This is a genomic window from Pseudomonas sp. 2848 (assembly GCF_003253945.1).
In the GTDB taxonomy this organism is placed as follows: Bacteria; Pseudomonadota; Gammaproteobacteria; order Pseudomonadales; family Pseudomonadaceae; genus Aquipseudomonas.
In genome coordinates this window covers 676,898-792,240 of sequence record NZ_QKZD01000001.1, presented here as the reverse complement: position 1 = coordinate 792,240, position 115,343 = coordinate 676,898, and the positions used below count along the sequence as shown (strand labels likewise).

Genomic DNA, 115,343 nt, shown 5'->3' with positions numbered 1-115,343 from the left:
TCGCCTTTTTCGAACAAGGCGATCATCAGGATCTTTTCGCCCTGGTAAGGCTTGGCAAAGACCACTTTATCTTTCTTGCCAATGCTCTTCAGCCGGTTCAGGTCCGATTGCATGGAGACATAGGCGTACGCCGCCGGATAGAGCAGGCGGTTTTTCACATTCTGCAGGATACCCAACCTAAATTTCCTTACTCAGCTCAGTGTCAGGATGGTGATCAGATGAACTTGACGTTCTTCTTGATAGTGCACTGCACGGTCCGCTTGCCTTCCGACATCTTGACCATGATGCTGTAAACCCCCTGCGGCAGAGCCGAGGCGTCCGCGTACAGCAGGAAACCGGCATTCTTGATGGTTTCACGGCTGTAGGCCTTGGCTACATCGAGGCGCTCGCCGCGCTTGCCGCCCGCGAAGTTGAAGGCGTTACCCTGGGCATCCTTCAACACGATTTCGATATTCGCAGGCGTGGTCATGGTGCTTTTGTCGAATGCCCAACCACGGATATCCATCCGGCCCGGAGCCACTTGCACCAGGTGCTCCTGGCTGCCATTGATGAAGTCTAGATGGCAACTGTCAGTCGACGTAGTCACGGCCACTGCGTCAGATTCATCGGAGCCGCAGCCCGCCAACGCAAAGGCCAGCGAAAACGTCATCCCATACACAAACGGCTTCATACACTCCCCCAACAAACAATTATTTTGCACGAACAATTTCGTCATAAATCGCCAGTACCTCACCGACCGACCCGCCGGCAATGGCCTGGCCGTCCTGCAAGATCACGCAACGATCACACAAGTTTTCTATTTGGCTTCTTGAATGCGAGACCAGCACGACAGTCTGCCCCGATGCGATTTTCTGCATCATGGTGCGCTCGGCCTTTTTCCTGAAACTGGCATCCCCGACACTCAGCACTTCGTCGACTAGCAGGACATCGGGGCTGACCGTGGTGCTGATGGCGAACCCCAGGCGGGAGGCCATGCCAGTGGAAAAATTGCGTACCGGTTCATTGAAGTAGTCACCGAGCTCGGAATATTCCTGGATTTCATCCAGACGCTGGAGGATCTGCTTTTTGGAGTAACCCAGCAGCATACCGCCGAAGATGGCGTTATCCCGTCCACTGAGGTTACTGTCAAAACCGGCCTGCAGCGCCAACAGGGCCACCGAGGCACCGTGATTGGTCAGGCTGCCACTGTCTGGTCTCAAGGCGCCGGACATGATCTTCAACAGCGTGGACTTTCCAGCGCCATTCATGCCGAGAACGCCCAACGTTTCGCCGGCATACACTTCGAGATTGACGCCTCGTAATGGCTCAAAATAGCTTGCCCGGTGCCCTTGCCCAGCCAACTTGAAACGTACGCCGACGTCGCGCAGTGACAGAAAGGCCCTGCTCATGACATCCCCCTGCGCACGAAGTGGCGGCGTTGATGCCTGTAGATCAGTGCCACCATCACGCCGCCGGCAAGCGCCACGGCCAGTACGTAGGCCATGCTGGCGACATCGGGCGCACGGCCCTGCAAGATCACCTCGCGGTATGCCGCGATGACCAGCGTCATGGGGTTGAATTCAACCCACTGGCCGATGATGCCGGACAGGGTTTGGTATTGATAGATGACACCAGACAGGAACATCAACAGCATCAGACCGGTACCGACTAGGTTGGCCAAGTCACGTAGTACGCTCACGGCGGCGGCAAGCAACATGCCCACGACCACCGTCAGCGCCAGTTGCACCAAGATGATCACAGGCAAATATAACAAGGCCCAACTGAGGGTCTTGGGATCAGTTGCCATGCCTAGCAACAGGAGCAGCAACAACGCCGGCAATTGCTTGAGGGTGGATTGCACAATACTGACCAGCGGGAAGAAAGCAGGCGGCACATTGCTATTCAACATCAATGACTGCCCGCCCAGAATGCTCGTCGCGCTGATCGAAATAGCCTTGCTGAACCACATCCAGGGAACCAAGCCGCAGAGCAGGAACAGCCCGTAGTTCTCAACACCCGCATTGAGCAGCTTGCCGAACAGGAAGTAATAGATCACCAAGTGCAACAGCGGCTCGATGACCACCCAGGCATGAGTCAGGTAAGTCCTTGCCGCTTCGGACTTGAGGTTCAATATTGCCTTGGTGAACACCAGCCCCGCGAAATTGAGCCAGCCCCTTCTCGACCTGACGTCGTGAGATAGCGACGCGGGTTGTGCCGACGGCTCCACGGTGCTCAGAATCTCGGGACCATATTGGGACGCCAAGCGATAACGACGAGCGGATGCCAGGTCACCTTGCATCTTGCAGGCATTAGCCATCTGCAAATAACCACGGCTCTCTTCGGGCTTGAGTTCGATAACCCGCCGCCAATAGCGTACGGCCTGCTCCCAGTCCCCACGCTTTTCTGCCAGCTCTGCAGCCTGGAGCACCGGTTCGCAGCGCTCTCCAGCGCACTCACGAGCCATCATGTTGAAAGCCTGAGCCTGGGCAAAATTGCCTCGACGCATTTCCAGATCGGCCGCCTGGCATAGCAGTTGCCACTGCTCACCCACCTGCTGACGCCCTTGGCTCAGGAAGGCTGACTCCTGTGCCAGATCGCCCTGCAGACGAGCCCACTCTGCACAGGTCAACCAAGTAGCGACATGCTGGGCAAAGCGCAGCCGTGCGTGCGCCAGCAGTTCATCAGCAGCGTGGTAATGCCCTTGACGCATCAAACTGACCGCCCCTTGCAGCCAAGGCGTCGGATGACCGCTGTATTGCTGGCGGAATGCCTGCCAGAGCGTCGCGGCCTCTACCCAACGCTTCTGACGCATTGATCCCATTGCCAACTCAAATGCTTGTGCTGGAGGGAGACTTTCGATCTGTGACATATCCGTCAGTTCGGGCCAAAAGTGAAATGCAAGGCATCACACATCGCAACCGGCCAGGCCGCAGCGAATATTGTGCTCACCCATTTGCCTGCTCGAACACATCGGCCTCGGCCAGCATCCTACCCTGCTGGTCCTTCTCCGACAGCTGAGGCTCACCCACAAACGGCCAGTCAATACCAATCTCGGGGTCGTTCCAGGCAATGCAACGCTCATGCGTCGGGGCGTAGTAGTCGGTGGTCTTGTAAAGGAACTCGGCGGTCTCGGAGAGCACCACGAACCCATGGGCAAAACCTTCCGGCACCCATAACTGGTGTTTGTTCTCTGCCGACAGATGAGCGCCGACCCACTGGCCAAAGGTCGGTGAGCCACGGCGGATGTCCACTGCCACGTCGAATACCTCGCCCTGCGCCACCCGTACCAGCTTGCCCTGAGCCTGCTGCACCTGGTAGTGAAGGCCACGCAGCACCCCCTTGACCGAACGTGAGTGATTGTCTTGAACGAACGTCACAGAGTGGCCGACCGCATCCTCAAAGACCCTCTGGTTAAAGCTCTCGAAGAAGAATCCGCGTTCATCACCAAATACACGGGGCTCGAACAGCACCACGCCTTTAATCTTCGTAGGAATCGCTTTCATCCGTAGATCCTCTCCAGCAGCAGGCGCTTGAGATAACGGCCATAGCCGTTCTTCAACATCGGGGTGGCGAGTTCTTCCAACTGCTGCGGTGTGATCCACCCCTGACGGAAAGCAACCTCCTCAGGGCAAGCGACCTTCAGGCCCTGGCGATGCTCGATGGTTGCGATGTAGTGGCTAGCCTCTAGCAAGGAGTCATGAGTACCGGTGTCCAACCAGGCATAACCACGCCCCATGATCTCTACCGACAGCCTGCTCTGCTCCAAGTAGATCCGATTGACATCGGTAATTTCCAGCTCGCCACGCGGAGAGGGTTTGATGCTCTTGGCAATCTCCACAACCTGCTGGTCATAGAAATAAAGGCCGGTAACGGCATAGTTGGACTTAGGCTGCAGTGGTTTCTCGACCAAGCTGATTGCCTTGCCTTGTTCATCGAACTCGACCACGCCATATCGCTCTGGATCGTTGACGTGATAAGCGAAAACGGTGGCGCCCTGTTCACGCGTGGTTGCGCTGTCGAGTAGTTCACTGAAGTGGTGGCCATAGAAGATGTTATCGCCCAGCACCAGTGCCGAAAGGTCGTTGCCGATAAACTGCTCACCAATCAGGAATGCCTGAGCCAGGCCGTCCGGCGATGCCTGCACCGCATAGGAAATGTTCACACCCCAGCGATGACCATCACCAAGCAGATGCTCGAAACGCGGCGTGTCCTGAGGCGTGGAGATAATCAGGATATCGCGGATTCCGGCAAGCATCAGCGTAGTCAGCGGATAGTAGATCATCGGCTTGTCGTACACAGGCAACAACTGCTTGGAGATCGACAGCGTGGCAGGGTGCAGCCGGGTTCCCGAGCCGCCGGCCAGGATGATTCCTTTACGTTTGCTCATCATTACTTCTCGATAATTTCCGTCAGCATCCGCGCCACCCCGTGTTGCCAGTGGGGGAGATTGAGCAAGAAGGCTTTCTGCAGTTTTTCAGTGTTCATGCGGGAATTCGCCGGTCGTTTGGCAACCGTTGGGTAGGCATCCGTGGTCAGCGCAGTGATCGCGTAAGCCTTCACCGCCAACTCGACACCCGCAGCTTCGGCCCGTTCAAGGACGAATCGGGCGTAACCACACCAGGTGGTCTCACCGCCAGCGGCCAGGTGATACAACCCGCCGAGCTCAGGGTTACGCAGCGTCGCAACGATGGCATGAGCGGTGACATCGGCAATCAGATCGGCGCCAGTGGGCGCACCGAATTGGTCGTCGATAACCCCTAGGGTGTCGCGCTCACGCGCTAGGCGCAGCATAGTCTTGGCGAAGTTGTTGCCCCGCGCAGCATAGACCCAGCAGGTGCGCAAGATCAGATATCGGCAACCGGAAGCCTGAATGGCCTGCTCGCCCGCCAGCTTACTCTCGCCATAGACGTTCAACGGCGCGACAGGATCACCTTCATGCCAGGGCGCCTGGCCGTTGCCGGCAAACACATAGTCGGTCGAGTAGTGCACCAACAAAGCACCACTGCGTGCGGCCGTCTCGGCCATCACCTGAACAGCCTCGGCGTTGACTCGCTGAGCCTGCTGTGGCTCGGACTCGGCCTTGTCCACTGCGGTGTAGGCCGCAGCATTGACGATAACGTCCGGTGCAAAGCGCGCCATCGTCATGGCCAACCCCTCGAGATTGGCCAGGTCGCCGCAATAGCCGGTACTGCGCGCGTCCAGCGCCAGCAGCTCGCCCAATGGCGCCAAGCTGCGCTGCAACTCCCAACCCACCTGGCCATTTTTGCCCAGAAGAAGAATCTTCATGCGCTGCGCTCAGCGTAATTCTTCTCTACCCATTCACGGTAGTTTCCGGATTGCACGCTTTCGACCCAGGCCTGGTTGGCCAGATACCACTGGACTGTCTTGCGGATACCGGTCTCGAAAGTCTCAGCAGGAGTCCAGCCCAACTCGCGCTCAAGTTTACGTGCGTCAATAGCATAACGGCGGTCATGACCGGGACGGTCAGCGACGTAGGTTATTTGCTCATCGTAACCCTTGCCGTCAGCACGCGGACGCAACTCGTCGAGCAGCGAGCAGACGTGCTTGACAATCTCCAGGTTGGGCTTCTCGTTCCAACCACCGACGTTGTACACCTCTCCGACCACACCCGCTTCAAGCACTCGGCGAATGGCGCTGCAATGGTCCTTCACATACAGCCAATCACGAATCTGCTGACCGTCACCATAAACGGGCAACGCCATGCCCGCCAAGGCGTTGACGATCATGAGCGGTATGAGCTTTTCCGGGAAGTGATAGGGGCCGTAATTGTTCGAGCAATTGGTAGTCAGCACTGGCACGCCGTAGGTGTGGTGATAAGCGCGCACCAAATGGTCACTCGCGGCCTTGCTAGCGGAGTATGGGCTATTCGGCTCGTATTGATGACTTTCAGTAAATGCTGGCGCATCAGCGTCGAGCGAACCATACACTTCGTCAGTCGAGACATGCAGGAAGCGGAACTTTTGCTTTTCATCGCCCTCCAATCCATTCCAGTAGACGCGTACCGCCTCCAGCAAGCGGAACGTCCCGACAATATTGGTCTGAATGAAATCCTCCGGACCATGGATGGAGCGATCGACATGCGATTCAGCTGCAAAATTCACGATAGCCCGTGGACGATGCTCGACCAGCAATCGCCGTACCAACTGGGCATCGGCAATATCGCCACAAACAAAGACGTGCTGCGCATTGCCATCCAGGATGGCGAGGTTGCCCAAGTTCCCGGCGTAGGTCAGCTTGTCCAGGTTGACGACGGTTTCACCCGACTGGGCGACCCAGTCAAGCACGAAGTTGGCGCCGATAAAACCAGCCCCACCAGTTACTAGAATAGTCATGAGATCAGATCTTTTTCAGTAATGTCGCGAGTAGCAGTCCAAGATTTCCAAGTACTGTCTGCCGATAGAGGCCTGCCTTGAACAGACACGCCATACGTGCGGGCAAGCTTTGTTTGCGGGCCGCCTTGAACAATTCAAGGGTCCTGCGATGATCCTTCCCCAACCGATGATTCATCGATTCAAGGGCACGGATATTTTGGGTGTTCCAATCGTAGAATCGCCCCTGAAAGACCATGGCAAGGCGCCGAAAACGAGCCTTCCAGTCAGCGTTGCTACCAATTACGTTGGCTTCATGCTGGCGGTAGAACACCCTGGGCTGAGGATCGTAATGAACCACACCACCGACCCCCGTGATCAGCTGGTAGCACCACCAGTCATGGGAAGGCACGTCAAGTTCAGCTCCCGCTTCCACGATCAGGTTCCGGGCCGCCTTGTTGAACACCATGGTATTGCCGCCACCTATACTCTGCACCAAGGCATTCTTGAAATGCGGGGGCAGTAGAAAGCTCGGCGACAAACCACGGTGAATACCACCCTCACAGATGATCTGAGTTCGCCCACAATAAACTGCTGGCACATCCGACGGAATACTGCTCAGCCATTCAACCGCGACCTGCAGTTTTTCGCAGCTCCAGACATCATCTTGATCGGACCAGGCAAAATAATCCGCCTCAATTTCAGGCCGGCATGTCAGGCTGAGAAAGTTACGAACGAATCCCGCGCGCGGCCCACCTAAGACCTTGAGCCGATGCTCCCCCCATAGCTCGCCGTACCTCTGAAGCAACGCCTGGGTACGATCTTTCGAACCATCATCAGAAACGTACAGCGACCAATTGCGATACGTCTGCCGTTCGAAAGAGTCGAGCTGCTCGGAAAGGTACAGGGCACCGTTGTAGGTGCACATTAGAATGGCGACACGGGGAACACCAGGAAGGCTGAGCTCCCTGAAAAAGGCCAGACTGTTCAGCGCATCGACGCCGGGAGGCTGAGTTAGCACCGCCACGTATCTTCATCCCTGAGTGAAACTCGCTTCGCGAGCAAACTGTGGAAGCAAAAGTGCTATCAAAAAGCCATTGCAAAAATTCGGCAGAAAGGGTAGCACGCTCAGAGAAAATTCTAAAGGTCACGTGAAGAAAATCTGTAACAGCGTGAAATCAATGTTATGTCCCAAACATGGACGCCGAATCAAGAAACAAAAAATGCCTTTAAAATCGTCGAAAATTATAAAAAATAATGAATTTTCCACGAAAATTTTTGACCCTGTCCACTGAGGTATTTGTAGCTGCCTGACAAAACAGCCGATTCATTCTCGCGAGCTCGCAGCCTTTATCTCCCTAAGATATCCTCGAGCCCCGCACCAAACGAGCACCACCATGCCGCTCCTCAATCAACAAAATCCCTTCGAGTCCTACTCGCCCAACCTGCCAGGAAGAGATTTTGTCGTGGGTGACATCCATGGTCACTTCGAGCTCCTGGAGAGGTTGCTGGCCGAAGTCGATTTCGATACGAGCACTGACCGACTGTTTTCCACTGGCGACCTTGTTGATCGGGGGCCATTTTCCGAGGATGCGCAAATATGGATGGCATATCCCTGGTTCCATGCGGTACGTGGCAATCATGAACAGATGGCCATCGACTGCGCCGCCGGTGTTGGAGACCCTGGACGACATGCGCGCAATGGCGGGAGGTGGTTCCATCAGCTTCCGCTTCAGGCACAGCAAAGCCTCGCGAAGGCTTTCAGCACACTACCTCTGGCAATCGAAGTAAAACTCAGGGACGGCCAGGCCATCGGCATCATCCATGCCGAGCTGCCGGAAGCCGGATCGACTGCCGACTGGAAAACTTCCCTGGCACTCTTGAACAGCAGCGACCTGCAGGCACGTCGAAGCGCCCAGACCCAGGCGCTCTATGCCAGGAATCGCATCACAACGCTGGACACCCGCTGCGTACACGGGCTGGACCGCCTGTATGTCGGCCATTCGACGGTGCCGCAGGTAACGAGGCTGGGAAATGTGGTCTACATCGACACGGGCTGCTCATTTTCCGATGGCGCGCTGACACTCATCGAGTTGGGGCAGGAGCGGATTACCACCTGCCGCCTCAGCGACCTTTAAAGCTCAAGGCTCCCGACGGCGCTGCAGGTAGATCCAGTCGACGATCTCGCCATCAGGATTGTAGCCGCTGACCATCTCCCGTAACTGCTGCCTGACCATCGCGTAGTCATCGGACGAAATCGCATCGAGCAGGACTGCCATTCGCGACTTGAGTGACTCCCAGTCCAGATAGTCTTCCTGGGCGCTCATGATCATCGGGTGACGAGTCGAAACCACATCGTCACCGATCAGCAACTCTTCATAGAGTTTTTCGCCTGGCCGCAAACCAGTGAACTCTATTGGAATGTCGCCGTGTGGGTTGGCTTCGGAGCGCACGCTCAGACCAGACAGATGAATCATCTTCTCCGCGAGTTCGACGATCTTCACCGGCTCGCCCATGTCGAGCACGAACACATCGCCGCCCTGCCCCATGGACCCAGCCTGAATCACCAGCTGCGCAGCCTCGGGTATGGTCATGAAGTAACGCGTTATTTTCGGGTGGGTCACCGTCAGTGGACCGCCCGCCTTGATCTGCTGATGGAACAAGGGAATGACCGAGCCCGACGAGCCAAGCACATTGCCGAAGCGCACCATGGTGAACCGGGTCTTGTTGACCCTGGAAACGTTGCCTGGGTCATTGAACAGCACCGGCGCCAGCTCACGACTCAACGCCTGCAGTACCATCTCGGCCAGGCGCTTGGTACTGCCCATGACATTGGTCGGCCGAACCGCCTTGTCGGTGGAAATCAGCACAAAGTTGGCCACACCGGATTGCAAGGCCGCCTGCGCGGTATTCAGCGTGCCGATCACATTGTTCAGGACACCCTCGGCAATATTGTGCTCGACCATCGGCACATGCTTGTAGGCTGCCGCATGGTAGACGGTCTCGACGCGCCAGGTGGACATCACGTCCAGCAGTTGCGCGGCATTGCGCACGGAGCCCAGGATCGGCAGGACCCGAGTCGGCAACGAGCCGCGGCGGATGCTTTTCTCAAGCTCGCTGAGAATGCTGTAGAGATTGAACTCACTGTGCTCGAGCAACAACAAGGTGCTGGGCTGAAGCCTCAGGATCTGCCGGCACAGTTCCGAGCCGATCGAACCACCAGCCCCCGTGACCAGAACCACCTTGCCTTTCACGCAGTGCTCGAGCAGGTCGGCCTGCGCCGGCACAGCGTCTCGGCCCAACAGGTCGGCGATATCCACTTCCTGCAGGTCGTCGACCTTGACCCGGCCGCTGGCCAGGTCCATGAAGCCCGGCACGCTGCGCACGTGCAGCGGATAGCCTTCGAGCAGCCCAAGAATCTCGCGCCGGCGCATACGGTTGACTGAAGGTATGGCCAGCAACAGTTCCTGGGCCCCAGTGACATCGATCATGCGCTGGATCTGCTCGGGACGATAGACGTGCAAGCCCGCGATTACCCGATCGGCGATGCTGCTGTCATCATCGATGAACGCCACAGGCCGCATCACCTTGCCCATGCGTAGCGCCGCAACCAGCTGATTACCCGCGCTGCCGGCGCCATAGATGGCCACTTTGGGCAAACCATCGTCACGATTGCTGAAGGGCATGTGCTGCGAGGCGAAAAACCAGTCCCCCATGAAGTACTGACGCATGGCCAGGCGCAACCCGCCCACTAGCACCAGGCTCAACCACCAGTAGTTGAAGATGATGGAACGCGGCACCAGGTACTGATGGTTGGCGGACCAGTACACGATGACGCCCAGGATCAGCGACGAGAGCGTCACCGCCTTGATGATGACGATCAACGCGTCATTGCCGAAATAGCGCATCACCGCGCGATACATGCCGAAGCGGATGAACAATGGAATCGATACCAGTGGCACGCAGACGAACAGCCACACGTGGTCACGAAATGGCGCAGCGTACTCGTCGATCCCCAGGCGAACGACAAACGCCAGCCACAGGGCTACCCACACGAGCACAACATCGGCCAACACCTGCACCAGCCGCTTCTTCGCCCGCGGCAGCCCCAGCAGCGACGTCCGCATTCTTTCCCATCCCCTTCCTACCACGGTACCGCTCCTCATCAGCAAAGCTAATTCTTCTTCTGAAATCCAGGCCCATCAACTTTCTGCCGAGCCGGTCAACGCTCGGCAGCACCTGCATGATAGGCGACGGCCAACCCCACCAGGGGCAGGTAGGCGACCAGGAGCGCCAGGAATCCGTCTAGATCGAACAGCAGGACGCCAAGCGCGACCGGCAGCAGCCAGCACAGGTTGAGCAGCGCCACCGCCAGCGTCACCGGCAAGTGGCCACCCACCCGGCGCGAAGCGAACTGGTAGGCATGGCTGCGATGGGCCTCGTAGACCTTCTCACCACGCACCAACCTGCGGATCAGAGTGAAGGTAGCATCAACCACGAACACTCCAAGCAGAATCAGCCAGCACCAGAACAGCTGCGCGGATACCCAGGCTGCCTGAAGCGACAGCAGACCCAGAACGATACCGAGGAAGCCGCTACCTGCATCGCCCATGAAAATCTTCGCCGGTGGAAAATTCCAGTACAGGAAGCCACTCACCGACATGATCAGGATCAACGGCAGCGCGATCAGTTGCTCGAAACCACCCAACCAGTAAAGCAGGCAAGCCCCCGCGCAGACACAGATGGCCTCGACACTGGCAATGCCATCGATACCGTCCATGAAGTTGTAGAGGTTGAGCAGCCACACCAGGTAGAACGCAGCGAACACCGCCCCAAACCAGCCCAGGTCGACGACCACCCCGAACAACTGCAAGGGTGGCATGCCGCCGAGCCAGTAGAGGCCCCACGCCGCCGCAATGAAATGCCCCAGCAACCGCCAGCGTGCGGCGATATGCCCATGGTCATCCAGAAAGCCGATTACCGCGATCAACCCACCCGCCCCCGCCAGCCCGATCAACTGGCTGGAGGCCAGTTGATCGGCGACTCCGAGCGCCACCACAACCAACAGGAACGAGACGACGATCGCCACGCCCCCGCCTCGCGGCGTTGGCACCACGTGCGAACTGCGGGCATTGGGAATATCGATGATGCTTCTGGCCAATGCGTAACGACGCAAACCCGCAGTCATCAGTAGGGAAATCAGCGCCACCAAAGGCGCCAGCCACCATTGAGTCATTTGTTCATGTTTTCCTGATAATGCCGTGCGGCCTGCGCCAATGCCCGATCCACGCCGAGGGGCGGAACCCAGCCCAGCAGCGTGCGAGTCTTTTCGATATCCACCTGCAGCGAACCACACAGTCGCTGCGACAGCGCGCGCTTGCCCAGCAGGGTCGCTCCCAGCTTCAGCAGTATCGCCGGCACCGGCAACAGCCGCGCTGGCGCGCCAAGCGCCCTGGCCATGCGCCTGAGCAGATCGGTGGTGGAAAGATCCTCGCCATCGCTGACCAGGAAAGTCTGGTTGGCCGCGGCGGGATGCACCATGCAGGTCAGCACCAGGTCGACCAGGTTATCCAGCGCCACCAGGCTGCGACGGTTATCGATTGCGCCGAAGGGCAGAGGCACGCCTTTTTGCAGCCAGCGCATCATGGCCAGGAAGTTCGCTTTGACGCCCGGGCCGTACACCAGCACCGGGCGAATGATCACCACCTCCAAACCCGTCTGCGCGGCCAGAGCGCGCAACCCCTGCTCGGCTTCCATCTTCGATACGCCGTAGGGATCCGCAGGCGCCGGAACATCGTCGGCGTGATAGGGGCGGCCAGTATCGGTGCCCTCGCCATTGACCTTGATCGAACTGATGAAGATGAACCGCCGCACCCCCGCCGCGACTGCCTGGCGCGCCAGGTTGAGGGTCCCTTCGACGTTGACTCTGCGAAATGCCGAGAGCGGGTCGGCCTCGGTATCATTCATCACATGCACGCGAGCGGCCGAGTGGATGATTACGTCCACACCCTGCAGTCCCTGCTGCCATTGGGTATCGGCATCCAGCGCGTCGATCTGGAATGTTTCGACCTGGGCATCGAGAGCCGAACTGGAACGCACGGCGGCCCGCAATCGGTGACCGCGAGCGGCGAGGCTAGACAGCACGGCCCTACCGACAAAACCGGTAGCCCCGGTTACCAGTACTGTTGATGTCATCAGCTGTTCGTCCTGCGCAGCGTGGCGACCCGGAATAGCTCTTCCAGGCGCGCCATCAGTTTGTCCTTGGCGTAATGCTGTTCGTAATACAAGCGCCCTGCCCGGCCCATGCCCAAGCGCGCAGACTCATCAACCTCGGCCAGCGCACGCGTGATGTCAGCCAGGCCCCGGGCATCACCCGAAGGGCAGGCCAGGCCCGCGCCAGACTCGACGATCACACGCGCCGCCTCACCGTTGATCATTCCCAGCAGCGGACGGCCGGAGGCAAGATACGCCTGGACCTTGCCCGGGATGGTCTTCTCGAATACATCGTTGGTCTTGAGTGATACCAGCAGCGCATCGGCCTGGGCGAACAAGCCCGGCATGGCCTCCAGCGGATGACGTCCCAACAACTGCACGTTATCCAGCTTGCGGATGGCAACCTGCCCAGCCAGCCATTCGCTCATGCGTCCATCCCCAACGATCACCCACCGCACGGCAACCTCGTCGCGCAACGTCTCTGCGGCATCGAGCACCGCCGGAAAATCCTGCGCCTCACCCAGGTTGCCAGCAAAGACCACTGTGAACATGCCCGGCTCCCGGGAAATCAACCCAGGACCCACAGCCTCAGGAGAAGAAAAATCGTCCTCTGCCCAGCTCGGGAAATACACCAGGCGCTCCGCCGCGATCGGTCGCTTGCAATACTGGCGCACGTTGTCGAGAAAACCGTGTGATTGCAGCAGCAAGTAGTCGGTACGGTCATAGATCCACGAGACCATCTTGCCGACCAGTGCCAACAGGCGCGGATGCTTGACCACGCCCACCGCACGCAAGGTTTCCGGCCACAGGTCCAGCACCCATACGAACACTGGCGCACGCTTCAGCCGCCCGATAACCACCGCAGGAATGGCTGCCATGATCGGCGAGACCGCATAGACGAAAACTGCATCGAAACGCCGCTTGCGCAGTTTGAACGCCCCCAATACGGAGGCGCAGACGAAGAACGACAGGTAGTTCAACATCAGCGTGACACTGCGCTTTCCCCGCGCAATCAGTGGCACACGAACCACCTCGGCCCCCTCATAGCAGCGAAATGCCTCGGGGGCTTCCCGGTAGCGCTCGAATACTCGACCTTCCGGGTAGTTCGGCCGGCCCGTCAGCACGGTAACCTCATGCCCCTTGGCCGTCAGGTCACGGACAAGGTCATTGATGCGCATGTTCTCTGGCCAGAAGTACTGGGTAACAACGAGAACCTTCAGCGGGGCTTCAGCCATGTTTGGTATCCGGCCCAATCTCAGTACTGTTTCCAGACGACACGATTCACGTAGTCGGTATAGCTGTGCAGAATCCGCACGACCTTGTCCGCGACATTCGGCATGCTGTAGTCCTCGACCAGACGCAGGCTGCGCGAATCGCCCCGCGCCTGGCTCTCGAGGATGCTCAAGCCCTGCAGGACGCGCTCGACCTCCAGGCCGACCATCATCGCCGCAGTCTCCTCCATCCCCTCTGGACGTTCGTGGGCCTCACGGATGTTCAACGCCGGGAAGTTCAGGATCGACGCCTCTTCGCTGATGGTTCCGCTGTCGGACAGGACCGCCTTGGCCTCGAGCTGAAGCTTGTTGTAATCCTTGAAGCCCAGCGGTTTGAGCAGGCGCACATTTTCATGAAATGTCACGCCCATGGCGGTGACGCGTTTCTGTGTCCGTGGGTGCGTGGAGACGATTACCGGCAGCCCGAACTGCTCCGCCACGGTGTTGAGCACGTCCACCAGCTTGAGGAAATGTGCGTCCGAGTCGATGTTCTCTTCACGGTGGGCACTGACCACGAAAAACTTGCCAGCCTCCAGGCCAAGGCGCGACAACACGTCCGAACCGTCGATACCGCTACGGTAGTAGTTCAACACTTCGAACATCGGGCTGCCGGTCTTGATCACACGGTCCGCAGGCAGACCTTCACGCAGCAGGTAATCCCGCGCGATGGTGCTGTAGGTGAGGTTGATGTCAGCCGTGTGATCGACGATGCGCCGATTGATCTCTTCGGGCACGCGCATGTCGAAGCAGCGGTTTCCTGCCTCCATGTGGAACGTCGGGATCTTGCGACGCTTGGCCGGCAGAACAGCCATGCAACTGTTGGTATCGCCAAGCACCAGCAAGGCCTCTGGCTTGATCTCGGCCAGGATGCGGTCGACCGCGATGATCACGTTGCCAATGGTCTCGGCACCTGTGGCGCCTGCCGCATTGAGGAAATGGTCCGGCTTGCGAATCCCCAGATCCTGGAAAAAGATCTCGTTCAGTTCATAGTCGTAGTTCTGGCCGGTATGCACCAACACGTGATCGCAGTGCTGGTCGAGAGCGGCCATGACCCGCGACAGACGAATGATTTCAGGGCGGGTCCCCACCACGGTCACAACTTTGAGCTTTTTCATGTCAATGGTCCTGTGTACAACGGCTCAGGCTTGGGTACCGACGGGGCGGGCATAGGTGTCTGGGTGTTCGCGGTCAAAGATTTCATTGGCCCAGAGCATGACGATCATCTCGTCCTCGCCGACATTGGTGATGTCGTGGGTCCATCCTGGAACAGTTTCGACAATACGCGCCTGCTCACCGTCAGTGAAAAGTTCATGAAACTCCCCGCTGACAATATGGCGGAAGCGGAAGCAGGCCTTGCCCTTTATGACCAGGAATTTTTCGGTCTTCGAGTGATGGTAATGCCCACCACGGGTGATTCCCGGGTGCGCGGTGAAGTAGGAGAACTGACCGCTGTCACGGGTCTTGAGCATCTCCACGAATACCCCGCGCGGGTCGCCATGACGGGGTACGTCATAGGTGAAACGTTCCGGTGGCACATAGCTCAGGTAGGTCGAGTAAAGCGCTCGCACCAGCCCCGTGCCGACGGCTTCGGTAACCATCGACTGGCGGCTGTCACGAAATGCCCGCAACTGCTCCGCCAGCTCACCGACGGTGATCCGATACTGAGGCTCGACACTGACGAAAGGCGAACCGGTCACAGCCCCTCGCATGACCGCAATGAACTGCGCAATGACATCGTCGACATACACCAGGTTGATCTGGGCATCGGGGTCATTGATGGTGATCGCCAGGTCACGGGCGATATTGTGGCAGAACGTCGCCACCGCCGAGTTGTAGTTCGGCCTGGCCCACTTGCCGAACACATTGGGCAGGCGGAACAGATGCACCGGCACGCCATGGCTGGCAGCGAGCTGGATCAACTCGTCCTCGGCGGCACGCTTGCTCAGGCCGTAAGGGTTGTCCAGACCCGCCTGAATGGACGAGGTGTACAGCACGGGTACCGGACGACCAGCGGCCACGATGGCATCACACAGGGCACGGGTCAGGTCGGCATTGCCGCTCTGGAACTCCAGTGGGTCCTGCGGGCGATTGACGCCTGCCAGGTGAAACACGAAGTCCGCCTGGCTGACCAGCGACGACAGGCTATCGAGCCCATCGTCGCGAGTGAAGCGCAATACCTGCACATCAGGCAGCTCACTCAGGTGAACAATGAGGTTCTGGCCGACAAAACCATTGGCACCGGTAATCAGGACTTTCATGCCTTACTCCTCGGGCGTAGCGTTTTCGCCACGCTGGATCGCGCGCATGAAGTCCAGCTTCAGCAACAGGCGCTGCATGCCCTCGACATCCAGGCGCTCGGTGTTGTGTGAGTTGTAGTCTTCGGTACGAGAGATTCTGGTTTCACCCTGCTCGACGTACTTGGCGTAATTGAGGTCGCGCAGATCGGGCGGAATACGGAAGTACTCCCCCATGTCTTCGGCACAGGCCATTTCTTCACGGCTGAGCAGCGCTTCGTAGAGTTTTTCACCATGGCGCGTGCCGATCACCTGGATCGGATGCTCGGGCTTGCCCACCAGCGCAGTCAGGGCCTTGGCCAAGGTTTCCACTGTAGCGGCTGGCGCCTTCTGCACGAACAAATCGCCATTGTTGCCATGCTTGAACGCGTAGAGCACGAGGTCAACGGCATCGGCCAGGGTCATCATGAATCGGGTCATGTTCGGGTCGGTCAGCGTCAGTGCCTTGCCTGCGCGAATCTGATCGACGAACAACGGAATTACCGACCCCCGCGACGCCATGACATTGCCGTAGCGCGTACCACAGATGACGGTCTTCTTGTCATCGACATTACGCGACTTGGCAACCATGACCTTTTCCATCATCGCCTTGGAAATACCCATCGCATTGATCGGATAGACCGCTTTGTCGGTGCTCAGGCAGACGACGCGACGCACTTCGTTCTGGATCGCCGCCTCAAGCAGATTCTCCGTGCCCAGGACATTGGTCTTGACCGCTTCCATCGGATGAAACTCACAGGACGGCACCTGCTTGAGCGCGGCGGCATGGAAAATATAATCGACGCCACGGGTCGCATTGAGCACGCTCTGGTAGTCCCGGACATCACCGATGTAGAACTTGAGCTTGCTGCTGCCATAACGCTTGCGCATGTCGTCCTGCTTCTTCTCATCACGACTGAAGATGCGGATCTCCGCGATATTCGTGTCGAGGAAGCGCTTGAGTACAGCGTTTCCGAAGGAACCCGTACCGCCTGAAATGAGAAGTTTCTTTCCACTGAACATAATGATTCCTGAATAGGCGACTAGCGGGCCTGCAACGCAGAAAAGACTTTTTCGTCCTTTTGCTGCGCGCTCGGATAACTGATCAAGACGGCGCGGTAGGTACCTTTGAAGACGAATAAGCTGCCAGCGGCAACCCCCACCACCCCACAGGCCGCGACCACTTGATGCATATCCTCCAGGGAACCGCCTCCCCCCAGGATGGTGACCGGAATATTGACGGCCTCACGCACCTTGCTCGCCAGCGCTATATCGTAGCCTTTCATCCGACCGTCGTTGGCGATCGAGTTGATGACAATTTCACCTGCACCCGCCGCTTCCATTTCCTTCGCCACATCGATGACGTTGCGCTTGGTGTTACGGGTGCCGTTGTGAGTCCAGACATCCTGTTGCTTGCTGAGGCTGAGCGTACGCGGTTTGTGATCAAGCACCACCACAACGCTCTGGCGGCCGATTTCCTCGGCAATACGGGTGACCAGTGTCGGATCTTCCAGTGCCGCGGCACTGATTGCGACCTTCTCCACGCCGAGCGCAATGATTGCCCTAGCCTGCTCAGGCGTGCGCACGCCGCCGCCATAGCACAGGGGCATGCGGCACTCTGCGGCCAGGTTGGCGATACGCTTGTAGTCGGGTTCGCGACCATTGACCGTAGCGTCGATGTCGACAACGATCAGCTCGTCCGCTTCCTTCTCGTTGAAGATCTTCACCGCGTTGATCGGGTCACCGACATACTTGGCATCCTTGAAACCAACGGTCTTGACCAGGCCACCGTCGTGAATCAACAGGCAGGGAATGATTCGAGGTCTAAGCATTTCAAAGTTCCGCGAAGTTTTTCAGAAGTCCGACACCAAAGTGATGGCTCTTCTCTGGGTGGAACTGAACGCCATAGACGTTATCGGACGCCACGGCGCAACTGAAATTCAGGCCATAGCTGGAGCGCGCGCTGGCATGTTCGGCATGCGTGCATTCGAAGTAGAAGGAATGCAGGAAGTAGAACCGCGCTTCGTCCTCGAACCCCTTGAGCAATGGATTGCCATTGACCGCCTGGACATCGTTCCAGCCCATGTGCGGAAGGGCGATAGCTTCCAGACCAGGGTTCGAGCGGAACGAAACCACCCGCCCCGGGACCCAACCCAGGCCAGGCAAGCGCCCTTCGTCGCTGGAGTCGGCGAGCATCTGCATACCCACACAGATACCCAGCACCGGCACCTTGTCCTGACGCACAAGCCGGTCGAGCGTGGCACGCATGCCCGAAGCCTCGAGACGCTCCATGGCATGATCGAACGCGCCGACACCTGGCAGGATCAACTTCTGCGCGCCCGCCAGCTCCTCGGCGCAACGCGCTACCTGGACGGGAATATGCAGGCGCTTGTAGACATTCACGAACGCCTGAATATTACCCAGGCCATAATCGATAATCGTAATCATCTGAACAGCCTTCTCTCCAGACCCAACGCGCTCATCACGCGTGCGCCGATACCGATAAGGAAGCGCTTGTTCTTGTAGTCGGCACAGGTCTTGTTCTGCCCGTCGAAAATGGCACGCAACTCATCAACCGTGAGGTCCAGCTTGTTGGCGACGAACTCGAACTCGGAGATCAGGAACTTCTCTTCCAGCTCAGGTTGAGCGATACGCTCCAGCGCTGCCTCGCGGGTCATCTGCCCGGTCATGATCAGGCTCGAGAAGTGCGCCCGACGCTTTTCGTAGCCAAACTTTCGCGGCATCCAGTAATCTTCATAAAAACGGGTGAAGCGCGATTCATGATGCTTGTGCTGGAATGCCTTCCAGCCAAACAGCCGCTGCAACGTCTCTTCTGCGTCCTTTTTTACATAAGGAATCAGGTTCAACGGCTTGACGACTTCCATTCCAAGAATGTAACGGTAGTAGAGTTTATACATCAGGATATCGACCACCGGGAATGACTTCAGCGGTCGTTTGCCAAACTGTTTGTGAATATCCATCATCAAGCGTTTGTCGATCCCAGGGTATCCCCCCCACGCCTCGGGCTCACGGCAACACTCGGTCGAGAAGTTTCCGCCCGTCAGGACATACTTGATCTTGTTGGCGCGGGCAAATTTGTACAAGCCGGAAAAGAACGCAATATCCTGCGGCAAGTCCTGGTCAGAAATCTGCGCCTTGAGAAAGGCCACCTGCAGATCTTTCATCTCTTCCCAGTTGATGACGTCCGTGTACAAGTCCAGGCCAAGACCGTCGACAAGTTTCTCGATATTGCCCACCGCCTGGTCGGTGTTCCAACCCGCATCGACATGGAACAGCAACGGACGCAGGCCCATCTTCTCCTTGGCGATGTAGCTGACATAGGAGCTGTCGAGGCCACCACTCAAACCAATGATGCAATCGAAGTCACGGCCTTGACCGTCCTTTCTGATCTTGTCGGCAAGCCGCATCAGCTCTGCTTCGCCACGTTGATCCGTGTGCCAGTTAGGGCTGATCTGCTGGTCAAAATTCCGGCAGTGCTCGCACACGCCCTCGGCATCGAACTGGATCAGCGGATCACTTGTATCCATGATGCAACGCGAGCAAATTTTATAGGCGCTACCCCTCATACACTCTCCTGATTCTGGTAGCCGATAGCTCAAGGCTGAATTCTTTCGCAACCCAAAAGGGTCAATTTTGACTGGAGGTCGGCAAAAATACCAGCGCCCGCCCCCTCTTGACCATGAAGCGGATGCATCACCGCGCCGACCCCTTGCCCGGCATACTCCTGAACCAGCGTGGAAGGATAGGAAACTATCAAGTCTACTGCAGGAAATATCCTTTTATCCTCAATAACAGTCCAACCTTGACTCCTCGCCAACGCACTCATACCGGCTGTTGGGTGCGGCTTGTAATACACGGAAACTTTAAAAGCTTCAACCATGCACTTGAATACTTCAATTTGTATCGACTCACAAATTGGATGCCCTACAAACAGCACCTTGACCTTGTGCTCCGCCGGCAAGGAAACGAGATCTATCAACGGCGCATACCGTTGGACCTCGACTCCCCGCGCGCGACAACGACTGGCCAGAATATCATTTTCGAAAACCAGGCGTGAATGCTCATCGAACACGTACAACCGGGTGACCGCATTCAACTTGTAACGCAAGACGAAAGGCAGCCGGCTCTCTGATGAAGCGGGCTGGTCCAGTGCCCGCACATCACCATGCTGAACCAGCGTCAACTGCATATCCGATGACTTGACGCCGCGCGCCCGGACACGTTTGCGCGACATCAGCCCATCGACCAGCAGCGCCCATCGGTCGAAGTGATCCGCAGTCACCAAATGCTCGAACCCGCCCTTCTCCAGAGCCAGATAGACACAGAACCAACGCATGGCCGTATAACTCTGCAATACCCAGTCACGCAGACGAGGGCGGCGCGATAGTACAGCAACGGCGCGCACCGACAACCAGAAGGCACGGCGCAGGTCATTTTTGTCCAGTAGCGAAAACACATCGATGATCGGCCCGCTCACCTTGCCTGTGTCCACGGGTGCCCAAGGGAGGGTAAGCCACCCCAGAGGGCGCCCAGGCAGCGCGGTCCGAATGACTTCCACGGAACGATTGCCGGAGCAGAAGGCCACCTCAGCAACCTCTCCACCGGCTCCCGCTGGCGCTCGGCGCAGGTGCGCGGCAAGTACCCGCCACTCGCGAACGAAGAACAGCACTGCCCCGCCATATCGCCAAAGCATCCGCACAACACTGGCCACCGCCCGAACGAGCGCCCGCCGCCCAGTCAACCGATTGAGCAGCTTGGCGGGGCGCGGCAGATAGCCAAGCTCCTTGGGCGACAGGCCGCACAATGCATAAATGCCCTGGTCGAGGCAGATCTCGTTCTCGACAGATTTCACATAGCCGACCATGCATTCAAGGTCACGCCTCTTCATCCTGCCACTCCCGAACCAAGATTCTTTCTTGCCACAAAACAGGCACCTGTCGACATGCAGGCCATAGAAACTCCTGGACATGGAATTGCTGGAAGCGAATGGCACGCATCGCCATCCCGAACAGGCAGCTCGTTCACTGCACCTGCTCCACGCCAGGCCCTTTACCGGCTGCACCGCTACCACAAAGCAGATGGTAAGCGACCATCTTCCATACCCATACAACACCGAACGCAACACACATTGCCCAAGGAATTGCGCGCGCACCTGCATGCCCACCCCACAACCAGGCAAGCAGGATGAACAGTACAAAGCCCGCCAGCTGACTCCACAAAAGATGTTGGTCGCGTCCATGAGCATAAAGGCCCAGATGCGGAATCATGCTCAGGCAGTAGAGCGCCATGGCAAGCAGCAACCAATCGAGCATCGCCAGGTGATCCATGTAGGCTGGACTGCCCAGATACTCGACGACCGGGCGCGCAAACAGCGAACACGCAACGACCAGAACACCCGTTACAACAATCACATTGATCGTCAGCTCACGCATGGCCTTGGAAAAACCAGGCTGGTCGCCCTGCTTGGCCAGCGCGACCAGCCGCGGGAACAGGAACACAATGACCCCCGCATCGAGGAAAGACATCACCGCAGTCGCCATGCTCACGTAGAGCACATACGCGCCCACTGTCGACAGGTTCGCCAGCGCCTCCACGAAATACCTGTCCAGCGTGAAAATGCCACGTACGGCCAGCGTAGCCAGCAGCAGCGGAATCGCCACGCGGACACCCTTGCGCACCCAGGCCCAATCGACAGACTGCGCCAGTGCGCTGCGGTCGAGCCTCATCAGCCTGAGACCCGCCAGGGCACAGGCCAGGAAACAGCCTGCCAACCACGCGGAGAACACGAACTCCAAGGTACGCGAGCCAGGCGACCACCACATCCAGCCGACCACCACCAGGCACCAGGCACCGCTTCGCACGAACAGCACGACACTCGCCAGAACAGGCTCGGAAATCGCAACCAGCAACCGGTTCATCTCCTGCGCGACGTGTTCCAGCACCGTCAACAGGAAGAACCAGACGATGTAATGCCAGGGCAATACCCCCGCATGAAACAGGTACAAGGCAATGGGCAGGAAAACGGCATAGAGAAGGCTATACAGTGCGAATTGATCACGCACCATGGCCAACCAGCGGGAAGGCGGCTGACCAATGATTTCACGCGTCGAAAAGTTGTAAAACTCAAAACCCACAACATACAACGCGTAACCGATCGCCGCCGCAAAAAGGCCGTAAACACCGACCTCGGTCACCTCGAGAAATCTCGCCAGGAAAAAAATGAGGGCGAACTTGCTCAACAGCGTAAGGCCACGCAGCGCAATATTGAACAGGCGCACGACCTTACTGGAAAATAGGGTATTCGACACGCTCATTCCGGAACTCCGTCACTCCACACACTGAACAACCGGCTTCCGGTTCCCACTCAACTACAGCAGGTGATTCACAACTTGGAATCGCCCCCGCATGGAAATACAAGGCCCTGGTCAGAGGCTGGTAAACTCGTGCTGCGCACGCTGGAAGTCCTCCATCCGGCCAATGTCCAACCAGTACTCGTGCACCGGGAACATATTGACGTCACGACCAGCTGCAATCTCCCGCTCCAGCAACGTAGGCATGTCAATCCGGGTACCCGGCTGGACGCTTTTAACCAAGGCTGGCGACAACAGGTAGATACCTGCGTTGATGAAGAATTTCTGCACCGGTTTTTCCACCATCGAACGGATCCGGTGCCCCTCGCTCTGGATCACGCCATAGGGCACGCAGTATTCGTATTCACGCACGCACATGGTAGCTGCGCCGCCGTGACTTTCATGAAACTCCAGCACGTTCAGGAAGTTCAGGGTGGTGAGCAGGTCTCCATTCATCAGGAACAGCGGAAGATCGATCTGCTCGTGCGGCAGCAAACCCAGCGCACCGCCGGTCCCCAGCGGCTCGTCCTCATGAACGTAGGCGATCGATACGCCCCAGCGGCTTCCATCACCAAAATGCTGCCGAATCATCTCCGGCATGTAGTGAGTGGAGATAAAGAAGCGATGAAAACCCGCCGCGATGAAACGCTCCAGAATCAGCTCCAAAATTGGCTTGTCGCCTACCTTGAGCAATGGCTTGGGGCAGTTGTGGGTCAGCGGTCGCAAGCGAGTACCAAACCCGCCGGCCATGAGGAACACCGGATTGTCGCGCTGCGGCCTGTTCAGAAGGCCATGCAGGGTTTCCAGGCCAATCACGATACCCGCCTCGTCAACTACTGGCATCTGCAGCAGCTGATAGGCCTCCATCACCGACAGGATTCGCTCGCGCGCCCAGTCCTTGCCCGCCGTCTTCGGCGAACTGCACATGATCTCCTTGACCGCGGTCTCCAATGGGCGACGCTTGAGCAGTGCTCGACGGACATCTCCGTCGGTAACGGTGCCCAGCAACTGCCGCTTGGCATCAACCACCAGAACGATGCGCACCGCAACCCGGTCGAGTGTGGCGATCGCATCTTCCATCGAGCAATCCGGAGCGACACACGTCATTTCCCATTGTTTCATTCACTACCTTCCTGATGACTATCGGGCACGTTTGCGATCCGCCCCTTGGAACCCAGCACCCGCTGATTGGCTGGCAGATGCCGTACCACCACCGCACCTGCGCCCACCACTGCATCCTCACCGATTTCGATGCCCTGGATGATCGTGGCGCCGCTGCCGACAAAGCAACGGTCGGCGACTGTTACGCCACCGCACAACGTCGCGCCAGGGGCAATGTGCGCATGCTGGCCGACACTGCAATCATGGTCGATCGCAGCTCGGGTGTTGATGATTGTATTGCAGCCTATATGGCTATCTGCCTGCACTATGGCACCGGCCATGACCTGAACACCCTCTCCCAGAACCACGTCAGGGTCCACCCAGGCCGACGGGTGGACCAGGGTCGCGAACCGATACCCCTGGCCACTGAACTGCTCGTACAGTTTGCGCCTGGCAACACCGCCGACTGTCTGGCCAATACCGTTGACCAGCAAGATGCTGGCCGGTGCGATCAGGCTCAAAGCCACATCGTCCCCCAGCACCGGCAGCCCGCGCCACTGGCTCTGGCCCGAGCGATGCAACTGCGGATCACACACGCCCTGGATATCCAGGTGCAGTGCACGCGCCACAGACACCAGAACCTTGGCGTGACCGCCAGCACCGAGTATCACCAACGGCAACGGGCGAGCGGCCTCATCACTCATCGATTGATTCGCCTGGCGTATAACCACGCTTCGCCGGACGTCCGACCAACCCCCACAGACGTGCCGCAGGAAGCCCGGCGCCACTACGCGCAGTGGTCAGGTCCGCTCGCTCGATGATCTGCCCAGGCGCCAGCGCACGGGCCGCAACCACCTGCTGACGCGCAGCACGGCGGGTATCCCATTCACTGGGTTGCGGAGCCTTGCTCCGCTCCCCCAACGCCACTTCCAGAGCACGAATCTCGCTGACCATGCGCTTAAGCTCGTCCGGCTCCAGCGAAGCCTTGTGATCAGGCCCAGGCATCGAGCGGTCCAGCGTGAAATGCTTCTCGATGATCGTCGCGCCACGCGCCACGGCCGCTACAGGTATCAGGCAGCCTTGCGTATGGTCGGAATACCCCACCTCCAGGCCGAAGGCGTCGGCCAGGGTATCCATGGCGCGGAGGTTCACCTCATGCCAAGGCGTCGGGTACTGGGATGTGCAATGCAGGAGGGCAACGTGCCCCTGCAACCGCTCCCGACTCTGCGCATGACCCCAGTACTGCCACACGTCATCCATATCCTGCGGCTCCACCTCATGCGCCAGCCCATGAGCGACAACGGCCAATGCCTGCTCGACCTCACTCAAGGTCGCCATTCCCGTGGACAGGACAAGCGGCTTGCCCGTACGCGCAAATCGCCAGAGCAACGGCGCATTGGTCAACTCACCGGAAGGCACCTTGAAGAACGGCATGTCCAGCGCGCAGAGGAAGTCCAGGCTACCGACGTCGAAGGCCGTGGAGAGGAACTCGAGCCCCTTGTCTCGTGCATAGGTCTGCAACGATACGTGCCACGCCCGAGGCAGCTCGAGCTTTTTCAGCATGGCCAATTGGCTTTCTTCCGCCGCCGTGCTCTTCTTCTGATAGGCCGCCTTGGGCGCGGAACCTGCCGCGAGCAACGTCGCGTCGAACGTCTGGAACTTGACCGCATCCGCTCCCGCGGCAGCCGCCGCGTCGATTAGCGCGAACGCCAAGTCCTGCTCCCCGTTATGGTTCACGCCAGCTTCGGCGATGATGTAGACCGCGTTTTTCTTGGGCAGATTCATGATAGTCAGGTCATGTCGTGAAAAGGTGTCTGTTGGTAACCATCAACGCCGCGCAGGACGTTGACGATCTGCCGTGCCGCATCGCCTTGTCCATACGGGTTGCTGACACGCTTGCAGCGCTGGGCGAACTCCGGGTCCAGGGCTTGGCGCAAAGCCGCTTCGATCCCGCTGCGGCTGGCCTCGCAATGCACGACCGAATCCGCCGCCAGTCGCCCCTTTTGTCGCGCACCGATATCCACGGTGGGGACACCGAACGCAGGCACTTCAATGATGCCACTGGACGAGTTTCCGACCACGACGCAAGCCTGGGCCACAACACTCAGGTAACGCCGGAACCCCAGCGATGCAATGGCCATTACGCGCGCTGGCTGGCGCTGGGCATAGGCCTCCAGCAATGGAATGATCGCCCGCCCGCCGTTATCAGCATTAGGGTAAGTCAAAATGACCTGATGGTCCGGGTAGCTGTCCAGCGCCTCGAGCAATGCCGTAAAGCTTTCCACCGGCTCCTCGTCAGCAAGGGTGACGGGGTGGTAGGTGACCAGCATGAATGGGAGTTTAAGCTCGAAAGAGAGGCTCTCGCGCAGCTCCTCGAGGCTCATTCGTGGTGTGCGCTGGATATGGTCGAGCCCTACGGCACCGACATTGAAGACTCGCTCCGGCGATTCCCCCATCTGTATGACACGCGCACGGTAGGGTTCAGCGGCCACGAAATGCAGGTCAGCCATCTTGGTGATGGCATGACGAATGGCGTCGTCATACGCCCCTTCGGTGATTTCGCCACCATGAAGGTGCGCCACGGGAATCTTCATGATCAGCGCAGCCTGCACAATAGCCAAGGCCTCGAAGCGATCACCGAGCACCACCAGGCAATCCGGCCTGAGCCGGTCAAGCGCATCGGCAAACCCAAGGGTACCCAGGCCCATCGACTTGACCACACCGACATCGGTGTCGGAGGAAAGCAGCATTTCCACCTTGGCGTCGATAGCGAACCCGTCCGCCTCGATCTGGCGCCACGTTTCACCAAACTCTGGCGACAAATGCATACCGCTCACCACAACCTGCAGGGTGAGCGCATCACTGGCCTGAATATCCTTCATGAGCCAGTACAGCAGGCCGTATTCGGCCCGCGTACCGGTAAACACTGCAATGCTCTTTTTCACAGCGCTGTCCGCGGCAACACGCTACTAGGCAAATTGACCACACGAGACTCAAGCCATTCGGCATTGCTCAGGTCACCAGTGAGGCAATGGGCATAAGCCGGCAGATGATTCATCAAACGCCAGATGGGCCGCGTCATCACCTCACGCTTGTTGGTGAACTCCAGCAGCGCATCACGACGCTCGCGACTGTCGCAAATCACAGCGTTCAGCCAGAAATTCGAGCGACAGCCCGCAGGCTCGCCGACAAAGGCAAGCTCGCTGCCCTCGAGCATGGCAGCGTAACGCGAAGCCAGCTCACGCTTGGAGGCAATGAAATCCTCCAGCTTCTCCAACTGCGCACACCCCAACGCCGCATTGAGGTTGGGCAGACGATAGTTGTAGCCGACCTCGTCGTGCACATACTCGTAGGGGTGAGGCTGCTTGGCCGTTGTGGTCAGGTGCTTGGCGCGAACACCCAGGGCCTCGCCCGCCAGGACCATGCCGCCACCACCCGTGGTGATGATTTTGTTGCCATTGAAGCTCAAGGTACCCAACGCCCCGAAAGTACCGGTATGGCGCCCCTTGTACAAACTGCCCAGAGACTCTGCGGCATCTTCTACGAGCACCAACCCCCAACGCGCACAGACGTCGACCAGGCCATCCAGATCCACTGGATGTCCGAACGTATGCATGGGTAGGCAGGCCCGCAGCACCTGGTTGCCGTTTTTCAGGCGACAGACGCCATCGTCATCACGGTACGCGGCCTCATCGAGCCACGCCTCAAGCTTGCTGGCGGACATCCCGAGCGTATCCCGGTCAACATCGACGAAGACTGGCTCAGCACCGCAATAGGCAATGGCATTGCAGGTCGCAACGAAGGTGAGCGATTGAGTAATGACGCGCTCACCCGGCTTCACCCCTGCCAGTAGCAGGGCCACGTGCAGCGCAGCGGTGCCGTTGACGGTCGCTACTGCCTTGGGGCTGCCCGTGTAGGCCTGCATGTCCTGCTCGAAGCGATCAACGAACTTGCCAACACTGGAGACGAATGTGGACTCGACAGTCTGCGCGACATAAGCCTGCTCGTTGCCTTCGAACACAGGCGCGTGCAGTGGGATGAAATCGTCAGTAGCGTACTGCTCGCGAACGAATGCAACCAGAGACTCGAACATAAGCCACCTCAGACGTTGTAGATATCGGCTTTATACTTCGCCAGATTTTCCGGGCGCGTGAACCAGTCGATGGTCTGTTGCAAGCCTTGCTCTATGTCGTAGGCGGGCTTGAAACCAGTCAGTGCGTTGATTTTCGAGTTGTCGCACCACAGGCGGAAGACCTCGGACTTGCCAGGACGCATCCGTTGGTCATCCACCAGGAACTCGACGTCACTGCCCATCAGTTTACGAATCAGCTCAAGCGTGTCGCCTACCGAAATTTCATAGTTGGAGCCGATGTTTACGGTTTCGCCAATGGCCTGATCGCAGCGCGCCAATTCCAGGAAACCACGGCAGGTATCAGCCACATAGTTGAAATCACGGGTTGGCGTGACATCGCCGAGCTTGATCTGCTTTTGCCCGCTGGCAATCTGCGCAATGATGGTCGGGATGACCGCACGCGCCGATTGACGCGGACCATAGGTGTTGAACGGACGGGCAATGGTCAGCGGCAGATCGAAGGCATTGAAGAAACTGAGCGCCATGGCATCGGCACCGATCTTCGAGGCACTGTAGGGTGACTGGGCCTGCAACGGGTGCTTCTCGTCAATCGGCACATAAAGTGCGGTACCGTAGACCTCGCTGGTCGAGGTGTGGATGACCCGTTTGACACCGTTTTCCAGGGCCGCCTGGCAAATATTCAACGTACCTTTGACATTGGTGTCGACATAACTGTCAGGTGCAACGTAGGAATAGGGAATGGCAATCAATGCTGCCAGGTGAAAGACGATATCCACGCCTTTGGTGATGTGCTTGCAATAATGAGGATCGCGCACATCGCCATTCAGTACTTCTATTTGCGACAGGCAGTCGACATCCTCGAGCCAACCCCAGTAATTGAAGGAATTGTATTGAGACAGCGCCTTGACCTTATAGCCTTCGCGCACCAACAATTCCGTCAAATGCGAACCAATGAAGCCATCGGCTCCCGTCACTAAAACTGTCGTCATCGCTTGATCCTTAACCTATCCCCTACCAGCGGGGTTGCGGCGATACAAAATGAATGGTTAATGCTGGCCCTGTCAGCCGAGCCCTGTACCGCCCGCCTGCTGTGCAAAACATGATAATTGTGTCACTTGCTGTGATGCCCGGCCCTATCGTTTCAAGGATTCGAGCACCCGCTGCGCCTCATTCCAGTCATCGACCGTGTCGATGTCGAGCGACTCCTCGCTCTGGTCCATCACCAACGGCACTGCCCCTTCGAACACAAAGCCGTCATGCCTGCGAAGCACATCGGGAGCAATCAGATAAATAGCGCCATTGAGTGTATAGGCAGGCTCGAGATCCTGTGAACGCCTGGCTACCTGCTCCCACCCCATGAAGGGCTGCATCGAGCCAGCTTCGACCTTGAAACACCAGGCAGGATGAGCACTGGCTGGACTGACACTGACAATCGGACGCACAGGGCTCGCGGCAAACAGCTCGATGGCCTTGTCAATCGACTCGACCGTGCGAAAAGGCGAAGTCGGCTGCAATAGCAATACGCCCTGAACGGGGCCATTGCTCGCCTCGTACTGATCCACCACATACCTGACCACATCCACACTGGTGGCGGTATCAGTGGAAAGGTGCCCAGGTCGCATGCCAGGCACCGTGGCACCATAACGCTGCGCAATCTCGGCAGCCTGCGGATCATCAGTGGTCACAACCACATCGCTGACTCCCGAACTCTGGAGCGCTGCCCTGATGGTCCACGCGATCAGCGGATGCTCGCCCAACATCTTCACATTCTTGCCGGGCAATCGCTTCGAGCCTGCCCGCGCCGGGATCACTGCAATGATTTTCATCTGTAGACCTTAAACATCGACCAGAGAACATCCGACATCCGGCGGTCCCCGACAGAAAGCAGCTAGGCAATCTACTATGTTACGCGATTTCCACAAGGGGCTCAAAATCAGCGACCTGGCGCCCCCTCTGAAACCCGCGCACCATCGGCCTCATCAAGTGGCGCAGGAATACGCGACACTGTGAGCGACCGATACCGCATTGGTTCAACAGAACTCGACCCAATCCTATTCGCATGCCTGCCAGAAAGCATTGAAACGAAGCACACCTAGGATTTCTCGGACAGCCTAGACCAGCCCGAAGACTTGCGACAGAAAACAGAGCAGATAGCAGCGCCCCCGAAAGGCGCAAGAGACGGCCGACCCATTGGAAATCGACGCAAAGGGAGAAGAGATCACAATCAGCATAAAGGCCTGAAAATTCATGCCTGGCTTCAAGCGCCCGCCCAGTCAGCAACCGCAAAAAACCAAAGCGGAAATCCCTAGCCGTCAGATAACACCGCTTGGCGAACAGAGGCACGAATCTTGCGCTTTCCACGCATCAAGCCATAAGCCCCTAACAACGGTCCGATCGCCAATCCGACGATCAACGCGGCCAACACCAGCACCGCTACCGGCACCGCCGGCGCGGACCAACCGAACATTACCAACGACACAGCCTGCTGATTCTCCAGCACAAAGAACAGCACCACAGCCGCCAGCAGCAGTACGAACAACGCCGCCAAAGCGCGCTTGAGATTACGCATCAGATTACTCCTTCACTCAAGTGTGCTCGTGCTCGTCTTCATTGACCCGATCACGCAGCTCCTTGCCGGGCTTGAAGTGTGGCACGTACTTGCCGTCCAGGCTGACCGACTGACCGGTCTTGGGGTTGCGGCCTACGCGGGGCGCGCGGTAGTGCAGGGAAAAGCTGCCGAAGCCACGGATCTCGATACGATCCCCGGTCGCCAAGCACTGCGACATCTGCTCAAGCATGGTCTTGATGGCCAACTCGACGTCCTTGGACGAGAGTAGCCCCTGATGGGTGACAATACGTTCGATCAGCTCCGACTTCGTCATATTTTTCCCTTCGTTATCAAGCAGCTAGATCATTGCTTAATCAGTTTGTAGCACGCTCCGAGCGATTTGAACAGGCCGGTTCTTGACTAAACAAAAAAATTCAAGGTAAGGATTTGTTCACAGTCGTGACAAGCCGCTAGGAATCGGGCCAAGGTACGGAGGCTCCACACCTGCAGAGAAATCACAGGCACAAAAAAGGGCGACCCGAGGGTCGCCCTTTTTACCGATCAAACAGAACTCAGTTCTGCTTGGCCATAGCTTCGCGCAGCAGCGCCGCCATGGTGGTGTCGGCAGCCGCTTCCGGAGCGTTTTTCAGGCTCTGGATGGCTTCGCGCTCTTCAGCATCGTCCTTCGACTTGATGGACAGGCTGATGACGCGGGACTTGCGGTCGACGCTGATGATCTTGGCTTCGATCTCTTCGCCTTCCTTCAGCACGTTACGAGCGTCTTCAACGCGGTCACGGCTGATTTCGGAAGCTTTCAGAGTAGCTTCGATGTCGTCGGCCAGGGTCACGATAGCGCCCTTGGCGTCAACTTCCTTGACGATACCCTTGACGATAGCGCCCTTGTCGTTGACAGCAACGAAGTTGGAGAACGGATCGTCTTCCAGCTGCTTGATGCCCAGGGAGATGCGCTCGCGCTCTGGGTCAACCGACAGGATGACGGTTTCCAGCTCGTCGCCCTTCTTGAAGCGACGCACGGCTTCTTCGCCAGCTTCGTTCCAGGAGATGTCGGACAGGTGAACCAGACCGTCGATGCCGCCGTCCAGGCCGATGAAGATACCGAAGTCGGTGATCGACTTGATGGTACCGGTGATCTTGTCACCCTTGTTGAACTGGCCGGAGAAGTCTTCCCATGGGTTGGACTTGCACTGCTTGATGCCCAGGGAGATACGACGACGCTCTTCGTCGATGTCCAGAACCATGACTTCCACTTCGTCGCCAACCTGAACGACTTTCGACGGGTGGATGTTCTTGTTGGTCCAGTCCATTTCGGAAACGTGTACCAGGCCTTCAACGCCTTCTTCCAGCTCAGCGAAGCAGCCGTAGTCGGTCAGGTTGGTAACGCGAGCAGTCACGCGGGTGCTCTCTGGGTAACGGGCTTTGATAGCAACCCATGGGTCTTCGCCCAGTTGCTTCAGGCCCAGCGAAACGCGGTTGCGCTCACGATCGTACTTCAGGACCTTGACGTCGATCTCGTCACCAACGTTGACGATCTCGGACGGGTGCTTGATACGCTTCCAGGCCATGTCGGTGATGTGCAGCAGACCATCGACGCCGCCCAGGTCAACGAACGCACCGTAGTCGGTGAGGTTCTTGACGATACCTTTGACCTGCTGGCCTTCCTGCAGCGATTCCAGCAGAGCTTCGCGCTCGGCGCTGTTTTCGGCTTCCAGGACGCTGCGACGGGAAACGACAACGTTGTTGCGCTTCTGGTCCAGCTTGATGACCTTGAATTCCAGCTCTTTGCCTTCGAGGTGGGTGGTGTCGCGCACTGGGCGGACATCAACCAGGGAGCCCGGCAGGAACGCACGGATGCCGTTAACGTCGACAGTGAAGCCGCCTTTAACCTTACCGTTGATAACGCCCTTGACCACTTCTTCAGCAGCGAAAGCAGCTTCCAGAACAATCCAGCACTCGGCGCGCTTGGCTTTTTCACGGGACAGCTTGGTTTCGCCGAAGCCGTCTTCGACCGCGTCCAGCGCAACGTGAACTTCGTCACCGACCTTGATGGTCAGTTCGCCAGTTTCGTTGTAGAACTGCTCGAGCGGGATGACACCCTCGGACTTCAGGCCAGCGTGTACGGTAACCCAGTCGCCGTCGATGTCGACAACGATACCGGTGATGATTGCGCCCGGCTGAAGATTGAGGGTTTTCAGGCTTTCTTCAAAGAGTTCTGCAAAGCTTTCGCTCATTTTAATTCCTGTAGATTCGGGCGAAAAAGACGCCCATAGCCACATTCCAGACAATGTGGGTTTCGTTAAGTTAAGAAGTGCTGGCAGGACGTTGACTGGTGCCCCTGCCGGCCCTCCTCTCCATCAGGCCAGGTCGCGCAGGGCGAGCTCGCTTCTGATGCGTTGCAGCACCTGCTCGATGGACAGCTCCGTGGAATCCAGCTGAATTGCATCGGCCGCCGGCTTGAGCGGGGCCACTGCGCGCTGGGTGTCGCGCTCATCGCGCGCACGGATCTCATCTAGCAGACTCGACAGACTAACATCTTCGCCCTTGCCCTTCAACTGCAGGTAACGGCGACGGGCACGCTCCTCGGCACTGGCGGTAAGGAACACCTTCAACGGCGCGTCCGGGAATACCACGGTGCCCATGTCGCGACCGTCGGCGATCAGCCCAGGGGCTTCACGGAACGCACGCTGGCGCTGCAACAGCGCCTCGCGCACCGCGGGCAGCGAGGCAACCATCGAGGCCCCGGCACCGACTGTCTCGGTGCGGATGGCATTGCTGACATCCTCACCTTCTAGAATGATCTGCTGCAGCTTGCCCGGCTCCGCCGCGACGAACTGTACGTCCAGATGCGCGGCCAGCGCCTTGAGCAGCTCTTCGTTGGTCAGGTCGACTCCGTGATTGCTGGCATTGAATGCCAACAAGCGGTAGAGGGCGCCAGAGTCGAGCAGGCGCCAGCCCAGCTCACGAGCCAGCAGCCCTGCGACCGTGCCCTTGCCCGAGCCGCTAGGCCCGTCGATGGTGATGACCGGTGCTTGCGAATTCACGACTTGCCCTCTTCGGCGACGCGGATGCCGACTTCCTTGCACAGCGCCAGGAAGTTGGGGAACGACGTGGCGACGTTGGCGCAGTCATGAATGACGATCGGGGCACTGGCGCGCAGCGAAGCGATGCTGAACGCCATGGCGATGCGGTGGTCGCCATGACCGTGCACTTCGCCGCCGCCGATCTGGCCGCCGTCGATGATGATGCCGTCCGGGGTCGGCTCGCACTTCACGCCCAGGGCGATCAGGCCGTCGGCCATCACCTGGATGCGGTCCGATTCCTTGACCCGCAGTTCTTCGGCGCCACGCAGCACGGTACGCCCTTCGGCGCAGGCGGCGGCGACGAACAGCACCGGGAACTCGTCGATGGCCAGCGGCACCAGCTCTTCCGGGATGTCGATACCCTTGAGCTTGGCGCCACGCACGCGCAGGTCAGCCACCGGCTCGCCGCCGACTTCACGCTGGTTTTCCAGGGTGATGTCGCCGCCCATCAGGCGCAGGATGTCGATAACACCGGTGCGGGTCGGGTTGATGCCGACGTGCTCCAGGACCAGTTCGGAACCCTCGGCGATGGACGCCGCCACCAGGAAGAACGCCGAGGAAGAAATATCCGCCGGCACTTCGATACGGGTGGCGGTGAGCTTGCCACCGGACTGCAGGGAAGCTACCGGACCGTTCGACTCGACCGCGTAGCCGAAGCCGCGCAGCATGCGCTCGGTGTGGTCACGGGTGGGCGCAGGCTCAGTGACGGTGGTGGTGCCTTCGGCGTACAGGCCAGCCAGCAGCAGGCAGGACTTGACCTGGGCACTGGCCATCGGCAGCGTGTAGTTCAGCGCCTTGAGCTTGTGGCCACCACGGATGGTCAGCGGCGGTCGACCTTCAGGGCCGGTCTCGACCACGGCACCCATTTCACGCAGCGGGTTGGCCACGCGGTTCATCGGACGCTTGGACAGCGAGGCGTCGCCGGTCATGGTGGTGTCGAACGACTGCGCTGCCAGCAGGCCGGACAGCAGGCGCATCGAGGTGCCGGAGTTGCCCACATACAGCGGGCCGGGCGGCGGCTTCAAGCCATGCAGGCCAACACCGTGAATAGTCACGCGACCATGGTGCGGCCCTTCGATGACCACACCCATGTCGCGGAAGGCCTGCAAGGTCGCCAGGGCGTCTTCACCCTCGAGGAAACCTTCGACTTCCGTCGTGCCCTCGGCCAGCGAGCCGAGCATGATCGAGCGATGGGAAATCGATTTGTCGCCAGGTACGCGGATCCGTCCGGACACGCGGCCACCCGGTTGGGCCAGGAAAATCAGATCGTTGGCGTTCATAGCGTCCACATAGGCCCGACGGGCAAGGATTTTACTGAAATGCTCGCGGGCAACCCGGGCGCGGGTGAACACGCCCAGCAGTTGGTGCCCGTCCCCAGCATCGACCGCGTCGCGCAAGGCGTCGAGGTCGCTGCGAAATGTATCGAGAGTGCGCAGGACCGCCTCGCGGTTGGCGAGGAAGATGTCGTGCCACATGATCGGGTCGCTGCCGGCGATTCTCGTGAAATCGCGGAAGCCTCCCGCAGCGTACCGGAAGATCTCCAGGTTTTCATTGCGCTTGGCCAGCGAGTCAACCAGGCCGAAGGCCAGCAGGTGCGGCAGGTGGCTGGTGGCGGCCAGCACTTCGTCATGGCGCTCCACCGACATGTGCTCGACATCGGCATCCAGCGCCCGCCAGAGGCGATCGACCAGGGCTAGCGCGCCCGGCTCGGTTTCCGCCAGCGGAGTGAGGATCACCTTGTGCCGGCGGAACAGCGCCGCATTGGAGGCCTCCACCCCGCTCTGCTCGGACCCGGCGATCGGGTGCCCCGGCACGAAACGCGGCAGGCGCTCGGCGAACGCCTCGCGCGCAGCACGCACCACATTGCCCTTGGCACTGCCCACGTCGGTGATCACCGCATTACCCAGGTCGAGCTGGGCCAGGCGAGCCAGGACTTTCTCCATGGCCAGGATCGGCACAGCCAACTGGATGACGTCGGCGCCGACACAAGCGGCCGCAAGGTCTGCCTCGCAGCGATCGACCACGCCCAGCGCCACGGCTTGCTTGCGCGACTCGGCGTCGAGGTCGACGCCGACCACTTCGCGGCACAGGCCGCTTTCGCGCAGGCCCTTGGCAAAGGAGCCGCCGATCAGGCCGAGACCTACGACCACCAGACGGTCGATGAGCGGAGCGGGATTGTTTGTTACAGCATTAACCACGAGTGCGAACCCTGTTCAAAAACATGCCAGTCGTTGAGACCGCAGGGGACTGCTGCGCAGCCCATCGCTGGCAAGCCAGCTCCCACATAGGCCAGCGATACACCGCTCCCTGTGGGAGCCGGCTTGCCGGCGATGGGCCGCAAAGCGGCCCCAACAAAATCGATCAAAGCACCGCTTTCGGATAAGAGCCCAACACCTTCAGCGCCACAGCCTCCTGGCTGATCTGCTCGAGTACCGCCTTGATCAGCGGATCACGGTGATGGCCGACAAAGTCGATGAAGAACACGTAGGTCCACTTGCCGCTGCGCGACGGACGGGTCTCGATGCGCGTGAGGTCGATGCCGTTCTCGTGGAACGGTACCAGCAGCTCGTGCAGAGCACCCGGCTTGTTGCTCATGGAGACGATGATCGAAGTCTTGTCGTCGCCGGTCGGCGGCACTTCCTGGTTACCGATCATCAGGAAGCGCGTGGAGTTGTCCGGGCGGTCCTCGATCTTTTCGGCCAGACGGGTCAGACCATACAAGTTGGCCGCCATGTCGCCGGCGATCGCCGCCGAATTCCACTCGCCCTTGACCCGCTTGGCCGCCTCGGCGTTGCTCGACACAGCCACGCGCTCGACGTTAGGGTAATGGGCGTCCAGCCACTTGCGGCACTGGGCCAGCGACTGGGCATGGGAGTAGATGCGGGTGATGCTGTCGGTCTTGGTGTTCTCACCCACCAGCAGGTGATGGTGGATACGCAGCTCGACCTCGCCGCAGATCACCATGTCATGCTCGAGGAAGCTGTCCAGCGTGTGGCTGACGGCGCCCTCGGTGGAGTTCTCCACCGGCACCACGCCGAAATTGACCGCACCCGCCGCCACCTCGCGGAACACCTCGTCGATGGCCGCCATCGGGCGGCTGACCACGGCATGACCGAAGTGCTTCATGGCTGCGGCCTGGGTGAAGGTACCTTCAGGGCCGAGGTAGGCCACCTTCAGCGGCTCTTCGAGCGCCAGGCAGGAGGACATGATCTCGCGGAACAACCGCGCCATCTCTTCGTTGTCCAGCGGCCCCTGGTTACGCTGCATGACGCGCTTGAGCACCGCGGCCTCGCGCTCGGGACGGTAGAACACCGGCGCCTCGCCTTCAGGCAACGATGCGGTCTTGACCTTGGCCACTTCCTGGGCGCAACGGGCGCGCTCGCTGATCAGCTCGAGGATCTTCTCATCGAGGCTGTCGATGCGCACGCGCAGGGCCTTGAGCTCCTGATCGGACATCAGCCGTGCTCCTTCTCGAATTCACCCATGTACTGCACCAGCGCCTCGACAGCCTCCAGGCCCAGGGCGTTGTAGATCGAGGCACGCATGCCACCGACCGAACGATGGCCCTTGAGGTTGAGCAAGCCACGGGCATCGGCGCCGGTCAGGAAGGCCTTGTCCAGACGTTCGTCGGCCAGGCGGAACGGCACGTTCATCCACGAGCGGGCGTTGACGCTGATCGGGTTGGTGTAGAACTCGCTGCCGTCGATGAAGCCGTACAGGCGCTCTTTCTTGGCGCGGTTGCGCTGCTCCATCGCCTCGACGCCACCCTGCTCCTTGAGCCACTCGAACACCAGGCCCGAGAGGTACCAGGAATAGGTGGCCGGAGTGTTGTACATCGAACCGTTGTCGGCCGACACCTTGTAGTCGAGCATCGTCGGGCAGCTGCTGCGGGCACGGCCCAGCAGGTCTTCGCGCACGATCACCACCACCAGACCGCTCGGGCCGATGTTCTTCTGCGCGCCAGCGTAGATCAGACCGTACTGCGATACGTCGATCGGGCGCGACAGGATGTCCGAGGACATGTCGACCACCAGCGGGACGTCACCGGTTTCGGGCACCCAGTCGAACTGCAGGCCACCAATGGTCTCGTTGGACGCATAGTGCACGTAGGCGGCGTTGCAGGTCAGCTGCCACTCGTTCTGGCCCGGGATAGCCAGGTAGTCGTAGGGCTTGGCGCTGGCAGCAACGTTGACAGTGCCGAAGCGGCGCGCTTCCTCGATGGCCTTCTTCGACCAGATACCGGTCTCGACGTAGTCGGCGGTGCCGTTTTCCGGCAGCAGGTTCAGCGGAATCTCGGCGAACTGCTGGCTGGCACCGCCCTGCAGGAACAGCACCTTGTAGTTGGAGGGGACGGACAGCAGGTCGCGCAGGTCCTGCTCGGCCTTTTCGGCAATGGCCACATAGTCGTCGCTGCGGTGGCTCATTTCCATCACCGACAGCCCCTTGCCGCGCCAGTCCAGCATCTCGGCCTGGGCGCGCTGCAGCACGGCATCAGGAAGCGCGGCAGGGCCTGCGCAGAAGTTAAAGGCTCGTTTGCTCACATCCACTCTCGCTCTGCCAAATAGAACAAAATCGTAATTCGCTGCCGACCAGTCAAGACTGTGTCGCCGGCACCGGGGCTGCCTTGCAGCGCCAATGCCCCACCTTCATCAGTCAAACGGGGCGACCTTGGTCGCCCCGCTCGGGTTGTTGCATCGATTATTCCTGAGGTGCCTCTTCGGTGCCGGCATCGTCGTCGCCCACCGCATCGAGCGGGGCGCCCTCCTCGTCCGTCTCGATCAGTTCATCGAGCTCTTCCTCGGAGGGTTCCTGGACGCGCTCAAGCCCCACCAGCGTCTCGTCGGTGGCCAGCTTGATCAGCGTGACACCCTGGGTGTTACGGCCCAGGCTGGACACTTCGCCGACCCGGGTACGCACCAGCGTGCCCTGGTCGGAGATCAGCATGATTTCCTCGCCTTCCTGCACCTGGATGGCGCCGATCAGCAGGCCGTTGCGCCCCTTGGTGCCCATGGCGATCACGCCCTGGCCACCACGGCCGCGACGCGGGAACTTGGACAGCGGGGTGCGCTTGCCAAAACCACGCTCGGAAGCAGTGAGGATCTGCGCGCCAGACTCCGGAATCAGCATGGAAATGATCTGCTGACCCTTGCCCAGCTTCATGCCGCGCACGCCACGGGCGGTACGGCCCATCTCGCGCACCACGCTCTCGGCGAAGCGGATCACCTTGCCGGCGTCGGAGAACATCATGACTTCCTTGGCGCCATCGGTGATGGCGGCAGCGATCAAGGTGTCACCTTCCTTGAGCTTCAGGGCAATCAGGCCGTTGGAACGCGGACGGGCGAACTGCACCAGCGGAGTCTTCTTGACGGTACCGGAAGCAGTAGCCATGAAGATGTAGGCGCCGGTCGGTTCGGCGGCCCACTCTGGGGTATCGCCGTCTTCCTCGTCGATTTCCTCGGCCTCCACCAGCTCGCCTTCGATCACGCTGTCGTCGCTGTCTTCCAGTTCTTCGTCTGGGTCTGCGTGCTGCTGCAGCGCCTCCAGGTCGATCTGCAGCATGGCGGTGATGCGCTCACCCTCCTCCAGCGGCAGCAAGTTGACCAGCGGGCGGCCGCGGGCGGCGCGGGAGGCCTCGGGAATTTCGTAGGTCTTCTTCCAGTACACCTTGCCCTTGCTGGAGAACAGCAGCAGGGTGGCGTGGCTGTTGGCAACCAGCAGGTGCTCGATGTAGTCCTCGTCCTTGACGCCTGTGGCCGACTTGCCCTTGCCACCACGGCGCTGGGCCTGGTACGCGGACAGTGGCTGTGTCTTGGCGTAGCCACCGTGGGAGATCGTCACCACACGCTCTTCTTCGGGGATCATGTCGCCGTAGTTGAGGTCATGGCTGGCATTGAGGATTTCGGTGCGGCGGGCATCGCCGTACTCGGCGCGGATCGCTTCAAGCTCTTCGCGGATCACTTCCATCAAGCGCTCGGCGCTGCTGAGGATGCGAATCAGCTCGCCGATCTGCTCGAGGATCTCCTGGTACTCGGCCAGCAGCTTCTCGTGCTCCAGGCCGGTCAGGCGGTGCAGGCGCAGCTCCAGGATCGCCTGGGCCTGTTCCGGCGACAGGTAGTACTTGCCTTCGCGCAGGCCGTACTGCTCCGGCAGGTCTTCCGGACGGCACGACTCGGCACCGGCGCGCTCGACCATGACTTGCACCGCGCTGGACTCCCAGGCCGTGCTGATCAGCGCTTCCTTGGCTTCGGACGGCGTCGGCGAGGCCTTGATCAGGGCGATGACCGGGTCGATGTTGGACAGCGCGACCGCCTGGCCTTCAAGGATGTGACCCCGCTCGCGGGCCTTGCGCAGCTCGAACACGGTACGGCGGGTGACCACCTCGCGGCGGTGACGGACGAACGCCTCGAGCAGGTCTTTCAAATTAAGCAGGCGCGGACGACCGTCGATCAGGGCGACGATGTTGATGCCGAACACGCTCTGCAGCTGGGTCTGCTGGTAGAGGTTGTTGAGCACCACCTCCGGCACCTCGCCGCGACGCAGCTCGATGACGATGCGCATGCCGTCCTTGTCGGACTCGTCGCGCAGCTCGGTGATGCCTTCGATCTTCTTCTCTTTGACCAGCTCGGCGATCTTCTCGATCAGGCGCGCCTTGTTCAGCTGGTACGGCAGCTCGGTGACCACGATCTGCTGGCGGCCGCCGACCTTGTCGATATCCTCGATCTCGGAGCGGGCACGCATATAGATGCGGCCACGGCCGGTGCGATAGGCCTCGATGATGCCCTGGCGGCCATTGATCAGGCCCGCTGTCGGGAAGTCCGGCCCCGGGATGAACTGCATCAGCTCATCGACCGTGATGTCGGAGTTGTCGATCAGCGCCAGGCAGCCGTCGATCACTTCGCCGAGGTTGTGCGGCGGAATGTTCGTCGCCATGCCCACGGCAATACCGCTGGAGCCGTTGACCAGCAGGTTGGGGATCTTGGTCGGCATGACCGCCGGGATCTGCTCGGTACCGTCATAGTTCGGTACCCAGTCGACGGTCTCTTTGTGCAGGTCGGCCAACAGCTCATGGGCCAGCTTGGACATGCGCACTTCGGTGTATCGCATGGCCGCGGCGTTGTCGCCGTCCACCGAACCGAAGTTGCCCTGGCCATCGACCAGCAGGTAGCGCAGCGAGAATGGCTGGGCCATGCGCACGATGGTGTCGTACACGGCGGTGTCGCCGTGCGGGTGGTACTTACCGATCACGTCACCGACCACACGGGCGGATTTCTTGTACGGCTTGTTCCAGTCGTTGCCCAGTTCGCTCATCGCATACAGAACGCGACGATGCACGGGCTTCAAGCCGTCACGCGCATCGGGCAGCGCTCGCCCGACAATAACGCTCATCGCGTAGTCGAGGTAAGACTGTCTCAGTTCGTCTTCGATATTGACCGGGAGGATTTCTTTGGCCAGTTCGCCCATGAGAAGCCTGATTCCTTTTTCTGGTGAAACTTCGCCTGATCCCTCGAAGGACGAACGAAGCTCGCCGCCGCAGCGCAATTGGGGTGCGACGACTTACGACAAATCAATGAGTTGTGCCATGGATCTGCGCAATGAAGGCCGCGGTAAAGAGCGGCCTTGGAAACTGCCGGATGGTATCACAAACGCTGCGCGCATGGGAGATATGGCAGGTTGCCGTACAGCACCATCCGCACGGATGGAAAAACACCTCAGTGGAGGCGTTTGCGGCACATCAACTGGGCGATTTTTGCGGTATCCGGGCGCTCGACCACGCCCTTTTCGGTGACGATCACGTCGATCAGGTCGGCCGGCGTGACATCGACCACCGGGTTGTAGGCCTCGACATCAGCGGTTACCTGAATCCCGGACACCTCCAGCAGCTCTTCCTCGCCGCGGGTTTCCAGCGGGATATCCTCACCGGTGGGTAGGTTCAGATCGATGCTGGTGCTTGGCGCCACCACCATGAAACGCAGCCCGTGGTGCATGGCCGCCACCGCCATCTGGTAGGTGCCGATCTTCGCCGCCACATCGCCATTGGCGGCAATGCAGTCGGCGCCGACCACCACCCAGGTGATGCCCTTGGTCTTCATCAGGTGCCCGGCCGCCGCGTCGGCGACCACGGTCACCGGCACACCGTCGGCGGCCAGCTCCCAGGCGGTCAGGCGCGAACCCTGCAGCCACGGCCGCGACTCGCAGGCATAGACCTGCTCGACCATGCCCTCCAGCGCGGCAGCGCGAATCACCCCCAGGGCGGTACCGAAGCCGCCGGTGGCCAGGGCCCCGGCATTGCCGTGGGTAAGCAGGGCCTGCTCGCTACCCTGGTGCCTGCGGATCTGCTCGACACCGAACTGGGCCATGGTCAGGTTGGCCTCGCGATCGCTTTGATGAATCGCCACCGCCTCGGCCTCCATCACCTTCAGCACGTCTTCATCCGGGCGCAGGCGCTGCAGGCGCTCACGCATGCGGTTGAGCGCCCAGAACAGGTTGGCCGGGGTAGGCCGCGCCTCGCCCAACATCATGAAGTCTTCTTCAAGGCTCTCTTCCCAACTCTCGCCTTCGGCCAGGCGACGGCGCAGCGCCAGCACCAGGCCGTAGGCGGCGCAGATGCCGATCGCCGGAGCGCCACGCACGGCCATGTCGCTGATCGCCTCAGCCACCTCGGCCGCCTCGGTGCAGGCCAGCCAGCACTGCTCAAGCGGCAGCAGGCGCTGGTCGAGCAGGTGCAGCACGCCATCGCGCCACTCGATGCCCGTCACCGTCTCCGCCGCCATCAGTTGCTCGCGCATCGCCTCTCCCCGTCGCCCTGGCATCAAAAGCCGGCGATTATAGCGAGCCTGCGTCGCGAACGCTCGGGTATACTGCGCGTTTAGCCGAACCGATCCAGGTATATATCGCGCATGCCCATCGCCACTCCCCTCCTCGACCTGCTGCTTGTGCCGGACTGGCTGGTCCCCGTCGAGCCGGCCGGTGTCGTGCTGGAGGGCCATGCGCTGGGCATCCGCGACGGCCAGATCGCCTGGCTCGGCCCACGCGAGCGGGCACCCCAGGCCCGGGACGTGCGAACGCTGCCCGACTGCCTGTTGACGCCCGGGCTGGTCAACGCCCACGGCCACGCCGCCATGACCCTGTTCCGCGGTTTGGCCGACGACCTGCCGCTGATGACCTGGCTGCAGGAGCATATCTGGCCCGCCGAGGGTCGCTGGGTGAACGAGGCCTTCGTGGCCGACGGCACCGACCTGGCCATCGCCGAACAGCTCAAGGGCGGCATCACCTGCTTCGCCGACATGTATTTCTATCCCCGCGAGGCCTGCGACCGCGTGCACCGCAGCGGCATCCGCGCGCAGATCGCCGTGCCGCTGCTGGATTTCCCCATCCCCGGCGCACGCACCCCGGACGAGGCCCTGCACCTGGCCATCGAGCTATTCGGCGAGCTGCGCCACCACCCGCGCATCACCATTGCCCTGGGCCCGCACGCCCCCTACACGGTGAGCGACGAGAACCTGGAGAAGATCCGGGTGATCGCCGACCAGCTGGACGCACCGCTGCACATGCACATCCACGAGACCGCCAGCGAAGTCGAGCAGGCACTCAAGGACAACGGCGAGCGGCCAATGGCGCGCCTCGCGCGCCTGGGCCTGCTGGGCCCGAACCTGCAAGCGGTGCACATGACCCAGATCAGCGACGAAGACCTGGCGCTGCTGGTAGAAAGCAACACCAGCGTGGTCCACTGCCCCGAATCCAACCTCAAGCTGGCCAGCGGTTTCTGCCCGGTGGAGCGCTTGTGGCAGGCCGGGGTGAACGTGGCCGTCGGCACCGATGGCGCCGCCAGCAACAATGACCTCGACCTGCTCGGTGAAACCCGCACCGCCGCGCTGCTGGCCAAGGCCGTCGCCGGCTCGGCCACCGCCCTGGACGCCCACCGGGCACTGCGCATGGCCACGCTCAATGGCGCCCGGGCGCTCGGGCTGGAGGCGATCACCGGCTCGCTCGAAGTGGGCAAGGCCGCCGACCTGGCTGTCTTCGACCTGTCGGGGCTGGCGCAGCAACCGGTGCACGACCCGGTCTCGCAACTGATCTACGCCACAGGTCGCGATTGCGTGAAGGATGTCTGGGTAGCCGGGCAGCAACTGGTCGAGGACCGCCGCCTGAGCCAAATGGACGAAGCCGCGCTGGCCGCCAACGCCCGCGCCTGGGGAGCCCGCATCGGCGGGCGCAACGAATGAACGGCCGGCAGCTGCGGCTGCCGGCCCGCGACACTATTTATCGAAGATTCAGAGGACTGTTCCCATGAGCAACGTCGACCACGCCGAAATCGCCAAGTTCGAAGCCCTGGCCCACCGCTGGTGGGACCGCGAAAGCGAGTTCAAGCCGCTGCACGACATCAACCCGCTGCGGGTCAACTGGATCGACGAACGCGTCGGCCTGGCCGGCAAGAAGGTGCTGGACGTCGGCTGCGGCGGCGGCATCCTCAGCGAGGCGATGGCCCAGCGCGGTGCCACCGTGACCGGCATCGACATGGGCGAGGCACCGCTGGCGGTGGCCCAGTTGCACCAGCTGGAGTCGGGCGTTGCGGTGGAGTACCGGCAGATCACCGCCGAAGCCCTGGCCGAAGAGATGCCCGGCCAGTTCGACGTGGTCACCTGCCTGGAGATGCTCGAGCACGTCCCCGACCCTTCGTCGGTGATCCGCGCCTGCTATCGCATGGTCAAGCCGGGCGGCCAGGTGTTCTTCTCGACCATCAACCGCAACCCCAAGGCCTACCTGCTGGCGATCATCGGTGCCGAATACGTGCTGAAGATGCTGCCGCGCGGCACCCACGACTTCAAGAAGTTCATCCGCCCCTCAGAGCTGGGCGCTTGGAGCCGTGCCGCAGGCCTGGAGGTCAAGGACATCATTGGCCTAACCTACAACCCGCTGACCAAGCACTACAAGCTGTGCAACGACGTCGACGTCAACTACATGATCCAGACCCTGCGCGAGGAATGAGCATGCGCCTGCGAGCAGTACTCTTCGACATGGACGGCACCCTGCTGGACACGGCGCCGGACTTCATCGCAATCTGCCAGGCGATGCTCGCCGACCGCGGCCTGCCGGCCATCGACGACGCGCGCATCCGCGAGGTGATTTCCGGCGGCGCCCGCGCCATGGTCGCCGCGACCTTCGCCATGGACCCCGAGGCCGACGGCTTCGAAGCCCTGCGCCTGGAGTTCCTCGAGCGCTACCAGCGCGATTGCGCGGTGCACAGCAAGCTGTTCGACGGCATGCCGGAGCTGCTGGCCGACATCGAGAAAGGCAATCTGCTGTGGGGCGTGGTCACCAACAAGCCGGTGCGCTTCGCCGAGCCGATCATGCAACGCCTGGGCCTGGCCGAGCGCTCGGCGCTGCTGATCTGCCCGGATCATGTGAAAAACAGCAAGCCCGACCCCGAGCCACTGATCCTGGCTTGCAAGACGCTTGACCTGGACCCGGCCAGCGTTCTGTTCGTCGGCGACGACCTGCGCGACATCGAGTCCGGCCGCGACGCCGGCACCCGCACCGCAGCGGTGCGCTATGGCTATATTCATCCAGAGGACAACCCCAACAACTGGGGCGCCGACGTGGTGGTGGACCACCCGCTGGAACTGCGCAAGGTGATCGACAGCGCGCTGTGCGGCTGCTGATGGACCAATAGTAATCGGGCACCGTGGGAGCGGCGGTGCGCCGCTCCCACGAGCATATCGCCCACAACTACAGGGAACTGGAAATGTTCGACTACACCGCCCGCCCCGACCTGCTCAAGGACCGGATCATCCTGGTCACCGGTGCCGGTCGCGGTATCGGCGCCGCCGCCGCCAAGGCCTATGCCGCCCTGGGCGCCACCGTGCTGCTGCTGGGCAAGACCGAAGCCAACCTGAACGAGGTCTACGACCAGATCGAAGCCGCGGGCCACCCGCAACCGGTGGTGATCCCGTTCAACCTGGAAACCGCCCTGCCCCACCAGTACGACGAACTGGCGGTGATGATCGAGGACCAGTTCGGCCGCCTCGACGGCCTGCTCAACAACGCCTCGATCATTGGCCCGCGCACGCCGCTGGAGCAGCTGTCGGGCGACAACTTCATGCGCGTGATGCACATCAACGTCAACGCCACCTTCATGCTGACCAGCACCTTGCTGCCGCTGCTGAAACTGTCGGAGGATGCCTCGGTGGTGTTCACTTCCAGCAGCGTCGGGCGCAAGGGCCGCGCTTACTGGGGCGCCTACGGGGTGTCGAAATTCGCCACCGAGGGCCTGATGCAGACCCTGGCGGATGAACTGGAAGGCGTAGCGCCAGTGCGCTCCAACAGCATCAACCCGGGCGCCACGCGCACGGCGATGCGCGCCCAGGCCTATCCGAGCGAGAACCCGCAGAACAACCCGCTACCCGAGGAGATCATGCCGGTGTACCTGTACCTGATGGGGCCGGACAGCAAGGATGTGAACGGGCAGGCGCTGAACGCACAGTAAATCCGATAAGACTGATCGCGGGGCAAGTCGCATCGGCGCACCGCCGCCCCACGCCTTGCTGCGTGGGGCGGCGGTGCGCCGATGCGACTTGCCCCGCGATGCTTTCAGCCCGCCGCCAAGGCCGGGCGCAGACGCCCCTGCTGGCGCCCTTCGAGCTGCATGCAACGCTCCAGGAACAGGAACATGCAGTCGTAGCTCTTGCAGATCGCCCGACGCAACTCGGTGCGCAGCCCCAGGGTCGGGCTCTCGCCCGCCAAGGTACAGATGATTTCCAGCGCTTCCCACGGGTGCGCGTCATCATACTGCGCATGCATCTTCAGCCATTTCATGGCGCGCTTGCGGGTGTCTTCGGGGAAGCCCTGGGCGTAGGTATCCTCGGCGCAGACCACCGCCGACCATTCGCCGGTGGCACCTTCGATGGCGTAGTTGGTGGCCGCCATGGCGATGGCCAGCGACTCGGTGGCGCATACTCGCCAACACCAGTCGTTCAAGCCATTGAGCTCGGGCGGCACTTCCTGGGACTGCAGCTCATGCAGGTGGATGCCATGGGCCTGGCACCAGTGCACCCAGTAGTCGGCATGATTGAGCTCGACGCGGATGTTGCGCATCAGCCAGCGGCGCGCCATGTCCTCGCCGGGATGCCGGGCGTAACGGGTCTTGGTGAGGTTGTGGGCCATGTAGAGGGAGAACTGCTCGACCACCGGCCAGCCACCGATCAGGTACTGGCGGATGGTCGACTGCTTGAGCTGGCCATCGCGCAGGCGTTGGTAGAACTCATGCTCCACCACTCGGCGCTTGCTTTCGCGGCAATCCTCTATCAGTTGTTGGGCCCACTGCGGATAACTGGCCGGATCCATCAATGGTCCGATCCTTACGAACGCGTCGATCACTGTCAGCTCCTTGATTCCCTGTGATTTCCGGGCGTTGTTCAGCGAAAGGTCCCCGGCGCCCGGTGCAGAAGGGGCCTCGCGGCAATCCGTTGGCGCTGCAGGCTGTCGCAGGTGAACACCTGCGGGCGTTCGATGAGATATCCCTGGGCGTAATCCACGCCGATCTCCTGCAAAGCCTGCTCGATCAGTGGCGTCTCGACGAACTCGGCGATGGTCCGCTTACCCATGACGTGGCCGATGTGATTGATCACTTCAACCATCGCCCGGTTGATCGGGTCATCGAGCATGTCCTTGACGAAACTTCCGTCGATCTTCAGGAAGTCTACAGGCAAATGCTTCAAATAGGCGAATGACGACATTCCGGCGCAGAAGTCGTCCAGCGAGAATTTGCAGCCCAATCCTTTCAATTCATTGATGAAGCGGATTGCGCTGCCTAGATTGGCGATGGCGCTGGTTTCGGTAATTTCAAAACAGATCAGCCGGGGCGGAATGTCGAACTCGCCAAACAGGCGCTGCAGGTACTCGAGGAACTTGTCGTCGCCGATGCTCGAACCCGACAGGTTGATGGCGCACATGGCCAACGGCCCCTCCCGCCCCTCGTCCAGGCACTGGCGAATCACCTGGAACACACTGCGCACCACCCAGCGATCGAGCGCGGTCATCAGGCCGTAGCGCTCGGCTGCGGGAATGAAGCTGTCGGGCAAAATGGTACGTCCACTTTCATCGTGCAGGCGCAGGAGGATTTCGATATGCCCCGGTCCTTCATGGGGATGCAGCGGGGCGATTTCCTGGGCGTAGAGGCAGAAGCGATTCTCCTCCAGCGCCACGTGCAGGCGCTGGATCCAGGCCATTTCACCGAAACGCATGGACAGCTCGCTGTCGTCGGCGTGATAGACCTGGACGCGGTTGCGTCCTTTCTCCTTGGCCATGTAGCAGGCCATGTCCGCCGCGCGCAACGACGCCTCCAGGGTGCTGGGCACCTGGGCGATATGCACCAGGCCGATGCTGACCGTGGTGACGAAGGGCCTGCCCTTCCATACAAAGTGCAGGCTCTGCACGGCCTGGCGCAATTGCTCGGCAATGCGCTCGCCCTGTTCAGGGGGGCAGTTCTCGAGCAGCACGCCGAACTCGTCACCACCCAGGCGCGCCAGGGTGTCGCCCTCGCGCAGGCCCGACTGCAGCACCGCGCAGATATGCCGCAACAGCTCGTCGCCAGCGGCATGGCCACAGGTGTCGTTGACCAGCTTGAACTGGTCCAGGTCGAGGAACATCAGCGAATGCCGCCCGGCCTGGCGCGCCAGGCCATTGAGCGCTTGCTCCAGGCGGTACTCGAACTCGCGGCGGTTGGCCAGCCCGGTCAGCGCGTCATGGGTGGCCTGCCACGACAGGTTGGCGATGTACTGGCGCTCCTGGGTCATGTCGTGCAGTACCACCACGATGCCACTGACCTGCCCTTCGGTGAGAATGGGCGAGCCCACCAGGTTGACCGACACCGTGCTGCCATCCAGGCGCTGGATCAACCGGGCGTGCTCGGCGCCGCCCTTGAGGCTGCCGCTGAGCACCTGCTCGACCAGCGTCATGCTATCGCCTTCGGCATTCTCGTCGAGCAGGCTGAACAGCGCCGCCAGCGGCAGGCCTTGGGCCTGCACCGCCTGCCAGTGAGTCAGTTGCTCGGCGGCCGGGTTCATGTAGCTGATGCAACCGTCGACATCGGCGGTAATCACCGCGTCGCCGATCGACTCCAGGGTGATCTGCGCCCGCTCCTTTTCCTCTTGCAACGCACTGGCGAACGCCTGGCGCTGGGCCAGCAGCTTGCTCGAGCGCCGCCAGGCCATGGCGATGAGGAACAGCGCAGTGGCCAGGTTGGTGAGCATCAGCACCTTGAGCAGCATCCGCGAGCCTTCGCCCAGGGCATCACTGAACGCCTTGGCGGCGGGCGTCACGCCATCATTGATGGCAACGATGCGCGCCTTCCAGTTGGCTACCTGGTGGGCGTCGACCTTGTCGCCGGCAAACCCTTCGCGCATCTGCTGGGCCAGTACGTCGAGCTGGCGCAGGTAGTCGTCACCGATGTCCCAGTAATCGATGGCGGTTTCCATGTAGCTGATATGGCGAAAGTTGCGGTAGAACCAGATGATCCGGGCAACGTCTTCGGGATGGTTGCCGCCCTGCAGCACGCCTTGGCGCGCCGCCTCCAGGTCTGGCTCGGGCCGATCCAGGGCCAGGCGCAGGTTGTGATCCCCCTGGGGCACCAGGATGGCCCGACGATAGCGGGCATAGGTCAGCGGATCACGATCATCGGCATAGAGGTTGAGGTAGTAGATAGCGTCCTTCTGCGCCTTGGACCACAGGCTCTCGCCCGCCACATAGGCACGCACGGCGGACAATGCATAAAGACTCAGACTGCCCAGCAGTACCTGGAAAACCACAACGGCGACGAAGGGCCAGATGATACCCAGCAGCCTTGGCGCTTCGAGAGTCCGATTTCCCTTCATGTAATCCCTGTCATGACGGCAGATAAGGCACGAATCGACCTAGACAAGCACAGCGTAGGCCATTTGCCATGAAGGAGCGACACGCTGCAAGCCCCAAGCGGCAAGAAAAAGTACGCTGACTTCAACTTGCCGCTTGCAGCTCGAAGCTTGAGGCGGTTTTCAGGTTTGCTGCAGGTGGCCGTAGAGCTTGGCGTACAGGCCGCCTTCGGCAATCAGTTGCTGGTGGTCGCCATCTTCGGCGACATGGCCGCCATCGAACACCAGCACCCGGTCCGCCTGCTTCACCGCCGACAGGCGGTGGGCGATGATCAGCGTGGTGCGCCCGCTGAGGAAGCGCGCCAAGGCCAGGTGCAGGTTGTACTCGGTAGCCGCGTCCAACGCAGAGGTGGCCTCATCGAGGATGACCACCTTGGGTTCGGCCAGCACCATGCGGGCGATCGCCAGGCGCTGGCGCTGGCCACCAGACAGGCGCACGCCGGAACGCCCGACGATGCTGTCCAGGCCCTGGGGCAGCGCGGCGATGGTGGCGTCCAGCTGGGCGATGCGCAGCGCCTGCCAGCAGTCGTCGTCACTGCAGTCACGACCCATGGCCAGGTTGGCACGCACGCTGTCGTTGAACAGCGAGGGGTGCTGGAGCACCACCGCGACATTTTCGCGCAGGGTCTCCAGGCCGATCTCCTGCAGGCTGGCGCCCCCGAAGCGGATGGTCCCGGCCTGGGCGCTGTACAGCCCAAGCAGCAACTGCACCAAGGTACTCTTGCCACCGCCGCTGGCACCGACGATGGCGACCTTCTCGCCCGGGGCGATGGTCAGGTTGAGCTGGTCGAGCACCGGCTCGTCGGCATAGGCGAAGCGCAGGTCGCGCACCTCGATACCAACCGTCTCGCGCCCGGCGAACGGGTCGCCGGCCGCCGGGTACTGCGGCTCGTCGGCCCGCGCCAGCAGCTCGTTCAAGCGACTCAGCGCACCGCCGGCGGCGTAGTAGGCATATTGCAGGTTCAGCAACTGCTCCACCGGCCCGATCATGAACCACAGGTAGCTGAACACCGCCAGCATCTGGCCGATCGACAGGTCGGAGAACAGCACCGTGAGCATGGCAGCGGCACGGAAGATGTCGATGCCGAACTGGAACAACAGACCACTGGCGCGACCGCTGGCGTCGCTCTTCCACTGCGAGGCAACCGCGTAGTCGCGCACCTCGCGGGCGCGCAGCCCCAGGCGGCCGAGGAAGTAGCCCTGGCGGTTGCTGGCGCGGATTTCCTGGATCGCGTCGAGGGTCTCGGTCAATGCCTGGGTGAAACGTGCGGTGCTGTCGTTTTCGAGCTTCTTCAGGTGCTTGACGCGCTTGCCCAACTGCACGGTGAAATAGATCACCAGCGGGTTGAACAGCAGGATCAGCAGCGCCAGCTGCCAGTGCATCCAGATCAGGATGGCCGCGGTGCCGGTCAGCGTAAGCACGGCCACCAGGAAGCGACTCAGGGTTTCGCCGACGAACTTGTCGAGGGTGTCCAGGTCGGTGACCAGGTGGGTGGTCACCGTGCCGCTGCCCAGGCTTTCGTACTCCTTGAGCGAAATGCGCTTGAGCCGCTCGATCAGGCGGATGCGCAGGCGGTAGACGATGTCCTTGGCCAGGCCGGCGAACAGCTTGGCCTGGACCACGTTGAACACCAGCGCCGCCAGGCGCAGGCCGAGGGTGGCGCACAGCATCAGCCCGATGTAACCGGCGGCCACCTGCCAGCCCGCGGGCAGGAAATTGTTCATCCACTTCAGCGCCGCGTCGCCATGCCCCAGCAACACTTCATCCACCAGCAAAGGCAGCAGCAAGGGAATCGGCACGCTGCACAGGGCGGCAAGCACGGCCACCAGGTTGGCAGTCCACAGGGCTTGCTTGTGGTGCAGGGCCAGACGGCGGATTTCCGCCCAGCTCAGGCGATCGGGCACAGCGGGGGACTTCCCTGGCACAGGGTCTGGCGACCCTGGCAGGTCAAGCACAGGCGGCCTGCTGCAGCCAACGGCCGAGCAAAGGTTGCAGGCTTTCCAGCGGCTGGTAGCCATTGGTCAGCAGGGCCAGTTGGCCATTGCGCTCGGCCAGCAGCGTGGGGAAGCCAGCGATGCCCAGGTCCTGCACCCAGGCGAAATCGGCACTGGTGGCGACTCGGGTGTCAGGGAGGGTGAAGCGCTGGGAGAACTGTTCGCGGTCGAAGCCGGCCTGCTCGGCCAGCTCCACCAGTTGCGGGGCGCGGGTGACATCCACGCCCTGTTGGTAGAACGATGCCTGGATCAGTTGCAGCAGGCGCCAGGCCCGCTTGTCGTCCAGCTCGCGTGCCGTCACCAGGGCGCGGCACGCCGGCTCCGTGTCGTAGACGAAACCGTCGGGCATCGCGTCGTCGAAACGGAACGGCTGCCCGGTGGCGTCATGCACCGCCTGCCAATGCTCGAGGATGTACTTGCGGGTCGAGGCGTCCAGGGCGCTGCCGCCGGTGCGCAGGCCGCCCGGCACCAGGCGGGTCTCGACACCCGCCTCAAGGGCCTGGGCGATCAGCGCCTCGGCCACCGGGGCAAAGCCCCAGCACCAGGAGCACATCGGGTCCATCACATAGAGCAGGCGTGCGGACATGCATCAGGCCTCGGCTTTGTAGTTGAAACCGATCGGGTGCGGCTGGTTGCGCGCCTTGGCCAGCTCGATCTGCTTTTGGCGGTCGATGGCGCTGCGCCGGGTCTTCTCGCTCAGGCTGTCCCAGCAGTGCGGGCAACTCACGCCTGGCGAATAGTGCTCCGACTCCCGGTCCTTCACGTCAATCGGGTGGCGGCAGGCATGGCACTGGTCGTACTCGCCCTCGGTCAGGTCGTGACGCACCGTGACCCGATTGTCGAAGACGAAGCAGTCGCCGTCCCAGAGGCTTTCTTCCTGGGGTACTTCCTCGAAGTATTTCAGGATGCCGCCCTTAAGATGATAGACCGCTTCGTAGCCCTCACCGAGCATGTAGCTGGAGGCCTTCTCGCAGCGGATGCCGCCGGTGCAGAACATGGCGACCTTCTTGTGCTTGCTCGGGTCGAAGTGGGCCTTGATGTAGTCGGGGAACTCGCGGAAGGTCTCGGTCTTCGGGTCGATGGCACCCTTGAAGGTGCCGATGGCCACTTCATAATCATTGCGGGTGTCGATCAGCAGCACTTCCGGGTCGCTGATCAGGGCGTTCCAGTCTTTCGGATCGACGTAGGTGCCGACCGCCTTGTTCGGGTCCACGCCCGGCACGCCGAGGGTGACGATCTCTTTCTTGAGCTTGACCTTGGTGCGATAGAACGGCTGCTCGTCGCAGTACGACTCTTTATGGTCGACGTCCACCAGGCGTGGGTCGTTGCGCAGCCAGGCCAGCAGCGCGTCGATGCCTTCGCGGGTGGCCGAGACAGTGCCGTTGATACCTTCGTTGGCCAGCAGCAGGGTGCCTTTTACGCCGTTGTCGAGCATGGCCTTGAGCAGCGGTTCGCGCAGTTCGACGTAGTCTTCCAGGGTGACGAACTTGTACAGCGCCGCCACGACGATCGGTTGGGTCATTGCGTTGAATCTCCAGGTGGTTGCCCTCGTAAGGGGCGGACCGGAATGACAAATGCAATCATGGCGACGCCATCGCGGGGCAAGCCCGCTCCCACGCAGCGTTCAGTGGCTGGCGTGTGAGCGGGCTTGCCCCGCGATGGCGTCGACAGGATGTCTGTGAGGCGTGCAGTCTACCAGAATCCCGGAAAGGATTCAGTGCTTGCCGCCGCCGGCACACACCGGCGAGGCCGGTGCCACACCGACCGCCGCCCATTCCTCGGGCGTGTAGGTGTGAATCGCCAGGGCGTGGATCTGGCCCATCAGATCACCCATGGTGGCGTAGACCTTCTGGTGGCGCTTGACGCTGTTCAGCCCGGCGAACTGCTCGCTGACCATCACTGCCTTGTAGTGCGTTTCCTGGCCACGGCTGTGCATGTGGCTTTCGTTGTGCACTTCGAGGTGTTGCGTGCCCAGCGGCGCCAGTTGCTGTTCGATGCGTTGCTGCATGCTCATCGCGTCACGCTCACTTCTTCGCCGGGGCCTTGCCGGCGCTTGGGTCGAGTTCCTTGGTCATGTCTTCGAGCAGCTTGTTGACCACTGGCACGGCCGGTTCCAGGCTCTGCTGGGTCAGCTGGGCGGACTGCTGGGTGACCTTGGGCATTTCCCGCAGGACCTTCTTGCCCAGCGGCGATTGGTAGAACTTGACCAGATCGTTCAGCTCGGCCTCGGTGAAGGTCGCGGTGTACAGGTCGACCATCTTCGGCTTGAGTTTTTTCCAGCCGATGGCGTTGTCCAGGGCGGCGTTGGCCTTGGCCTGGTAGCTGTCGAGCACGGTTTTCTTGGAGGCCGGCGCCTTGGTCTGCTCGAAGCGCTGGGCGAACATCTGCTGGACCTGCATGTACACCGGGGTGCCCAGCTTGTCGGCATTGGCCAGGGTCAGGAATTTCTCGGCGGCAGCGTTGTGGGCTGGAGTGGCGGCGAGTACCTGGCCGCTGGCGCAAACCAGGGCAACGGCGGCACAGAGGACACGGAGACGGGTCATTGCATTTCCTTCAAGAAAGGGAGGCGAGTACCTCAGAGTAGAGCATTCTGCGCTGTGATGGCGAAGTGCTCAAGTGGCACGACGAGCGATGGAACCGCTCTGTCGAATCAGGGCCTAAACTGCGATTTCGAACCACAAAGGAGTGAGCGCAGCATGAGCCGTATCGAGACAGACAGCCTGGGCCCGGTCGAAGTTCCAGAGGGCGCCTACTGGGGTGCGCAAACCCAGCGTTCGCTGATCAACTTCGCCATTGGCAAGGAGCGCATGCCGCTCGCGGTGCTGCACGCCCTGGCGCTGGTCAAGAAAGCCGCTGCCCGGGTCAACGACCGCAACGGCGACCTGCCCGCCGACATCGCCCGCCTGATCGAACAGGCCGCCGACGAAGTGCTCCAAGGCGAGCACGACGACCAGTTTCCGCTGGTGGTGTGGCAGACCGGCAGCGGCACCCAGAGCAACATGAACGTCAACGAGGTGATCGCTGGCCGCGCCAACGAGCTGGCCGGCAAGGGGCGCGGCGGCAAGGTGCCGGTGCACCCCAACGATCACGTCAACCGCTCGCAGAGCTCCAATGACTGCTTCCCCACCGCCATGCACATCGCCGCGGCCCAGGCGGTGCATGAGAAACTGCTGCCGGCGATCGCCGAACTGTCGGCCGGCCTGGCCGAGCTGTCGGCGCGCCACTCGCACCTGGTGAAAAGCGGGCGCACGCACATGATGGACGCCACGCCGATCACCTTCGGCCAGGAAGTCTCGGCCTTCGTCGCCCAACTCGACTACGCCCAGCGCGCCATCCGCGCGACCTTGCCGGCGGTTTGCGAGCTGGCCCAGGGCGGTACCGCCGTGGGCACCGGGCTCAATGCCCCGCACGGTTTCGCCGAAGCCATCGCCGCGGAGCTGGCCGCTTTGTCCGGCCTGCCGTTCGTCACCGCGCCGAACAAGTTCGCCGCCCTTGCCGGCCACGAGCCGCTGACCAGCCTGGCCGGCGCGCTGAAGACCCTGGCCGTGGCCCTGATGAAGATCGCCAACGACCTGCGGCTGCTGGGTTCCGGCCCGCGCGCGGGGATTGCCGAGGTACGCCTGCCAGCCAACGAGCCAGGGAGTTCGATCATGCCCGGCAAGGTCAACCCGACGCAGTGCGAGGCCTTGTCGATGCTGGCCTGCCAGGTGCTGGGCAACGATACGGCGATCGGCTTTGCCGCAAGCCAGGGCCACCTGCAACTGAACGTGTTCAAACCGGTAATCATCCACAACCTGCTGCAGTCGATCGAACTGCTGGCCGATGGTTGCAGCAACTTCCAGCAGCACTGCGTGGCCGGCATCGAGCCGGATGCCGAGCAGATGGCGGCGCACCTGGAGCGTGGATTGATGCTGGTGACAGCGCTGAACCCGCACATTGGCTACGACAAGGCGGCGGAAATCGCCAAGAAAGCCTATGCCGAGGGCAAGACCCTGCGCGAGGCGGCGCTGGAGCTCAAGTACCTGACCAACGAGCAGTTCGACCAGTGGGTGCGACCAGAGAACATGCTGGCGCCCGGCGGCAAGGGTTGATCCAGCGGCCTCATTGCGGTGCGCCGTGATGAGGCCGTCAATCAACCAGCGCGCGACGCGCTTTCCAGCCAGCCACCAGCGATGGCCCCAGCGCCACCAGCGCCGAACCCACTACCACGGTCACCGCCCCGACATACCCCAGGCCATTGATCTGCTCGGCATGCACGTAGTCCGGCCATAGCCAGGCCGCCAACGCTACCGCAACGAACGTCACCAGCGGCGTCAGCGCCAGGGTCGCGCTCACCCGCGAGGCCTCCCAATGCGCCAGTGCCTCGGCGAACGCGCCATAGGCCACCAGCGTGTTCAGGCAGCAGGCCAGCAACAACCAGCCCTGCAACGGGCTGAGCTGCAACGCCTCCAGCGGATGCACCCAAGGCGTCAGCAGCAGCGCGCAGCAGATGTAGATCACCATCATCACCTGCTGCGAGCTCCACACCGTCAACAGTTGCTTCTGGCTCAGGGCATAGAACACCCAGATGCTGGTGGCCAGGATGATGGTCAGCACACCCGTGGTGTAGGTGCCGAGTGACGTGAGCAGTTCTTCCAGGCGCTGGTTGAAGAACAACGCGAAGCCCAACAGCAGCACCAACAGCCCCAGGCCTTGCCCCACGCTGAAACGCTCTTTGAAGACGAAGACGCTGGCCACCAGCAACAGCACCGGCCCCAGTTGCACCACCAGTTGCGCGGTACCGGGACTGAGCAGGTTGAGCCCGACCAGGTACAACACGTAGTTGCCGACCAGACCCGTCACCGCGACGGCCACCAGCCCCTTGCCCTTGACGCCGAGTCGGCTGAACGACGGCAGTCGCCGATTGGCCGCCAGCCACGCGAACAGCAGGCCCCGGATACGCTCAGGCGATACCAGGTTACGGTCACCGGGTCCATCACCTGCAGCACCTGCTTGAGCTTGATCGGCAGAATGCCCCAGAGAAACGCGGTCAGCAGCGCCAGCAGCAGGCCCTGGACCCAGCGTCCGGAAGAAATGTGCATGGTGTCCTCGAATCAGGCCTTGGCGGGGGAAGCTGCAGTCTAAAGGCTTGCCGGGAAGGATGTGGTGGGAAAAGATTTCATCAGGTCATTCCCTGGATGCATGCTCAATGCGCGGGCGGGCTTTCGTGGGAGCGGCGGTGCGCCGATGCGACTTGCCCCGCGATAGGGCCAAGCCAACCCCCATACACGATCCGCCTACTTCTTGTCCTTGGCAAACGCTGCCTCCAGCGCCTCATTGATCGTGCGCAGCACCTTTACCCGCGCCCAGCGCTTGTCGTTGGCCTCCACCAAGGTCCACGGCGCGATCTCGGTGCTGGTGCGGTCGACCATGTCGCCCACCGCTTCGGAATAGACATCCCACTTGTCGCGGTTGCGCCAGTCTTCCTCGGTGATCTTGTAGCGCTTGAACGGGATCTGCTCGCGCTCCTCGAACCGCTCCAGCTGGGTCTGCTGGTCGATGGCCAGCCAGAACTTGACCACCACCACGCCAGCACTGCTCAATTGCTCCTCGAAATCGTTGATCTCGCTGTAGGCGCGCATCCAGTCCGCCGGGCTGCAGAAGCCCTCGACCCGCTCCACCAGCACCCGGCCATACCAGGAGCGGTCGAAGACGGTGAATTTGCCACGCGCCGGTATGTGCCGCCAGAACCGCCAGAGGTACGGCTGGGCACGCTCTTCCTCGGTAGGCGCGGCAATTGGCACGATGCGGTACTGGCGCGGGTCCAGCGCCGCCGCCACGCGGCGAATGGCCCCGCCCTTGCCGGCAGCGTCGTTACCTTCGAAAACCGCCACCAGCGCATGCCGGCGCATGTGCTTGTTACGCAAAAGCCCCGCCAGGCGTGCCTGCTCGGTGACCAGCTGCTCTTCGTAATCGCGTTTGTCCAGGCGCTTGCTGAGGTCAAGCGCGCCCAGCAGGCTCTTCTGGTCAATGCTGCGCCCCAGCGGTGTCACATTGCCCTGGTGCTTGAGTGGCTTGTTGTCCAGCGCCGCCTGCAGGCTCTCCAACAGAATGCGCCCCACCGCGAGGCTGCGGTAATACGGATCGACGCCCTCGATCACGTGCCAAGGCGCGTAGTCGCGACTGGTACGACGCAGCACCCGCTCGCCGAAGCGCACGAAGCGGTCGTAGGTTTGCGACTGCTGCCAGTCCAGCGGGCTGATGCGCCAGTTGTGCAGCGGGTCTTCCTTGAGCGCCTTGAGCCGCGCCTTCATCTGTTTCTTGGACAAGTGGAACCAGAACTTGATGATCAGCGCGCCCTCGTCGCACAGCATCTGCTCCAGGCGCTCGGCGCCGGCGATGGCCTGGTCGAGCACCGCGTCCTTGAACTGGCCGTGCACCCGCCCTTCGAGCATCTGGCTGTACCAGTTGCCGAAGAACACGCCCATGCGCCCCTTCGGTGGCAGCGCCCGCCAGTAGCGCCAGGCCGGCGGGCGAGCCAGCTCTTCGTCGGTCTGCTGGTCGAAGGTGCGAACCTCGATCAGCCGCGGGTCCATCCACTCGTTGAGCAGCTTGACCGTCTCGCCCTTGCCGGCGCCCTCGATGCCGTTGATCAGCACGATCACCGGAAAGCGCGCCTGCTGCTTGAGTTCGTACTGGGCTTCGAGCAGGGCCTCGCGCAGGGCGGGCACTTCGGCTTCGTAGGTGTCCTTGTCGATGCTGTGACCGATTTCGGCGGATTCGAACATGGAGGGCTCCTTCAATGGATAAGCAAGATTAGCGGATCGAGCAGGATTTTTGCGCCCTCTGCGCTCAGCATCGCGACACCAGGCCGCTGCCACGAACGACGCAAGCGTCTGCAGATAGCTTAAGATCCACCCTTTGCTGCAACCGAGCCGACCATGTCCGACACCCTCCTCCCTACACAGGCCCAGATCGACTGGGATGACCAGGGCCGCCCCCACTCCCGGCAATACGACGATGTCTACTTCGCCATCAACGAAGGCATCAACGAGACCCTGCATGTGTTCATCGAGCAGAATCACCTGCGCCAGCGCTTCGCCGAGCTGGAGCCGCATGCCTGCCTGGTGATCGGTGAAACGGGTTTTGGCACCGGCATGAACTTCTTCTGTGCCTGGCAACTGTTCGCGGAGCTTGCGCCCGCCGAGGCGCGACTGCATTTCGTCAGCGTCGAGAAGTACCCGCTGGCCCGCGACGACCTGGCCCGCGCCATGCAACTGTGGCCGGAGCTGGCCGCCTTCACCCAGCCGTTGCTGGAACAGTACGTGGCGATCCACCCAGGCTTCCAGCAATTCAGCCTCGCCGGTGGCCGCGTCACCCTGACCCTGATGATCGGCGACGCGCTGGAACAGTTGCCTCAGCTCGATGCCCGCATCGACGCCTGGTTCCTCGATGGCTTCGCCCCGGCAAAGAACCCCGACATGTGGACGCCAGAACTGTTCGCCCAGCTGGCTCGGCTGTCGCACCCCGGCACCACCCTGGGTACCTTCACCACCACCGGCTGGGTGCGTCGCTCGCTGATCGAGGCCGGCTTTACCATGAAGAAAGTGCCGGGCATCGGCAAGAAGTGGGAAGTGATGCACGGGGTCTACAGCGGTGCGCCGGCCACTGGCGCACCACCCTGGTACGCACCCCCGACAGCCGCATCGGGGCCACGCGAAGCGCTGGTGATCGGCGCCGGCCTGGCCGGCAGCGCCACCGCCCAGAGCCTGGCAGCACGGGGCTGGCAGGTCTGCGTGCTGGAGCGCCACGACGGCCCGGCCCGGGAGGCCTCGGGCAATCCACAAGGCGTGCTGTACCTCAAGCTTTCCGCCCACGGCACCGCCCTTTCGCAGATGATCCTCGCCGGCTTCGGCTACACCCGCCGCTGGCTCGAGCACCTGCAGCATGGCCAGGACTGGGAGGCCTGCGGCGTATTACAACTGGCTTTCGATGACCAGGAGAACGCGCGCCAGGCCAAGCTGGCCGCGGCCTTTGACAACAGCCTGCTACAGCGCCTGGAGCGCGCCCAGGCCGAAGCCATCGCCGGGGTCGCGTTGCCCAGCGGCGGCCTGTACTACCCAGAAGGTGGCTGGGTGCACCCGCCTGCGCTGTGCCAGGCCCAGCTGGACCACCCGCGCATCCGCCTGCTTACCCACGCCGATGTGCTCGAGCTGCGCCGTACCGATGGGCTGTGGCAGGCCTGGGAGGGTGAACGCCTGTTGGCCAGCGCACCGCTGGTAGTGCTGGCTGGCGCCGCCGATATCCGCCGTTTCCCGGCGTGCGCCGGGCTGCCGCTCAAGCGCATTCGTGGGCAGATCACCCGCCTGCCCGTGACCGAAGGCAGCCGTGCGCTGCGCACCGTGGTCTGTGCCGACGGCTACGTGGCACCCCCGCGCGGGGACGAGCACACCCTTGGCGCCAGCTTCGACTTCAACAGCGAAGACCTGGCACCGACTGTGGCCGAGCATCAAGGTAACCTGGCACTGCTCGATGATATCTCGCCAGACCTCGCCACCCGCCTGTGCACCGCCGAGCTGGACCCGGCGCAGTTGCAGGGCCGGGCGGCGTTTCGCTGCACCAGCCCGGATTACCTGCCCATCGTCGGGCCGATGGCCGATGTCGAGGCGTTCAACGAGGCTTACGCCATGCTGGGCAAGGATGCGCGGCAGGTACCGGACGTGGCCTGCCCGTGGCTGGAGGGGTTGTACGTGAACAGTGGGCACGGCTCGCGCGGCCTGATCACAGCGCCGTTGTCTGGTGAGTTGATTGCGGCGTGGGTCACTGGTGAGCCGCTGCCGGTGCCCAGGGCGGTGGCCGAGGCGTGCCATCCCAACCGCTTCGCGCTGCGTCGGCTCATCCGCGGCAAGTAGCGCGCCCATTGAACGCAAAAGGCCGCCGCATCGATCGGATGCGGCGGCCTTTTGCCGGGTGCTCAGCGCCGACGCGGCTGGCGCTTGCGCTGTTCTTCGTCGGTCGGGATCGGCACCGGCTGCAACGGTGGCGGGAGCAGGCCCAGGGCGACAGCGAGGTCATGGAGCCAGTTGTACATGCGTTCGTTCATATTGCCCCCTTGACGGGTCAGCCTCTCGGTCAATCAATCTTGCGATGCGTCATACAGATCATAGTCCGATGTCTTGTATTGCGCATGCCTCTGCTTTTACAGATATGGGCGATTCTGACCCGGATCAAGCGCAGATGGCAGCTTCCGACGGTCGGTCAATCGTTTCGCTTTGTTGCAAATCAATCCAGGCCTGCAGATTGGCCCCGCGTTTGCCCTGACGCCACATCAACCAGGTCATCGCATGATCGAACGGTGCCTGCAAACGGTGGGCACGCACCTGGTCGCGCCCTGGCAGGCTGTCGAGCATCGACTGCGCCATCAAAGCCACCCCGGCCCCGGCGATCACGCAAGCCAGCATGCTCTGGTAGGACTCGATCTCCATCACCCGGCCCATGGGCGTGTGGGCATGGGCATACCAGGCTTCCAGACGCATGCGGTAGGAGCAGCCCTGGCGGAAGGTGAACACCGCCTTGCCGGCGACATCCCTGGCGCTGTGCACCACCGGGTGCTCGGGGCTGGTGATCAGTACCAGCGTTTCCTCGCACAGTGGCACGCCATCCAGCCCGGCCAGGTTGAGCGGGCCGTCGACCAACGCCGCGTCCAGCCGATGGCTGAGCACGCCTTCGAGCAGTTCGGCACTAGGCGCCGCCTGGACCTGCAGGTTCACTGCTGGATAGGCCTGGTGATAACGCGCCAGCAGCGCCGGCAAGTGGATGGCCGCCGTGCTGTACATGGTGCCCAGCACGAAATCTCCCGCTGGCTGGCCACCCTGCACCGCCGCGAGCGCCTCGTCACGCAGGTTGGACAGGCGTTGAGCATAATCCAGCAGTACCTTGCCAGCCGGCGATAACTGCAAACGCTGGCGCTCGCGCAGGAACAGTTCCACCCCCAGTTGCTCCTCGAGCTGACGCAGACGTGTCGACAGGTTCGAGGGCACCCGGTGCAAGCGTTCGGCGGCGCGGGTCAATGACCCCTCCTCGGCCACGGCCTGGAAGATGCGCAGTTGGCTGAACTCCATGAGATTCTCCAAAACAGAACAACTTCATCATCATTATTCAATTTTATTGAAAGTCAATGCACCCTACCCTGCCATCCATCGCATCCCCTTCGTGCAGGAGATTTTCCATGTCGCCCTTCGTGCAACTGCTGGCCAGTGCCGTGGCCCTGATGATGGCCATGGGTATCGGCCGCTTCGCCCTGACCCCGCAACTGCCCCGGCTGATCGCCGAGGGCCAGTTCGACCTGACCGCTGGCGGCCTGGTCGCCGCCGCCAACTACCTGGGCTACTTCCTCGGCGCGGTGGACGCCATGTTCGCCCGCCAGCCACGCCAGGTCCGCCTGCGCCTGCATGGCGGGCTATGGCTGTGCGTATTGCTGACCCTGGCGTCGTGGGCGGCCGACGGGTTCTGGAGCCATTTGCTGCTGCGCTTCGGCACCGGCGTGGCCAGCGCCTGGGTGCTGGTGATGATCGCCAGCCTCAGCCAGCAACTGGCCAGTGCCCATGGCCGCCAGCGCCTCGGCGCACTGGTGTTCGCCGGGCCCGGTGTCGGGATTGCGGTGACAGGCTTGCTGGCCTTGGCTGCGCACCTCCGGGGGCTGGATTCGGCGGCCCTGTGGCTGGTTTACGGGGTCGCCGCACTGGTCATGCTGCTTGCGGTGCTGCCGTGGCTGCCGCGAGCGCTCGAACCCGTCACCTTGCCCCTTGGCAGCGACCGCGGCCCCAACAATGGCATCGGCCGGCTGGGCCTGGTCTACGCACTATACGGGATCGGCTACATCCTGCCGGCCACCTTCCTGTCGCAGATGGCCAGCCAGCAGTTCCATGGGCAATGGCTGGCCGACCTGTTCTGGCCGGCGTTCGGCCTGGCCTCGGCGCTGGGTGTGATGATCGTCAGCCTGCGCCGCCCGGGCCGCACCTCGACCTGGCTGAGCATCACCCTGTGGCTGCAAGGGCTGGGGGTACTGGCCTGCCTGCTGGGGGGCGGCGTAGGCCTGGCATGGGGCGTGCTCCTGTGCGGCGGGCCGTTCCTGGCCTGCATGCAACTGGTGATGCAGCGCTCGCGGGAGCTGGCGCCCCATGCCACGCAGCGCAATGCCGGGATGTTGACCGCTTGTTTCGCCCTTGGGCAATTGAGTGGGCCGCTGCTGGCGGCGTTGAGCAACCACTACAGTGCCAGCCTGCAGCCTGCCTTGGTGCTGGCAGCGACAGGGCTGGCCATGGCTGGCGTGCTGGTCATCACGGGAAACCGCAGTTTGCAGGGCTGCCCATCAAGAACCCGAATGGCCTGACAGGGCTGCAAAAGGTCGAAACCATTTGCAGCCTTTGCCATTGTATTTTATAAACTACATTCACTCGATGAAAACCATCGAATCCAGCAGTTTCAGGCATTGGCTGATCGGGCTTCGGGATGCCACGGCAAGGGCCAGAATCGTCGCTCGTGTCAACCGACTCAAGGAAGGGCTAGCGGGTGACGTTTCACCGGTCGGCCATGGCATGAGTGAGCTGAGAGTCCATTACGGCCCAGGCTATCGGGTGTATTTTCACCAATACGGCGATACCTTGATCATCCTGCTTTGCAGCGGCGACAAAAGCAGCCAGCAACGGGACATCAAGGCAGCCCGGCAGATCCTGCAGTCGTGGAGGATGCAAAATGACTGAAACGTTCCATGAGTTCGACGCCGCCGCCTATCTGACTTCCCCGGAAACCATCGCGCAGTTCATGACCGATGCATTGGAGACAGGGGATGCAGCCTACGTAGCAAAAGCCGTGGGCGTGGTGGCTCGCGCCAGGGGCATGAGTGAACTGGCAAAGGAAACAGGCCTGTCTCGCGAGCAGCTTTACCGCTCGTTCAGTGAACACGGCAACCCAACGCTCAAATCGTTCCTGACTGTAATGAAAGCGTTGGGAATAGACATGGCTGCCAGACCCCACTTATCCCAGCAAGGTGTAGGCTAGGCGAAATGCCTTGCCGGTCCTGTGGCATCTAATACCTCAAGGACCGGCACTTGCTTGCGCCCTGTCATCCCACCAGTTTTCGCAACTGCTGCCGCACCCACGCCTCGGCGCTGACCATGATCACCCCGAGCAGCACCATCACCGCGCCGATCACGAAGTTCAGGCTCAGCGGCTCGTCCAGCAGCAGCACACCAAAGGTCACCCCGAACAGCGGCGTGATGAAGGAAAACACCGCCAGGTTCGAGGCCAGGTACTTGCGCAGCAACCAGAACCAGGTCAAGTAGCTCACGAACGACACCACGATCCCTTGGAACAGCACACTGCCCACCGCCAGCGGGGTCAGCGAGAAGTCAGCGATCTGTCCACTCACCAAGGCGATCAGCACCAGCCCGACAAACCCCACGGCCAGCTGGTAGAACAGGGTCAGGGTCGCTGGCGCCTCGGACAACCGCGAGCCGCGCACCACCACCGTGGTCGCGCCCCACGCCAGGCCCGCGAGGATCGCCAGCGCGTCACCAAGCAGCATGCGCCCATCGAGGTGCTCCAGGGAAACACTACCCGCGAAGGCCAGGGCAATCCCTGCAAACGCCAGCAGGATCCCCAGCCACTGCAACAGCCGCAACCGCTCGCTGGGCATCATGAAATGCAGCCCCAGGGCGGTGAAGATCGGCGCGGTGTAGAGGAACACCGACATATGCGCCGCCGAAGTCAGTTTCAGCCCCTCGGCGATGAACAGGAACTCCAGGCCGAACAACGCGCCGGCCAACAGCCCGGCGCGCCAGGTGCTGCCGACCTGGTTCCAGCCCCCGCGGAAGCAGACCAGCAGCCCCACCAGCAACGCGGCGATACCATTGCGAAACGCCGCCTGCATGACCGGTGCGATATCCACCGCGGCGGATTTGATCAGCACCTGCTGGCAGCCCCAGATCAGGCACAGCCCCAGCATGACCTGGAAAGCAAAAGCGTCGGGGTTCTTGCGGACCGCGGTCATGGGCGGCCCCTCTGCGGGTTGAACGACATGGCAAGGCTCGGCGGTGAGAATGGATCCCGATTATCGGGGGACCGGCCTTGCCGATGCCAGTCTAAATTGACCCGCCGGCTATCTGCGCCTTGGCCGAGACACGCTCGAAGGTGGCTTCGTCCAGGGCATCGGCCTGTTCATCGAGCACCTGGCGCGGATGTTCGAAGCCCGGAATGCTGCTGTCGATCAGGCTGAGCAGGCGCGAGCCGCGCGGGCTGAGGACGAAATTCTCGCCATTGCCGCCTTCCGCTTCAGGCCGGCTCTCGATAAAACCGCGTTCGAAGAGGATCTTTTCGTACTTGCAGGCCTGGGCCTTGAGCTGGTTCAGATCACCCGGCGCCTCGCCATCGGCGGCCAGCGCGGTGGCATGCTGCTCGGCATAGGGGCGCGGTGTAAAACTGTGACCGGCGCCGTTCTGCACTTCGTGCAGCAAGCGTTCGATCAGGTCCCAGTCGTATGTGCTCATGGGGTAAGCCTCCTGCTGTGGACAAGTAGGTACACAGCGTGGGACTGACAGCGGTTGCCAGGTGTTCCATCAAAACCACGAACCCGCTCATTGCTCTGCGCAGCGCGCCCTGCAGGTTACAAGTCGTTCAGCATTTCACGGATGTACTCGGAAAAACTGTCCGCAACCTGATGAGCCTCACGGCTCACCGGGTCGATATCGACGACCACCCAACCGTTGTTCGTGTCAAACCCTGAACAGTATCCCTGCAGGTCATCCCCGAACAGCAGTATGCCTTCCAGGGCGTTTTCCCCCTCCTCATCGTAGACCTGGTCAGGCGTAAGCAGGCCTTCGTACAACATATAGGCCGCCTCACCCACTTCCCCCCATCCAAGCTCCCTGATGAATGCCAGGTAATCAGCCGGCACCTGCGAATGGGCGCCAGCCAGCGCAGAGAGCACCTGCGCTTCGGCGGTCGCCAGTTTGGAAAGGGGGCCGGACACCTTGTCCGGCTGTAGATCGTCATACATTCCCATTCACCCTACCCTCTTATCGTGATGTGAAGATTTCCCTGCCCACACTGTCTTTCCCATGGATGCCACCTTGATGCTGGTCGGGGAAGCGTGCCGGGTGCATGTTCCACCATTCGTTAGGTCCGCCGAACCCACTTTCGATGATGTGGTGCGCATCGTAGGGCTGTCCGGCCTTGCGCACCACCTTTGTCCCATCCTTGCTCATCACATTTTCGGTGTAGCGGGGCCACGTCTGGCCTGTCTTGGTTTCCCACTGGCCGATCAGCTCGTCCTTGATCTTGTTGAACTCGCGTCGGTGTTTCTGGGTTTCCTTGGGCGTGAGCTTGGTGTAGTTCTTTTCCCGCAAGGCATTTGCCAGGTTGTCGCGTTGCTCGGCGGTGACTTTCAGGCCCGTGTGCGCCTCCAGCTCATTGAGATAACGCCGTGCCTGGCTGGAAAGCTGGGTGAACGCCGATGCCGGCCCCTTGGGCGGCCCCTCGCCGGCAGGAGGCTCGTGCGGCTTGCGGGTGTCCGGCACATCCAGGTGAGAGCCCGGCCCATTGCTTCCTTCATGGTGGGTGCCGCCCTTGCGTCCTGGTATGGCGCCCATGATCACGCTGGTGATCAACTTGCCACCGCCAATCAGGAAGTCGCCGCCTTCCTTCTTGTCGAGGTCGCCCTCTCCCTCCATGCGCTCGGCAATGTACTTGCCAACCTTCGCCACGGCCTCCTCGACCTTAGCATTGAAGTCCTTGCCCAGCTCCGTCTGGTCGATCACCTGGCTGACAGCCATCTGAATGACAGCCTTGGGGCCTTGCAGCATGGCAATTGCCACGGTGACCGCCTCGGCCGCATCCGGATGCGCACCCAGGTACTCGTTGATGGTAGAGACGTAGGTCAGTGTCCATTGGACGCTGTCGCGCTCCGCCGTGACATGCGTTGTATCAAGCTCAAGAGCCCCCAGTTTTCGCTCGAGCTCCCGGGTGAAATCCTGCGACTGCTCGAACACATGCTCAAGATTGTTGAGCTGCTGCAATACCTGGGTCTGGAAGTCTTCATTGCCCATCAAGACCATGGCATCGCGTGGCGACATCCCTGCCAGGATCAACGACTCGAGGGTGTTTTCCGCCAACGCCCGGCCCGCGACCGCGACAGCGCCGCTGTCCATTGGCCGCCCGGTCATCCGCTGGTAACGATTGACCAGAGCGTTGAGGGCATTGCCGGCCTGTTCGAAGTTCTTCAGCGCCGTCTTGTCGTAGTCGAGCAGCCCATCGCTCCACTTCTGTAGCGTCTCCTTGGGATTGAGCACATCGTTCAGCGAGCTGTCGGTCACATAGAGATCGGTGCGCGACTCCTTGTCCCGCGTGATTTCGTAGGCTTTGTCGAGGTCACGGTTCAGCCCGACGGTGGAGTCCTGGCCGCTCTCGGCGTCCTTGCGCACAGTGATATCACCTGCACCCACGGTGGCACGGACGGTCTGCTCACGGTCCTTTTCATACTCCCAGCCGCTGACGCTCCAGCTGGTCTGGTTCTTCGGGCCCTTCTCGTCGTTACCTGCGTCTGCGGTGACCTTGCCGTTGGAAGGATCCTGCTCGGCACTGGCCGAACCCTTCTTCCAGCTGCCACCCACATTCAGGTAGTAACCGTGCTCCTTGTCCTTGCCGGCAATGTCGCTGAAGCCCAGGGTGCCGGTGTCGAGTTTGAGATTGCCGTTGTCGGCGGCGATCAGCGCACCGTCGAGCTGGGTGTGGTTCTCGGTGCGGATATCGACCTTGTCACGCCCGGTGATGCGAGTCTGGTCCTCGACCCACTCGGTCTTGCCGGTGGTCTTGCCATAGCCGACCGACCCACTGACACCGGCGCCCGGGCCCACGGTGACAGTGGCATTGATGTCGAACTCCTTGCCCTTGACCTTGCCAGTGTCGATGGCCGAGGCCACGTTGAGGTCGCCACCGACACGGCCGATCACTTCGTCGCCGCGTACCTGGGCGCCCTTGATGTTGGTGTCCTTGCCGCTGGTGAACTTCAGCTGGTCACCGGCATACACATAGGCTTGCTGATGACGCTGGGTTTCACGCTCCAGGTCGCCCTTGCCCATGTTGACGCTGGCGTAAACGCCCACACCTTCCGAGCCGAAGGTCAGGCCGACCTCGCCACCGCCGCTATGACGGTTCTGCTCCTGCTGGCTGTCGTTCTTGGCAGCCACGATGTTCAGCTCATTCCCCGCGTTCAACTCCACATCGCGACCGGCCTTGACCTGACTGCCCACGATGTTCAGGTCATTGCTGGCATCGAGCTTGATGTTGCCCCCGGCCTCCAGCTGCGCAGGCGTGGAGGTACCCTGCTGGCTATCGGCACTGGCAGTGCCATGGCTGCCGCCGATGCCGACTTTGAAGCCACCGCTGGTGCCACCATGCACGCCGCCCCAGCTCTGCGACTGGTTGTTTTCCTGGCTGCTGCTGCCCTTGGCGACATCTATGTTGATATCCCGGCCTTTGATGTCGATGTCACGCCCGGCCTGGACCTTGCTGCCCTTGATATTGACGTCGTTGCCAGCCTGCATCTTCACATCGTTGCCGGCGTCCAGCGTCGAAGGCCGATTGCTCTGCTCCACGCTTTGCTGGCTGCTGGTCTGCTTGCTGTTGCCGATCTTGCCGTCACCGGTGGGGCCGGTGAAGAACTGGCCGATGGCATCCACGGTCTGCAAGGTGCTGGAACCCTTGCTGACACCATCCTCGCCCTTGCCGGTATTGCTTATCGCATCCTTGGTACTGCCGGCGTTATGTTTGATCGAGCCGCTGACCCCCTGGCTCTCATACTCGCGCTCCTGCTCCTGAATACGCGTGTCACGGCCGGCATCGATGTTGATGTCTCGTCCGGCGCCAAGGCTGATATCGTGCCCCGCCAGCAAGTCCGAACCGGTCTGGTTGATATCACGTCCAGCATTGATATCCAGGTCCTTGCCAGCCTGGATGCGACTGCCGGCAGCCAACTGCTCGCGCAGGCGGTCCTTGGCTTTCTCTTTTTCAACGCCCGCGAAGAAATTGGTACCGTTGTCGTCGGTGTCCGAATGCAGCCCGACGCTGCTCGACTTGGACCACTGTGTATCGTCACGTTGGTTCTGCGCCGCAGTGATGTTCACGTCACGCCCGGCATTCAGGCTGACATTGCGTCCGGCATTGATGCCGCTACCGAGCACGTTGATATCGCGTTCCGCCTCCAGAGTGGCGTCGCGTACGGCGACCACTTGGCTGCCGACACTGGTGCTGCTGCGCGCTTCATGCCCGGAGGTCTTTGCCGACGCAATCGAGACCGAGGGGATCGAGACGTTTTGCACGCCCGGCAGCATCAACGCTGTCGGCGACAGCATGTCCTTGACCGAAAGCGAGAGCTTGAGCTTCTGCTTGTATTCCTCGCTGCGGCTATAGGCGGTGTCGTTGGCCGACACCAGGTTGACATCGCCCTCGTCGTCCACCAACCCGGCGCGTAGCTCCACATCGTTGCCGGCATTGGCCTTGCTCGCGCGCAAGCGCACATCGCTGCCAGCCGCCAGGACAATGTCGTTGCCGGCATCGAGCTCGCTGCCCACCTGCGTGGCGCGGGTCTGCAGCTGGCTCTTGCCGCTCTTCGACAGGCCCAGGAAGCCGGACTTGGTCTTCTTGCTGAACTCGCCGTGTTCCTCGACGCCGGACAACACCGCCACATCGCGCGTCGCGCCAATCATGAGGTCGCCGCCGGCCTTGAGCTGGCTGCCGATCACCGTGACGTCGCGGCCGCCGTCCAGGGAGATGCCGCCATAGTCCTGCTTGCTGACATTGACGGTGAGATCGCCACCCGCCTCGATCACCGAGGCGACGTTGGTGCTGTGGTAGCTCTCCTTCTGGTTCGAACTCTTGCGACCGAACGACCCCTTGCTCTTCTTGAGGTAATAGGACGCGCTTTCGTTCTGGTCGGAAGCGATGGTCAGGTCGCGCTCGACGTCGATGTCGACATCGCCCTTGCCCTTGACCTGGCTGGCGACGATGGCCATGTCCTGGCCGGCAGACAGCGACACGTCACCCCCGGCCTTGACCGTGGTCGAGACCTGGGTGACCTGGTCCTTGGACTGGGTGACCTTCTTGCTGCGGCTGAAGCTATGGGCTTCGTTGGCGGCGGAGGTCAGGTTCAGGTCCTCGCCTGCGGCCAGGGAGAGGTTGCGGCCCGCGTCGATCTGGCTGGCCACGGCGGTGAGGTCGCGGCCGGCGCCGATGCTCAGGTCGCGACCGGCGGTGACCGTGGCGCCGTGCTGCTGCACCGTGTTGTTGCGCTGCCGGTCGCTGTAGAAGCCTTCGCGCTCCTCGACCGACAGCATGCTGACATCGCGCCCGGCATTGAGGGACAGGTCGCCGCCGCTCTGGATCACGCTGGCGACGTTCTGGATGTCCTGGCCCGCCTTGAGGCTGAGGCTGTTCCCGGCTTCGATACGGGCGGCGTTATCCAGGTAGTCCTTGTGCTGGCTGGTGCCGCCGAAATGGGTGACGGCGCGCACCGGGTCACGCTGGTTGAGGATATCGCCATTGACCGCAGTCAGGCTCACGTCGCGCCCGGTGATGATGCCGCCGGCGCTGTTGCTCAGGTTGTTGCCGGCCAGCAGTTCCAGACGCTCTCCGGCCTGGATCAGGCCAGTGTTGACCAGGTTGTTGCCAGCGGTGGCGGACAGGTTGCGGCTGGCCTGCAAGGTCCCGACGTTGGTCAGGTTCTCGCCGGCGATCAGTTGTACGTCCTGGCCGGCGATCAACGCACCGTTGGGGGCCAGGCGGTTGTTGGCCTGGGCCAGGTAAAGCACCGGGACCAGGACCTCTTCGCCGTTGACCTGGTGTTTTTCCATCCACACGATGTCATGGGTCAGCGCCGCCACCTGGGAGGCCGTCAGGCCCACACCCAGGCTCAGCTGGAGCTGGTCCTTGCTGCGGATGGCGTTGTCCATCAGGTACTTGAACAGCTGATCGCCAGAGGTCTGGCCATCGATGAACTGCTGGCCGGTACGGGCCACCACCGCCTGCTGGATCAGGCGTTGCTCGTAGAGTCCATCACCCAGGCGCTTCCAGCTCTGGTCCGGGTCGTAGCCGAGGTTGCCGAGCAGATAGTCCGAGCTCATGAACTGCTTGAGGTCGGTGAGGACCGGGTTGGTCTCGATCAGGTACTTGTGTGGCTTGCTGGTGTACTGGCTGTCCGGCATACGGGTCACACCCGCAATGTCGGGACGCGCGCTGATCCCCAGGTTGCCGTTGACCGAAGGTTCCCGGGCATCGGCACCGGGATGTCGCGTCGCGCGGTTGACGTCGACCGGCGCGCCATTCGGTGCGTAGACACCGATGGCACTTGCGTTGCCGCCCACGGTACCGCCCTGATGGGCGATGCGGTCGATCTGCTGATGGCTCTGGTTCCCCGCACTGGCATCCACAGCCTGCAGCGCGCCGGGCTGGGCGCCTGGGGTCGACACCTGGCGGCCTTGGGTCAAGACTTCAGCACTGCCAAGCGTCCAGCTCGGGGCTGTACCACCTGCGCCACTGCCGCCCTGACCACTCAGGCGGAACAGTCCATTCTGCCCGGTGGGCAAGGTGAACCCACCCAAGGCGAGGGGGTTGACCTGTTGTTGTGCCAGGTCAGGGGGAAGCTGGGCATGAATATTGATGACCGTGCTGCCGGCAGCGCTCGGCAACTTGGGGTCGAACGCCTTGGCTGCCGGGCCACCGACCGTCAGCCCTTCCTGGATGACGCTGTTGATCACGTCCCTGGTGGCATTGATGCTTACCCGGCCACCCGCCTGTACAACGGCATTCGCCGCACCGACCTGGGTGTCATGCACGATGGTACGAGGGTCGAAGAACGTGACGCCTTGAATCTGCGCGGGCAGCGGCGCTCTCACATCAGGGTTGTATGCCGGCGCGATGTTCAGCGAGCCGATCGAGAATCCGTCAAACCAGCTCTTCCAGCCGATGACCGCGATGGTGTTGTAGTTTGCGGTACCGCCAAGCCGGGTATAGGGCGTGATGCGTGATTCGTTCCAGTTGGCATCCCACATTCGCATCGTGCCTACGACGTTCCTGCCGCCGTTACTGGTGTCCCTTTTATATTCCGGGTCATTGGCAGCGTTGTAACGCATCACTGCGGCAAAGTACGGCATGGCGTATTTGACCTTGTCAACGCCTGTCAGGTAGAACGACTTCAGCTCCGAATAGGTGCCCAGTGCCTCGCCCTTGTTGAGGAAGTTCTGCACATTGACCGTGATATCACGCTGGGCGGTGATCACCGAAGCCGAGTTCTCCAGCCGCCCCCCGAGCACAAACAGGTCGCGGCCAGCACGGATTGCCCCGGCAGGCGAGTCGATCTCGACCTTTCTCTCGTAGTACTCTTCGAGCACCATATGACCGGCGCCCGGCCCAGTCTGACGCATACCGATCGAGCTCCACTTCGGTGTGCCCGTGGTCTTGAAAACCTCCTTCCTGTTCTCGATGGCCTGCGCATTCAGGCGCATGTCCCCGGCACTCTCGAGGCTGCCGGAAATGTTCTCCACCTTGTTCGCCAGCCCGCCCGCGGCATTGCCGGCCACCGTCAAGCCACCCAGGCTGTAGACGTCGCCATAGAAGTTGGTCAAGGCGCCGGTATACAGCTGCATGTCCCCGCCGCTGAACAACAGGCTGTGATCGTTGCGCAGGCTGCCGGTGGTCACCCGCACCAACTGGTTGCCACCCAAAGTCCCCAGGTTGTTCACGCTACCGGCGTTGACCAGCAGATCGCCCGCCGAACTCAGCCGCCCCTGGTTGGTCAGCAGGCCCGCCACATTGATCGTGGTGTTGCCCACGCCCGTGATGCTGGCGTTGCTGCCCAGGTTCATCTGCGCTGCGCTCACCCCCAGGGTACCCAGGCTGTTCACCCGCCCATTGGCGCTGCTGTAGGTACCCCCCAGGTTGAGGCTGAGCGCGCCGTCACTGGCGATCAGGCCTTCGTTGCTCCAGTTGCCGCCGTTGCCCACCAGGCTGTCGAATGCCAGCAACTGGCCGCCAGCGGTCTGGGTGAGGTTGTTGACATTGACCGTCAGGCGCCCGGCCTGGATGGCGCTGCCGTTGGTCCAGCTGTCGGCGGTCAGGGTCAGGCCGCCGCGGGTGCTGAGGCTGCCGCCGGCACGGGTAAGGTTGGCGGTGTCGATGTCGAACACGCCCTTGCCGACGTGCAGCACCTTGCCACCGACGTTCTGCAGCAGGCCGGCGCCGAGGGTCAGGTCACTGTTGCCGATCTCCACCTGGCCATTGCGGTTGTCGAACAACCCGCCAATGGCGAACTGGCTCTTGCCGCTGGTGCCCAGTGCACGCAGTTGCCCCGCCTGGTTGTCCAGAGTGGCAGCCGTGATGGTGAGGGTACTGGCGCTTTCGATGATGCCGCCGCGGTTGTCCAGCGCGCCGCTCAGCCCGATATCGATACGCTGGCCGACCATCTCGCCGCGCGCGTCGCCACCGTTGAGCAGGCTGGCGCCGGTGACCTTGAGCAGGCCACTGGCGGAGATGCCGCCATCGCGGTTGTCCAGTTGCCCGGTGCGGATCACGGTATCACCGCCGAGCGCGGCGATGCGCCCGCCGTGGTTGTCGAGGCTGGCGCTCTGCACATCCAGGCTCAGCGCCTGGAGGATGCCGCGCTGGCCAGTGGCGTCGCTGCCGTTGCGCAGCACGCCGGTGGTGCGCACGCCCAGCGCCTGCTTGAGGCTGGCGAGGATGCCACCGCGGTTGTCAAGGGTGTCGGCGGTCACGGTCAACGCGCCGTCCTGGGCGATCAGCTTGCCGCCCTGGTTGTCGAGCAGGCCGCTGGCCTGCGCGGTGATTGCGCCCTTGGCCTGCACGGTGCCCTTGGCGTTGTTCAGGCTGGCCGCCTGCAGGCCTACGTCGCCCTGCTGGCTGTAGATCAGGCCATCGCCCGAGTTGTTGAGCACCCCGCGGCTGTCGAGCGTGAGCGGGCCATTGGCGGCCAGGGTGCCGCGCTGGCTGTTGTCGACGCTGGCGGCCAGCACCTTGAGCAGGCCCTGGCTGGCGATCTGGCCAGCCTGGTTGTCGACCAGGCCGGCGCGCTGGATCAGCAGGTCCTTGCCGGCGAACAGCTTGCCCTGGCGGTTGAGCAGCTCGCCGAGCAGGTCGAGGGTCAGCGCCCCTTGGGCGGCGAGGCTGCCGTCGGTGTTGTTCAGGCTCGCGGCGGTCAGGCCTAGGTCCTGGCGGGTGGCCACGCGGCCGCCGTGGTTGTCGAGAGCACCGGCGCTGATGACCAGTTTTTCCCCGGCATCGATCAGGCCGCCGTCATGGTTGTCCAGTGCCGCCGTGATGGTCAGCTGCTGGCCGCTGCCGCTGGAGAGGATGCCGTTGGCGCTGTTGTCCAGGCTGGCGGCCTTGACGTCCAGGCGTTGCTGGGCGACCAGCGCGCCGCCGTCGCTGTTGCGCAGCGCGCCGGTCACGGTCGCCTGCACGGCGCCGGAGCGGCTCGACAGGGTGCCCTGCTGGCGGTTGTCCAGACTTTGGCCGGTCACAGTCAGGCCCTGCCAGCCCGAGACCAGGCCGTTGCGGTTGTCGATGGCGCCGCTGGTGATGCCCAGCGTCTGTTCGCTGATCAGCTTGCCGTCACGGTTGTCCAGCTCGCTGACGTCCAGTTGCAGGGCCTGGGCGGTGGAGATCTCGCCGCCCTGGTTGTCCAGTTTGGCCAGGTTGACCAGGGTCAGCGGCCCGGCGGTGGTGATCAGGCCCGCGCCGTTGTCCAGGTCGGCGCCGCCCAGGTCCAGCGCGAGGCTGCTGCCGAGCAGCTTGCCGGCGTGGTTGTCCAGGCCCTTGCTGGTGAGGGCGAGCGCGTCCTTGGCTTCGATGCGGCCGCCGTCGCGGTTGCTCAGCGCGCCGGCATGAATCTCCAGCGACTGGGCGCCGATCAGGCCCTTGAGGTTGTCCAGGCGCTGGCTGACCCGCAGCAGCAGGCGCTGGTCGCTGAGCAGGCGGCCGTTGCCGTTGTCCAGTTGCTCGGCAGCGACGGTGAAGGCCTGGGCGCTGGAAAGCTCGCCGCCCTGGTTGGCCACGGTCTTGAGGTTGTCCAGCTGCAGCGACGGGGCATTGATCAGGCCGCCACGGTTGTCCAGGTGGCCATGGCCCAGGTCGAGTTTTACCGAGGTGTCGCTGAACAGCTTGCCGCCCTGCTGGTCGAGGCCGGTGACCGTGGCGGTGAGCGCTTCGCGGCTGCCCACGCGGCCACCGTCGCGGTTGTCCAGCTGGCCGGCGTGCACGTCGAGGGTGCGGTTGCTGCTGATGCTGCCCTGGCGGCTGTTGTCCAGGTGGCCGGTGCTGAGGGTCAGCTGGCCCTTGCTGGCCAGCGCGCCTTTGTCGGTGTTGTCCAGGCTGGCGCTGGCCAGGGTGATGTCGCTGTCGCTGAGCAGCTCGCCGCCCTGGTTGAGCAGCGCGCCGCCCGTGGTCAGTTTCAGGCGGCCGGCGCTGTCCAGTTTGCCGGTGCTGTTGTCCAGGCTGTGCGCGGCCAGCACCAGCTGGCCCTCGGCGCTGAGCAGGCCGAGGCGGTTGAGGGCCGCGCCGGTCAAGGTCAGGGTCATGTCCCGCTGGCTGGTCAGGCGGCCACCGTCGTTGTCCAGGGTCAGACCGGTCAGGGTCAGGCCGGTCTGGGCCTCGAGGCGCGCCTTGTTGCGGTTGAGCAGTGCCTGTAACGCCAGGGTCATGCCGGTGCCGGCCACCAGCAGGCCGCCGTCACTGTTGTCCAGCGAGGTGCCAGTGACCGCGACAGCGGCCTTGCCGGTGATCTCGCCGCCACGGTTGTCGATGCGGTCGACCTCCAGGGTCAGCGCGCCATTGCTGCCGAGCAGGCCTGCCTCGCGGTTTTCCAGCTCACCGCCCTTGATCCGCAGTTGCTCGAGGCTGATCAGCGAACCGGCGTTGTTGAGCAGGGTGTCGGCCTGGACCTCGCCCTGGCCTTTGCCGGAGACCTTGCCCTTGCTGTTGTCCAGCGTCCCGGCCACAAGGTTGAGGGCGGTGTCGCCCACCAGGGTGCCCTGGCGGTTGTCCAGGCGACCGTCGACGGTCAGCACCAGGCCGGCGCGGCTGCTGACGGTGCCCTCGCGGTTGTCGAGGCTGGCGGCATGCAGGTCCAGGCCCTTGGCCGAGACCAGCCCCTTGGTGTTGTCCAGCGCCTGGGCAATGCGCACCGTCAAGGCCTGGTCGCTGAGCAACTTGCCCTGGCGGTTGTCCAGGGAATCGGCCACCAAGGTGAAGCCCTGCGGGCTGGTGATTTCGCCGTTCTGGTTATCCACGCGGCCGAGGTTGTTCAGCACCAGCACCGGGGCCTTGATCAGGCCATGATTGACCAGCGCGCCCTGGCCCAGGTCGAGGGTGATCGAGGCCTTGCTCAGCATCCGGCCGGCCTGTTGGTCGAAACCGCTGGCGGTCAGGTGCATGGCGCCATCGCTGTCGATGCGGCTGTCGCTGCCTGCGTTGTTGACCTGGCCGGCCTTGAGGGTCAGGCGGTCATTGCCGACCACATGGCCGCTGTCACGGTTGTCGAGGGTGCCGGTGGCGATGTCCATGGCCCCCTGGGCGCCAACTTCGCCGGCCCGATTGTCGAGGCTGGCACTGCGCAGGTCGAGGGCGCCGTCGGCGGTGATCGAACCGCGCTGGTTGTCGACCTTGCCGGTGGTGGCCAGGGTCAGTTTGCCGGCGCTGCTCAGTTCGGCGTCGCTGTTGTCGAGGCTGGCGGCGCCGATGTCGAGGTCGCCCTCGCTGGTCAGCAGGCCCTTGCCGTTGTCCAGCGCCTGACTCAGGCGCAGGCGTGCGCCCTGCTCGGCGGAAACACGCCCGTCGCGGTTGTCCAGGGTCTGGCCGTCGAGGGTCAGTTGGCCCTTGCCGCGCAGCAGGCCCTGGGCCTGGTTGATGACCTCGGCCACCGTCAGCGCCAGGTCGGTGTCGGCCAGGACCTGGCCGCCGGTGTTGTCCAGACGCTGCCCGGTGAGGCTGAGCGCCTTGGCCGCGGACAGCTCGCCGCCGCGGTTGTCGACGCTGTCCACGGTCAGGTGCATGCCCTGCCCGGCGCCGACCACGGCGCCCTGGCGGTTGACCAGTGTGCTGCCCTTGAGGGTCAGCGTGCCGTCGGCGGACAGCTTGCCGCCCAGCTGCTCCAGGCGCGTGACCTGGCCATCGAGATCGCCGCCGCTGGTCAGGCTGCCGCCACTGTTGTCCAGGTGCGCGGCGACCAGGTCGAGGTTGCCCTTGGCGCCAAAGATGCCGAGCTGGTTGAGCAATTCGCTGCCGCTGTAGCGGGCCCCGGCCTGGCCGCTGACCAGGCCCTGGTCGCGGTTGTCGAGGTGGTCGATGGTCAGTGTCAGTGCGCCGTCGGCCTCGATCTTGCCGCCGCGGTTGTCCCAGCGCTGGCCTTGCAGGGTCAGCAGGTCCTTGCCCACCAGGCGGCCACCGCGGTTGTCCAGTTGCCCCGCGTCGATATGGGTGGCGCCCACGCCGTTCACCAGGCCCTTGGCCTGGTTGTCCAGCAGCCCGCTGACCTTGGCGGTGAGCGTGCCGTCGCTGAGCAGCTTGCCTTGCTCGCGGTTGTCGAGGCTGGCGGCGCTCACCTTCAACGCCTTGTCGGCAGCTAGCACCCCTTGGCGATTGTCCACCGCCTGGGCGATGGCCAACTCCAGCGCCCCGCCAGTGACCGTACCCTCACGGTTGTCGAAGCTGCCTGCCGTTACCTGGCCGAGGTCAGCGCTGGAAATCTCGCCGTGGCGGTTGTCGATGGCTGCGCCCGTAACCACTGCCAGGCCCGACTTGCTGGTGACCACGCCGCCCTGGTTGTTCAGGGTCAGGGCGCGGATATCCAGGCCGTCGGCCGACACCAGGCCATCGAGGTTGTCGAGCAACTGGTCGAGGCGCACGGTCAGGGCCTGTTCGCTGTAGAACTTGCCGCCCGTGTTGTCGAGGCTGCGGCCTGCCAGGGTGAAGGCGCCCTTGCCGAAGATCTCGCCACGCTGGTTGTCGATATCGGCAATCTGGCGCAGGTGCAGCTGGTTGGCGGCGATCTTGCCGTCGCGGTTGTCCAGCCGGCCATGGTTCAGGTCCAGGGTCAGCGCGGTGACGCTGCTCAGGTGGCCGCCCTGCTGGTCGAGCCGGCCGACATTGACGCCGACTGCCTGGTTGCCGCTGATATGGCCGCCCTGGCCGTTGTTCAGGGCCTGGGCGCTCAGGTCGAGGGTGGCCTGGCTGGCGATCCGGCCAGAGCGGTTGTCGACCAGCCCCTGGCTGGTGACGGTGATGCCGTGGTTGGCCAGGACCTTGCCAGTGCGGTTGTCCAGGCTGCCAAGGTTCAGGGCCAGGGCATCGAGGCTGGACAGTTCGCCGGCCTGGTTGTCCAGATGGGCCCAGGTGGCGTTCAGCGCGCCCTGGCTGGTGATCTGGCCACGGTCGCCGTTGAGCAGTTGGCCACCGGTGAGGTTCATGCGCCCGTCGGCGAGCACCTTGCCCTGCTGGTTGTCCAGGGTCGCGGCGTTGACATTGAGGTCGCGCCCGGCGCTGAGGCTGCCGCCCTGGTTGTCCAGGCGGCTGCCGGTGGAGACGCTCAGGTCACCGCTGGCGATCAGGCGCTGGTGGCGGTTGTCCACGGCACCGGCGCTGATCTTCAGGTCGGCGTCGGCCACGCGCTCGCCATTGGCGTTGATACCCGCCTGGATACCGCCGAGGTTGCTCAGTTGACCAGCCGCGTCTAGTTGTACCGAACCTGCAGCGGTCAGCCCCTGGCGGTTGACCAGCTCGCCGCGGCTGTCCAGCTGCAGTTGCTTGCCGGCATGCACCGGCCCCTGCGCATCGATAGCCGCCGCCTGCAGGCGTACATCACCGGTGGCGCTAGCCTGGGCCATGCGCAACTGGCCGTTGGCCTCGAGCTGGATATCGCCGCCGCTGGCGATCATCCGCCCGTCCAGGCGCACGCCGACCCCGGCCTCGGTGCCCACCAGCCTGACCGCACCGGCATACATGCCGCCCAAGGCGCTGGAGTCGATGGCCAGGCTCGGCTTGGCACTGCCGTCGTCCTGGCGCGCCGTAGCCGCCAGGGTCCGCGCATCGACATCGTTGCGCCCGGCGACGATGGCCAGGTTGCGTGCCTGGATCTCGGCGTTGATTTTCGTGCTGCGGGCAATCAGCTCGAAGCTGTCGACGTTGCTGGCGTTGAGCCCCGCGCCTTCGATGGCGATATGGCCCTGGTCGACCTGGTAACGGCTCAGCTGGCCGTTCTCGAGCACCGGCTTGCCGGTGCTGAGCGTGGCCTGTGGCGTGTTGATGAAGCCGCAGCCATCGCAGGTGATGCCGTGGGGGTTGGCGACGATGACATGTGCCCCGCGCCCGGCCACTTCGGTGTAGCCGCGCAGCTGGCTGGCGTTGGCGCCGTTGACCTCGTTGAGGATGACGTTGGCCGCCGTGCCCTGCAGGTTGGGGTTGCCGAGGATGATGCCGCCCAGCTGGGTGGCCTGGGTGCGCTCGGTGGCGTTGTTGAGGATCAGCCCCTGCTGGCCGACGTTGTAGTCGCTGAACTGGTTGTGCGACAGGCCGCTGCCGTTGGGCGCGGCGATATTGACGATGGGCACGCCGTTGCCCGCCTGCCCCAGGCTGGTGCCCGGCCCGCTGACCACCACGCCTTCGGCGGCCTGTGCCCACAGCGGTTGCCAGAACATGGCGTTGGCCAGCAGCAGCGCCAGGCCGCGCTTGGGCAACCCGCAGAACTGCTCGCGCGGCTGAATTTTGGCCGAGCGTTGGCGGGCCAGGAAGGCAAACAGGCGGACGTCCATGTCAGGTCTCGCAAATCAGGCGGTCAGGTGCTCATGCTTGCCAGCACACCGGTAAGCATTAGCGAAAAAGAGCGCGAGATACTATTTCGCCATCATGGAAGCGTCAAATTAATATCGTCAAAAAATAGTAGCCGTATGACGGCACCTGTTCCGCCAGTCGCTCGCGCTGAACTTCCGGCCAGCCAGCGACCTCCACCGCACGAATCGACTGACAAGGGAACCGAAGGATGAAACCGCTACCCTGCATCCTCTGCGCGACAACCCTGTTCTGCGCGCAGCCCATCTTGGCCTGCACACCGGAAGAGGCCACGCAGAAAAGAGAGCAACTGGCAGGCCTGGTGAGCCAGCTGACCGAGCAGAACGCTCAAAAGGCCAAGGAAATCAATGAAGAGCTTCAGCACATGGACCTCGGCACCGCCAGCAAGGACCTGCCGGACAAGTGCCAGTTGATCGACAAGCGCATCCAGGAACTTAAAGAAGCGGAAAGGAAAACCTGACGGCGCCTGGATCAGCGCCGCTGCTGGGCCTGCATGTACTGACGAAGCAACTGGTTGATGCGGGTCTGGTAGCCGGCGCCCTGTTCCTTGAACCAGGCCAGTACGTCGGCATCCAGGCGGATGGTGACCGTTTGCTTGGCGGGCACCCGCAATTCGGCACGGCAGAAGAAGTCATCGTCGAGTTCGGGGATGTCCGAGGTATCGACCGGGGCTTGGCCTTGCTCACAGCTTATGGACGGTTTCGACATAGCGCGTTACCTCAAGTCGTGTGGCTCTTCTGGCGGAAATGATGCGGATCACATCACCCTGCCGTTCGGTGTAGGCGACCACGCTGACCCAGGCATTGATCCAGCCCATGCCGATCCAGCGTGCCTCCGGGTACTCGAATCGCTCATCGCGCAGCGCCAGCATCGGCTGGCGGAACATCTCGGGCACATCGTTGAAGTCGATCCCGTGCTTGCGGATGTTGAGCTGGTTCTTTTCCTCGTCCCATTCAAATCGCACTGGACAATCGTATTTACAGCTGTACATACGCTACTCCTCCTTGGCTGCACATGCCAGAGGAGTGTGGCGGTCGGGCGACAAAATGCCCGGGCTGGAACAGGGTTTGGGAAATGGGCTACGCGCCCTGGGGAAAGAGGTGAAGCAACCCGCCACCGTTGCAGTGGCGGGCTCATTGCCGGAGGGGCTTACTCAGCCGCCGGCTTGCGCTTTTTCAGCGGCGCCAGGCCATCGGCGCTGGCCAGTGGCGCGTTGGCCTTCGGCTTGGCGGACGGCTTGCGCTTGGCGGCGCCCTTCTTGTCGGCGCCCGCCTTCTTCTCGGTCTTTTTCTTCTTGGTGCCGGCAGCCTTGCCCGACGCCTTGACCTTCTTCGGACCGTTATAGGTACCCTTGACCTCCTTGATGACGCGGCGCTCGAACTGCTGCTTGAGGTAGCGTTCGATGCTCGACATCAGGTTCCAGTCGTTGTGGGTGATCAGCGAGATCGCCAGGCCTTCGCCACCGGCACGGCCGGTGCGGCCAATACGGTGCACGTACTCGTCACCGCTGCGTGGCATGTCGAAGTTGATCACCAGGTCCAGGCCGTCGATGTCCAGGCCGCGGGCCGCGACGTCAGTGGCCACCAGCACCTTGGAGCCGCCGTCCTTGAAGCGGTCGATGGCCAACTTGCGGTCCTTCTGGTCCTTCTCGCCATGCAGGACGAACGCCTTGACCTCCTTGGCCACCAGGTGACCGTAGATACGGTCGGCCAGGGCGCGGGTGTTGGTGAAGATGATTGCCTTCTTGTAGGTCTCGTTGGCCAGCAGCCACTGCACGATCTGCTCTTTATGCTGGTCGTGGTCGGCGGTGATGATCTGCTGGCGCGTGCCTTCGGCGAGCTGCGAGACGCTGTTGAGCATCAGGTGCTCAGGGTCTTTGAGCACCTTGCCGATGATGTCGCGCAATGCCGCGCCACCGGTGGTGGCCGAGAACAGCAGGGTCTGCTTGCGGTTTTCGCACTCTTTGCACAGGCGCTCCATGTCTTCGGCGAAGCCCATGTCGAGCATGCGGTCGGCTTCGTCGAGGATCAGTACGTCAACGTGGGACAGGTCGAGGTTGCCAGCATTGAGCTGCTCGAGCAGGCGACCCGGGGTACCGATCAGCACGTCCGGCACCTTGCGCAGCATCGCCGCCTGTTCCTTGAAGTCTTCACCGCCGGTGACCAGGCCGGACTTGATGTAGGTGAACTGCGAGAACAGCTGCACCTGCTTGAGGGTCTGCTGGGCCAGCTCACGCGTCGGCAGCAGGATCAGCGCACGGATTTCCACGCTCGGCCCGCTGCGGTCGACCAGGCGATTGAGCAGTGGCAGCACGAAGGCGGCGGTCTTGCCGCTGCCGGTCTGCGCCGTCACCCGCAGGTCACGCCCTTGCAGGGCCAGGGGAATGGCCGCCGCCTGCACCGGGGTCGGCTCGACAAATTTCAGCTCGGCCACGGCTTTGAGCAGGCGTTCGTGCAGGGCGAATTGGGAAAACACGGGGTAACCTCGGGCAAGTGCGAAAAATTCAGTTGCATAGGGTAACGTTTTCCGTGGCCAGAACCGAATTTCTTTTGGCAACTTTGCGCCGATCCACGCTCTAATAACGCTTCGTACCGCAACACAGACCGTTTCCAAGCCCATGGACATCCAACGCTTCTGGCGTGACGCCCTCGACCTCTGGGGCACGCTCGACCAACACCCCCTGCTGCACGCCGCCCTCGGCCTGGCCGTACTGCTGCTCGTCTCGCTGCTGATCGGCCGTCTGGCGCGCTTCCTGATCCTGCACTCCACCCGCCTGCTCGGCCGCCAACAGGCACTCAGGTGGCTCGACGATCTGCGCCACAACAAGGTGTTCCATCGTCTGGCCCAGACCACCCCATCGCTGGTGGTGCAGTTCGGCCTGAAGCTGGTGCCGGAGCTGTCGGCCGCCGCCCAGCATTTTCTCGGCAATGTCGCGCTGGCCGTGACGCTGCTGTTCATGACCCGAGCCCTGTCCTGCCTGCTCGACGCGCTGCTGGACATCTACGCCCGCACCGAACATGCCCGCACCCGCTCGATCAAGGGCTACATGCAGCTAGCCAAGATGATGCTGTGGATCTTTGCCGCCATCGTTATCGTCGCCACCCTGATCGACCGCTCGCCACTGTTGCTGCTGTCCGGTCTGGGCGCCATGTCGGCGGTGCTGCTGTTGGTGTACAAGGACACCCTGCTGTCGTTCGTCGCCAGCGTGCAGTTGACCAGCAACGACATGCTGCATGTCGGCGACTGGATCGAAATGCCCCAGGCCGGCGCCGACGGCGACGTGGTCGACATCACCCTGCACACGGTCAAGGTGCAGAACTTCGACAAGACCATCGTCTCGATCCCCACCTGGCGCCTGATGAGCGAGTCGTTCCGCAATTACCGCGGCATGCAGCAATCCGGTGGGCGGCGGATCAAACGCAGCTTGTTCATCGATGCCGCAGGCGTGCGTTTCCTGACCCAGGAAGAAGAACAGCGCCTGGGCCAGGTGCGTCTGCTCGGCGACTACCTGGCCGGCAAGCGCCAGGAGCTGCGCGAATGGAACGAAGCCCAGGGCCACAACGCCGGGCTGTCGGCCAACCGCCGACAGTTGACCAATATCGGTACCTTCCGCGCCTTCGCCCTGGCGTACCTGAAGAGCCACCCCAACGTGCACCCGAACATGACCTGCATGGTCCGCCAGATGCAGACCACCGCTGAAGGCGTGCCGCTGGAGATCTACTGCTTCACCACCACCACTGTGTGGGCCGAGTATGAGCGCATCCAGGGCGATATCTTCGACTACCTGTTGGCGGTGCTGCCGGAGTTCGGGCTGAGCCTGTATCAGCAGCCCAGTGGTAATGACATGCGTGCGGGGCTGGCGGCCAGGCCGCAGGCGCAACCCCAGCCGCGCGGCCTGGACGTATTGAGCGAGGCTTGACCGTCCAATCGGGGCGCCCGACCGGGCGCCCTTTGCATTGCGCCCCCAAGGCGCACTACCCTGGAGCCATCCATGACGACGTCATCACGGAAGATCGACGGCTCAATCGCCACGCCCATCCCTGACGCTCGACAGACGCCTGCCACAACCTTCGTGAGCGAGCCATGCCTCAGGACATTTCCAGCACTTCACTGCACGACACCCCGCCATCGTCTCGGCGCAAGACCCTCGCCGCCGCCAGCCTCGCCCATGGCGTGCATGATGGCCTGACCGATGTCATCTACGTGTTGCTGCCCCTCTGGCAGGTCGCCTTCGGCCTCAGCTACGCCCAGGTCGGGCTGCTGCGCGGCGCCTACGCCGGCATGATGGCGGGTTTTCAGTTGTTGGCCAGCAAAGGTGCCCGGCGCTGGGGCCGCGAGGCCCTGTTGATCCGGGGCACTGCGCTGGCCGGGCTGGCCTACCTGATGGCCGCCCAGGCGAGCGACCTGAGCCTTCTGCTGATCGCCCTGATGCTCGCCGGCCTCGGCGCCAGCACCCAGCACCCGCTGGCCAGCGCGCTGGTCGCTGATGCATACGAAGGTGGCGGCAAGGTGAAGCAGGCCCTGGCCCAGTACAATTTCGCCGGAGATATCGGCAAGGCGCTGATCCCGGGCCTGGTCGGCCTGGTGCTGGTGTATGTGTCATGGCAGACCAACGCCACCGCGCTTGGACTGCTAGGCCTGGGGGCGGCAGCGGCCCTGTGGTGGCTATTGCGTCAGGCGCCACTCGCAGGGCGATCAACGCGCAAGGCCATAGCCCAAGACCGGGTTGGCTCAAGGTCGGGGCTGGCGGCGCTGATCGCCACCGGCACCCTCGACAGTGGCGTGCGCATGGGTTTTCTGACCTTCCTGCCGTTCCTGCTGCAGAGCAAGGGCGCGACGACCGCGCAAATAGGCCTGGCCCTGACATTGCTGTTCATTGGCGGCGCCTTCGGCAAGCTGTTCTGCGGCTACCTGGGCGCCCGGCTGGGGCCGGTGCGCACCGTGATCTGTACCGAGCTGCTGACCGCCGGGCTGATCCTGGTGGCACTGCTGTTGCCCTACCTGCCGTTGATGCTGGTGATGCCTCTGATCGGCGTGGCACTCAACGGCACCTCGTCGGTGCTGACCGGGCTGGTGCCGGACTTCGCCGGCAGCGAGCAGCGCGAGCGGGTGTTCGCCTGCTTCTATACCGGCACGGTCGGCGGCGGAGCGCTGGCGCCGGTGCTGATCGGCGCGATATCCGACCACACTGGGGTGGAACACGGATTGATGGCGCTGGCAGGCACGCTGCTGCTGACCCTGCCGTTATGCCTGGTCGTGCACACTGGCCTGCCGCACCGGCAATGATCCTCAGGCCGCTCCCGGCAGCCTCGCGCGCTGGCCGCCCAAGCGGCTCAACCAGACCGACGCCAGGATCACCGTACCGCCAATGGCCAGGCGCCCGAGCGGTTCGTCCTGGTTCCAGATCAGCAGGTTGAGCAGCAAGCCCACCGGCACATGCAGGTTGTTCATCACCGCCAGGGTGGCGCCGGAGACCAGGCAGGCGCCCTTGTTCCACCAGTACAACCCCAGCGCCGTCGGGCACAGGCCGAGGAACAACAGCACCAGCCACTGGGTGTCGGTGCTCGGCAGGTGCTGGGTATTGCCGAACAGCAGGAAGGCCGGCAACACCACCAGCAACGCGCCCAGGTAGAAATAGCCGAACCGGCGGTAGTGCGGCAGGTCACTGGGGTGGCGGGCGACGAGGTGGCGGTACAGCACCTGGCCGGCGGCGTAGGTGAAGTTGGCCAGTTGCAGCAGCAGGAAGCCGATGAAGAACTCGCCGGTGACCGTGTCGAAGCGGATCACCGCCGCGCCGGCCACCGCCACCAGGGCGGCGAGCAGCGCCCAGGGGTTGAAGCGCCGGTTCAGGGCATCCTCGATCAAGGTCACATGCAGCGGGGTGAGAATGGTGAACAGCAGTACCTCCGGCACCGTCAGCACGCGGAAGCTGAGGTACAGGCAGACATAGGTGATACCGTACTGCAGCGCGCCGATCAGCAGCATCGAGCGCATGAAGCGTGGTTCGACCTGGCGCCAGCGGGTCAATGGCAGGAACACCAGGCCGGCCAGGACAACGCGGGCCAGCACGGCGAAATAGCTGTCGACATGGCCGGCCAGGTATTCGCCGATCAGGTTGAAGGAGTACGCCTGGATCAGCGCGACGATTATCAGGTAGCCCATGGTTGGCCCTCGTGGATCAAGGCGGGGACCTTAGCGGGTTGGGCCTGGGCAGTTCAACCATGGGGATTGTGGGGCTGCTGCGCAGCCCATCGCCGGCAAGCCGGCTCCCACACCGACCGCACAATTCTCAAGGACTGCGCTGTATCCATGAGCTGGCTTGTCGGCGATCAGGCCGGCACAGGATGCGCACTGTCTGCGAGCAAAAAAAGCCCGGCCATCTCTATGGCCGGGCAGGCACACCCAAAGGAGCAACAAGGTGTCAGGGTTGGGAATTCGTCGCGGCTCAGGCCACCGCGGCCAGTCTGGCCTTGGCCTGGTTCAGGCCCCTCTCGTGGAACTCGCCGCTCATGTTCAGGCCTTCGGCATGGATGAAGTCCACATCATGGATACCGATGAAGGCCATCACCTGGCGCAAGTAAGGTTCCTGGTGATCGCTGCTGGCACCGGCATGGATACCGCCGCGGGCGGTCAGCACGATGGCGCGCTTGCCGTTGAGCAGTCCCTGGGGGCCGGTCGGGGTGTACTTGAAGGTGATGCCGGCGCGCAGCACGTGGTCAAGCCAGGCTTTCAGGGTGCTGGGGATGGTGAAGTTGTACATCGGCGCAGCCATCACCAGTACGTCGGCGGCCAGCAATTCGTCGGTCAGCGCGTTGGAGCGCTCAAGTGCCTCACGCTCGGTGGTGCTGCGCTGTTCCTCGGGCTTCATCCAGCCGCCGAGCAAGTTGGCGTCCAGATGCGGCACGGGGTTCACGGCCAGGTCGCGCACCTTGATCTCGTCGGCCGGATGCGCTGCTTGCCATTGCTGGATGAAGTCCTGGGTCAGTTGACGAGAAACGGAATCCTGCTGGCGGGCGCTGCTTTCGATGATCAGTACGCGGGACATGGGTGCCTCCATCGGCGGTAAGGGGTGGCGATTCGATGGAGGTGAGATTAGAGGTTGACCTATCGATAAAAAAGCGTAAAAAGTGGGATCAACCTATCGATTAATCTGTTTATTGCGCTTTGCAGTCAAGCACGATGCGCAGCCTGATGATCTGCCGGTTGAACTTGGCGGTGACATCCACGCTCCTGCCGGCGGGCACGTTGACCCGGCGCACCCGTGGCGCCTCGGGGCCGTTGCGGAAAATGACCTTGCACGCCGCCGGCACCTGCCCATAGTTGTTGAGGCTGATCGAGCCGATGTCGTAGGCCGTGTCGTAGGCGGTGTAGTCGACCTTGACCCCGGTCAGGTCCTTCTCCACGTCGATTGGGTAAGCCATGGCCCCGAGGGGCAGGCACAACAGCAAAGCCGCACAACATTTCTTCATACGGGCGCTCTCCTTGGGAAGAGCGCAGCTTAGGACAACAGGAGCCCTGGATGAAAGCACCGCGCGTTACCCTGGATCAGTGGCGGACCCTGCAGGCGGTGGTCGACCACGGCGGGTTCGCTCAGGCCGCCGAGGCCCTGCACCGCTCGCAATCGTCGGTGAGCTACACCGTGGCGCGCATGCAGGAACAACTGGGCGTGCCGTTGCTGCGTATCGATGGGCGCAAGGCGGTGCTGACCGAGGCCGGCAGCGTGCTGCTGCGCCGTTCGCGGCAACTGGTCAAGCAGGCCAGCCAGTTGGAAGACCTGGCCCATCACATGGAGCAGGGTTGGGAAGCCGAGGTGCGCCTGGTGGTCGACGCCGCCTACCCCAGCGCCCGCCTGGTGCGCGCCCTGGCAGCGTTCATGCCGCAGAGCCGCGGCTGCCGGGTGCGCCTGCGCGAAGAGGTGCTGTCCGGGGTCGAGGAAGTGCTGCACGAAGGCATCGCCGACCTTGCCATCAGCAGCTTCAACATCGGCGGTTACCTGGGCACCGAACTGAGTCCGGTGGAGTTCATCGCCGTCGCCCATCCCGAGCATGCCCTGCACCGCATGGGCCGCGAAATCACCTTCCAGGACCTGGAAAGCCAGCTGCAGGTGGTGATCCGCGACTCCGGTCGGGCCCAGCCGCGTGATGTCGGCTGGCTCGGCGCCGAGCAGCGCTGGACGGTGGGCAGCCTGGGTACCGCAGCCACCTTCGTCGGCAGCGGCCTGGGCTTTGCCTGGCTGCCCCGGCACATGATCGAGCGCGAGCTGCGCGAAGGCGTGCTCAAGCCCCTGCCGCTGGATCAGGGTGGCAGCCGCCATCCACTGTTCTACCTTTACTCCAGCAAGGAAAAGACCTTGGGCCCGGCCACGCAGATCCTTATCGAACTGCTGCGCAATTTCGACACCGCGCCGCTGGACGTGCCCTTCGCAGCCCCCCCGCAAGCCTGAGAGGACCGCGCCCATGGCCGTTTTCGAACAGCAAGGATGCCAGTTGCATTACGAGGAACACGGTCAGGGCGAGCCCCTGGTGCTGCTGCACGGGCTGGGTTCGAGCAGCCAGGACTGGGAACTGCAGGTGCCCGAGCTCGCCCGCCAGTACCGGGTGATCCTCATGGACATCCGCGGCCACGGGCAATCGTCCAAGCCTCGCTCGGGCTACCAGATAAAGACCTTCAGCGAGGATCTCCTGGCCCTGCTCCGTCACCTGGACACCGGCCCGGTGCACTTCGTCGGCCTGTCCATGGGCGGCATGGTCGGCTTCCAGTTCGCCGTCGACCACCCCGAGTGGCTGCGCAGCCTGTGCATCGTCAACAGCGCCCCGGAGGTCAAGCGCCGCACCCGCAGCGACTGGATCTGGTGGCTCAAGCGCTGGGGCCTGGCGCACCTGCTCAGCGTCGAGACCGTCGGCAAGGGTCTGGCCGCACGGCTGTTTCCCAAGCCGGAGCAGGCCGAACTGCGGCGCAAGATGGCCGAGCGCTGGGCGCGCAACGACAAGCGTGCGTACCTGAAAAGCTTCGACGCCATCGTCGACTGGGGCGTACAGGAACGCATCGGCCAGATCCGCTGTCCCACCCTGGTGATCGCCGCCGACAACGATTACACACCGATACAACTGAAAGAACGTTACGTCGCCCTGATGCCCAACGCCAGACTGGCGGTCATCGACGATTCGCGGCACGCTACGCCCCTGGACCAACCTGAGGTCTTCAACCAGACCCTGCTGCAGTTCCTCGCAGCCGCTTCCACCTCTCAAGGATCATTGAGCCCATGCTGAAAAAACTTCTGCTCACCGCCTGCTCGGTCGCCTTCGCCACCAGCGTCATGGCCTCCGACAAGACCCCGCACGTGCTGCTGGACACCAGCTTCGGCCAGGTCGAAATCGAGCTGAACGCAGAAAAAGCGCCGATCAGTACCAAGAACTTCCTCCAGTACGTGGACAGCGGCTTCTACAACAACACCATCTTCCACCGTGTGATCCCTGGCTTCATGGTCCAGGGCGGTGGCTTCACCGAGCAGATGGTGCAGAAGCCGACCAAGGATCCGATCCGCAACGAGGCCAGCAACGGCCTGCAGAACACCCGTGGCACCCTGTCCATGGCTCGTACCTCCGACCCGAACTCGGCCACCAGCCAGTTCTTCATCAACGTCGCCGACAACGACTTCCTCAACCCGGGCCGCGACCGTGGCTACGCCGTGTTCGGCAAGGTCACCAAGGGCATGGAGGTGGTCGACCAGATCGTCAACTCGCCGACCACCGTCAAGAAAGGCATGCGTGATGTGCCGGCCGACCCGGTGTACATCAAGTCGGCCAAACGCATCGACTGATCCCGCACCACACAGGGACGTGAGTCGGGTCGAACAGGAGTGTCGTCACCCATGCTGTACCGTCGTTTCGAGCAGTTGATCGACATCTTCCGCGAGGCGCCGAGCGAGGCGCCTCCCGGCAAGGTCTGGCCCTTCTATCTCTATTACCTGCGCCAGGTCTGGCCGAGCTTCCTCGCCCTGCTGATCGTCGGGCTGATCGCCTCATTGATCGAGGTGGCGCTGTTCAGCTACCTGAGCCGGATCATCGACCTGGCCCAAGGCACACCCAACGCCAACTTCTTCAGCGAGCACAGTGGCGAGCTGATCTGGATGCTGGTGGTGGTGCTGGTGCTGCGGCCGGTGTTCTTTGGCCTGCACGACCTGCTGGTGCACCAGACCATCAGCCCGGGCATGACCAGCCTGATCCGCTGGCAAAACCACACCTACGTGCTCAAGCAGAGCCTGAACTTCTTCCAGAGCGACTTCGCCGGGCGCATCGCCCAGCGCATCATGCAGACCGGCAACTCCCTGCGTGATTCGGCGGTGCAGGCGGTGGACGCGCTGTGGCACGTGCTGATCTACGCCATCAGCGCACTGGTGCTGTTCGCCGAGGCCGACTGGCGGCTGATGCTGCCGTTGCTGGTGTGGATCGCCTGCTATATCGGCGCGCTGTACTACTTCGTGCCAAGGGTCAAGGAACGCTCGGTGATCTCCTCCGACGCACGCTCCAAACTGATGGGGCGCATCGTCGACGGCTACACCAACATCGCCACCCTCAAGCTGTTCGCCCACACCGACTACGAGCAGCAGTACGCCCGCGAGGCGATCAGCGAGCAGACCGAGAAGACCCAGCTGGCCTCGCGGGTGATCACCAGCATGGACGTGGTCATCACCTCGCTGAACGGCCTGCTGGTGGTCGCAACCACGGGCCTTGCCCTGTGGCTGTGGAGCCAGTCGCTGATCAGCGTCGGCGCCATCGCCCTGGCCACCGGCCTGGTGATCCGCATCGTCAACATGTCCGGCTGGATCATGTGGGTGGTCAACGGCATCTTCGAGAACATCGGCATGGTCCAGGACGGCCTGCAGACCATCGCCCAGCCGGTCACCGTCAGCGACAGGCCCCACGCGCCGACACTCAAGGTCAGCCGCGGCGCGGTGCGCTTCGACCATGTCGACTTCCACTACGGCAAGGGCGGCAAGGTGATCGATGCCTTGAACCTGGATATCCGCCCCGGCGAGAAGATCGGCCTGATCGGCCCGTCCGGCGCCGGCAAGTCGACCCTGGTCAACCTGCTGCTGCGCCTGTACGACATCGACAGCGGGCGCATCCTCATCGATGGCCAGGATATCGCCGAGGTCAACCAGGCCAGCCTGCGCGCGCAGATCGGCATGATCACCCAGGACACCTCGCTGCTGCACCGCTCGATCCGCGACAACCTGCTGTACGGCCGGCCGGATGCCAGTGACGAGGAAGTCTGGGAGGCTGTCCGCCGGGCACGGGCCGACGAGTTCATCCCGCAGTTGACCGATGCCCAGGGCCGTACAGGCTTCGACGCCCATGTCGGCGAGCGCGGCGTGAAGCTCTCCGGCGGCCAGCGCCAGCGCATCGCCATCGCCCGGGTGCTGCTGAAGAACGCGCCGATCCTGATCATGGACGAGGCCACCTCAGCGCTGGACTCGGAGGTCGAAGCGGCGATCCAGGAGAGCCTGGAGACGCTGATGCAGGGCAAGACGGTGATCGCCATCGCCCACCGCCTGTCGACCATCGCCCGCATGGACCGGCTGATCGTGCTGGACAAGGGGCATATCGTCGAGAGTGGCAGCCACACCGAGCTATTGGCGCAGCGTGGACTGTATGCGCGATTGTGGCATCACCAGACAGGTGGGTTCGTCGGGGTGGACTGATACAGAAAACGGCATGGGAAAATCGGCGTGCGGGCTTGCCCCGCGTGCCCCTTGATCTTCATGCCTGGCGATACGGCAGCATCCCGCGCGCCTCTTCGGCATACGCCCTCACCCCCGCCCGCTCCTGCAGCAGAAAATCCTCTACCGCCCGGCGCAATCCTGGATGCAGCAGGTAATGCCACGACCGCGTGATCACCGGCTCGAAGCCGCGAGTCAACTTGTGCTCACCCTGGGCCCCGGCATCGAAACGCTGCAGCCCTTCGCCAATGGCGAAATCCATGCCCTGGTAGAAACAGGTCTCGAAATGCAGCCGGTCGAATTCATCCAGGCACCCCCAATACCGTCCATACAGGCTGTCACCCCCGATCAGGCTGAGCGCCATGGCCACCTCGCGCCCCTGCTGGCGGGCAATGACCACCCGGATGGCCTCGGGCATGCGCTCGGCGATCAGGCTGAAGAATTCACGGGTAAGGTAGGGCGCGCGCCGGCGCACGGCGTAGGTGTTGGCGTAACACAGGTAGACAAAATCCCACTGCGCCTCGCTCAGCTCGTCGCCCCGGTACCAGGCGAAGTCGATCCCCTGCCCCGCCACCTGTTCACGCTCCTTGCGCATCTGCTTGCGCTTGCGTGAGCTGAGGGTGTCGAGAAAGTCCTGGAAGTCCCGATAACCCCGATTGCGCCAATGGAACTGGCAACCCAGGCGTTCCATCCAGCCTGGTAGACCGGTGAGCGCCTCATCCAACGCAGTATCGGTGAAGTTGATATGCGCGCCCGACAGCCCGCCCTTGCCCAGGTACTCGGGGATGGCCTGCAACAGCAACAGGCCATCACTCGGGTCGGCGGCCAAAAGGCGTGGGCCGCTTACCGGACTGAACGGCACTGCACCCAGCAGCTTGGGGTAGTAGGCGATACCTGCGCGCTCGCAGGCATCGGCCCAGCCATGGTCGAACACGTACTCGCCGAACGAATGCCACTTGCGGTACGCCGGCAGCAGCGCCCGGACCTCACCGTCGCGCTCCAGCACCAGGTGTTCGGCGGCCCAGCCAGTGTCAGGCACCACGCTGCCACTGTCCTCCATGGCCGTGAGGAAGGCATGGCGCAGGAACGGCTGGCCGTCGGGCGCCAGCGCGTCCCAGGTGGTCGCCGGCAGGTCGCGCAGGTGGGCAAGGCTGTGGAGGCTGATCACGTTTCCGACTCGCTGAAAAGAGAGTGCCAGTATTGCCAAGTCGACCGTGACACTCAAATGACGGCCGCTTTACTTAACAACAGTGCCACTGTTTAGACATTATTCTGTCATTCGCCCCCGCAATACTTGCGCCTGTTTTCCGGAACCCCAGAACCTGTCTAGTCAGGCCCTTTCCGAAGACATGCCAACTTGGGGGCGGGCGCTTGAGCCTCCCCACTTTTTCCAACAGGGAGAACCTTATGCGTCTTGTTTCTACACTTACCGGAGTGAGCCTCACCGGCATGATGCTGGCTCTGAGTACTCCGGCCAGTGCTGCTGTCGACGCCAAGCTGCTCGAAATGCTCCGCGCCAATGGCTCGATCAACCAGGCGCAGTACAACGAACTGCAGGGCGACCTGGCAAAGGAAACCAAGGAAAAGGCCGACCAGAAAGCCCAGTCCGAACGCATGAGCTCGTTCGAACAGAAAGTGGCGTGGGCCGCCAAGACCCAGATCAAGGGTGATGTGCGCCTGCGTTACGAAGACGTCAACGTCGACAACCCGATCTCGCGCAGTGGCAACCAGGACCGTGAGCGCGTCCGCGCCCGTGTCGGCTTCTACAGCGAGATCAACCCGCAAGTGGACGCCGGCGTGCGCGTGGCCACCGGCAGCAGCGCCGATGCCCGCTCGACCAACCAAAGCCTGGACAACTACTTCGAGAAGAAATCGCTGTGGGTCGACCTGGCCTACCTCGACTGGCACCCGACCGCCATCCCCAACCTGCACCTGATCGGCGGCAAGATGGCCCAGCCATGGGTGAGCATGGGCGACATCATCTGGGACAGCGACATCAACCCCGAAGGCGTGGCGGTCACTTACAAGACCAACCTGGGCGCCACCGAACTGTTCGGCAGTGCCGGCCACTACACCCTCAAGGACAACGTCGACGGCGACGGCGTGCAGTTCAAGCACGACGCACAGCTGTACCACGGCCAGCTGGGTGCCAAGTTCAACGCGGCCGACACCCTCAAGTTCACCGTGGGCGGCAGCATCTACGGCTACGACAACGACAAGGAGTCGACCGTCCTGCGTGCCCTGGGTAACACCACCAACGAGTTCAACCTGGTGGAAGGCTTCGGCCAGGTGGACTTCACCGGCTTTGCCATCCCGCTCTCGGCCTATGGCCAGTTCGTCAAGAACACCGAAAGTACCGACGGCAAGGACAAGGCCTGGCTGGCCGGCCTGAAAACCAAGGTCGGCGCCTGGAGCCTGGACTACAACTACCGCGACGTGCAGCGTAACGCGGTGGTCAGCGCCTTCACCGACTCCGACTTCGGCAACGGCTTCACCGGGTCGCGTGGCCACAAGTTCAAGGTCGGCTACGAGATCGACAAGAACTTCTCCCTGGGCGCGGCCTACCTGATGGCCAAGACCGACTACTCCAACCTGCCGAACAGCGATGCTGACGTAGATACGCTGCAGGTGGATCTGGAAGCGAAGTTCTAAGCAACAGGCTCCTTTACTCCACCCTGAAGCGGGAAATGCTGACCCCATCCAGCATTTCCCGCTTTTTTTGCCTGCGAAGAACGTGGGAGCGGGGCAGGCATCAATGCTTGCGCAGGATCACGCTGCCAATCGAATAACCAGCGCCGAACGAGCTCAGCACCCCCAGCGACCCCTTGGCCAGGTCATCCTGGTAGAGGTGGAAGGCGATCACCGACCCTGCCGAGCTGGTGTTGGCATAACGGTCGAGAATCACCGGTGCCTCTTGCTCGTCCACTTCGCGGCCCAACAGCTTCTTGACGATCAGGTGGTTCATGCTCAGGTTGGCCTGGTGCAGCCAGAAACGCTGGACATCGCTCGGCTGCTGGCCGTTTTCATCCAGGTGCTGGCCGATCAGTTCGGCGACCTTCGGGCAGACTTCCTTGAATACCTTGCGGCCTTCCTGCACGAACAGCTTGTCCCGCGAGCCGATACCCTCTTCCGCGGCGCGGTTGAGGAAGCCGAAGTTGTTGCGGATGTTGTTGGAAAACGCGGTCCACAGCTTGGTGCTGACAATATCGAACTGGTGCGCGGAGGTGGCCAGGTCGGCACGCTCGATCAGTACCGCGGTGGCGGCGTCACCGAAAATGAAGTGGCTGTCGCGGTCACGGAAGTTCAAGTGACCGGTGCAGATTTCCGGGCTGACCACCAGCACCGCGCGGGCCTGGCCCAACTGCACGCTGTTGGCTGCCGTCTGGATACCGAAGGTGGCCGACGAGCAGGCGACGTTCATGTCGAAGGCGAAGCCCTCGATACCGAGCGCCTGCTGCACTTCGATGGCGATGGCCGGGTACGGGCGCTGCAGGTTGGAGCAGGCGACAATCACCCCGTCGACATCGGCGGCTGTGCGCCCGGCACGTTCCAGCGCCTGACGCGCAGCGGCAACGCCCATTTCGCAGAGAATCGACTGTTCGTCGTTGGAACGCTCAGGCAGGCGCGGTTTCATGCGCTGCGGGTCGAGGATGCCGGCCTTGTCCATGACGAAGCGGCTCTTGATGCCCGAGGCCTTTTCGATGAAAGCGGCATCGGACAGCGGCGCCGCCTCGACTTCGCCACGTTCGATGGCGGCGGCATTGTCGCGGTTGAAGCGCTGTGCCCAGGTGTTGAAGGACTCCACCAGTTCTTCGTTGGAAATGCTCTGGGCCGGGGTATACAGGCCGGTGCCGCTGATGACGACGTTGTGCACGGTCGTTCCTCTGGTCAAAGGCCATCGCCATGCGGCGCAGGCCGGGAAAAGGGCAACATAATGGCACCTTGGTACCAATTCACAGACGAGGGCTTGGCCCTCGATCACTGGCAAGCCAGCTCCCTCAGTTCAATGCGTACCCTGTGGGAGCTGGCTTGCCAGCGATGGGCCGCAAAGCGGCCCCAAATTCCGCCAAGTTTGCCACAAGTTGCAACGGTTAGGCTTCCACCTGACTCCACTGCTTGCTCAGTCGCTTGTCGGAAACCGGCACCTTGGTACCCAATTGCTGGGCAAACAACGACACCCGGTACTCCTCCAGCAGCCAGCGGTACAAGGTCAGTTGCTCATCGCGCTTGCCTTCCTGGGCATGCTTGTCGGCACGGGCCTGGTATTGCGCCCAGCAATTGGCCAGCTCGCCACTCCACACCCGGTCCTTCTGTACCTGCGACCCCAGCTTCTCCAGGCGCAGTTCCACGGCCTTGAGATACCGCGGCAATTCCTTGAACCAGGCCCCCGGCGTCTCGCGCACGAAGCCCGGATACACCAGGTTGGCCAGTTGCTGCTTGATATCGTTGAGCGCCACCGCCTGGCTCAGGTCGATCTTGCCCTTGAAGCGCTTCTGCAAGCCATGCCACAGCTTGAGCACCTCCAAGGTCAGGCGCGCCAGGCGCTCGGCATGCTCGCTCCAATTGCCACGCTTACGTTCGGCCAGCGAGGCCAGGGCCGCGCCATCACGGGGCAGCGGGTCTTCACCTTCGAGCACGCAACTGTCGAGACTGGCCAACAGGATATCCTCCACCAGTGCCTCGACCCGGCCCAATTCGCGATACAGCAGGCCCAATTCGGTCAGCCCTGGCAGCTTGCCGCGCAGGAACTTGGCCGGCTCGGCCAGCTGTTGCAGCAACAGGCGCTGCAGGGCACGTCGGTGCTGGAACTCGGCCTCGGCCTGGGTCGAGAACCGCCCCTCGCGTACCGTGCCGTTGTCTTCCACCAGTGCCGGGTACACGGTCATCGACAGCCCGGCGATCTTCTGCTGGGCGGTCTGCGCCACTTGCTCGAATACCTTGGCCTGTACCGGCTGTTCGGCTTTGTCGTTGCGCGGCAAGGCCAGGGCGGCCTGGCTGGCGGCGGCAAAACGGGCAGTCAGTTCGGCCAGGTCGCGGCCCTCGCCGAGGAACTTGCCCTGGGCATCGACCACTTCGATGTTCATGCGCAGATGGCCTTCGACCAGCCCGGTCGCTTCCGCCCAGGCCTCGTCAGACACCCGCGCCCCGGTCATGCGCAGCAGCTCATGGCCCAGTGCCTGGGGCAACGCGCCCTGGCCGAAGACCATGCGCGACAGTGCGGCCTTGACGAAGTCCGGCACCGGCACGAAGTTCTTGCGCAGGGCCTTGGGCAGGTTGCGCACCAGGGCGATGCACTTGGCCTCGAGCAGGCCCGGCACCAGCCATTCCAGGCGCTCGCCCGGCAGGTTGGGCAGCAACGGCGCCGGCACCCGCACGGTCACGCCGTCACGTGGATGGTTCGGTTCGAAGTGGTAGCTCAGCGACAGGCGCAGTTCGCCCACCTGCAAGTGATCCGGGTACTGCGCTGCGGTGACCTCGCTGGCCTCGCGGGCCAGTACGTCCTCCTCGCGCATGATCAGCAGGTTGGCGTCCTTCTGGCTGGTCATCCGGTACCAGGCATCGAAGGTCGCGGTCTGGTGGATCTCTGCGGGCAGGCGCGCTTCGTAGAAGGCGTACAGCGTTTCTTCGTCAGCGAGAATGTCGCGCCGGCGGGCCTTGGCCTCCAGCTCGTCGAGCTGCTCCAGCAGGCGCTTGTTGGCCGCCAGGCACTTGGCCCGGGACTGGATCTCACCGCCGACCAGGCCATCACGGATGAACAGCTCGCGGGAAGTGACGGGGTCGATCGGACCGAAATGCACCGGGCGGCGTCCGACCAGGATCAACCCGTACAAGGTGATCTGCTCGTAGGCCACCACCTGGCCGCGCTTCTTCTCCCAGTGCGGTTCGAAGTGGTTTTTCTTGATCAGGTGGGTGGCCAGCGGCTCGATCCAGTCGGGTTCGATCTTGGCCACCATGCGCGCATACAGCTTGGTGGTTTCCACCAGTTCGGCGGCCATCACCCATTGCGGCCGCTTGCGGCCAATGCCCGACGACGGGTGAATCCAGAACCGCCGCTGGCGTGCGCCCTGGTAGTCGCCCTCCTCGGTCTTCTGGCCGATCTGGCTGAGCAGGCCGCTGAGAATCGCCTTGTGCATGCGCTGGTAGTCGCAGGCGTCCTTGTTCATCGTCAGTTGCAGGTCGCGACAGATCAGCGCCAGCTGGCGGTGGGCATCGCGCCACTCGCGCAGGCGCAAGTAGTTGAGGAAGTTCTTGCGGCACCAGTTGCGCAGCGGGTTGGCGGTCAGCGCCTGGCGCTGTTCCTCGAAGCCGCGCCACAGGTTGACCAGCGCGGCGAAGTCGGAATCGACATCCTTCCACTGGGCGTGGGCCTGGTCGGCGGCCTGCTGACGCTCCGGTGGGCGTTCGCGAGGGTCCTGCACCGACAATGCGCTGGCGACGATCAGCACTTCCTGCAGGCTGCCCTGACGGGCGCCTTCGAGCAGCATGCGGCCCAACCGTGGATCGATCGGCAGACGCGCCAGCTGGCGGCCCAGCGGCGTCAGCTGGTTCTCGCGATTGACCGCCGACAGCTCCTGCAACAGGTTGAAGCCGTCACTGATGGCCTTGCCATCCGGCGGCTCGATGAACGGGAAGGCGTCGATGGCGCCGAGGCGCAGGTGCAGCATCTGCAGGATCACCGCCGCCAGGTTGGTGCGCAGGATCTCCGGATCGGTGAACGCCGGCCGGCCGTTGAAGTCGTCCTCGCTGTACAAGCGGATGCAGATGCCCGGCTCGACCCGGCCGCAACGGCCTTTACGCTGGTTGGCGCTGGCCTGGGACACTGCCTCAATGGGCAGGCGCTGGACCTTTGCGCGGTAGCTGTAGCGGCTGATGCGCGCGGTGCCGCTGTCTATCACGTAGCGGATGCCCGGCACGGTCAGCGAGGTTTCGGCGACGTTGGTCGCCAGCACCACGCGCCGGCCGCTGTGGGACTGGAAGATACGCTGCTGCTCGGCCGGCGACAGCCGCGCATACAGCGGCAAAATCTCGGTGTGGCGCAACTGCGCCTTGCGCAGGATCTCGGCGGCGTCGCGGATCTCGCGCTCGCCGGGCAGGAACACCAGCACGTCGCCCGGGCCCTTGCCCTGGCTGCGCTCGTACTGGGCGATCTCGTCGAGGCTGGCAAGGATCGCCTGGTCGACCGACAGGTCTTCCTCGACCTGGTTGCCCTCCTCATCCTGTTCGCTGGTCAGCGGGCGGTACCAGGTTTCTACAGGGTAGGTACGGCCGGACACCTCGATGATCGGCGCGCCGTCGAAGTGCTTGGAGAAGCGCTCCAGGTCGATAGTCGCCGAGGTGATGATCAGCTTCAGGTCAGGGCGGCGGTGCAGCAAGGTCTTGAGGTAGCCGAGCAGGAAATCGATGTTCAGGCTGCGCTCGTGAGCCTCGTCGACGATGATCGTGTCGTAGCGTTCGAGGAAGCGGTCGTGCTGGGTCTCCGCCAGCAGGATACCGTCGGTCATCAGCTTGACCAGGGTGTTCGAATCGCTCTGGTCCTCGAAGCGCACCTGGTAGCCCACCAGCGCCCCCAACGGCGTGCCCAGCTCCTCGGCGACCCGCGCCGCCACGCTGCGCGCGGCAATTCGCCGAGGCTGGGTGTGGGCGATCAGGCCGTGGCTGCCACGGCCCAACTCCAGGCAGATCTTCGGCAACTGGGTGGTCTTGCCCGAACCTGTCTCGCCGGCGATGACCAACACCTGGTGCTCGGCCAGGGCCTTCTTGATCTCGTCGCGCTTGGCGGCGATGGGCAGGTTGTCGTCGTAGCGAATGCTCGGCACGCTCTGCTGGCGCGCGGTGACCTGGGCGCAGGAGGCCTGGACCTTTTCCACCCACTGCGCGAGCTTGCCCTCGTCGGGGCGCTTGCGCAGCTCGTGCAATTGCCGGCGCAACCGATGGCGGTCGGCGATCATGGCGTGGTCGAGGTTCTTCAGCAGTTGGTCGATGGCGTGGTCTGTCATGGGACTTTTAATGATGCAGGCGAGTGCTGCTTTTTCATGATCGGCAGGCGTAAGAGGCGCGATTGTCGCAGATTTGCGAAATCGATGCTGCCTGTGCCCGCCGTTCAGTCGCGATCACGCTCGAAATAGCGGGAGCGCTTGAAAAGCAGCAGCGTTGCAACTGCATCACAAAGAATCCACCAGTACATCCCATCCAGTCGCAAGAATTCACGCTCGCCAAGTTGTGTGCACGCCGTTATGCCAGTTGCCATCAACGCCACGCAGACGCAGCATCTGAGCGTTGGTGAGCGACATGCCCAGTCAAGCAATAGGCCGGCGACCAGCCCATAAAGGGTAAGAAGAAAGATCTCAGTCATGGCTGCCCTTCAATCAAATGATGAACATCAGGCTGGAAGTCTGAGGACCTATGCCGCCGTGAACTTTGGCTGACAGCGACACCAGAACATCGCCCACGTGAAAAGTTGGTATTGCGCGAAGCATTGTCCAGCCGACAATAACGGAGACCGCCCCTCCTGTGATCGCGCCCACGGGCGTACCCGCCAGCGGGCCTGCTACGCTTGCGCCTGCTTTACCTGCAACCGAGCTGACTACAGTCGAGACTCTCTGCCGTTGCTGATTGAGAGTGTCCCCTTGCTGTCGTGAGATAGGCCGCGATACCGCAACCGTCATATGGCAAGGCCGTTCCCCCGCCAGCATGCGGTCATAAAGCTCCACCATCTTTTCAACGACCTTATAGTGCCCGGCATGCACGAATGGCAGCCCCGTCTGCCGGATCTGGCAACACTCCCCTGGCTGGATGATGAACTCGCTGACATCGAAGACGATCGCGTGATGTGCAACTACCTGATAAGTCCTTTGTGCTTGCATGGCTGTCCCTGTCGCTTGCCTATCCTGCAGAACTTAGCGACTTTCACCTCTGGCCCTGGCCCTGCAAATTAGCCTGGGTCCGACAAAGCTGAGGGAAGCTTCCTAAGCTCCTGCGAAGCGGTGGGCAAACCTTGCCAATGTTTAGCCCCCACCGGAATGAACGTCGCCATTCACTGCTTTAATCAACCTTAAAGGCCATGTGAGTATCCAAGGATGCTTCCCGACTCGATGATCACCCGCTCGCTGCCCCACCCTTCATTGCCGAAGGCCCGTGCCCGTGCCGGTGAAAATCCGTTGGTCCATATCATCCTGGCGTTCTGGGCGCTATGGCATTGTCGTCACGCGCGCCCACCGGACACTTCGCTCACGCACTCCTGACCCGACCCGGCCATCCTCTGGCCGATTGACTCAGCCTGACCGCTCGCCTGCGCGGCGGTCCTGCGTGCCCCAGAGCGAATCCACCATGCACTTTGCCCCCGCAGAGCAAGCCAGGCGTTTCCTGGCCGACAACCCCGATATCGACCTGATCGAACTGTTCATCCTCGACGCCAACGGCGTACCCCGCGGCAAGCTGCTGCACCGCGAGGAACTGCTGGCCGTGTTCGACAGCGGCCGCCCGCTGCCCAGCACCATCCTCGGCCTGACCCTCAACGGCGATGATGTGGAAGACTCCGGTCTGGTCTGGGACGTCGGCGACATCGACTGCCGCGCCTACCCGCTGGATGGCAGCCTGGTGCGCCTGCCCTGGCGCCGGGTGCCGACCGCCGCCGTGCAGGTCAGCATGCACCCCAGCGAAGGCCTGCCGGCCAGCGTCGCCGATCCGCGCCATGTGCTGCTGCGGGTGATCGATGCCCTCAAGGCCGATGGCTTCCACCCGGTGATGGCTTGCGAGCTGGAGTTCTACCTGCTCGACCAGCAGCGCGATAGCCAGGGCCGGCCACAGCCGGCGCTGGACAGCGACGGCGGCCGCCCGCGCGGTACCCAGGTCTATGGCTTGCGCGAGCTGGAGCAGATCGAACCGTTCCTTGCCGATCTGTATGCTGCTTGCAAGGCTCAGGACATCCCTGTGCGCACGGCGATCTCCGAGTACGCCCCGGGGCAGGTGGAAATTACCCTGGAGCACGGCGATGCGCTCCAGGCCATGGACCAGGCCGTGCGCTACAAGCGCCTGGTCAAGGGCATTGCCAATGCCCATGGCATGCAGGCCTGCTTCATGGCCAAGCCGTTCGCGCAACTGGCCGGTACCGGCATGCACATGCACCTGAGCCTGGCGGACACCGCAGGCAACAACCTGTTCGCCAGCGAAGACAAGGCCGGCACCCCACTGTTGCGCCAGGCGGTGGCCGGCATGCTGCGCCACCTGCGTGAGTCGCTGCTGTTGTTCTGCCCCAACGCCAACTCGTTCCGCCGCTTCCAGGCCAACAGCTATGCCCCGCTGGCGCCGACCTGGGGCGTGGACAACCGCACCGTCAGCCTGCGCGTGCCCGGCGGCCCGGCCAACAGCCGGCATGTGGAGCACCGCATCTGCGGCGCCGACGCCAACCCCTACCTGGCCGCCGCCGCGATACTTGCTGCCACGCACCAGGGCATCCGCGAACAACTCGATCCCGGCGCGCCAGTCGAAGGCAACGGCTATGCCCAGGCCAGCGAGTACCTCCCCACCGACTGGCTGACTGCCCTGGAAGCCCTGGAGCAGTCGGCCTGGGCCAGGGAGGCGCTGGGCGAGGCCTTCCTCGGCGTGTACCTGAAGGTCAAGCGCGCCGAGTACCGCCAGTTCATGGCCGAAGTCGGCGAGCAGGACTGGCGCTGGTACCTGCATCAGGCCTGACAGACGAACTACAACAAGGAACACCCATGAACGCAGCACTGAACAACGGGCCGGCCCAGCGCGCGCCGTCCTACTACAGCACCACCCTCAATGACGCGACCGAATACCCCACGCTCAGGGGCACGGTGCAGGTGGACGTGGCGATCATCGGCGGCGGCTTCACCGGCGTGGCCACTGCGGTGGAACTGGCCGAACGTGGCCTGAAGGTAGCCATCGTCGAGACCAACCGCATCGGCTGGGGCGCCAGCGGGCGCAACGGTGGCCAGGTCACCGGCAGCCTGTCGGGCGACGAGGCCATGCGCACGCAGATGCGCGACCGTCTGGGCGTCGAGGTGGACGACTTCATCTGGCACCTGCGCTGGCGCGGCCACCAGATCATCGAACAGCGCGTCGAACGCTACGGCATCCAGTGCGACCTCAAGCACGGCCACCTGCACGCGGCGATGAAACCGTCGCACATGACCGAACTGCGCGCCTTCGAGGCCGAAGCCCAGCGCCGTGGCATGGGCGACCTGGTGCAACTGCTCGATCGCGACGCCATGCAACAGCACCTGCAGAGCCCGCTGTACCTTGGCGCCTTGAAGAACCGCCGCAACCTGCACCTGCATCCGCTCAACCTGTGCCTGGGCGAGGCCCGCGCCGCCCATGGCCTCGGCGCGCTGGTGTTCGAGAATTCCGAAGTGCTGGAGATCATCCACGGCCCTCGTCCGGCCGTGGTCACGGCCCAGGGACGGATCGAGGCACGCCAGGTGATGCTGGCCGGCGACGTCTACCACAAGCTGGAAAAGCGCCAGCTCAAGGGCAAGATCTTCCCGGCCATGGGCGGCATCGTCACCACCGCGCCACTGGGCGACCTGGCCGACCAGATCAACCCGCAGGACCTGGCGGTGTACGACTGCCGCTTCGTTCTCGACTACTACCGCCTGACCGCCGACAAACGCCTGCTGTTCGGCGGCGGCGCCAACTACTCCGGGCGCGACTCACGAGATATCGAAGGCGAACTGCGTCCGTGCATCGAGCGTACCTTCCCGGCGCTCAAGGGCGTGCCGATCGATTTCCAATGGAGCTGCGCGATGGGCATCGTGGTCAACCGCATCCCGCAGCTGGGCAAGCTGTCGGACAACGTCTGGTACTGCCAGGGGTACTCCGGGCACGGCATCGCTACCAGCCACATCATGGGCGAGATCATGGCCGAGGCACTGACGGGGACGCTGGGGAATTTCGATACCTTTGCGGCGTGCAAGCACATCAAGGTGCCGATGGGAGACTTGCTGGGGAATCCGCTGCTGGCGGCGGGGATGTGGTACTACCAGATGCTAGAAAAGTTGCGCTGAATTTCATATCGCCAACGTGGGAGCGGGCTTGCCCCGCTCCCACGCTTCAATCCCAGAGCAGACTGCGGATCAGGCGATCTTCTTCAGGCCCTGCTTTTTCAGCTCTTCGTCACGCAACTCGCGGCGCAGGATCTTGCCAACGTTGGTAGTCGGCAGCGCATCGCGGAACTCGATGGCCTTGGGCACCTTGTAGCCGGTGACGTTGGCACGCATGTGCTCCATGACCTGTTCCTTGGTCAGTGTCATGCCAGGCTTGACCACGATGAACACCTTGATCACCTCGCCAGACTTCTCGTCCGGGACACCGATGGCCGCGCACTGCAACACACCTGGCAGCGTGGCAAGCACATCTTCGAGCTCGTTGGGGTACACGTTGAAGCCGGACACCAGGATCATGTCCTTCTTGCGATCGACGATGCGCATGTAGCCATCAGGCTGGATCAAGGCAATGTCACCGGTTTTCAACCAGCCATTGCTGTCGATGATCTCGGCGGTGGCATCGTCCCGCTGCCAGTAGCCCTTCATCACCTGCGGCCCCTTGATACACAGCTCGCCCACCTCGCCCAGGGGTAGTTCCTGGCCGTTGTCGTCGATGATCTTGCACAGGGTGGACGGCACCGGGATACCGATGGTGCCCACCTGGTTGGCCGAGGTCGGGTTGACTGCCGCCACCGGGCTGGTCTCGGTCATGCCGTAACCTTCGCAGATGGCACAACCAGTCACCGCCTTCCAGCGCTCGGCCACGCTCATCTGCAGCGCCATGCCACCGGACAGGGTGATCTTCAGCGCCGAGAAATCGAGGTTGCGGAAAGTCTCGTTGTTGCACAGGGCGACAAACAGCGTGTTGAGGCCGATGAAGCCGCTGAACTTCCACTTGCCCAGTTCCTTGACCATCGCCGGCAGGTCGCGCGGGTTGCTGATCAGCACGTTGTGGTTGCCGATCAGCATCATGGCCATGCAATGGAAGGTAAAGGCGTAGATGTGGTACAGCGGCAGCGGAGTGATGAGGATCTCGCAACCTTCGTGCAGGTTCGAGCCCATCAGCGCACGGCACTGCAGCATGTTGGCCACCAGGTTGCGATGGGTGAGCATCGCGCCCTTGGCCACGCCGGTGGTACCGCCGGTGTACTGCAGCACGGCGACGTCGCCGGGCTGCGGGTTGGCCTCGGTGACCGCGCCGCCCTTGCCCAGCGCCAGCGCGTCATTGAAGCGCACCGCGCCCGGCAGGTGGTAGGCCGGCACCATTTTCTTCACGTACTTGATGACGCTGTTGATCAGCAGGCGCTTGAGTGGTGGCAACAGGTCGGCCACTTCGGTGACAATGACGTGCTTGACCTGGGTCTTGGGCACCACCTTTTCCGCCAGGTGCGCCATGTTGGCCAGGCACACCAACGCCTTGGCGCCGGAGTCGTTGAACTGGTGCTCCAGCTCCCGCGCAGTGTACAGCGGGTTGGTGTTGACCACGATCAGCCCGGCACGCATGGCGCCGAAGACGGCGACAGGGTACTGCAGGACATTGGGCAACTGGACCGCGATGCGATCACCCGGCTTCAGGTCGGTATGCTGCTGCAGCCAGGCGGCGAAGGCTCCGGACAACGTGTACAGCTCGCCGTAGGTGATGGTCTTGCCCAGATTGCTAAAGGCAGGTTTGTCGGCAAAGCGTTGGCAGGATTGCTTGAGTACCGCCTGGATATTGGGGAATTCGTCAGGATTGATGTCCGCCGTGACCCCGGCTGGGTACTTATCCTTCCAAAAATGTTCGATCATGGAAGCCCGCTCCTTCAGCAACAGCGAATTCGGTACGCGTCGATGCGCTTATTATTGATATGAGAGGACGGCTCATTGCAAACCGGATCCTCTGAAAGCGCGCCGAGAGTAACAGCTTTGCAAGGGGTCGCCTAGAGGCCGGAATGGGCCGACAGGTCACAAAAATGACTCAATGAACAATACAGGTCATTTTTAGAGTAATTATACAAAATGTCGCGAAAGCGCCTGAAAATCTCGATCTAGATAGGTTTTACAAGCGCTGGCTTGCCCCTTGATGGCATCTTGTCTGGCAATGGCCTTCACCCAGGCTCACGCGATCATGGGACAAACCCGCTCCTGCTATCAGGCAATATCACGCAGTTCCCGACGCAGGATCTTGCCCACCGGGGTCATCGGCAGCGAATCGCGCAGCACGATGTGCTTCGGCACCTTGTAACCGGTGAAATTGCTCTTGCAGAACGCCTTGAGCTCATCGACGCTCACCCCGCCCGCACGCGGCACCACGAACAGCTTCACCGCTTCGCCGGTGCGCTCGTCCGGCACGCCGATCACCGCGCAGCTGGCCACCTGCGGATGGCCCATCACCACGTCCTCGATCTCGTTGGGATACACGTTGAAGCCCGAGACGATGATCATGTCTTTCTTGCGGTCGACGATCCGCGTGTAGCCGTCCGGGTCGATGATCGCGATGTCGCCGGTCTTCAGCCAGCCTTCGCTGTCCAGCACCTGGGCGGTAGCCTCCGGCTGCTGCCAATAGCCCTTCATCACCTGCGGCCCCTTGATGCACAACTCGCCACGCTCGCCCAACGGTTGTTCGTGACCGTCATCGTCGATCACCTTGAACCCCGTGCCAGGCACCGGGATCCCCACCGTTCCCAGGCGCGCCAGCTGGCCATAGGGGTTGGTGCTGGCCGCTGGCGAGGTCTCGGTCAGGCCGTAGCCTTCGACGATGCGGCAACCCGTGAGCGCCTCCCAGCGCTCGGCGGTGGCCTTGACCAGCGCGGTGCCGCCGGAATTGGTGATCTTCAGCGCGGAGAAATCCAGCGACTTGAACCCCGGGTTGTCCATCAGCGCGACGAACAGGGTATTCAGGCCTACCAGCGCCGAGAACCGCCACTTGCCCAGTTCCTTGATGAACCCCGGAATGTCGCGGGGGTTGGTGATCAGCACGTTGTGATTGCCGGTTACCATCATGCACATGCAGTTCGCGGTAAAGGCATAGATGTGGTACAGCGGCAGCGGCGCGATCATCACCTCCTGCCCTTGCTTGATCAGCGGCTGGCCATCGGGCCCGTGCTGGCCGAAACAGGCCAGGACCTGAAGCATGTTGGCCACCAGGTTGCCATGGGTGAGCATGGCCCCCTTGGCCAGGCCCGTGGTCCCGCCGGTGTATTGCAGCACCGCGACATCGTCGAGCGTCTGCGCCACTGGTTGGTGGTTGAGCCGTTGCCCCTGGCGCAGGACGTGCTTGAACGAGACCGCCTGGGGCAGCCGATAGGCGGGGACCATCTTCTTCAGCTTGTCGACCACGGTGTTGATCAGCCAACCCTTGGCCGCCGGTAGCAAGTCGCCCATCTTCGCTTCGATCAGGTACTCGATGCCGGTGTCGGGCAGCACCTCCTGCACACGCTTGCCGAACATGTTCAGGTACACCAGCGCGCGGGCGCCGGAATCCTTGAACTGATGGCGCATCTCGCGCTCGGTGTACAACGGGTTGGTGTTGACCACCACCAGCCCGGCGCGCAAGGCGCCGAACACGGCGATCGGGTATTGCAGGACGTTGGGCATCTGCACCGCGATGCGGTCGCCCGGCGCCAGGTCGGTGTGCTGCTGCAACCAGGCGGCGAAAGCCGCCGAGTAGCGTTCGAGGTCCGCGTAGCTCAGGGTGACGCCAAGGTTGCTGTATGCCGGCCGGTCGGCGAAGCGCTTGCAGGAGCGTTCGAAAACGTCGACGACTGACGTATAGGCATTCATGTCAATGGTGGAAGGCACGCCCGCCGGGCGCTTGTCGTTCCAGAAATCGGCTTGCATTTATTGTTGTTCCTCTACCGGGACGTCCCTGACCTGATCGCCTGATGGCAAAAAGGTGTTCAGCCGACGTTAGCAGCTCTGTCGAGGGTGGCAAATACGCCAAGTGCCGCCATTAACATTGTGAATCTCTTTTCTGCCCTTCCTGCAATCGAGCGCTTTGCGCATACACTGTTGGCGAACCTTTGCGCGCAAGGACCCGCCATGCCCCATGACGCCTTCTGGCTCCCCGCCAGCGAGCATTGCAGTCTTCATGTTCATCAATGGCTGCCCGCCACGCCGGTCAAGGCCGTGGTGTTGCTGGCCCACGGCATGGCCGAGCATGCCGGGCGCTACCAGCGCCTGGGCCATGCCCTCAATGCAGCTGGCTATGGGCTGCTCGCCCCCGACCTGCGCGGGCATGGCCGTACCGCCGAGCTGGGCAGCCTGGGCCTGTTCGCCCGCCATAATGGCTGGAATGCCGTGGTCAACGACCTGGGCCTGTTGGCCCAGCACGTCGGCCAGCAGTTCCCGGGCACCCCGCTGTTCCTGTTCGGCCACAGCATGGGCAGCTACATCGCCCAGGCCTACCTGCTGCACCACAGCGCCAGCCTGCAAGGTGCAATACTCAGCGGTTCGAACTTCCAGCCAGTGGCACTGTACCGGGCCGCGCGCCTGATCGCCCGGTTCGAAGCCTGGCGCCAAGGCCCCCTGGGCAAGAGCGCGCTGATCGACTGGCTGTCGTTCGGCTCGTTCAACAAGGCCTTCAAACCCAACCGCACGGCGTTCGACTGGCTCAGCCGCGACGCAGGGGAAGTGGACAAGTACATCGCCGACCCGTTGTGCGGCTTCCGTTGCAGCAATCAGCTGTGGCTCGACCTGCTGCAGGGGCTGGCGCAGATCAGCCAACCCAGGCATCTCGGGCAGATCGACCCGAACCTGCCCATCCTGGTGATCGGCGGCGAATGTGATCCGGTGAGTGCCGGCAAGCGTCTCACCCATCTGGCCGACGCCCTGCGCGCGACCGGCAACCGTCATGTACAGTTGCGCATCTACCCCGGCGCACGCCACGAAGTGCTCAACGAAACCCATCGCGACGAGGTCACCGCCGAGATCATCGGCTGGCTGGACCAGGCGCTGGCCCTTGGCCGCCCTGCCCGCAGTGAATGATCGGCCACCTCGCCCGCACCAGAAGGAAGCCTCGATGACCCAGGTCACCAACACCCCTTACGAAGCCCTCGAAGTCGGCCAGAAAGCTGAGTACAAGAAGTCTGTCGAAGAGCGCGACATCCAGCTGTTCGCCGCCATGTCCGGCGACCACAACCCGGTGCACCTGGACGCCGAGTTCGCCGCCAAGAGCATGTTCCGCGAGCGCATCGCCCATGGCATGTTCAGTGGCGCGCTGATCAGCGCCGCGGTGGCCTGCACCTTGCCTGGCCCGGGCACCATCTACCTGGGCCAGCAGATGAGCTTCCAGAAGCCGGTGAAGATCGGGGACGAATTGACCGTGCGCCTGGAAATTCTCGAGAAGCTGCCCAAGTTTAAGGTGCGCATCGCCACCAATGTGTACAACCAGAACGATGAGCTGGTCGTCAGTGGCGAGGCCGAGATCCTCGCGCCGCGCAAGCAGCAGACGGTCGAGCTGGTCAGCCCGCCGAACTTTGTCGCCAGCTGATTCACCACGCCGGCCATCGCGGGCACGCTGGCGATAGCTCAGCCCAGTTCGCGTAAGCGCCGTTCTATATGCCGCCGTTCCGGCCCCTGGCGGGTAAGCGTCAGCGCTTGCCGCCAGGCATCCCGGGCCTGATCGAGGTTGCCCAGCTGCCGGTGCAGTTCGGCGCGCGCGGCATGGGCCAGGTGATAATCACCCAGCTCGCCCCGCTGCAGGATTGCCTCCACCACCTGCAACCCCACCTGGGCGCCGTCCCGCCTGGCCAGCGCCGCCGCCCGGTTCAGCTCCACCACCGCTGATGGCCAGTGACGCTGCAGCACATCGTACAGGCCGATGATCTCGTCCCAATCCGTGGCCTCGGCGCTGGGCGCTTCGGCATGCACCGCGGCTATGGCCGCCTGCACGGTATACGGCCCGAAGTCGCGACTGCGCAGTGCCTGCTGGAGCAGCTGGCTGCCCTCGTCGATCTGCCCGCGATCCCACAGGCTGCGATCCTGCTCATCCAGCAGCACCAGCTCACCATGGGCATCGCTGCGAGCCCGCTGCCGCGATGCCTGCAGCAGCATCAACGCCAAGAGCCCGTGGACTTCGGCATCGGGCAGCAACTGGGCCACGAGGCGCCCCAGGCGGATCGCCTCATCGGTCAACTCGCGGGTGGTGACATCTTCGCCCGCCGAGGCCGAGTAGCCTTCGTTGAATACCAGGTAGATGACCCGCAGCACGCTTTCCAGGCGTTCGGGCAGCTCGCTCAGCTCCGGCACCTGATAGGGAATCTTCGCATCACGGATCTTGGCCTTGGCACGCACGATGCGTTGGGCGATGGTGGCCGGGCTTTGCAGGAAGGCACGGGCGATCTGCTCGGTGGTCAGGTCACACACCTCGCGCAGGGTCAACGGCACCTGGGCGTCGGAAGCCAGCGCCGGGTGACAGCAGGTGAAGATCAGCCGCAGTCGGTCATCGGCCAGCAACGTCTGCTCGCCCGGATCGTCCGCTTCGCGTTCGAGCAACATGATCAGGTCGGCCTGGGAGCGGTCGAAGCGGGCACGCCGGCGCAGGGCATCGATGGCCTTGAAGCGGCCGACAGACACCAGCCAAGCCCGCGGGTTGTCCGGGATACCATCACGCTGCCAGCGCTGCACGGCAATGAAGAAGGCATCGTGCATGGCCTCCTCGGCCAGGTCGAAGTCCCCCAGCAGGCGGATGAGGGTCGCCAGGATCCGCCGCGAATCGCGGCGGTAGACAGCCTCCACCTCCTGGCGGACTTGCGCTTCCCCCACCATCAATCGGGCTTTCCCTGCTGACTCATGCGGCTTTTCTCCCGTTGCGTCAGGGTTGCAGTTCACGCACCGGCCGAACCTCGACGCTGCCCACCCGGGCTGCCGGGATGCCCTTGGCGATGTTCAGCGCCTCATTGAGGTCACGGGCGTCGACCAGGTAGAAACCGGCCAGTTGCTCCTTGGTTTCGGCGAACGGGCCATCGGTCAGGCTCATCCGCCCGGCGCGTACACGTACCGTGGTGGCCGTCTGCACAGGCTTGAGCGCCTCGGCGGCGAGCATGCGCCCGCTGCCCTGGATGGATTCGGCGTAGGCCATGCATTCGGCGTCTTCGGGGCTGTCGGGCAGGCTGTGCAACAGCGCTTCATCACAATAGACCAGGCACAGGTATTTCATGATCGTCTCCAGCAGGTCGGCTCGGTGCGGTGGGCGATGAGCGGTATCAGGGCTTGAGGTCGAACAAGGCTTTTTGCGTTTCCATGTCGAACGGCGCCGACCAATGCTCGTGGATCACTTGCCATTGGCCGCCGCTGCGCCGATAGCCGACCGTGGCGCGCATGAAGCCGCACTGGCTTTCGTCGTCGCCCGGGCCACAGCGGTTGAGCCAATGAGCCAGGGCCAGGTCGCCGTCGGCGTATACCTTCAGCTCCGCCAGTTCGAAGACCATCGGCCCCGTGCACATGCCCATGCACATTTCCCAGTGTGCGCGGTAGGCGGCCTTGCCCTTGAACTGCAAGGCCTGGATGGCATCGAAGGCGAGAATGTCGTCGGCATAGGGTGCCACGATACGGTCCACATCGCGCTCGCGCACGGCCTGCATCCACTGCTCGATCAGTTGACGAAGTTCAGTCTCGGCTGCGCTGTTCATCGGTGCTTCCTCCCAGCGTTCAACAATGATTGGCGCCGGTGCATTCCGGCGCCTTCACCCATGGTCGAACGGGAAAATGGAGAATCGACAACCCGATGAGAAAAAACAGTCAGCGGCACAGAACAGCCCGAATGATCAGGCCGGTAGTGCCAGGATGAATTCGCGGTAACCGGAGAGCACCACGTAACCTGCGAAATAGCAGAAGATCGCCGCCGACAACAGGTACGACCAGGTCAGCAGGCGATCACCAAGCAGCCGCCCGCCATGACTGGCGATACCGCACAACGAGACACACCAGAGTAGCCCTGCGGCAAAGAAGCCACCGAGGAACAGGCCCGCATCCAGCGCGCTGCCGGCGCCGGAGCGGGAGATCAGCACGCCGCCGACTGCGGCGAACCAGAGAATCGCGCTGGGCGATGACATGGCCAGGAAGATACCGCGCAGGAATTCGCGCCAGCCCGATTCGATCACTACCTGGCCACGCGACTCCAGGTGCCCGCCGCGCCACGCCGCCAGCAGCATCTTCACCGCGAACCATGCCAATAACGCGGAGCCCCCCAGCCACAACGTCCAGCGCACGCTTTCGAACTGCAGCAAAACGGTCATGCCGGCCAGGGCCGCAATGGCGTAGATGAGATCGCCGACGCAGGTCCCCAGCCCAAGCCAGAAGCCCTGAAGAAACCCCCGCTGCATGGCCAGGGTAATCATGGCGATGTTGGCCACGCCGATGTCCAGGCACAGGGACAGGCTGAGGAGGAAACCATTGGAAAAGGGCATGGCAGGCTCGACTGCGGATGAAAGTCAGCGATTGAACCTGAATGCCCCCTGGCGGTACAGGAGGAATTTGCAGGTCAGGCCATCGCTGCCTGCTCGAAGACCTCGTCGGCCCATTGGTTCAGGCTCTTGCCGGCAACCCTGGCGGCAAGGCTGGCAGCAGCGTGCACTTCTGGGCGGATGCGCAACATGACCTTGCCCGAGGCCGGTTTTTCGGGGGTGACGCCCTGTTCGGCGCAATCGGCCAGGTAGTCGTCGAGTGCCTCACGGAACGCCTCGTGCAACGCAGGCACGGCGCTGGCGTGGAAGCTGATGATGTCCCGCAGGCCGAGCACGCGGCCGACGAAAATATCGTCACGCGCGTCGTACTCGATGCGGGCGGCATACCCTTTGTATCGCATGCAGCTCATGGTCGGACTCCCGCCCGCAGCAGGAACTCGCGGGCCTCTTCTATCTGATATCGCCTGGCTTCCTTGCCAGGATGGGGGCGATGGCAGCGCCAACACGGCTCGCCCAACAGCATCTTGACCCTGGAACCCTGCCGCTCCAGCACCTGGCCGCCAAGATGCAGCACCAGAGCCTCGATTTCGGCGAACGGCAATGTGGGTGTGGTCGGAGCTCTGAAGATGCTGTCCAGAATCTTGCGATATCGAGTGTTCATCGGAAAATGCTATCAAATAAAGATAGCATCTCCTTTCAACACTTTCATACAGGATCTTGCGTACCCATCAACACCTGCGCATAGCGCCCGCGATCCACGTTCGCGCCACTGAGCACCACCGCCACCCGCTTGCCGGCCTGACGCCCACGCTCCTGCATCAGTGCAGCCAGGGCGGCGGCACCGGCACCTTCGGCGGTGTTGTGGGTGGTTTCGTGGTAGAGGCGCATGGCTTCGGCGATCTCCTCGTCGCTCACCCGCACGATGCGCGCGGCATTCTCGCGTACCATCGCAAAGGCGTCGGGATGTGGCACGCGGCAGGCCATGCCATCGGCGAAGGTATCGGCGCTGGCGGTGGTGACGATGCGGCCCTGCTCGAAGCTCTGGGCATAAGCGTCTGCCGCAGTGGATACCACGCCGATGATCTCGGTGGACAGGCCCAGCAGGTTGCGCGCCTGAATCAACCCACAGATGCCCGACCCCATGCCGATCGGCACGTACACGCAATCCAGGTCGGCCACCGCCTCGAACAGCTCCAGAGCATAGGTGGCCACGCCACGCACCAGCTCCGGATGGAACGAGGGAACCATGGCAAAGCCCCGCGCCTCGGCCAGGCGCGCCGCCTCTTCCCGGGCCACGTCGAAGTCCACGCCATGCTCCACCAGCTCCGCGCCCAGGGCGCGCATGGCGGCGTTCTTCTCCCGCGAATTGCCCTCTGGCACCACGATCACCAGCGGCAAGCCGGCCTGGCGCGCCGCCAGGGCCATGCTCTGGCCGTGATTGCCGCGGGTGGCGGTAACCAGGCCACGGGGGACTGCGCCACTGGCCAACAGCGAGCGGACATAGACCAGCCCGCCGCGCACCTTGAAGGCCCCCGTGGGCGCATGGTTCTCGTGCTTGACCCACAGCTGGCAACCCAGCCGCTCGGCCAGCAGCGGCCAGGCGTGCTGCGGGGTCGGCGGCACGTGCTGGTGAACGAAAGCGGCAGCTTCGCGCAGGGCGGGCAAGTCGAACATGGCGAACGTCCTTCATCGGTATGGGCTTGAACCGATCCTAAGCGCCGGGCATTGTATGGGTCCAAATAAATATTGCATGGGTAGCAATTTCGTGTGGATTCCGAACCTCCCGGCCAACGACCAGCCGCGCTACCAGGCACTGGTCGAGGCCATCGCCAACGCCATCGAACAGGGTGAACTGAAGGTCGGTGAACGCCTGCCCCCGCAACGCCGCCTCGCCTGGGCGCTGGGCCTGAACCCGAGCACCACGCAGCAGGCCTACCGAGAAGCAGCGGCGCGGCACCTGGTGTCCGGGGAGGTGGGACGCGGCACCTATGTGCTGGCCAGCAGCAAGGAAGCGACGCTGTTTCGCCTCAAGCAACCCAGCCGCCAGCACCCAGTGATCGACCTGTCGACCAATGTGCCGGTGGCCGATCCCTGCAATCTCGACCTTGAGCACAGCCTGCGCAGATTGCTAGAACAGGGCGATACCACCCTGCTCGACCATTACCTGGGGCCCGAGCAGTTACTGCTGGGGCGGATCGAGGGCGCGCGTTGGCTGAGCAACCGCGGCCTGGACCTCACGCCGGAAGACGTGCTGCTTTGCGGGGGCGCCCAGCAGGCGCTGACCCTCGTGCTGCAGTCGTTGTGCCAGGCGGGCGAGCCGGTGATGGTCGAGGCGTTGACCGCCCCAGGCATCAAGGCGGCCTGTCGCCAGTTGCGCCTGCCTGTGCACGGCGTGGCCCTGGACGAGCAAGGCCTGCTCCCGGACGAACTGGACCGAGTGGTCCGCGCGAGCGGCGCGCGGGTATTGGTCACCACGCCTACCCTGCACAACCCGACCGGAGCGTGCATGGGCGAGGCCCGGCGCCTGGCGCTGGCACAAGTCGCCAGGCGCCACGAACTGCTGGTCATCGAGGATGACGTGTATGGCGCCTTGACCGACCGGCCACCACTCTACCCCTTGCTCGAGGGCCGTGGCGTGCTGATCAGCAGCTTGTCCAAGACCGTGGCCGCCGGCTTGCGCCTGGGCTGGATCGTGGCCCGGCCAGCGTTGCTGGAGCAGATCGATCCCTATGCCCAGGCCACCCACTGGTCGGTGTCACCGCTGAACCTGCGCATCGCCTGCCAATGGATCGCGGATGGCACTGCCGCCCGGCGGCTGGCCTGGCAACGGGAGGAACTGGGCGAACGTTGGCGGCTGGCGCGGACGGTGCTGGACGAGGCGCTGCCAGCCGATGGCGTACCGTCGCCCCACATCTGGTTGACCACGCCTGGAGAAGCCCAAGCGCTGGTTGCGCGGTGTCGGGCACAGGGGGTTGAGATCGTGCCGGCCAGCGTATTCGCGGTGGGCACCGACAGCGTAAGGGCCGTGCGAATCAGCCTGTCGGCGGCCCACAGCCGGGCGCAATTGAAGCAAGGACTGGAACTGGTGGGAGCGGGCTTGAGCCGCGATTGCACCTGATACTCATGGCTGCACGCAATCGCGGGACAAGCCCGCGCGGCTCAATTGAGCCGGCAACCCTCACCCAATGCACGGTACTGGAGGGTGTGGACCTGCCCTTGATGATCCTCGTAGGTCATGGTGGCGGGCACCACTTCACAGACGTTGGGGATCGTCGACAGGCTGATCACGCGCTTGATGTCGAGGTTGGTGGAATAGTCGTACTGCTCGACCACAGGCTGGGTGTCTGCGGTCTTGGCCTGGTCCGCGAAGGCGAACGGGGACATACCGACCAATGCAAGAATCAGTAAGGCTTTCATGGGTGTCGACCTTGATGGCTATCAAGCTGATCGCGTGACTTCTGACGCCGTCAATGGCCCGGAGAAGTTGTCATCGACTGCGAAGATGACACGAAGTACCGATCCCGCTTTATCGTACTGCCGGAGGGATGAGTGAAAGTCTACTCCCCGCCTGAAATAGTTGAACCCCGGAGTCGGACATTCACCCTTGCCGTATTTGCAACAATCTGCGACAAAGCACCGATGAAATCCTGCCGAGATAGCCACACCGCGTGAACCAAGCATGCTCCCCCTGACCTGTACTCGCCTTCCACCAGGCCAGCGGCGCCTGCTGGACCATTTCTACCGCCGGCATGGCTCGCGCATGCGCGCCGCCGGTGAAGGCGAGCAATGGGTGGCGCGTACCGCAGAAATAATCGGTGGGATGAACCTGACGCCCATCGGTGGCGATCACTGGCTGACCGGCCTGTTCGTCGCCCCACAGTGGCGCGGCCAGCAGATTGCATCCCGACTGATCGACGCGGCGCTGGCCGAAAGCAGCACTGCGACCTGGCTGTTCTGCCACCCGGATTTGGCGCCTTTCTACCAGCGCCTGGCCTTCACACCGACAACCACCCTGCCCGAGGCCCTGGCCTCACGCCTGGCCCGCTACCAGCGCAGCAAGGCCCTGCTGGCGATGAGGCGGGGTCAGTCGTCAGCCACGTCGAGCCCGGGGAACAGCACATCGGTATAGCCGAACTTGCTGAAGTCCTGGATGCGCGAAGGATACAAACGG

97 protein-coding genes and 1 pseudogene (2 of these 98 running past the window's edge) are annotated in these 115,343 nt (G+C 62.7%); 24 read left to right on the top strand and 74 right to left on the bottom strand.

Features of this window, described 5'->3' with window-relative positions; translation table 11 throughout:
• The 9 genes from DFS21_RS03685 to DFS21_RS03645 all read right to left on the bottom strand — a co-directional run.
• Positions 1 to 176, bottom strand: the 5' portion of a protein-coding gene (locus tag DFS21_RS03685; protein WP_111531853.1) for a hypothetical protein. 1,099 nt of this gene lie to the left of the window's left edge; the window shows 176 of its 1,275 coding nt (coding positions 1–176); it begins with the start codon at positions 174 to 176; its stop codon lies beyond the left edge, outside the window.
• Between the two features lie 38 nt (positions 177 to 214).
• Positions 215 to 670: a hypothetical protein gene (locus DFS21_RS26410; RefSeq protein WP_146603129.1), complete on the bottom strand. Its 456-nt coding sequence runs from the start codon at positions 668 to 670 to the stop codon at positions 215 to 217.
• 19 nt (positions 671 to 689) lie between these two features.
• Positions 690 to 1,388, bottom strand: coding sequence for an ABC transporter ATP-binding protein (locus DFS21_RS03675; RefSeq protein WP_111531851.1), 699 nt, complete (start codon positions 1,386 to 1,388; stop codon positions 690 to 692).
• Positions 1,385 to 2,848, bottom strand: coding sequence for an ABC transporter permease (locus DFS21_RS03670; RefSeq protein ID WP_111531850.1), 1,464 nt, complete (start codon positions 2,846 to 2,848; stop codon positions 1,385 to 1,387). Before DFS21_RS03670 ends, DFS21_RS03675 begins: the two co-directional genes overlap by 4 nt.
• A 76-nt stretch (positions 2,849 to 2,924) precedes the next feature.
• On the bottom strand, positions 2,925 to 3,482 hold the full coding sequence (rfbC, locus tag DFS21_RS03665; protein ID WP_111531849.1) for a dTDP-4-dehydrorhamnose 3,5-epimerase: 558 nt from the start codon (positions 3,480 to 3,482) through the stop codon (positions 2,925 to 2,927).
• Entirely contained in the window at positions 3,479 to 4,366 is an 888-nt protein-coding gene (gene rfbA / locus DFS21_RS03660) for a glucose-1-phosphate thymidylyltransferase RfbA (RefSeq protein ID WP_111531848.1), read from the bottom strand. The genes rfbC and rfbA overlap by 4 nt, the downstream gene beginning before the upstream one ends.
• Positions 4,367 to 4,368: 2 nt before the next feature.
• The gene (gene rfbD / locus DFS21_RS03655; protein ID WP_111531847.1) at positions 4,369 to 5,265 is read right to left on the bottom strand and encodes a dTDP-4-dehydrorhamnose reductase; all 897 of its coding nucleotides are present in this window, start codon (positions 5,263 to 5,265) and stop codon (positions 4,369 to 4,371) included.
• Complete coding sequence (rfbB, locus tag DFS21_RS03650; protein WP_111531846.1) at positions 5,262 to 6,332, bottom strand: dTDP-glucose 4,6-dehydratase; 1,071 nt, start codon at positions 6,330 to 6,332, stop codon at positions 5,262 to 5,264. The genes rfbD and rfbB overlap by 4 nt, the downstream gene beginning before the upstream one ends.
• Positions 6,333 to 6,336: 4 nt before the next feature.
• Complete coding sequence (locus DFS21_RS03645; RefSeq protein ID WP_371926754.1) at positions 6,337 to 7,335, bottom strand: glycosyltransferase family 2 protein; 999 nt, start codon at positions 7,333 to 7,335, stop codon at positions 6,337 to 6,339.
• A gap of 370 nt (positions 7,336 to 7,705) precedes the next feature.
• On the opposite strand from DFS21_RS03645, the gene DFS21_RS03640 reads away from it, so the two are divergent.
• Complete coding sequence (locus tag DFS21_RS03640) at positions 7,706 to 8,446, top strand: metallophosphoesterase (protein ID WP_111531845.1); 741 nt, start codon at positions 7,706 to 7,708, stop codon at positions 8,444 to 8,446.
• A 3-nt stretch (positions 8,447 to 8,449) separates the two neighbouring features.
• Here DFS21_RS03640 and DFS21_RS03635 read toward each other — a convergent pair whose 3' ends face one another.
• The 28 genes from DFS21_RS03635 to mtnA all read right to left on the bottom strand — a co-directional run bounded on the left by DFS21_RS03635 (position 8,450) and on the right by mtnA (position 42,062).
• Positions 8,450 to 10,435: a nucleoside-diphosphate sugar epimerase/dehydratase gene (locus DFS21_RS03635; RefSeq protein ID WP_111531844.1), complete on the bottom strand. Its 1,986-nt coding sequence runs from the start codon at positions 10,433 to 10,435 to the stop codon at positions 8,450 to 8,452.
• Positions 10,436 to 10,530: 95 nt separating this feature from the next.
• Positions 10,531 to 11,544, bottom strand: a complete 1,014-nt coding sequence (locus DFS21_RS03630) for a glycosyltransferase family 4 protein (protein ID WP_111531843.1) — start codon at positions 11,542 to 11,544, stop codon at positions 10,531 to 10,533.
• Positions 11,541 to 12,503, bottom strand: coding sequence for an SDR family oxidoreductase (locus tag DFS21_RS03625; RefSeq protein ID WP_111531842.1), 963 nt, complete (start codon positions 12,501 to 12,503; stop codon positions 11,541 to 11,543). The genes DFS21_RS03630 and DFS21_RS03625 overlap by 4 nt, the downstream gene beginning before the upstream one ends.
• Positions 12,503 to 13,756, bottom strand: coding sequence for a glycosyltransferase family 4 protein (locus DFS21_RS03620; protein WP_111531841.1), 1,254 nt, complete (start codon positions 13,754 to 13,756; stop codon positions 12,503 to 12,505). Before DFS21_RS03620 ends, DFS21_RS03625 begins: the two co-directional genes overlap by 1 nt.
• Positions 13,757 to 13,776: 20 nt before the next feature.
• Positions 13,777 to 14,907, bottom strand: a complete 1,131-nt coding sequence (wecB, locus tag DFS21_RS03615; protein WP_111531840.1) for a non-hydrolyzing UDP-N-acetylglucosamine 2-epimerase — start codon at positions 14,905 to 14,907, stop codon at positions 13,777 to 13,779.
• A gap of 24 nt (positions 14,908 to 14,931) precedes the next feature.
• On the bottom strand, positions 14,932 to 16,050 hold the full coding sequence (locus tag DFS21_RS03610; protein ID WP_111531839.1) for a capsular polysaccharide biosynthesis protein CapF: 1,119 nt from the start codon (positions 16,048 to 16,050) through the stop codon (positions 14,932 to 14,934).
• A 3-nt stretch (positions 16,051 to 16,053) separates the two neighbouring features.
• Entirely contained in the window at positions 16,054 to 17,088 is a 1,035-nt protein-coding gene (locus DFS21_RS03605; protein WP_111531838.1) for a polysaccharide biosynthesis protein, read from the bottom strand.
• Positions 17,089 to 17,108: 20 nt separating this feature from the next.
• Entirely contained in the window at positions 17,109 to 17,897 is a 789-nt protein-coding gene (locus tag DFS21_RS03600) for an AglZ/HisF2 family acetamidino modification protein (RefSeq protein ID WP_111531837.1), read from the bottom strand.
• Position 17,898: 1 nt separating this feature from the next.
• Positions 17,899 to 18,513: an imidazole glycerol phosphate synthase subunit HisH gene (hisH, locus tag DFS21_RS03595; RefSeq protein ID WP_111531836.1), complete on the bottom strand. Its 615-nt coding sequence runs from the start codon at positions 18,511 to 18,513 to the stop codon at positions 17,899 to 17,901.
• Entirely contained in the window at positions 18,510 to 19,652 is a 1,143-nt protein-coding gene (locus tag DFS21_RS03590; RefSeq protein WP_111531835.1) for an N-acetyl sugar amidotransferase, read from the bottom strand. The genes hisH and DFS21_RS03590 overlap by 4 nt, the downstream gene beginning before the upstream one ends.
• Before the next feature lie 29 nt (positions 19,653 to 19,681).
• Positions 19,682 to 21,079 (bottom strand): hypothetical protein, encoded by a 1,398-nt coding sequence (locus DFS21_RS03585; protein WP_146603128.1) that lies wholly within the window; start codon positions 21,077 to 21,079, stop codon positions 19,682 to 19,684.
• 28 nt (positions 21,080 to 21,107) lie between these two features.
• The gene (locus DFS21_RS03580; RefSeq protein ID WP_111531833.1) at positions 21,108 to 22,400 is read right to left on the bottom strand and encodes a lipopolysaccharide biosynthesis protein; all 1,293 of its coding nucleotides are present in this window, start codon (positions 22,398 to 22,400) and stop codon (positions 21,108 to 21,110) included.
• Positions 22,401 to 22,511: 111 nt separating this feature from the next.
• Positions 22,512 to 23,558 (bottom strand): nucleotidyltransferase family protein, encoded by a 1,047-nt coding sequence (locus DFS21_RS03575; protein WP_111531832.1) that lies wholly within the window; start codon positions 23,556 to 23,558, stop codon positions 22,512 to 22,514.
• Positions 23,555 to 24,241 carry an acetyltransferase gene (locus DFS21_RS03570; RefSeq protein ID WP_111531831.1) on the bottom strand — a complete coding sequence of 229 codons (687 nt, stop codon included), beginning with the start codon at positions 24,239 to 24,241 and terminating at the stop codon, positions 23,555 to 23,557. The genes DFS21_RS03575 and DFS21_RS03570 overlap by 4 nt, the downstream gene beginning before the upstream one ends.
• Positions 24,234 to 25,322 (bottom strand): N-acetylneuraminate synthase, encoded by a 1,089-nt coding sequence (gene neuB / locus DFS21_RS03565; protein WP_111531830.1) that lies wholly within the window; start codon positions 25,320 to 25,322, stop codon positions 24,234 to 24,236. The genes DFS21_RS03570 and neuB overlap by 8 nt, the downstream gene beginning before the upstream one ends.
• Before the next feature lie 5 nt (positions 25,323 to 25,327).
• A complete protein-coding gene (neuC, locus tag DFS21_RS03560; RefSeq protein WP_111531829.1) occupies positions 25,328 to 26,482 on the bottom strand; it encodes a UDP-N-acetylglucosamine 2-epimerase in 1,155 nt (384 codons plus the stop codon).
• Positions 26,479 to 27,630 (bottom strand): LegC family aminotransferase, encoded by a 1,152-nt coding sequence (locus tag DFS21_RS03555; RefSeq protein WP_111531828.1) that lies wholly within the window; start codon positions 27,628 to 27,630, stop codon positions 26,479 to 26,481. Before DFS21_RS03555 ends, neuC begins: the two co-directional genes overlap by 4 nt.
• Before the next feature lie 8 nt (positions 27,631 to 27,638).
• Positions 27,639 to 28,619 (bottom strand): NAD-dependent 4,6-dehydratase LegB, encoded by a 981-nt coding sequence (locus DFS21_RS03550; RefSeq protein ID WP_111531827.1) that lies wholly within the window; start codon positions 28,617 to 28,619, stop codon positions 27,639 to 27,641.
• Positions 28,620 to 28,763: 144 nt separating this feature from the next.
• Positions 28,764 to 29,456: a cytidylyltransferase domain-containing protein gene (locus tag DFS21_RS03545; RefSeq protein ID WP_111531826.1), complete on the bottom strand. Its 693-nt coding sequence runs from the start codon at positions 29,454 to 29,456 to the stop codon at positions 28,764 to 28,766.
• Between the two features lie 479 nt (positions 29,457 to 29,935).
• Positions 29,936 to 30,199, bottom strand: coding sequence for a lipopolysaccharide assembly protein LapA domain-containing protein (locus DFS21_RS03540; RefSeq protein WP_111531825.1), 264 nt, complete (start codon positions 30,197 to 30,199; stop codon positions 29,936 to 29,938).
• A 16-nt stretch (positions 30,200 to 30,215) separates the two neighbouring features.
• Positions 30,216 to 30,512, bottom strand: coding sequence for an integration host factor subunit beta (gene ihfB / locus DFS21_RS03535; RefSeq protein ID WP_023629327.1), 297 nt, complete (start codon positions 30,510 to 30,512; stop codon positions 30,216 to 30,218).
• A 238-nt stretch (positions 30,513 to 30,750) separates the two neighbouring features.
• Positions 30,751 to 32,427 carry a 30S ribosomal protein S1 gene (gene rpsA, locus DFS21_RS03530; RefSeq protein WP_046856619.1) on the bottom strand — a complete coding sequence of 559 codons (1,677 nt, stop codon included), beginning with the start codon at positions 32,425 to 32,427 and terminating at the stop codon, positions 30,751 to 30,753.
• A 123-nt stretch (positions 32,428 to 32,550) separates the two neighbouring features.
• Complete coding sequence (gene cmk, locus DFS21_RS03525) at positions 32,551 to 33,237, bottom strand: (d)CMP kinase (RefSeq protein WP_102684336.1); 687 nt, start codon at positions 33,235 to 33,237, stop codon at positions 32,551 to 32,553.
• The gene (locus DFS21_RS03520) at positions 33,234 to 35,474 is read right to left on the bottom strand and encodes a bifunctional prephenate dehydrogenase/3-phosphoshikimate 1-carboxyvinyltransferase (protein WP_110698043.1); all 2,241 of its coding nucleotides are present in this window, start codon (positions 35,472 to 35,474) and stop codon (positions 33,234 to 33,236) included. Before DFS21_RS03520 ends, cmk begins: the two co-directional genes overlap by 4 nt.
• A 163-nt stretch (positions 35,475 to 35,637) precedes the next feature.
• Positions 35,638 to 36,732, bottom strand: coding sequence for a prephenate dehydratase (gene pheA, locus DFS21_RS03515; RefSeq protein WP_094010729.1), 1,095 nt, complete (start codon positions 36,730 to 36,732; stop codon positions 35,638 to 35,640).
• Complete coding sequence (gene serC / locus DFS21_RS03510) at positions 36,732 to 37,817, bottom strand: 3-phosphoserine/phosphohydroxythreonine transaminase (RefSeq protein ID WP_111531824.1); 1,086 nt, start codon at positions 37,815 to 37,817, stop codon at positions 36,732 to 36,734. Before serC ends, pheA begins: the two co-directional genes overlap by 1 nt.
• A gap of 157 nt (positions 37,818 to 37,974) precedes the next feature.
• A complete protein-coding gene (gyrA, locus tag DFS21_RS03505; protein WP_111531823.1) occupies positions 37,975 to 40,737 on the bottom strand; it encodes a DNA gyrase subunit A in 2,763 nt (920 codons plus the stop codon).
• A gap of 248 nt (positions 40,738 to 40,985) precedes the next feature.
• Positions 40,986 to 42,062 carry an S-methyl-5-thioribose-1-phosphate isomerase gene (gene mtnA / locus DFS21_RS03500; RefSeq protein ID WP_111531822.1) on the bottom strand — a complete coding sequence of 359 codons (1,077 nt, stop codon included), beginning with the start codon at positions 42,060 to 42,062 and terminating at the stop codon, positions 40,986 to 40,988.
• 111 nt (positions 42,063 to 42,173) lie between these two features.
• On the opposite strand from mtnA, the gene DFS21_RS03495 reads away from it, so the two are divergent.
• From DFS21_RS03495 to DFS21_RS03480, 4 genes are all read left to right on the top strand, one after another.
• On the top strand, positions 42,174 to 43,499 hold the full coding sequence (locus DFS21_RS03495) for a TRZ/ATZ family hydrolase (protein WP_111531821.1): 1,326 nt from the start codon (positions 42,174 to 42,176) through the stop codon (positions 43,497 to 43,499).
• Between the two features lie 64 nt (positions 43,500 to 43,563).
• Entirely contained in the window at positions 43,564 to 44,262 is a 699-nt protein-coding gene (gene ubiG / locus DFS21_RS03490; protein WP_023630595.1) for a bifunctional 2-polyprenyl-6-hydroxyphenol methylase/3-demethylubiquinol 3-O-methyltransferase UbiG, read from the top strand.
• A gap of 2 nt (positions 44,263 to 44,264) precedes the next feature.
• The gene (gene mupP, locus DFS21_RS03485; protein WP_102684341.1) at positions 44,265 to 44,936 is read left to right on the top strand and encodes an N-acetylmuramic acid 6-phosphate phosphatase MupP; all 672 of its coding nucleotides are present in this window, start codon (positions 44,265 to 44,267) and stop codon (positions 44,934 to 44,936) included.
• Positions 44,937 to 45,019: 83 nt separating this feature from the next.
• On the top strand, positions 45,020 to 45,760 hold the full coding sequence (locus tag DFS21_RS03480) for a YciK family oxidoreductase (RefSeq protein ID WP_111531820.1): 741 nt from the start codon (positions 45,020 to 45,022) through the stop codon (positions 45,758 to 45,760).
• A gap of 104 nt (positions 45,761 to 45,864) precedes the next feature.
• On the opposite strand, the gene DFS21_RS03475 is transcribed toward DFS21_RS03480, so the two are convergent.
• From DFS21_RS03475 to DFS21_RS03445, 7 genes are all read right to left on the bottom strand, one after another.
• The gene (locus DFS21_RS03475; RefSeq protein WP_046856627.1) at positions 45,865 to 46,650 is read right to left on the bottom strand and encodes a TenA family transcriptional regulator; all 786 of its coding nucleotides are present in this window, start codon (positions 46,648 to 46,650) and stop codon (positions 45,865 to 45,867) included.
• 38 nt (positions 46,651 to 46,688) lie between these two features.
• A complete protein-coding gene (locus tag DFS21_RS03470) occupies positions 46,689 to 49,145 on the bottom strand; it encodes an EAL domain-containing protein (RefSeq protein WP_102684343.1) in 2,457 nt (818 codons plus the stop codon).
• Positions 49,146 to 49,304: 159 nt separating this feature from the next.
• Positions 49,305 to 51,137 (bottom strand): ABC transporter ATP-binding protein, encoded by a 1,833-nt coding sequence (locus tag DFS21_RS03465; RefSeq protein WP_111531819.1) that lies wholly within the window; start codon positions 51,135 to 51,137, stop codon positions 49,305 to 49,307.
• Positions 51,130 to 51,762 carry a DsbA family protein gene (locus DFS21_RS03460; RefSeq protein ID WP_110698033.1) on the bottom strand — a complete coding sequence of 211 codons (633 nt, stop codon included), beginning with the start codon at positions 51,760 to 51,762 and terminating at the stop codon, positions 51,130 to 51,132. The genes DFS21_RS03465 and DFS21_RS03460 overlap by 8 nt, the downstream gene beginning before the upstream one ends.
• 3 nt (positions 51,763 to 51,765) lie before the next feature.
• A complete protein-coding gene (locus DFS21_RS03455; RefSeq protein ID WP_023631440.1) occupies positions 51,766 to 52,698 on the bottom strand; it encodes a rhodanese-related sulfurtransferase in 933 nt (310 codons plus the stop codon).
• A gap of 192 nt (positions 52,699 to 52,890) precedes the next feature.
• Complete coding sequence (locus DFS21_RS03450; RefSeq protein ID WP_110698031.1) at positions 52,891 to 53,190, bottom strand: BolA family transcriptional regulator; 300 nt, start codon at positions 53,188 to 53,190, stop codon at positions 52,891 to 52,893.
• Between the two features lie 10 nt (positions 53,191 to 53,200).
• Positions 53,201 to 53,719 carry a DUF2059 domain-containing protein gene (locus DFS21_RS03445; protein ID WP_110698029.1) on the bottom strand — a complete coding sequence of 173 codons (519 nt, stop codon included), beginning with the start codon at positions 53,717 to 53,719 and terminating at the stop codon, positions 53,201 to 53,203.
• 153 nt (positions 53,720 to 53,872) lie between these two features.
• Here DFS21_RS03445 and DFS21_RS03440 point away from each other — a divergent pair, with 153 nt between their 5' ends.
• Complete coding sequence (locus tag DFS21_RS03440) at positions 53,873 to 55,267, top strand: class II fumarate hydratase (RefSeq protein WP_111531818.1); 1,395 nt, start codon at positions 53,873 to 53,875, stop codon at positions 55,265 to 55,267.
• 37 nt (positions 55,268 to 55,304) lie between these two features.
• Here DFS21_RS03440 and DFS21_RS03435 read toward each other — a convergent pair.
• Positions 55,305 to 56,257 (bottom strand): annotated as a pseudogene (locus DFS21_RS03435) (DMT family transporter).
• Between the two features lie 195 nt (positions 56,258 to 56,452).
• The gene (gene pap / locus DFS21_RS03430) at positions 56,453 to 57,943 is read right to left on the bottom strand and encodes a polyphosphate:AMP phosphotransferase (protein WP_110698026.1); all 1,491 of its coding nucleotides are present in this window, start codon (positions 57,941 to 57,943) and stop codon (positions 56,453 to 56,455) included.
• Positions 57,944 to 58,096: 153 nt separating this feature from the next.
• Between pap and mnmC the strand changes: the two genes are divergently transcribed.
• Positions 58,097 to 60,067, top strand: coding sequence for a bifunctional tRNA (5-methylaminomethyl-2-thiouridine)(34)-methyltransferase MnmD/FAD-dependent 5-carboxymethylaminomethyl-2-thiouridine(34) oxidoreductase MnmC (gene mnmC, locus DFS21_RS03425; protein ID WP_111531817.1), 1,971 nt, complete (start codon positions 58,097 to 58,099; stop codon positions 60,065 to 60,067).
• Between the two features lie 62 nt (positions 60,068 to 60,129).
• Here the strand turns inward: mnmC and DFS21_RS26865 are convergent, their stop codons facing one another.
• Both DFS21_RS26865 and DFS21_RS03420 read right to left on the bottom strand, forming a co-directional pair.
• Positions 60,130 to 60,258 carry a PA1414 family protein gene (locus DFS21_RS26865; RefSeq protein WP_256206021.1) on the bottom strand — a complete coding sequence of 43 codons (129 nt, stop codon included), beginning with the start codon at positions 60,256 to 60,258 and terminating at the stop codon, positions 60,130 to 60,132.
• Between the two features lie 124 nt (positions 60,259 to 60,382).
• Positions 60,383 to 61,276, bottom strand: coding sequence for a LysR family transcriptional regulator (locus tag DFS21_RS03420; RefSeq protein WP_110698023.1), 894 nt, complete (start codon positions 61,274 to 61,276; stop codon positions 60,383 to 60,385).
• Between the two features lie 107 nt (positions 61,277 to 61,383).
• Between DFS21_RS03420 and DFS21_RS03415 the strand changes: the two genes are divergently transcribed.
• From DFS21_RS03415 to DFS21_RS03405, 3 genes are all read left to right on the top strand, one after another.
• On the top strand, positions 61,384 to 62,547 hold the full coding sequence (locus DFS21_RS03415; protein WP_111531816.1) for an MFS transporter: 1,164 nt from the start codon (positions 61,384 to 61,386) through the stop codon (positions 62,545 to 62,547).
• Positions 62,548 to 62,614: 67 nt separating this feature from the next.
• A complete protein-coding gene (locus DFS21_RS03410; protein WP_111531884.1) occupies positions 62,615 to 62,917 on the top strand; it encodes a type II toxin-antitoxin system RelE/ParE family toxin in 303 nt (100 codons plus the stop codon).
• Entirely contained in the window at positions 62,910 to 63,215 is a 306-nt protein-coding gene (locus DFS21_RS03405) for an addiction module antidote protein (RefSeq protein ID WP_110698019.1), read from the top strand. Before DFS21_RS03410 ends, DFS21_RS03405 begins: the two co-directional genes overlap by 8 nt.
• 64 nt (positions 63,216 to 63,279) lie before the next feature.
• On the opposite strand, the gene DFS21_RS03400 is transcribed toward DFS21_RS03405, so the two are convergent.
• From DFS21_RS03400 to DFS21_RS03385, 4 genes are all read right to left on the bottom strand, one after another.
• Positions 63,280 to 64,206, bottom strand: a complete 927-nt coding sequence (locus tag DFS21_RS03400; RefSeq protein WP_111531815.1) for a DMT family transporter — start codon at positions 64,204 to 64,206, stop codon at positions 63,280 to 63,282.
• 91 nt (positions 64,207 to 64,297) lie between these two features.
• Positions 64,298 to 64,702: a transcriptional regulator gene (locus DFS21_RS03395; RefSeq protein WP_111531814.1), complete on the bottom strand. Its 405-nt coding sequence runs from the start codon at positions 64,700 to 64,702 to the stop codon at positions 64,298 to 64,300.
• 116 nt (positions 64,703 to 64,818) lie between these two features.
• Positions 64,819 to 65,211 carry an SMI1/KNR4 family protein gene (locus DFS21_RS03390; RefSeq protein ID WP_146603127.1) on the bottom strand — a complete coding sequence of 131 codons (393 nt, stop codon included), beginning with the start codon at positions 65,209 to 65,211 and terminating at the stop codon, positions 64,819 to 64,821.
• A gap of 19 nt (positions 65,212 to 65,230) precedes the next feature.
• The gene (locus DFS21_RS03385) at positions 65,231 to 79,024 is read right to left on the bottom strand and encodes a hemagglutinin repeat-containing protein (protein ID WP_111531812.1); all 13,794 of its coding nucleotides are present in this window, start codon (positions 79,022 to 79,024) and stop codon (positions 65,231 to 65,233) included.
• Positions 79,025 to 79,251: 227 nt separating this feature from the next.
• On the opposite strand from DFS21_RS03385, the gene DFS21_RS03380 reads away from it, so the two are divergent.
• Positions 79,252 to 79,521: a hypothetical protein gene (locus tag DFS21_RS03380; protein ID WP_111531811.1), complete on the top strand. Its 270-nt coding sequence runs from the start codon at positions 79,252 to 79,254 to the stop codon at positions 79,519 to 79,521.
• 11 nt (positions 79,522 to 79,532) lie between these two features.
• Here DFS21_RS03380 and DFS21_RS03375 read toward each other — a convergent pair whose 3' ends face one another.
• The 3 genes from DFS21_RS03375 to DFS21_RS03365 all read right to left on the bottom strand — a co-directional run bounded on the left by DFS21_RS03375 (position 79,533) and on the right by DFS21_RS03365 (position 81,536).
• Positions 79,533 to 79,769 carry a BrnA antitoxin family protein gene (locus tag DFS21_RS03375; RefSeq protein WP_110698011.1) on the bottom strand — a complete coding sequence of 79 codons (237 nt, stop codon included), beginning with the start codon at positions 79,767 to 79,769 and terminating at the stop codon, positions 79,533 to 79,535.
• Positions 79,744 to 80,025, bottom strand: coding sequence for a BrnT family toxin (locus DFS21_RS03370; protein WP_111531883.1), 282 nt, complete (start codon positions 80,023 to 80,025; stop codon positions 79,744 to 79,746). The genes DFS21_RS03375 and DFS21_RS03370 overlap by 26 nt, the downstream gene beginning before the upstream one ends.
• Before the next feature lie 185 nt (positions 80,026 to 80,210).
• Positions 80,211 to 81,536, bottom strand: a complete 1,326-nt coding sequence (locus DFS21_RS03365) for a DEAD/DEAH box helicase (RefSeq protein WP_023631179.1) — start codon at positions 81,534 to 81,536, stop codon at positions 80,211 to 80,213.
• A gap of 142 nt (positions 81,537 to 81,678) precedes the next feature.
• On the opposite strand from DFS21_RS03365, the gene DFS21_RS03360 reads away from it, so the two are divergent.
• Together DFS21_RS03360 and DFS21_RS03355 are read left to right on the top strand one after the other, a co-directional pair.
• A complete protein-coding gene (locus DFS21_RS03360) occupies positions 81,679 to 82,980 on the top strand; it encodes a mechanosensitive ion channel family protein (protein WP_111531810.1) in 1,302 nt (433 codons plus the stop codon).
• A gap of 164 nt (positions 82,981 to 83,144) precedes the next feature.
• Complete coding sequence (locus DFS21_RS03355; RefSeq protein ID WP_111531809.1) at positions 83,145 to 84,347, top strand: MFS transporter; 1,203 nt, start codon at positions 83,145 to 83,147, stop codon at positions 84,345 to 84,347.
• Positions 84,348 to 84,350: 3 nt separating this feature from the next.
• Here the strand turns inward: DFS21_RS03355 and DFS21_RS03350 are convergent, their stop codons facing one another.
• The 3 genes from DFS21_RS03350 to DFS21_RS03340 all read right to left on the bottom strand — a co-directional run bounded on the left by DFS21_RS03350 (position 84,351) and on the right by DFS21_RS03340 (position 86,530).
• Positions 84,351 to 85,223 (bottom strand): carboxylate/amino acid/amine transporter, encoded by an 873-nt coding sequence (locus DFS21_RS03350; protein WP_102684417.1) that lies wholly within the window; start codon positions 85,221 to 85,223, stop codon positions 84,351 to 84,353.
• 283 nt (positions 85,224 to 85,506) lie between these two features.
• Positions 85,507 to 86,106 carry an FMN-dependent NADH-azoreductase gene (locus tag DFS21_RS03345; protein ID WP_110698005.1) on the bottom strand — a complete coding sequence of 200 codons (600 nt, stop codon included), beginning with the start codon at positions 86,104 to 86,106 and terminating at the stop codon, positions 85,507 to 85,509.
• Between the two features lie 109 nt (positions 86,107 to 86,215).
• Positions 86,216 to 86,530, bottom strand: a complete 315-nt coding sequence (locus tag DFS21_RS03340) for a 3-phosphoglycerate kinase (protein WP_110698003.1) — start codon at positions 86,528 to 86,530, stop codon at positions 86,216 to 86,218.
• A gap of 50 nt (positions 86,531 to 86,580) precedes the next feature.
• Between DFS21_RS03340 and DFS21_RS03335 the strand changes: the two genes are divergently transcribed.
• The 4 genes from DFS21_RS03335 to DFS21_RS03320 are packed head-to-tail and all read left to right on the top strand — an operon-like array spanning position 86,581 to position 90,765.
• Entirely contained in the window at positions 86,581 to 87,504 is a 924-nt protein-coding gene (locus tag DFS21_RS03335) for a LysR family transcriptional regulator (protein WP_028693074.1), read from the top strand.
• A gap of 13 nt (positions 87,505 to 87,517) precedes the next feature.
• Positions 87,518 to 88,330, top strand: coding sequence for an alpha/beta fold hydrolase (locus tag DFS21_RS03330; RefSeq protein WP_111531808.1), 813 nt, complete (start codon positions 87,518 to 87,520; stop codon positions 88,328 to 88,330).
• Complete coding sequence (locus DFS21_RS03325; RefSeq protein ID WP_110697999.1) at positions 88,324 to 88,881, top strand: peptidylprolyl isomerase; 558 nt, start codon at positions 88,324 to 88,326, stop codon at positions 88,879 to 88,881. Before DFS21_RS03330 ends, DFS21_RS03325 begins: the two co-directional genes overlap by 7 nt.
• Before the next feature lie 51 nt (positions 88,882 to 88,932).
• Positions 88,933 to 90,765 (top strand): ABC transporter ATP-binding protein, encoded by a 1,833-nt coding sequence (locus DFS21_RS03320; RefSeq protein WP_111531807.1) that lies wholly within the window; start codon positions 88,933 to 88,935, stop codon positions 90,763 to 90,765.
• Positions 90,766 to 90,823: 58 nt separating this feature from the next.
• Here the strand turns inward: DFS21_RS03320 and DFS21_RS03315 are convergent, their stop codons facing one another.
• Positions 90,824 to 91,951, bottom strand: coding sequence for a GNAT family N-acetyltransferase (locus DFS21_RS03315; protein WP_111531806.1), 1,128 nt, complete (start codon positions 91,949 to 91,951; stop codon positions 90,824 to 90,826).
• Positions 91,952 to 92,190: 239 nt separating this feature from the next.
• Here DFS21_RS03315 and DFS21_RS03310 point away from each other — a divergent pair, with 239 nt between their 5' ends.
• A complete protein-coding gene (locus DFS21_RS03310; RefSeq protein ID WP_110697993.1) occupies positions 92,191 to 93,435 on the top strand; it encodes a putative porin in 1,245 nt (414 codons plus the stop codon).
• Positions 93,436 to 93,535: 100 nt separating this feature from the next.
• Here the strand turns inward: DFS21_RS03310 and DFS21_RS03305 are convergent, their stop codons facing one another.
• From DFS21_RS03305 to DFS21_RS03290, 4 genes are all read right to left on the bottom strand, one after another.
• A complete protein-coding gene (locus DFS21_RS03305; RefSeq protein ID WP_046856652.1) occupies positions 93,536 to 94,657 on the bottom strand; it encodes a beta-ketoacyl-ACP synthase III in 1,122 nt (373 codons plus the stop codon).
• A gap of 217 nt (positions 94,658 to 94,874) precedes the next feature.
• Complete coding sequence (gene hrpA, locus DFS21_RS03300; protein ID WP_111531805.1) at positions 94,875 to 98,780, bottom strand: ATP-dependent RNA helicase HrpA; 3,906 nt, start codon at positions 98,778 to 98,780, stop codon at positions 94,875 to 94,877.
• A 104-nt stretch (positions 98,781 to 98,884) separates the two neighbouring features.
• Positions 98,885 to 99,136 carry a hypothetical protein gene (locus DFS21_RS03295; protein ID WP_111531804.1) on the bottom strand — a complete coding sequence of 84 codons (252 nt, stop codon included), beginning with the start codon at positions 99,134 to 99,136 and terminating at the stop codon, positions 98,885 to 98,887.
• A gap of 13 nt (positions 99,137 to 99,149) precedes the next feature.
• Positions 99,150 to 99,647, bottom strand: a complete 498-nt coding sequence (locus DFS21_RS03290) for a hypothetical protein (RefSeq protein ID WP_110697985.1) — start codon at positions 99,645 to 99,647, stop codon at positions 99,150 to 99,152.
• Between the two features lie 463 nt (positions 99,648 to 100,110).
• Here DFS21_RS03290 and DFS21_RS03285 point away from each other — a divergent pair, with 463 nt between their 5' ends.
• Both DFS21_RS03285 and DFS21_RS03280 read left to right on the top strand, forming a co-directional pair.
• Positions 100,111 to 101,475: a glutamine synthetase family protein gene (locus tag DFS21_RS03285; protein ID WP_111531803.1), complete on the top strand. Its 1,365-nt coding sequence runs from the start codon at positions 100,111 to 100,113 to the stop codon at positions 101,473 to 101,475.
• A 26-nt stretch (positions 101,476 to 101,501) separates the two neighbouring features.
• Positions 101,502 to 102,809 carry an FAD-binding oxidoreductase gene (locus DFS21_RS03280; protein ID WP_111531802.1) on the top strand — a complete coding sequence of 436 codons (1,308 nt, stop codon included), beginning with the start codon at positions 101,502 to 101,504 and terminating at the stop codon, positions 102,807 to 102,809.
• A gap of 69 nt (positions 102,810 to 102,878) precedes the next feature.
• Here the strand turns inward: DFS21_RS03280 and fadD1 are convergent, their stop codons facing one another.
• Together fadD1 and fadD2 are read right to left on the bottom strand one after the other, a co-directional pair.
• A complete protein-coding gene (gene fadD1 / locus DFS21_RS03275) occupies positions 102,879 to 104,576 on the bottom strand; it encodes a long-chain-fatty-acid--CoA ligase FadD1 (protein WP_102684403.1) in 1,698 nt (565 codons plus the stop codon).
• Between the two features lie 342 nt (positions 104,577 to 104,918).
• A complete protein-coding gene (gene fadD2, locus DFS21_RS03270) occupies positions 104,919 to 106,607 on the bottom strand; it encodes a long-chain-fatty-acid--CoA ligase FadD2 (RefSeq protein ID WP_102684402.1) in 1,689 nt (562 codons plus the stop codon).
• A gap of 201 nt (positions 106,608 to 106,808) precedes the next feature.
• On the opposite strand from fadD2, the gene DFS21_RS03265 reads away from it, so the two are divergent.
• Together DFS21_RS03265 and DFS21_RS03260 are read left to right on the top strand one after the other, a co-directional pair.
• Entirely contained in the window at positions 106,809 to 107,753 is a 945-nt protein-coding gene (locus DFS21_RS03265; RefSeq protein WP_111531801.1) for an alpha/beta hydrolase, read from the top strand.
• A gap of 34 nt (positions 107,754 to 107,787) precedes the next feature.
• A complete protein-coding gene (locus DFS21_RS03260) occupies positions 107,788 to 108,258 on the top strand; it encodes a MaoC family dehydratase (protein WP_023631542.1) in 471 nt (156 codons plus the stop codon).
• 38 nt (positions 108,259 to 108,296) lie between these two features.
• Here the strand turns inward: DFS21_RS03260 and DFS21_RS03255 are convergent, their stop codons facing one another.
• From DFS21_RS03255 to DFS21_RS03225, 7 genes are all read right to left on the bottom strand, one after another.
• On the bottom strand, positions 108,297 to 109,535 hold the full coding sequence (locus DFS21_RS03255) for an RNA polymerase sigma factor (RefSeq protein ID WP_111531800.1): 1,239 nt from the start codon (positions 109,533 to 109,535) through the stop codon (positions 108,297 to 108,299).
• Positions 109,536 to 109,581: 46 nt separating this feature from the next.
• Positions 109,582 to 109,926: a YciI family protein gene (locus tag DFS21_RS03250; protein WP_023631072.1), complete on the bottom strand. Its 345-nt coding sequence runs from the start codon at positions 109,924 to 109,926 to the stop codon at positions 109,582 to 109,584.
• A 46-nt stretch (positions 109,927 to 109,972) separates the two neighbouring features.
• Positions 109,973 to 110,398: a nuclear transport factor 2 family protein gene (locus tag DFS21_RS03245; RefSeq protein ID WP_023631071.1), complete on the bottom strand. Its 426-nt coding sequence runs from the start codon at positions 110,396 to 110,398 to the stop codon at positions 109,973 to 109,975.
• Positions 110,399 to 110,533: 135 nt separating this feature from the next.
• Positions 110,534 to 111,175, bottom strand: a complete 642-nt coding sequence (locus DFS21_RS03240) for a LysE family translocator (RefSeq protein ID WP_111531799.1) — start codon at positions 111,173 to 111,175, stop codon at positions 110,534 to 110,536.
• A gap of 74 nt (positions 111,176 to 111,249) precedes the next feature.
• A complete protein-coding gene (locus DFS21_RS03235; RefSeq protein ID WP_023631069.1) occupies positions 111,250 to 111,582 on the bottom strand; it encodes a type II toxin-antitoxin system HicB family antitoxin in 333 nt (110 codons plus the stop codon).
• On the bottom strand, positions 111,579 to 111,833 hold the full coding sequence (locus tag DFS21_RS03230; RefSeq protein WP_102684398.1) for a type II toxin-antitoxin system HicA family toxin: 255 nt from the start codon (positions 111,831 to 111,833) through the stop codon (positions 111,579 to 111,581). The genes DFS21_RS03235 and DFS21_RS03230 overlap by 4 nt, the downstream gene beginning before the upstream one ends.
• 44 nt (positions 111,834 to 111,877) lie before the next feature.
• Entirely contained in the window at positions 111,878 to 112,846 is a 969-nt protein-coding gene (locus DFS21_RS03225; RefSeq protein ID WP_110697973.1) for a threonine dehydratase, read from the bottom strand.
• Positions 112,847 to 112,922: 76 nt separating this feature from the next.
• Between DFS21_RS03225 and DFS21_RS03220 the strand changes: the two genes are divergently transcribed.
• Positions 112,923 to 114,290, top strand: coding sequence for a PLP-dependent aminotransferase family protein (locus DFS21_RS03220; protein WP_256591224.1), 1,368 nt, complete (start codon positions 112,923 to 112,925; stop codon positions 114,288 to 114,290).
• A 41-nt stretch (positions 114,291 to 114,331) separates the two neighbouring features.
• Here the strand turns inward: DFS21_RS03220 and DFS21_RS03215 are convergent, their stop codons facing one another.
• Positions 114,332 to 114,589: a DUF2790 domain-containing protein gene (locus DFS21_RS03215; RefSeq protein WP_023629531.1), complete on the bottom strand. Its 258-nt coding sequence runs from the start codon at positions 114,587 to 114,589 to the stop codon at positions 114,332 to 114,334.
• 262 nt (positions 114,590 to 114,851) lie between these two features.
• Here DFS21_RS03215 and DFS21_RS03210 point away from each other — a divergent pair, with 262 nt between their 5' ends.
• A complete protein-coding gene (locus DFS21_RS03210; RefSeq protein ID WP_256591223.1) occupies positions 114,852 to 115,301 on the top strand; it encodes a GNAT family N-acetyltransferase in 450 nt (149 codons plus the stop codon).
• Here DFS21_RS03210 and def read toward each other — a convergent pair.
• Positions 115,256 to 115,343, bottom strand: the final stretch of a protein-coding gene (gene def / locus DFS21_RS03205; RefSeq protein WP_102684396.1) for a peptide deformylase. It continues 449 nt past the right edge of the window; only the last 88 of its 537 coding nucleotides appear in the window; its start codon lies off the right edge, out of view; it ends in the stop codon at positions 115,256 to 115,258. The genes DFS21_RS03210 and def overlap by 46 nt on opposite strands.

Excerpts from the sequence above, each read along its gene's own strand:
- DFS21_RS26410 (WP_146603129.1), bottom strand. The coding sequence starts at position 670 with ATGAAGCCGTTTGTGTATGGGATGACGTTTTCGCTGGCCTTTGCGTTG.
- DFS21_RS03675 (WP_111531851.1), bottom strand. The coding sequence starts at position 1,388 with ATGAGCAGGGCCTTTCTGTCACTGCGCGACGTCGGCGTACGTTTCAAG.
- DFS21_RS03670 (WP_111531850.1), bottom strand. The coding sequence starts at position 2,848 with ATGTCACAGATCGAAAGTCTCCCTCCAGCACAAGCATTTGAGTTGGCA.
- rfbC (WP_111531849.1), bottom strand. The coding sequence starts at position 3,482 with ATGAAAGCGATTCCTACGAAGATTAAAGGCGTGGTGCTGTTCGAGCCC.
- rfbA (WP_111531848.1), bottom strand. The coding sequence starts at position 4,366 with ATGAGCAAACGTAAAGGAATCATCCTGGCCGGCGGCTCGGGAACCCGG.
- rfbD (WP_111531847.1), bottom strand. The coding sequence starts at position 5,265 with ATGAAGATTCTTCTTCTGGGCAAAAATGGCCAGGTGGGTTGGGAGTTG.
- rfbB (WP_111531846.1), bottom strand. The coding sequence starts at position 6,332 with ATGACTATTCTAGTAACTGGTGGGGCTGGTTTTATCGGCGCCAACTTC.
- DFS21_RS03640 (WP_111531845.1), top strand. The coding sequence starts at position 7,706 with ATGCCGCTCCTCAATCAACAAAATCCCTTCGAGTCCTACTCGCCCAAC.
- DFS21_RS03635 (WP_111531844.1), bottom strand. The coding sequence starts at position 10,435 with ATGCGGACGTCGCTGCTGGGGCTGCCGCGGGCGAAGAAGCGGCTGGTG.
- DFS21_RS03630 (WP_111531843.1), bottom strand. The coding sequence starts at position 11,544 with ATGACTCAATGGTGGCTGGCGCCTTTGGTGGCGCTGATTTCCCTACTG.
- DFS21_RS03625 (WP_111531842.1), bottom strand. The coding sequence starts at position 12,503 with ATGACATCAACAGTACTGGTAACCGGGGCTACCGGTTTTGTCGGTAGG.
- DFS21_RS03620 (WP_111531841.1), bottom strand. The coding sequence starts at position 13,756 with ATGGCTGAAGCCCCGCTGAAGGTTCTCGTTGTTACCCAGTACTTCTGG.
- wecB (WP_111531840.1), bottom strand. The coding sequence starts at position 14,907 with ATGAAAAAGCTCAAAGTTGTGACCGTGGTGGGGACCCGCCCTGAAATC.
- DFS21_RS03610 (WP_111531839.1), bottom strand. The coding sequence starts at position 16,050 with ATGAAAGTCCTGATTACCGGTGCCAATGGTTTTGTCGGCCAGAACCTC.
- DFS21_RS03605 (WP_111531838.1), bottom strand. The coding sequence starts at position 17,088 with ATGTTCAGTGGAAAGAAACTTCTCATTTCAGGCGGTACGGGTTCCTTC.
- DFS21_RS03600 (WP_111531837.1), bottom strand. The coding sequence starts at position 17,897 with ATGCTTAGACCTCGAATCATTCCCTGCCTGTTGATTCACGACGGTGGC.
- hisH (WP_111531836.1), bottom strand. The coding sequence starts at position 18,513 with ATGATTACGATTATCGATTATGGCCTGGGTAATATTCAGGCGTTCGTG.
- DFS21_RS03590 (WP_111531835.1), bottom strand. The coding sequence starts at position 19,652 with ATGAGGGGTAGCGCCTATAAAATTTGCTCGCGTTGCATCATGGATACA.
- DFS21_RS03580 (WP_111531833.1), bottom strand. The coding sequence starts at position 22,400 with ATGAGCGTGTCGAATACCCTATTTTCCAGTAAGGTCGTGCGCCTGTTC.
- DFS21_RS03575 (WP_111531832.1), bottom strand. The coding sequence starts at position 23,558 with ATGAAACAATGGGAAATGACGTGTGTCGCTCCGGATTGCTCGATGGAA.
- DFS21_RS03570 (WP_111531831.1), bottom strand. The coding sequence starts at position 24,241 with ATGAGTGATGAGGCCGCTCGCCCGTTGCCGTTGGTGATACTCGGTGCT.
- neuB (WP_111531830.1), bottom strand. The coding sequence starts at position 25,322 with ATGAATCTGCCCAAGAAAAACGCGGTCTACATCATCGCCGAAGCTGGC.
- DFS21_RS03555 (WP_111531828.1), bottom strand. The coding sequence starts at position 27,630 with ATGTTCGAGTCTCTGGTTGCATTCGTTCGCGAGCAGTACGCTACTGAC.
- DFS21_RS03550 (WP_111531827.1), bottom strand. The coding sequence starts at position 28,619 with ATGACGACAGTTTTAGTGACGGGAGCCGATGGCTTCATTGGTTCGCAT.
- DFS21_RS03545 (WP_111531826.1), bottom strand. The coding sequence starts at position 29,456 with ATGAAAATCATTGCAGTGATCCCGGCGCGGGCAGGCTCGAAGCGATTG.
- DFS21_RS03540 (WP_111531825.1), bottom strand. The coding sequence starts at position 30,199 with ATGCGTAATCTCAAGCGCGCTTTGGCGGCGTTGTTCGTACTGCTGCTG.
- ihfB (WP_023629327.1), bottom strand. The coding sequence starts at position 30,512 with ATGACGAAGTCGGAGCTGATCGAACGTATTGTCACCCATCAGGGGCTA.
- rpsA (WP_046856619.1), bottom strand. The coding sequence starts at position 32,427 with ATGAGCGAAAGCTTTGCAGAACTCTTTGAAGAAAGCCTGAAAACCCTC.
- pheA (WP_094010729.1), bottom strand. The coding sequence starts at position 36,732 with ATGTCCGATCAGGAGCTCAAGGCCCTGCGCGTGCGCATCGACAGCCTC.
- gyrA (WP_111531823.1), bottom strand. The coding sequence starts at position 40,737 with ATGGGCGAACTGGCCAAAGAAATCCTCCCGGTCAATATCGAAGACGAA.
- mtnA (WP_111531822.1), bottom strand. The coding sequence starts at position 42,062 with ATGCGCGAGCAACTGATGGCGGCGGAGACGGTGACGGGCATCGAGTGG.
- DFS21_RS03495 (WP_111531821.1), top strand. The coding sequence starts at position 42,174 with ATGCCCATCGCCACTCCCCTCCTCGACCTGCTGCTTGTGCCGGACTGG.
- ubiG (WP_023630595.1), top strand. The coding sequence starts at position 43,564 with ATGAGCAACGTCGACCACGCCGAAATCGCCAAGTTCGAAGCCCTGGCC.
- mupP (WP_102684341.1), top strand. The coding sequence starts at position 44,265 with ATGCGCCTGCGAGCAGTACTCTTCGACATGGACGGCACCCTGCTGGAC.
- DFS21_RS03480 (WP_111531820.1), top strand. The coding sequence starts at position 45,020 with ATGTTCGACTACACCGCCCGCCCCGACCTGCTCAAGGACCGGATCATC.
- DFS21_RS03470 (WP_102684343.1), bottom strand. The coding sequence starts at position 49,145 with ATGAAGGGAAATCGGACTCTCGAAGCGCCAAGGCTGCTGGGTATCATC.
- DFS21_RS03460 (WP_110698033.1), bottom strand. The coding sequence starts at position 51,762 with ATGTCCGCACGCCTGCTCTATGTGATGGACCCGATGTGCTCCTGGTGC.
- DFS21_RS03455 (WP_023631440.1), bottom strand. The coding sequence starts at position 52,698 with ATGACCCAACCGATCGTCGTGGCGGCGCTGTACAAGTTCGTCACCCTG.
- DFS21_RS03450 (WP_110698031.1), bottom strand. The coding sequence starts at position 53,190 with ATGAGCATGCAGCAACGCATCGAACAGCAACTGGCGCCGCTGGGCACG.
- DFS21_RS03445 (WP_110698029.1), bottom strand. The coding sequence starts at position 53,719 with ATGACCCGTCTCCGTGTCCTCTGTGCCGCCGTTGCCCTGGTTTGCGCC.
- DFS21_RS03440 (WP_111531818.1), top strand. The coding sequence starts at position 53,873 with ATGAGCCGTATCGAGACAGACAGCCTGGGCCCGGTCGAAGTTCCAGAG.
- pap (WP_110698026.1), bottom strand. The coding sequence starts at position 57,943 with ATGTTCGAATCCGCCGAAATCGGTCACAGCATCGACAAGGACACCTAC.
- mnmC (WP_111531817.1), top strand. The coding sequence starts at position 58,097 with ATGTCCGACACCCTCCTCCCTACACAGGCCCAGATCGACTGGGATGAC.
- DFS21_RS26865 (WP_256206021.1), bottom strand. The coding sequence starts at position 60,258 with ATGAACGAACGCATGTACAACTGGCTCCATGACCTCGCTGTCGCCCTG.
- DFS21_RS03420 (WP_110698023.1), bottom strand. The coding sequence starts at position 61,276 with ATGGAGTTCAGCCAACTGCGCATCTTCCAGGCCGTGGCCGAGGAGGGG.
- DFS21_RS03415 (WP_111531816.1), top strand. The coding sequence starts at position 61,384 with ATGTCGCCCTTCGTGCAACTGCTGGCCAGTGCCGTGGCCCTGATGATG.
- DFS21_RS03410 (WP_111531884.1), top strand. The coding sequence starts at position 62,615 with ATGAAAACCATCGAATCCAGCAGTTTCAGGCATTGGCTGATCGGGCTT.
- DFS21_RS03405 (WP_110698019.1), top strand. The coding sequence starts at position 62,910 with ATGACTGAAACGTTCCATGAGTTCGACGCCGCCGCCTATCTGACTTCC.
- DFS21_RS03400 (WP_111531815.1), bottom strand. The coding sequence starts at position 64,206 with ATGACCGCGGTCCGCAAGAACCCCGACGCTTTTGCTTTCCAGGTCATG.
- DFS21_RS03395 (WP_111531814.1), bottom strand. The coding sequence starts at position 64,702 with ATGAGCACATACGACTGGGACCTGATCGAACGCTTGCTGCACGAAGTG.
- DFS21_RS03390 (WP_146603127.1), bottom strand. The coding sequence starts at position 65,211 with ATGTATGACGATCTACAGCCGGACAAGGTGTCCGGCCCCCTTTCCAAA.
- DFS21_RS03385 (WP_111531812.1), bottom strand. The coding sequence starts at position 79,024 with ATGGACGTCCGCCTGTTTGCCTTCCTGGCCCGCCAACGCTCGGCCAAA.
- DFS21_RS03380 (WP_111531811.1), top strand. The coding sequence starts at position 79,252 with ATGAAACCGCTACCCTGCATCCTCTGCGCGACAACCCTGTTCTGCGCG.
- DFS21_RS03375 (WP_110698011.1), bottom strand. The coding sequence starts at position 79,769 with ATGTCGAAACCGTCCATAAGCTGTGAGCAAGGCCAAGCCCCGGTCGAT.
- DFS21_RS03360 (WP_111531810.1), top strand. The coding sequence starts at position 81,679 with ATGGACATCCAACGCTTCTGGCGTGACGCCCTCGACCTCTGGGGCACG.
- DFS21_RS03355 (WP_111531809.1), top strand. The coding sequence starts at position 83,145 with ATGCCTCAGGACATTTCCAGCACTTCACTGCACGACACCCCGCCATCG.
- DFS21_RS03350 (WP_102684417.1), bottom strand. The coding sequence starts at position 85,223 with ATGGGCTACCTGATAATCGTCGCGCTGATCCAGGCGTACTCCTTCAAC.
- DFS21_RS03345 (WP_110698005.1), bottom strand. The coding sequence starts at position 86,106 with ATGTCCCGCGTACTGATCATCGAAAGCAGCGCCCGCCAGCAGGATTCC.
- DFS21_RS03340 (WP_110698003.1), bottom strand. The coding sequence starts at position 86,530 with ATGAAGAAATGTTGTGCGGCTTTGCTGTTGTGCCTGCCCCTCGGGGCC.
- DFS21_RS03335 (WP_028693074.1), top strand. The coding sequence starts at position 86,581 with ATGAAAGCACCGCGCGTTACCCTGGATCAGTGGCGGACCCTGCAGGCG.
- DFS21_RS03330 (WP_111531808.1), top strand. The coding sequence starts at position 87,518 with ATGGCCGTTTTCGAACAGCAAGGATGCCAGTTGCATTACGAGGAACAC.
- DFS21_RS03325 (WP_110697999.1), top strand. The coding sequence starts at position 88,324 with ATGCTGAAAAAACTTCTGCTCACCGCCTGCTCGGTCGCCTTCGCCACC.
- DFS21_RS03320 (WP_111531807.1), top strand. The coding sequence starts at position 88,933 with ATGCTGTACCGTCGTTTCGAGCAGTTGATCGACATCTTCCGCGAGGCG.
- DFS21_RS03310 (WP_110697993.1), top strand. The coding sequence starts at position 92,191 with ATGCGTCTTGTTTCTACACTTACCGGAGTGAGCCTCACCGGCATGATG.
- hrpA (WP_111531805.1), bottom strand. The coding sequence starts at position 98,780 with ATGACAGACCACGCCATCGACCAACTGCTGAAGAACCTCGACCACGCC.
- DFS21_RS03295 (WP_111531804.1), bottom strand. The coding sequence starts at position 99,136 with ATGACTGAGATCTTTCTTCTTACCCTTTATGGGCTGGTCGCCGGCCTA.
- DFS21_RS03290 (WP_110697985.1), bottom strand. The coding sequence starts at position 99,647 with ATGCAAGCACAAAGGACTTATCAGGTAGTTGCACATCACGCGATCGTC.
- DFS21_RS03285 (WP_111531803.1), top strand. The coding sequence starts at position 100,111 with ATGCACTTTGCCCCCGCAGAGCAAGCCAGGCGTTTCCTGGCCGACAAC.
- DFS21_RS03280 (WP_111531802.1), top strand. The coding sequence starts at position 101,502 with ATGAACGCAGCACTGAACAACGGGCCGGCCCAGCGCGCGCCGTCCTAC.
- fadD1 (WP_102684403.1), bottom strand. The coding sequence starts at position 104,576 with ATGATCGAACATTTTTGGAAGGATAAGTACCCAGCCGGGGTCACGGCG.
- fadD2 (WP_102684402.1), bottom strand. The coding sequence starts at position 106,607 with ATGCAAGCCGATTTCTGGAACGACAAGCGCCCGGCGGGCGTGCCTTCC.
- DFS21_RS03265 (WP_111531801.1), top strand. The coding sequence starts at position 106,809 with ATGCCCCATGACGCCTTCTGGCTCCCCGCCAGCGAGCATTGCAGTCTT.
- DFS21_RS03260 (WP_023631542.1), top strand. The coding sequence starts at position 107,788 with ATGACCCAGGTCACCAACACCCCTTACGAAGCCCTCGAAGTCGGCCAG.
- DFS21_RS03255 (WP_111531800.1), bottom strand. The coding sequence starts at position 109,535 with ATGGTGGGGGAAGCGCAAGTCCGCCAGGAGGTGGAGGCTGTCTACCGC.
- DFS21_RS03250 (WP_023631072.1), bottom strand. The coding sequence starts at position 109,926 with ATGAAATACCTGTGCCTGGTCTATTGTGATGAAGCGCTGTTGCACAGC.
- DFS21_RS03245 (WP_023631071.1), bottom strand. The coding sequence starts at position 110,398 with ATGAACAGCGCAGCCGAGACTGAACTTCGTCAACTGATCGAGCAGTGG.
- DFS21_RS03240 (WP_111531799.1), bottom strand. The coding sequence starts at position 111,175 with ATGCCCTTTTCCAATGGTTTCCTCCTCAGCCTGTCCCTGTGCCTGGAC.
- DFS21_RS03235 (WP_023631069.1), bottom strand. The coding sequence starts at position 111,582 with ATGAGCTGCATGCGATACAAAGGGTATGCCGCCCGCATCGAGTACGAC.
- DFS21_RS03230 (WP_102684398.1), bottom strand. The coding sequence starts at position 111,833 with ATGAACACTCGATATCGCAAGATTCTGGACAGCATCTTCAGAGCTCCG.
- DFS21_RS03225 (WP_110697973.1), bottom strand. The coding sequence starts at position 112,846 with ATGTTCGACTTGCCCGCCCTGCGCGAAGCTGCCGCTTTCGTTCACCAG.
- DFS21_RS03220 (WP_256591224.1), top strand. The coding sequence starts at position 112,923 with ATGGGTAGCAATTTCGTGTGGATTCCGAACCTCCCGGCCAACGACCAG.
- DFS21_RS03215 (WP_023629531.1), bottom strand. The coding sequence starts at position 114,589 with ATGAAAGCCTTACTGATTCTTGCATTGGTCGGTATGTCCCCGTTCGCC.
- DFS21_RS03210 (WP_256591223.1), top strand. The coding sequence starts at position 114,852 with ATGCTCCCCCTGACCTGTACTCGCCTTCCACCAGGCCAGCGGCGCCTG.